Origin of the sequence: Burkholderia cenocepacia (genome assembly GCF_900446215.1) — a bacterium.
In the GTDB taxonomy this organism is placed as follows: domain Bacteria; phylum Pseudomonadota; class Gammaproteobacteria; order Burkholderiales; family Burkholderiaceae; genus Burkholderia; species Burkholderia cenocepacia.
This window is the reverse complement of sequence record NZ_UAQZ01000012.1, coordinates 958,468-1,070,391: the sequence shown is the minus strand read 5'-3', so window position 1 is coordinate 1,070,391 and position 111,924 is coordinate 958,468. Positions and strand designations below refer to the sequence as shown.

At 68.3% G+C, this 111,924-nt stretch carries 104 protein-coding genes; 51 read left to right on the top strand and 53 right to left on the bottom strand.

Going from position 1 to position 111,924, the window contains the following annotated elements; genetic code table 11:
* Nucleotides 1-19: 19 nt before the first annotated feature.
* The 4 genes from DTA15_RS22545 to DTA15_RS22530 form a co-directional block, all read right to left on the bottom strand.
* Nucleotides 20-970 (bottom strand): branched-chain amino acid ABC transporter permease, encoded by a 951-nt coding sequence (locus DTA15_RS22545; RefSeq protein ID WP_006488946.1) that lies wholly within the window; start codon nucleotides 968-970, stop codon nucleotides 20-22.
* A gap of 211 nt (nucleotides 971-1,181) precedes the next feature.
* On the bottom strand, nucleotides 1,182-1,892 hold the full coding sequence (locus DTA15_RS22540; protein WP_006488963.1) for a hypothetical protein: 711 nt from the start codon (nucleotides 1,890-1,892) through the stop codon (nucleotides 1,182-1,184).
* Nucleotides 1,893-2,096: 204 nt separating this feature from the next.
* On the bottom strand, nucleotides 2,097-3,077 hold the full coding sequence (ispH, locus tag DTA15_RS22535) for a 4-hydroxy-3-methylbut-2-enyl diphosphate reductase (protein WP_006488968.1): 981 nt from the start codon (nucleotides 3,075-3,077) through the stop codon (nucleotides 2,097-2,099).
* 2 nt (nucleotides 3,078-3,079) lie between these two features.
* Nucleotides 3,080-3,535, bottom strand: coding sequence for an FKBP-type peptidyl-prolyl cis-trans isomerase (locus tag DTA15_RS22530; protein ID WP_006488950.1), 456 nt, complete (start codon nucleotides 3,533-3,535; stop codon nucleotides 3,080-3,082).
* 280 nt (nucleotides 3,536-3,815) lie between these two features.
* On the opposite strand from DTA15_RS22530, the gene radC reads away from it, so the two are divergent.
* The 4 genes from radC to nadB all read left to right on the top strand — a co-directional run bounded on the left by radC (nucleotide 3,816) and on the right by nadB (nucleotide 6,856).
* Nucleotides 3,816-4,445: a RadC family protein gene (radC, locus tag DTA15_RS22520; protein ID WP_006488955.1), complete on the top strand. Its 630-nt coding sequence runs from the start codon at nucleotides 3,816-3,818 to the stop codon at nucleotides 4,443-4,445.
* Between the two features lie 237 nt (nucleotides 4,446-4,682).
* Nucleotides 4,683-4,916, top strand: coding sequence for a 50S ribosomal protein L28 (rpmB, locus tag DTA15_RS22515; protein ID WP_004186391.1), 234 nt, complete (start codon nucleotides 4,683-4,685; stop codon nucleotides 4,914-4,916).
* A 17-nt stretch (nucleotides 4,917-4,933) separates the two neighbouring features.
* Nucleotides 4,934-5,101 carry a 50S ribosomal protein L33 gene (rpmG, locus tag DTA15_RS22510; RefSeq protein WP_006488954.1) on the top strand — a complete coding sequence of 56 codons (168 nt, stop codon included), beginning with the start codon at nucleotides 4,934-4,936 and terminating at the stop codon, nucleotides 5,099-5,101.
* A gap of 168 nt (nucleotides 5,102-5,269) precedes the next feature.
* On the top strand, nucleotides 5,270-6,856 hold the full coding sequence (nadB, locus tag DTA15_RS22505; protein WP_006488962.1) for an L-aspartate oxidase: 1,587 nt from the start codon (nucleotides 5,270-5,272) through the stop codon (nucleotides 6,854-6,856).
* A gap of 95 nt (nucleotides 6,857-6,951) precedes the next feature.
* Here nadB and nadC read toward each other — a convergent pair whose 3' ends face one another.
* The 6 genes from nadC to purN form a co-directional block, all read right to left on the bottom strand.
* Nucleotides 6,952-7,833 (bottom strand): carboxylating nicotinate-nucleotide diphosphorylase, encoded by an 882-nt coding sequence (gene nadC, locus DTA15_RS22500; protein WP_006488948.1) that lies wholly within the window; start codon nucleotides 7,831-7,833, stop codon nucleotides 6,952-6,954.
* The gene (gene nadA / locus DTA15_RS22495) at nucleotides 7,830-8,966 is read right to left on the bottom strand and encodes a quinolinate synthase NadA (protein WP_006488941.1); all 1,137 of its coding nucleotides are present in this window, start codon (nucleotides 8,964-8,966) and stop codon (nucleotides 7,830-7,832) included. The genes nadC and nadA overlap by 4 nt, the downstream gene beginning before the upstream one ends.
* Before the next feature lie 254 nt (nucleotides 8,967-9,220).
* Entirely contained in the window at nucleotides 9,221-10,417 is a 1,197-nt protein-coding gene (locus DTA15_RS22490) for a DesA family fatty acid desaturase (RefSeq protein WP_006491832.1), read from the bottom strand.
* Between the two features lie 215 nt (nucleotides 10,418-10,632).
* Entirely contained in the window at nucleotides 10,633-12,015 is a 1,383-nt protein-coding gene (locus DTA15_RS22485) for a mechanosensitive ion channel family protein (protein WP_006488952.1), read from the bottom strand.
* Nucleotides 12,016-12,033: 18 nt separating this feature from the next.
* Entirely contained in the window at nucleotides 12,034-13,299 is a 1,266-nt protein-coding gene (locus DTA15_RS22480; RefSeq protein WP_006488956.1) for an RsmB/NOP family class I SAM-dependent RNA methyltransferase, read from the bottom strand.
* Nucleotides 13,296-13,958, bottom strand: a complete 663-nt coding sequence (gene purN / locus DTA15_RS22475) for a phosphoribosylglycinamide formyltransferase (RefSeq protein WP_006488967.1) — start codon at nucleotides 13,956-13,958, stop codon at nucleotides 13,296-13,298. The genes DTA15_RS22480 and purN overlap by 4 nt, the downstream gene beginning before the upstream one ends.
* A gap of 123 nt (nucleotides 13,959-14,081) precedes the next feature.
* On the opposite strand from purN, the gene DTA15_RS22470 reads away from it, so the two are divergent.
* The 5 genes from DTA15_RS22470 to dut all read left to right on the top strand — a co-directional run bounded on the left by DTA15_RS22470 (nucleotide 14,082) and on the right by dut (nucleotide 20,300).
* On the top strand, nucleotides 14,082-15,074 hold the full coding sequence (locus tag DTA15_RS22470; protein WP_006488971.1) for a bifunctional riboflavin kinase/FAD synthetase: 993 nt from the start codon (nucleotides 14,082-14,084) through the stop codon (nucleotides 15,072-15,074).
* Between the two features lie 104 nt (nucleotides 15,075-15,178).
* Entirely contained in the window at nucleotides 15,179-18,016 is a 2,838-nt protein-coding gene (ileS, locus tag DTA15_RS22465; protein WP_006488953.1) for an isoleucine--tRNA ligase, read from the top strand.
* Nucleotides 18,017-18,018: 2 nt separating this feature from the next.
* Nucleotides 18,019-18,519, top strand: coding sequence for a signal peptidase II (gene lspA, locus DTA15_RS22460; RefSeq protein ID WP_006488949.1), 501 nt, complete (start codon nucleotides 18,019-18,021; stop codon nucleotides 18,517-18,519).
* A 67-nt stretch (nucleotides 18,520-18,586) separates the two neighbouring features.
* On the top strand, nucleotides 18,587-19,798 hold the full coding sequence (coaBC, locus tag DTA15_RS22455) for a bifunctional phosphopantothenoylcysteine decarboxylase/phosphopantothenate--cysteine ligase CoaBC (RefSeq protein ID WP_006488958.1): 1,212 nt from the start codon (nucleotides 18,587-18,589) through the stop codon (nucleotides 19,796-19,798).
* Nucleotides 19,799-19,853: 55 nt separating this feature from the next.
* The gene (gene dut / locus DTA15_RS22450) at nucleotides 19,854-20,300 is read left to right on the top strand and encodes a dUTP diphosphatase (protein WP_006488961.1); all 447 of its coding nucleotides are present in this window, start codon (nucleotides 19,854-19,856) and stop codon (nucleotides 20,298-20,300) included.
* Between the two features lie 61 nt (nucleotides 20,301-20,361).
* On the opposite strand, the gene DTA15_RS22445 is transcribed toward dut, so the two are convergent.
* The 4 genes from DTA15_RS22445 to clpS all read right to left on the bottom strand — a co-directional run bounded on the left by DTA15_RS22445 (nucleotide 20,362) and on the right by clpS (nucleotide 25,361).
* Nucleotides 20,362-21,132 carry a COG4705 family protein gene (locus DTA15_RS22445; protein WP_006488951.1) on the bottom strand — a complete coding sequence of 257 codons (771 nt, stop codon included), beginning with the start codon at nucleotides 21,130-21,132 and terminating at the stop codon, nucleotides 20,362-20,364.
* Nucleotides 21,133-21,266: 134 nt separating this feature from the next.
* A complete protein-coding gene (locus DTA15_RS22440; protein ID WP_006488957.1) occupies nucleotides 21,267-22,646 on the bottom strand; it encodes an amino acid permease in 1,380 nt (459 codons plus the stop codon).
* A gap of 103 nt (nucleotides 22,647-22,749) precedes the next feature.
* Entirely contained in the window at nucleotides 22,750-25,050 is a 2,301-nt protein-coding gene (gene clpA, locus DTA15_RS22435; RefSeq protein ID WP_006488947.1) for an ATP-dependent Clp protease ATP-binding subunit ClpA, read from the bottom strand.
* The gene (clpS, locus tag DTA15_RS22430; protein WP_006398529.1) at nucleotides 25,047-25,361 is read right to left on the bottom strand and encodes an ATP-dependent Clp protease adapter ClpS; all 315 of its coding nucleotides are present in this window, start codon (nucleotides 25,359-25,361) and stop codon (nucleotides 25,047-25,049) included. Before clpS ends, clpA begins: the two co-directional genes overlap by 4 nt.
* A gap of 289 nt (nucleotides 25,362-25,650) precedes the next feature.
* On the opposite strand from clpS, the gene DTA15_RS38655 reads away from it, so the two are divergent.
* Nucleotides 25,651-25,818, top strand: coding sequence for a hypothetical protein (locus DTA15_RS38655; protein WP_153260047.1), 168 nt, complete (start codon nucleotides 25,651-25,653; stop codon nucleotides 25,816-25,818).
* Nucleotides 25,819-25,906: 88 nt separating this feature from the next.
* A complete protein-coding gene (locus DTA15_RS22420) occupies nucleotides 25,907-26,110 on the top strand; it encodes a cold-shock protein (RefSeq protein ID WP_006488945.1) in 204 nt (67 codons plus the stop codon).
* Nucleotides 26,111-26,291: 181 nt separating this feature from the next.
* Here the strand turns inward: DTA15_RS22420 and DTA15_RS22415 are convergent, their stop codons facing one another.
* Nucleotides 26,292-27,890, bottom strand: coding sequence for a multicopper oxidase family protein (locus DTA15_RS22415; protein ID WP_012492824.1), 1,599 nt, complete (start codon nucleotides 27,888-27,890; stop codon nucleotides 26,292-26,294).
* A gap of 588 nt (nucleotides 27,891-28,478) precedes the next feature.
* On the opposite strand from DTA15_RS22415, the gene DTA15_RS22410 reads away from it, so the two are divergent.
* Entirely contained in the window at nucleotides 28,479-28,703 is a 225-nt protein-coding gene (locus DTA15_RS22410) for a hypothetical protein (RefSeq protein WP_006490888.1), read from the top strand.
* 123 nt (nucleotides 28,704-28,826) lie between these two features.
* Here the strand turns inward: DTA15_RS22410 and DTA15_RS22405 are convergent, their stop codons facing one another.
* Nucleotides 28,827-31,055, bottom strand: a complete 2,229-nt coding sequence (locus DTA15_RS22405; protein WP_006490890.1) for an NADP-dependent isocitrate dehydrogenase — start codon at nucleotides 31,053-31,055, stop codon at nucleotides 28,827-28,829.
* A 282-nt stretch (nucleotides 31,056-31,337) separates the two neighbouring features.
* Nucleotides 31,338-32,594 (bottom strand): NADP-dependent isocitrate dehydrogenase, encoded by a 1,257-nt coding sequence (gene icd, locus DTA15_RS22400; RefSeq protein WP_006478026.1) that lies wholly within the window; start codon nucleotides 32,592-32,594, stop codon nucleotides 31,338-31,340.
* Between icd and DTA15_RS38885 the strand changes: the two genes are divergently transcribed.
* From DTA15_RS38885 to DTA15_RS39165, 7 genes are all read left to right on the top strand, one after another.
* The gene (locus DTA15_RS38885; protein WP_034178370.1) at nucleotides 32,593-32,805 is read left to right on the top strand and encodes a hypothetical protein; all 213 of its coding nucleotides are present in this window, start codon (nucleotides 32,593-32,595) and stop codon (nucleotides 32,803-32,805) included. The genes icd and DTA15_RS38885 overlap by 2 nt on opposite strands.
* Nucleotides 32,806-32,871: 66 nt before the next feature.
* Complete coding sequence (locus tag DTA15_RS22395) at nucleotides 32,872-33,450, top strand: pseudouridine synthase (protein ID WP_006490892.1); 579 nt, start codon at nucleotides 32,872-32,874, stop codon at nucleotides 33,448-33,450.
* A 281-nt stretch (nucleotides 33,451-33,731) separates the two neighbouring features.
* Nucleotides 33,732-33,947: a hypothetical protein gene (locus DTA15_RS22390; protein ID WP_011352970.1), complete on the top strand. Its 216-nt coding sequence runs from the start codon at nucleotides 33,732-33,734 to the stop codon at nucleotides 33,945-33,947.
* Nucleotides 33,948-34,107: 160 nt separating this feature from the next.
* A complete protein-coding gene (locus DTA15_RS22385) occupies nucleotides 34,108-34,608 on the top strand; it encodes a DUF192 domain-containing protein (RefSeq protein WP_006490889.1) in 501 nt (166 codons plus the stop codon).
* 239 nt (nucleotides 34,609-34,847) lie between these two features.
* The gene (gene fusA, locus DTA15_RS22380; RefSeq protein WP_006490896.1) at nucleotides 34,848-36,959 is read left to right on the top strand and encodes an elongation factor G; all 2,112 of its coding nucleotides are present in this window, start codon (nucleotides 34,848-34,850) and stop codon (nucleotides 36,957-36,959) included.
* Nucleotides 36,960-37,126: 167 nt separating this feature from the next.
* Nucleotides 37,127-38,137, top strand: a complete 1,011-nt coding sequence (locus DTA15_RS22375) for a HoxN/HupN/NixA family nickel/cobalt transporter (RefSeq protein WP_006490894.1) — start codon at nucleotides 37,127-37,129, stop codon at nucleotides 38,135-38,137.
* A 290-nt stretch (nucleotides 38,138-38,427) separates the two neighbouring features.
* Entirely contained in the window at nucleotides 38,428-39,933 is a 1,506-nt protein-coding gene (locus DTA15_RS39165; protein ID WP_041494531.1) for a hypothetical protein, read from the top strand.
* Between the two features lie 27 nt (nucleotides 39,934-39,960).
* Here the strand turns inward: DTA15_RS39165 and DTA15_RS22360 are convergent, their stop codons facing one another.
* Entirely contained in the window at nucleotides 39,961-40,806 is an 846-nt protein-coding gene (locus tag DTA15_RS22360; protein ID WP_006489669.1) for an aldo/keto reductase, read from the bottom strand.
* Between the two features lie 167 nt (nucleotides 40,807-40,973).
* On the opposite strand from DTA15_RS22360, the gene DTA15_RS22355 reads away from it, so the two are divergent.
* Nucleotides 40,974-41,720: a GntR family transcriptional regulator gene (locus DTA15_RS22355; RefSeq protein WP_006489667.1), complete on the top strand. Its 747-nt coding sequence runs from the start codon at nucleotides 40,974-40,976 to the stop codon at nucleotides 41,718-41,720.
* A gap of 21 nt (nucleotides 41,721-41,741) precedes the next feature.
* Here DTA15_RS22355 and DTA15_RS22350 read toward each other — a convergent pair whose 3' ends face one another.
* A complete protein-coding gene (locus tag DTA15_RS22350) occupies nucleotides 41,742-43,133 on the bottom strand; it encodes a CoA transferase (RefSeq protein WP_034178364.1) in 1,392 nt (463 codons plus the stop codon).
* 146 nt (nucleotides 43,134-43,279) lie between these two features.
* Between DTA15_RS22350 and DTA15_RS22345 the strand changes: the two genes are divergently transcribed.
* The gene (locus DTA15_RS22345; RefSeq protein ID WP_012492828.1) at nucleotides 43,280-44,512 is read left to right on the top strand and encodes a citrate/2-methylcitrate synthase; all 1,233 of its coding nucleotides are present in this window, start codon (nucleotides 43,280-43,282) and stop codon (nucleotides 44,510-44,512) included.
* On the opposite strand, the gene DTA15_RS22340 is transcribed toward DTA15_RS22345, so the two are convergent.
* Nucleotides 44,485-44,808 (bottom strand): DUF2917 domain-containing protein, encoded by a 324-nt coding sequence (locus DTA15_RS22340; RefSeq protein ID WP_006491803.1) that lies wholly within the window; start codon nucleotides 44,806-44,808, stop codon nucleotides 44,485-44,487. The two genes, DTA15_RS22345 and DTA15_RS22340, sit on opposite strands and share 28 nt — an antisense overlap.
* Nucleotides 44,809-45,062: 254 nt before the next feature.
* On the opposite strand from DTA15_RS22340, the gene mdtD reads away from it, so the two are divergent.
* Complete coding sequence (mdtD, locus tag DTA15_RS22330; protein WP_006490788.1) at nucleotides 45,063-46,499, top strand: multidrug transporter subunit MdtD; 1,437 nt, start codon at nucleotides 45,063-45,065, stop codon at nucleotides 46,497-46,499.
* Nucleotides 46,500-46,666: 167 nt separating this feature from the next.
* Nucleotides 46,667-47,941: an EAL domain-containing protein gene (locus tag DTA15_RS22325; protein WP_006496463.1), complete on the top strand. Its 1,275-nt coding sequence runs from the start codon at nucleotides 46,667-46,669 to the stop codon at nucleotides 47,939-47,941.
* A 19-nt stretch (nucleotides 47,942-47,960) separates the two neighbouring features.
* On the opposite strand, the gene DTA15_RS22320 is transcribed toward DTA15_RS22325, so the two are convergent.
* From DTA15_RS22320 to DTA15_RS22310, 3 genes are all read right to left on the bottom strand, one after another.
* Nucleotides 47,961-48,566 carry a class I SAM-dependent methyltransferase gene (locus DTA15_RS22320; protein ID WP_006490787.1) on the bottom strand — a complete coding sequence of 202 codons (606 nt, stop codon included), beginning with the start codon at nucleotides 48,564-48,566 and terminating at the stop codon, nucleotides 47,961-47,963.
* Nucleotides 48,567-48,665: 99 nt separating this feature from the next.
* Nucleotides 48,666-49,721, bottom strand: a complete 1,056-nt coding sequence (locus DTA15_RS22315) for a 2-dehydropantoate 2-reductase (RefSeq protein ID WP_012492829.1) — start codon at nucleotides 49,719-49,721, stop codon at nucleotides 48,666-48,668.
* Nucleotides 49,714-50,238, bottom strand: a complete 525-nt coding sequence (locus DTA15_RS22310; protein WP_006491069.1) for an Mpo1 family 2-hydroxy fatty acid dioxygenase — start codon at nucleotides 50,236-50,238, stop codon at nucleotides 49,714-49,716. Before DTA15_RS22310 ends, DTA15_RS22315 begins: the two co-directional genes overlap by 8 nt.
* Before the next feature lie 81 nt (nucleotides 50,239-50,319).
* Between DTA15_RS22310 and DTA15_RS22305 the strand changes: the two genes are divergently transcribed.
* Together DTA15_RS22305 and chrA are read left to right on the top strand one after the other, a co-directional pair.
* A complete protein-coding gene (locus DTA15_RS22305; protein WP_006491070.1) occupies nucleotides 50,320-51,027 on the top strand; it encodes a Crp/Fnr family transcriptional regulator in 708 nt (235 codons plus the stop codon).
* 97 nt (nucleotides 51,028-51,124) lie between these two features.
* A complete protein-coding gene (chrA, locus tag DTA15_RS22300) occupies nucleotides 51,125-52,336 on the top strand; it encodes a chromate efflux transporter (RefSeq protein ID WP_012492831.1) in 1,212 nt (403 codons plus the stop codon).
* Nucleotides 52,337-52,406: 70 nt separating this feature from the next.
* On the opposite strand, the gene DTA15_RS22295 is transcribed toward chrA, so the two are convergent.
* From DTA15_RS22295 to xseA, 3 genes are all read right to left on the bottom strand, one after another.
* A protein-coding gene (locus tag DTA15_RS22295) for an IS3-like element ISBcen7 family transposase (protein ID WP_085964357.1) occupies nucleotides 52,407-53,629 on the bottom strand; the annotation gives its coding sequence in 2 pieces (ribosomal slippage) (nucleotides 52,407-53,261 and nucleotides 53,264-53,629; 1,221 coding nt in all).
* 128 nt (nucleotides 53,630-53,757) lie between these two features.
* A complete protein-coding gene (sodB, locus tag DTA15_RS22290) occupies nucleotides 53,758-54,336 on the bottom strand; it encodes a superoxide dismutase [Fe] (protein ID WP_006489396.1) in 579 nt (192 codons plus the stop codon).
* 229 nt (nucleotides 54,337-54,565) lie between these two features.
* The gene (xseA, locus tag DTA15_RS22285; RefSeq protein ID WP_006489395.1) at nucleotides 54,566-55,948 is read right to left on the bottom strand and encodes an exodeoxyribonuclease VII large subunit; all 1,383 of its coding nucleotides are present in this window, start codon (nucleotides 55,946-55,948) and stop codon (nucleotides 54,566-54,568) included.
* Nucleotides 55,949-56,397: 449 nt separating this feature from the next.
* On the opposite strand from xseA, the gene lpxK reads away from it, so the two are divergent.
* The 4 genes from lpxK to adk all read left to right on the top strand — a co-directional run bounded on the left by lpxK (nucleotide 56,398) and on the right by adk (nucleotide 59,388).
* Entirely contained in the window at nucleotides 56,398-57,426 is a 1,029-nt protein-coding gene (lpxK, locus tag DTA15_RS22280; RefSeq protein ID WP_006496470.1) for a tetraacyldisaccharide 4'-kinase, read from the top strand.
* On the top strand, nucleotides 57,407-57,601 hold the full coding sequence (locus tag DTA15_RS22275) for a Trm112 family protein (RefSeq protein WP_006482216.1): 195 nt from the start codon (nucleotides 57,407-57,409) through the stop codon (nucleotides 57,599-57,601). The genes lpxK and DTA15_RS22275 overlap by 20 nt, the downstream gene beginning before the upstream one ends.
* Before the next feature lie 124 nt (nucleotides 57,602-57,725).
* Nucleotides 57,726-58,517 carry a 3-deoxy-manno-octulosonate cytidylyltransferase gene (gene kdsB, locus DTA15_RS22270; protein WP_006482208.1) on the top strand — a complete coding sequence of 264 codons (792 nt, stop codon included), beginning with the start codon at nucleotides 57,726-57,728 and terminating at the stop codon, nucleotides 58,515-58,517.
* 208 nt (nucleotides 58,518-58,725) lie between these two features.
* Nucleotides 58,726-59,388 carry an adenylate kinase gene (gene adk, locus DTA15_RS22265; protein ID WP_006482212.1) on the top strand — a complete coding sequence of 221 codons (663 nt, stop codon included), beginning with the start codon at nucleotides 58,726-58,728 and terminating at the stop codon, nucleotides 59,386-59,388.
* Between the two features lie 258 nt (nucleotides 59,389-59,646).
* Here adk and DTA15_RS22260 read toward each other — a convergent pair whose 3' ends face one another.
* Nucleotides 59,647-60,489, bottom strand: a complete 843-nt coding sequence (locus DTA15_RS22260; protein ID WP_012492832.1) for a SirB1 family protein — start codon at nucleotides 60,487-60,489, stop codon at nucleotides 59,647-59,649.
* Nucleotides 60,490-60,497: 8 nt separating this feature from the next.
* Nucleotides 60,498-62,048, bottom strand: coding sequence for a murein biosynthesis integral membrane protein MurJ (murJ, locus tag DTA15_RS22255; RefSeq protein ID WP_006482209.1), 1,551 nt, complete (start codon nucleotides 62,046-62,048; stop codon nucleotides 60,498-60,500).
* A gap of 304 nt (nucleotides 62,049-62,352) precedes the next feature.
* On the opposite strand from murJ, the gene rpsT reads away from it, so the two are divergent.
* Nucleotides 62,353-62,625, top strand: a complete 273-nt coding sequence (rpsT, locus tag DTA15_RS22250; RefSeq protein ID WP_006482211.1) for a 30S ribosomal protein S20 — start codon at nucleotides 62,353-62,355, stop codon at nucleotides 62,623-62,625.
* A gap of 146 nt (nucleotides 62,626-62,771) precedes the next feature.
* On the opposite strand, the gene DTA15_RS22245 is transcribed toward rpsT, so the two are convergent.
* The gene (locus DTA15_RS22245) at nucleotides 62,772-63,092 is read right to left on the bottom strand and encodes a DUF3579 domain-containing protein (protein ID WP_006482210.1); all 321 of its coding nucleotides are present in this window, start codon (nucleotides 63,090-63,092) and stop codon (nucleotides 62,772-62,774) included.
* A 412-nt stretch (nucleotides 63,093-63,504) separates the two neighbouring features.
* Here DTA15_RS22245 and argF point away from each other — a divergent pair, with 412 nt between their 5' ends.
* Entirely contained in the window at nucleotides 63,505-64,434 is a 930-nt protein-coding gene (gene argF / locus DTA15_RS22235) for an ornithine carbamoyltransferase (RefSeq protein WP_006482207.1), read from the top strand.
* An 86-nt stretch (nucleotides 64,435-64,520) separates the two neighbouring features.
* On the opposite strand, the gene murB is transcribed toward argF, so the two are convergent.
* Complete coding sequence (gene murB, locus DTA15_RS22230; protein WP_006482213.1) at nucleotides 64,521-65,570, bottom strand: UDP-N-acetylmuramate dehydrogenase; 1,050 nt, start codon at nucleotides 65,568-65,570, stop codon at nucleotides 64,521-64,523.
* Nucleotides 65,571-65,706: 136 nt separating this feature from the next.
* Here murB and DTA15_RS22225 point away from each other — a divergent pair, with 136 nt between their 5' ends.
* Nucleotides 65,707-66,192: a YajQ family cyclic di-GMP-binding protein gene (locus DTA15_RS22225; protein ID WP_006482217.1), complete on the top strand. Its 486-nt coding sequence runs from the start codon at nucleotides 65,707-65,709 to the stop codon at nucleotides 66,190-66,192.
* A 79-nt stretch (nucleotides 66,193-66,271) separates the two neighbouring features.
* On the opposite strand, the gene plsY is transcribed toward DTA15_RS22225, so the two are convergent.
* Together plsY and ybaK are read right to left on the bottom strand one after the other, a co-directional pair.
* Nucleotides 66,272-66,913, bottom strand: a complete 642-nt coding sequence (plsY, locus tag DTA15_RS22220) for a glycerol-3-phosphate 1-O-acyltransferase PlsY (RefSeq protein ID WP_006482488.1) — start codon at nucleotides 66,911-66,913, stop codon at nucleotides 66,272-66,274.
* 116 nt (nucleotides 66,914-67,029) lie between these two features.
* Nucleotides 67,030-67,521, bottom strand: coding sequence for a Cys-tRNA(Pro) deacylase (gene ybaK, locus DTA15_RS22215; protein WP_006482476.1), 492 nt, complete (start codon nucleotides 67,519-67,521; stop codon nucleotides 67,030-67,032).
* A gap of 236 nt (nucleotides 67,522-67,757) precedes the next feature.
* Here ybaK and DTA15_RS22210 point away from each other — a divergent pair, with 236 nt between their 5' ends.
* Nucleotides 67,758-69,320, top strand: coding sequence for a class I adenylate-forming enzyme family protein (locus DTA15_RS22210; protein WP_006493679.1), 1,563 nt, complete (start codon nucleotides 67,758-67,760; stop codon nucleotides 69,318-69,320).
* A 76-nt stretch (nucleotides 69,321-69,396) separates the two neighbouring features.
* On the opposite strand, the gene xerD is transcribed toward DTA15_RS22210, so the two are convergent.
* The 3 genes from xerD to queG all read right to left on the bottom strand — a co-directional run bounded on the left by xerD (nucleotide 69,397) and on the right by queG (nucleotide 72,103).
* Nucleotides 69,397-70,347: a site-specific tyrosine recombinase XerD gene (xerD, locus tag DTA15_RS22205; protein WP_012492835.1), complete on the bottom strand. Its 951-nt coding sequence runs from the start codon at nucleotides 70,345-70,347 to the stop codon at nucleotides 69,397-69,399.
* Nucleotides 70,344-70,814: a methylated-DNA--[protein]-cysteine S-methyltransferase gene (locus tag DTA15_RS22200; protein WP_006482489.1), complete on the bottom strand. Its 471-nt coding sequence runs from the start codon at nucleotides 70,812-70,814 to the stop codon at nucleotides 70,344-70,346. The genes xerD and DTA15_RS22200 overlap by 4 nt, the downstream gene beginning before the upstream one ends.
* Before the next feature lie 65 nt (nucleotides 70,815-70,879).
* Nucleotides 70,880-72,103, bottom strand: coding sequence for a tRNA epoxyqueuosine(34) reductase QueG (gene queG / locus DTA15_RS22195; RefSeq protein ID WP_006482484.1), 1,224 nt, complete (start codon nucleotides 72,101-72,103; stop codon nucleotides 70,880-70,882).
* A 17-nt stretch (nucleotides 72,104-72,120) separates the two neighbouring features.
* Between queG and DTA15_RS22190 the strand changes: the two genes are divergently transcribed.
* The gene (locus DTA15_RS22190) at nucleotides 72,121-72,675 is read left to right on the top strand and encodes a bifunctional tRNA (adenosine(37)-N6)-threonylcarbamoyltransferase complex ATPase subunit type 1 TsaE/phosphotransferase (protein ID WP_012492836.1); all 555 of its coding nucleotides are present in this window, start codon (nucleotides 72,121-72,123) and stop codon (nucleotides 72,673-72,675) included.
* Entirely contained in the window at nucleotides 72,657-74,183 is a 1,527-nt protein-coding gene (locus DTA15_RS22185) for an N-acetylmuramoyl-L-alanine amidase (RefSeq protein ID WP_020979389.1), read from the top strand. The genes DTA15_RS22190 and DTA15_RS22185 overlap by 19 nt, the downstream gene beginning before the upstream one ends.
* 45 nt (nucleotides 74,184-74,228) lie before the next feature.
* Here DTA15_RS22185 and DTA15_RS22180 read toward each other — a convergent pair whose 3' ends face one another.
* Nucleotides 74,229-75,107, bottom strand: a complete 879-nt coding sequence (locus DTA15_RS22180) for an O-acetylserine/cysteine exporter (RefSeq protein ID WP_012492837.1) — start codon at nucleotides 75,105-75,107, stop codon at nucleotides 74,229-74,231.
* 274 nt (nucleotides 75,108-75,381) lie between these two features.
* On the opposite strand from DTA15_RS22180, the gene DTA15_RS22170 reads away from it, so the two are divergent.
* On the top strand, nucleotides 75,382-76,263 hold the full coding sequence (locus DTA15_RS22170) for a pirin family protein (RefSeq protein WP_006482482.1): 882 nt from the start codon (nucleotides 75,382-75,384) through the stop codon (nucleotides 76,261-76,263).
* A gap of 52 nt (nucleotides 76,264-76,315) precedes the next feature.
* Complete coding sequence (gene trxA / locus DTA15_RS22165; RefSeq protein ID WP_006482496.1) at nucleotides 76,316-77,164, top strand: thioredoxin; 849 nt, start codon at nucleotides 76,316-76,318, stop codon at nucleotides 77,162-77,164.
* A gap of 103 nt (nucleotides 77,165-77,267) precedes the next feature.
* Here trxA and tcdA read toward each other — a convergent pair whose 3' ends face one another.
* A complete protein-coding gene (tcdA, locus tag DTA15_RS22160) occupies nucleotides 77,268-78,125 on the bottom strand; it encodes a tRNA cyclic N6-threonylcarbamoyladenosine(37) synthase TcdA (RefSeq protein ID WP_034178425.1) in 858 nt (285 codons plus the stop codon).
* 128 nt (nucleotides 78,126-78,253) lie between these two features.
* Here tcdA and pdxH point away from each other — a divergent pair, with 128 nt between their 5' ends.
* The 3 genes from pdxH to DTA15_RS22145 all read left to right on the top strand — a co-directional run bounded on the left by pdxH (nucleotide 78,254) and on the right by DTA15_RS22145 (nucleotide 81,559).
* Nucleotides 78,254-78,898, top strand: coding sequence for a pyridoxamine 5'-phosphate oxidase (gene pdxH, locus DTA15_RS22155; RefSeq protein WP_006482475.1), 645 nt, complete (start codon nucleotides 78,254-78,256; stop codon nucleotides 78,896-78,898).
* Between the two features lie 121 nt (nucleotides 78,899-79,019).
* Nucleotides 79,020-80,240: a class I SAM-dependent methyltransferase gene (locus DTA15_RS22150; protein WP_006482480.1), complete on the top strand. Its 1,221-nt coding sequence runs from the start codon at nucleotides 79,020-79,022 to the stop codon at nucleotides 80,238-80,240.
* A gap of 23 nt (nucleotides 80,241-80,263) precedes the next feature.
* Nucleotides 80,264-81,559, top strand: coding sequence for a DUF72 domain-containing protein (locus DTA15_RS22145; protein ID WP_006482483.1), 1,296 nt, complete (start codon nucleotides 80,264-80,266; stop codon nucleotides 81,557-81,559).
* 22 nt (nucleotides 81,560-81,581) lie between these two features.
* On the opposite strand, the gene msrA is transcribed toward DTA15_RS22145, so the two are convergent.
* On the bottom strand, nucleotides 81,582-82,142 hold the full coding sequence (gene msrA / locus DTA15_RS22140; RefSeq protein ID WP_006482471.1) for a peptide-methionine (S)-S-oxide reductase MsrA: 561 nt from the start codon (nucleotides 82,140-82,142) through the stop codon (nucleotides 81,582-81,584).
* Between the two features lie 519 nt (nucleotides 82,143-82,661).
* On the opposite strand from msrA, the gene DTA15_RS22130 reads away from it, so the two are divergent.
* From DTA15_RS22130 to DTA15_RS22120, 3 genes are all read left to right on the top strand, one after another.
* Nucleotides 82,662-84,068, top strand: a complete 1,407-nt coding sequence (locus DTA15_RS22130; protein WP_006482492.1) for a selenium-binding protein SBP56-related protein — start codon at nucleotides 82,662-82,664, stop codon at nucleotides 84,066-84,068.
* The gene (locus DTA15_RS22125) at nucleotides 84,065-84,730 is read left to right on the top strand and encodes a hypothetical protein (protein ID WP_006482477.1); all 666 of its coding nucleotides are present in this window, start codon (nucleotides 84,065-84,067) and stop codon (nucleotides 84,728-84,730) included. The genes DTA15_RS22130 and DTA15_RS22125 overlap by 4 nt, the downstream gene beginning before the upstream one ends.
* A 280-nt stretch (nucleotides 84,731-85,010) precedes the next feature.
* Nucleotides 85,011-85,520 carry a flavin reductase family protein gene (locus tag DTA15_RS22120; RefSeq protein WP_006482487.1) on the top strand — a complete coding sequence of 170 codons (510 nt, stop codon included), beginning with the start codon at nucleotides 85,011-85,013 and terminating at the stop codon, nucleotides 85,518-85,520.
* On the opposite strand, the gene DTA15_RS22115 is transcribed toward DTA15_RS22120, so the two are convergent.
* Nucleotides 85,507-86,007, bottom strand: a complete 501-nt coding sequence (locus tag DTA15_RS22115; RefSeq protein ID WP_006477992.1) for an Lrp/AsnC family transcriptional regulator — start codon at nucleotides 86,005-86,007, stop codon at nucleotides 85,507-85,509. The genes DTA15_RS22120 and DTA15_RS22115 overlap by 14 nt on opposite strands.
* 129 nt (nucleotides 86,008-86,136) lie before the next feature.
* On the opposite strand from DTA15_RS22115, the gene kynB reads away from it, so the two are divergent.
* From kynB to kynA, 3 genes are all read left to right on the top strand, one after another.
* Complete coding sequence (kynB, locus tag DTA15_RS22110) at nucleotides 86,137-86,778, top strand: arylformamidase (protein WP_012492838.1); 642 nt, start codon at nucleotides 86,137-86,139, stop codon at nucleotides 86,776-86,778.
* Nucleotides 86,779-86,805: 27 nt separating this feature from the next.
* Complete coding sequence (kynU, locus tag DTA15_RS22105) at nucleotides 86,806-88,059, top strand: kynureninase (RefSeq protein WP_012492839.1); 1,254 nt, start codon at nucleotides 86,806-86,808, stop codon at nucleotides 88,057-88,059.
* Nucleotides 88,060-88,149: 90 nt separating this feature from the next.
* A complete protein-coding gene (kynA, locus tag DTA15_RS22100; RefSeq protein WP_006482479.1) occupies nucleotides 88,150-89,085 on the top strand; it encodes a tryptophan 2,3-dioxygenase in 936 nt (311 codons plus the stop codon).
* A 20-nt stretch (nucleotides 89,086-89,105) separates the two neighbouring features.
* Here the strand turns inward: kynA and DTA15_RS22095 are convergent, their stop codons facing one another.
* The 4 genes from DTA15_RS22095 to mdlC all read right to left on the bottom strand — a co-directional run bounded on the left by DTA15_RS22095 (nucleotide 89,106) and on the right by mdlC (nucleotide 94,814).
* Nucleotides 89,106-90,512 carry an MFS transporter gene (locus tag DTA15_RS22095; protein ID WP_034178426.1) on the bottom strand — a complete coding sequence of 469 codons (1,407 nt, stop codon included), beginning with the start codon at nucleotides 90,510-90,512 and terminating at the stop codon, nucleotides 89,106-89,108.
* Between the two features lie 257 nt (nucleotides 90,513-90,769).
* On the bottom strand, nucleotides 90,770-91,714 hold the full coding sequence (locus DTA15_RS22090; protein ID WP_006482478.1) for a ketopantoate reductase family protein: 945 nt from the start codon (nucleotides 91,712-91,714) through the stop codon (nucleotides 90,770-90,772).
* A gap of 14 nt (nucleotides 91,715-91,728) precedes the next feature.
* Complete coding sequence (locus DTA15_RS22085) at nucleotides 91,729-93,180, bottom strand: aldehyde dehydrogenase (RefSeq protein ID WP_012492842.1); 1,452 nt, start codon at nucleotides 93,178-93,180, stop codon at nucleotides 91,729-91,731.
* A gap of 29 nt (nucleotides 93,181-93,209) precedes the next feature.
* The gene (gene mdlC, locus DTA15_RS22080; RefSeq protein ID WP_012492843.1) at nucleotides 93,210-94,814 is read right to left on the bottom strand and encodes a benzoylformate decarboxylase; all 1,605 of its coding nucleotides are present in this window, start codon (nucleotides 94,812-94,814) and stop codon (nucleotides 93,210-93,212) included.
* A 99-nt stretch (nucleotides 94,815-94,913) separates the two neighbouring features.
* On the opposite strand from mdlC, the gene DTA15_RS22075 reads away from it, so the two are divergent.
* From DTA15_RS22075 to DTA15_RS22060, 4 genes are all read left to right on the top strand, one after another.
* Nucleotides 94,914-95,825, top strand: coding sequence for a LysR family transcriptional regulator (locus DTA15_RS22075; protein WP_006485519.1), 912 nt, complete (start codon nucleotides 94,914-94,916; stop codon nucleotides 95,823-95,825).
* A gap of 172 nt (nucleotides 95,826-95,997) precedes the next feature.
* Complete coding sequence (gene dalD, locus DTA15_RS22070; protein WP_012492844.1) at nucleotides 95,998-97,392, top strand: D-arabinitol 4-dehydrogenase; 1,395 nt, start codon at nucleotides 95,998-96,000, stop codon at nucleotides 97,390-97,392.
* 104 nt (nucleotides 97,393-97,496) lie between these two features.
* Nucleotides 97,497-98,978 (top strand): xylulokinase, encoded by a 1,482-nt coding sequence (gene xylB / locus DTA15_RS22065; RefSeq protein ID WP_006485856.1) that lies wholly within the window; start codon nucleotides 97,497-97,499, stop codon nucleotides 98,976-98,978.
* Between the two features lie 63 nt (nucleotides 98,979-99,041).
* Nucleotides 99,042-100,055: a sugar-binding transcriptional regulator gene (locus tag DTA15_RS22060; RefSeq protein ID WP_077019627.1), complete on the top strand. Its 1,014-nt coding sequence runs from the start codon at nucleotides 99,042-99,044 to the stop codon at nucleotides 100,053-100,055.
* Between the two features lie 28 nt (nucleotides 100,056-100,083).
* On the opposite strand, the gene DTA15_RS22055 is transcribed toward DTA15_RS22060, so the two are convergent.
* Together DTA15_RS22055 and DTA15_RS22050 are read right to left on the bottom strand one after the other, a co-directional pair.
* Nucleotides 100,084-101,307, bottom strand: coding sequence for an MFS transporter (locus tag DTA15_RS22055; protein WP_006484672.1), 1,224 nt, complete (start codon nucleotides 101,305-101,307; stop codon nucleotides 100,084-100,086).
* Nucleotides 101,304-102,500, bottom strand: a complete 1,197-nt coding sequence (locus DTA15_RS22050) for a serine hydrolase domain-containing protein (protein ID WP_006484676.1) — start codon at nucleotides 102,498-102,500, stop codon at nucleotides 101,304-101,306. The genes DTA15_RS22055 and DTA15_RS22050 overlap by 4 nt, the downstream gene beginning before the upstream one ends.
* A gap of 113 nt (nucleotides 102,501-102,613) precedes the next feature.
* Here DTA15_RS22050 and DTA15_RS22045 point away from each other — a divergent pair, with 113 nt between their 5' ends.
* Entirely contained in the window at nucleotides 102,614-103,498 is an 885-nt protein-coding gene (locus DTA15_RS22045; RefSeq protein WP_006484673.1) for a LysR family transcriptional regulator, read from the top strand.
* A 14-nt stretch (nucleotides 103,499-103,512) separates the two neighbouring features.
* On the opposite strand, the gene DTA15_RS22040 is transcribed toward DTA15_RS22045, so the two are convergent.
* The 8 genes from DTA15_RS22040 to DTA15_RS22005 form a co-directional block, all read right to left on the bottom strand.
* Complete coding sequence (locus DTA15_RS22040) at nucleotides 103,513-104,622, bottom strand: ABC transporter ATP-binding protein (RefSeq protein ID WP_006484675.1); 1,110 nt, start codon at nucleotides 104,620-104,622, stop codon at nucleotides 103,513-103,515.
* Between the two features lie 55 nt (nucleotides 104,623-104,677).
* Nucleotides 104,678-105,376, bottom strand: coding sequence for an HAD family hydrolase (locus tag DTA15_RS22035; protein WP_006484670.1), 699 nt, complete (start codon nucleotides 105,374-105,376; stop codon nucleotides 104,678-104,680).
* On the bottom strand, nucleotides 105,373-106,224 hold the full coding sequence (locus tag DTA15_RS22030; RefSeq protein ID WP_006484674.1) for a carbohydrate ABC transporter permease: 852 nt from the start codon (nucleotides 106,222-106,224) through the stop codon (nucleotides 105,373-105,375). Before DTA15_RS22030 ends, DTA15_RS22035 begins: the two co-directional genes overlap by 4 nt.
* Complete coding sequence (locus DTA15_RS22025; RefSeq protein ID WP_006496497.1) at nucleotides 106,221-107,174, bottom strand: carbohydrate ABC transporter permease; 954 nt, start codon at nucleotides 107,172-107,174, stop codon at nucleotides 106,221-106,223. Before DTA15_RS22025 ends, DTA15_RS22030 begins: the two co-directional genes overlap by 4 nt.
* 113 nt (nucleotides 107,175-107,287) lie before the next feature.
* Complete coding sequence (locus DTA15_RS22020) at nucleotides 107,288-108,613, bottom strand: ABC transporter substrate-binding protein (RefSeq protein WP_006477974.1); 1,326 nt, start codon at nucleotides 108,611-108,613, stop codon at nucleotides 107,288-107,290.
* Between the two features lie 72 nt (nucleotides 108,614-108,685).
* Nucleotides 108,686-110,038: a D-tagatose-bisphosphate aldolase, class II, non-catalytic subunit gene (locus DTA15_RS22015; protein ID WP_006483751.1), complete on the bottom strand. Its 1,353-nt coding sequence runs from the start codon at nucleotides 110,036-110,038 to the stop codon at nucleotides 108,686-108,688.
* The gene (locus DTA15_RS22010) at nucleotides 110,026-110,982 is read right to left on the bottom strand and encodes a sugar kinase (RefSeq protein WP_006483749.1); all 957 of its coding nucleotides are present in this window, start codon (nucleotides 110,980-110,982) and stop codon (nucleotides 110,026-110,028) included. The genes DTA15_RS22015 and DTA15_RS22010 overlap by 13 nt, the downstream gene beginning before the upstream one ends.
* A 78-nt stretch (nucleotides 110,983-111,060) precedes the next feature.
* Nucleotides 111,061-111,837 carry an L-iditol 2-dehydrogenase gene (locus DTA15_RS22005; protein ID WP_006483759.1) on the bottom strand — a complete coding sequence of 259 codons (777 nt, stop codon included), beginning with the start codon at nucleotides 111,835-111,837 and terminating at the stop codon, nucleotides 111,061-111,063.
* Nucleotides 111,838-111,924: the final 87 nt, after the last annotated feature.

Genomic DNA, 111,924 nt, shown 5'->3' with positions numbered 1-111,924 from the left:
GTTGTTTGCTCCCCTTCCGTTACGCGCGGTCCGCGACACGTTCGCCCAGCAGGCCCGACGGACGGAACACCAGCACGATGATCAGCACGATGAAGGCGAACACGTCCTGGTAGTTGCTGCCGAATACGCCACCCGTGAGGTTGCCGATGTAGCCGGCCCCGAGCTGCTCGATCAGGCCGAGCAGCACGCCGCCGACCATCGCGCCGCCGAGGTTGCCGATCCCGCCGAGCACCGCCGCGGTAAACGCCTTCATGCCGGGGATGAAGCCCATGTAGAAGTGCACGTTGCCGTATTCGGACGCGATCATCACGCCGGCCAGCGCGGCGAGCGCGGAGCCGATCATGAACGTCGCCGAGATCACGAAGTTCGGGTTCACGCCCATCAGGCTTGCCGTATTCGGGCTTTCGGCGATCGCGCGCATCGCGCGGCCGAGCTTGGTCTTGTGCACGAGCAGCAGCAGACCGCCCATCACGATGAACGCGACCGCGATGATCACGATTTCCGTGACCGAGATCACGGCGCCGGGCGTCGTGTCGGTCGCCTTGATCACGTTGATCGGGTCGGTCGGCAGCAATTGCGGGAACGGCAGCGGGTTGCGCGACCAGATGATCATCGCAGCCGTCTGCAGCAGGATCGACACGCCGATCGCGGTGATCAGCGGCGCGAGACGCGGCGCGCGGCGCAGCGGCCGGTACGCGACGCGTTCGATCGTGAAGCCGACGAACGCACAGACGACCGCGGCGATGCCCAGGCCGATCGTCAGCGTCGCGACGTTGCCGAGTCCGGGAAAGTGGTTCTGCAGCACGGTGATGGCCGACAGCGCAACCATCGCGCCGATCATCAGCACGTCGCCGTGCGCGAAGTTGATGATGCCGAGAATGCCGTACACCATCGTGTATCCCAACGCGATGATGGCGTACACACTGCCGAGCACCAGCCCGTTGAGAACCTGCTGGACGAAAATATCCATTTAAAGCTCCTTGGCCCGTGCTGCCGGAGGACGTTGCGCCCCGCGGGTAAGCGAGGAATCGCGCCTTCTCGGCGACACTGCGGGTACTAGTCGATACCGGTAAGGGTGGATCGTCCCGGCGCGCGCCGCCCGGCCTGTACGGCCGGACCTGCCGCCGGAGCGGATACAAAAACGGCACCGCACTGTTCCGGTGCCGTCATGAGTCCCGTCGCTAAATCGTCACGACATCGAGGACGGTGTTCGTGGCCTCCTTGAAGTCGTGGGGCAGCATGCCGAGACGGCCGTCGTCCGGTTTCCCGGCATCCGTGCCTTGGCCCGTCCGGCGCCGCGCAAGCAGCGCGCCCGGACGGATCGGATTCCGCGCCGCGTCGCCCGGCAGGGCGTTGCGGCAGTCGCGCCCGACTTTCGTCAGGACTGCATCGGAATCCATCGTACGAACCAGACTGCGCGTCACGACACGGTCGGTCGCGGCGGCGCGCTGTTTCGTCGAATCGAATTGAAGGGGGGACAGTGGCTTCGGCACGCTGCCGGCAACGCCGCGATCGTCCGGCATCCGTCGACCGGCGGCTTGCCGCGACGCAGTCTGCATGCCCGCTGCCCGGCCCGTCGTCAGGCCAAGCGCGTTGATGTCCTCGATCGTCAAACCTGCCCCGTTTTCCTTGTCCCTGCCCAGTTGCGCGATACGGCGCGCCGATGGCGCCGCACGTCCGGCTCCGGCGACGCGCACGCCGCTGGCCGATGATGCCGCGATTACCGCAGCGTCCCTGCCCGCCCCGTCGTCGCTCTTTTTGCTGCAGCCGGCAAGCATTGCAACCGGTGCGGCGACGGACACGGCGTAAGCCAACTTCACATGCATTGAATGGTCTCCCGCGCCTTGCCAAAACCCGATTTCAAAGCCATTCCGGCTTGAAAACGGGCGCATTGTAACTCCATTTATAGGACGCCAATAATCCTGATTCGATGGGGTTTTCCTGCATTGCAACCAATTTTGAGAAACGATTGGATGAGGCGGGAGCAACCGGGTTGCACCATGATTGGGAATAATGGTTGCGATTACAATTTCGAGACACCAAAAAAAAGCGCGCCGGGAGGCGCGCTTCGGTGTTCCGCGGGTGCGATGCGGCAATCAGGCGGCGGGCGGCAGGTTCAACCCGCGCGGCAGCGGAAACGACACGTTTTCCTCGATGCCGTCGAGTGCGCGGACGTTGCGCACGCCGAGCTCGCGCAGCCGCGCGATCACGGCCTGGGCGAGCACCTCGGGCGCCGACGCACCGGCCGTCACGCCGATGCGGCGCTTGCCGGCGACCCACGCCGGATCGATCTGGTCCGGTGCATCGACCATGTACGCGGCCACGCCGCGCTTCTCGGCCACTTCGCGCAGCCGGCTCGAGTTCGAGCTGTTCGGACTACCGACCACGATCACGACATCGCATTGCGGCGCCATGAACTTCACCGCGTCCTGGCGGTTCTGCGTCGCGTAGCAGATGTCCTGCTTCTTCGGCTCGCGGATCTTCGGATACTTTGCCTTCAGCGCGCCGATGATCTCGGCCGCGTCGTCAACGGACAGCGTCGTCTGCGTGACGAGCGCGATGCGCTCGGGATCGGCGAGCTCGAGCTTCTGCACGTCCTCGACACTTTCGACGAGGTGCATGCCGCGCTCGACCTGGCCCATCGTGCCTTCGACTTCGGGATGGCCCTTGTGGCCGATCATCACGATGTCGACGCCGTCCTGGCGCATCTTCGCCACTTCGACGTGCACCTTCGTGACGAGCGGGCAGGTTGCGTCGTAAATGCGCAGCCCGCGCACGTCGGCCTCGTCGCGCACGGCCTTCGACACGCCGTGCGCACTGAAGATCACGGTGTTGCCGGCCGGCACTTCCTCGAGTTCCTCGACGAAGATCGCGCCCTTCTTTTTCAGATCCTCGACCACGTACTTGTTGTGGACGATTTCGTGACGCACGTAGATCGGCGCACCGTGCATCGCGATGGCGCGCTCGACGATCTCGATCGCGCGATCGACACCCGCGCAGAAACCGCGCGGCTGGGCCAGCAGGATTTCGGCGTCGGCGGCGACGGTCTGCCCGGACAGCGTATCGGTGGTACTCATGATTACAGGATTCCGATGATTTTCACTTCGAACGTGAGCGCCTGGCCCGCGAGCGGATGATTGAAGTCGAATAGCGCCGAGGTCTCGCTGACTTCCTTCAGCACCCCCGCGTAGCGACCGCCATCCGGTGCGTTGAACTCGATGAGTTCGCCCGGCGTGAAATCGTCGCCGACCATCCCGTTCTCGCGCAGCGTCGACAGCGTCACGCGCTGGAGCATGTCGGGATTGCGGGGGCCGAACCCCTGATCGGGGGCTAGCTGAAAAGTCGAATGGTCGCCGACCCGGAGCCCGAGCAGAATCTGTTCCAGCGACGGCGCCAGTTGCCCCGCGCCCAGCAACAGCGTGGCCGGCTTGTCCGAAAAGGTGTTGACGATGTCGGCGCCGTCGGCCAGTGCCAGCCGGTAATGCAACGTGACGTGGGAACCGGGCTTCACTTCGGATAGATCGATGAGGCTCATGAATTACTCGTTCAGTCGGCGCCCGCTACGGCCGAATGGCCCGGCGCAAAGCCAATATTGTAAGTCACCTGAGCGTGCAAGGCGGAAAGTGCGACGACGTTGCGCACGCCGCCCGCCGCCAATGGAGTTCCGACCATGCTGTCACCCTGCCTCATCGCGCCGCCGGCCGAATGCCGCGACACCGCCGACACGCCGGCCGATCCGCCCGGCCGCGTGATCCCGATCAACCGGCGCAGGCGCCGCCCGGGCGACTGGCGGCCCGAGCGGGCCACGCGAGCGATTGCTGGAGCGCGGGCCGGCCGCGCTGACCGACGACGAGCTGATCGCGCTGCTGCTCGGCACCGGCAAGCCCGGTCACGACGTCTTCGTCACCGCCCGCGCACTGGTCGAGCAGTTCGGCACGTTGCGCGGGCTGCTCGAAGCGAGCGCCGACGATTTCGAGGCGTACCCCGGCATCGGCCCCGCACGCTCCGCGCGGCTCGTCGCGGTCACCGAGATCGCGCGGCGCATGCTGGTGGAGAAAGCGGAAGAACGGATGCCGATCGACTCGCCCGGCGCGGTCGAGGATTGCTTGCGACTGAAGATCGGCACGCGCCAGTACGAAGTGTTCATCGCGGTCTATCTGGATGCGCGCAACCGTCTGATCGACATGGAGGAAATCGCGCGCGGCTCGCTCACCCGCATGGCCGTCTATCCGCGCGAGATCGTGCGCCGCGCGATGAAGCACAACGCCGCGGCGCTGATCGTCGCGCACAATCATCCGTCGGGCGCGGTACAGCCGAGCGCGGAAGACCGCCGCCTGACCCGCGTGCTGAAAGACGCGCTCGAGCTCGTCGACGTGCGGCTGCTCGATCACGTCGTCGTCGGGGTCAGCGATACTTTCTCGTTCGCGCGGGCCGGTTGGCTGTAGACTGTGGCGCGGCGGCCCGTCCCAGGGCGCCGCAACGACGAAGCGAAATTGGGTTTGATTTTTCTGAACTTTTTCTGCTAGAATCGTCGTCTGTCTTTTTTCCAACCAGTTCTAGCCATCGAAGGGCCTTGTCTGTAAGGGCTACGGCGTTCTGAGTGCAGCCATGGATCACGTGGCGGTGCGATGGAACCTTCACCGGCGATCGAACCCCGAATTTAGCGTATTAGGAGTGCTCTCATGGCACGCGTATGCCAAGTAACTGGGAAAGCGCCGATGAGCGGCAACAACGTTTCCCACGCCAACAACAAGACGAAGCGTCGCTTCCTCCCGAACCTGCAGAACCGCCGGTTCTGGGTTGAGAGCGAAAACCGCTGGGTGCGCCTGCGCGTCTCGAACGCCGGCCTGCGCCTGATCGACAAGAACGGCATCGATTCCGTGCTCGCTGACCTGCGCGCACGCGGCGAAGCCTAAGCCCAAGGAGCACAATCATGGCAAAAGGCGCCCGCGACAAGATCAAGCTCGAGTCGACCGCTGGTACGGGTCACTTCTACACGACCACGAAGAACAAGCGCAACATGCCGGAAAAGATGGCGATCAAGAAGTTCGATCCCGTCGTCCGCAAGCGCGTTGAATACAAAGAAACCAAGATCAAGTAATCTCCGGTTTCTGCCAGCCTGACGGCGACCGAAAAGCCCCGCACATGCGGGGCTTTTTGTTTTGCGCGGTTTTGCGCGCACGCGTGAGCCCGACGCGGTATGCTCTCCCCTTTCCGCGGCCGCGGTCGACGGAACGCAAGATCAAAAGCGTAACGATGGAGATGCAGCATGAAATTCGACGTGGCGATCGTCGGCAGCGGCCTGGCAGGGCTGTCGGTCGCACTCAATCTGGCCAGCACGCGACGTGTCGCGCTGATCGCGAAACGTTCGATGATGGAGGGGGCGAGCGATAACGCGCAGGGGGGCATCGCGGCGGTCCTCGACTCGGCGGACAGCATCGAGAACCACGTCGACGACACGCTGGTCGCCGGTGGCGGCCTCTGCGACGAAGGCGCGACGCGCTACATCGTCGAGCACGGCCGCGAAGCCATCGAATGGCTGATCTCGCAAGGCGTGCCGTTCACGAAGGACGACGCGGCCGAACTCGGCTTTCACCTGACGCGCGAAGGCGGCCACAGCCATCGCCGGATCATCCATGCGGCCGATGCGACCGGCCATGCGGTGCTCGCGACGCTGTCGGCGCGCGCGCGCCAGCATCCGAACATCACGTTCTTCGAAAATCATCACGCGATCGACCTGATCACGTCGGATCGGCTCGGCCTGCCCGGCCGCCGCTGTCACGGCCTGTATGCGCTCGACGTCGACAACGACCGCACGATCACGATCGAGGCGCCGCACACGGTGCTCGCCACCGGCGGCGCCGGCAAGGTCTACCTGTACACGACGAACCCCGACACCGCGACCGGCGACGGCATCGCGATGGCGTGGCGTGCCGGCTGCCGCGTGTCGAACATGGAATTCATCCAGTTCCACCCGACCTGCCTGTTCCATCCGTACGCGAAATCGTTTCTGATTTCGGAAGCCGTGCGCGGCGAAGGCGGCCTGCTGAAGCTGCCTGACGGCACGCGCTTCATGCCGTCGCACGATCCGCGCGCCGAACTCGCGCCGCGCGACATCGTCGCGCGCGCGATCGACTTCGAGATCAAGAAGCGCGGGATCGACTGCGTGTATCTCGACATCAGCCATCAGCCGGAAGCGTTCCTGCGCGAACATTTCCCGACGATCCATGCGCGCTGCCTCGAATTCGGCATCGATATCGCGAAAGAACCGATCCCGGTCGTGCCGGCCGCGCACTATACGTGCGGCGGGGTCGTCACCGATCTCGCCGGACGCACCGACCTCGCCGGCCTGTACGCGGTCGGCGAAACCTCGTACACGGGGCTGCACGGCGCGAACCGGCTCGCGAGCAACTCGCTGCTCGAATGTCTCGTGATCGGCCGCGCGGCAGCCGAGGCGATCGAGGCGGCCGGCTTCGACGCCGACACGCCGGCCGCGCTGCCCGCGTGGGACGAAAGCCGCGTGTCGGACGCGGACGAGGAAGTCGTCGTGGCCCACAACTGGGACGAACTGCGCCGCCTGATGTGGAACTACGTCGGCATCGTGCGCACCGACAAGCGCCTCGAGCGCGCGAAACATCGCCTGTCGCTGCTGCGCGACGAGATCCACGAGTACTACGCGAACTTCCGCGTGACGCGCGATCTGCTCGAACTGCGCAACCTCGTCGACGTGGCAACGCTGATCGTGAAAAGCGCGCACTCGCGCCGCGAAAGCCGCGGGCTGCACTACAGCCGCGACTGGCCGCATACGCTGCCGAAAGCATTGCCGAGCGTGCTCACGCCGCGCGTGCGCCGCTGAGCGGCGCGCCGCCCTTCCGCGGCCGCAGCAGCACAAGAAAAAAGCCGTTGGCGCTTGCGCGCCAACGGCTTTTTGTCTGATCGGATGATGTTCGGTCAGTCGACGATCCGCATCGAATAATCCGTCGCCCGCACATCCTTCGTCAGCGCGCCGATCGAGATGCGATCGACGCCCGTCTCCGCGAACGTGCGGACCGTCTCGAAATTGACGCCGCCCGAGACTTCGAGCACGGCCTTGCCATCCGCCACGCGCACCGCTTCGCGCATCATGTCGAGCGTGAAGTTGTCGAGCAGCACCGACTGCGCGCCGTGCGCGAGCGCCGTGTCGAGCTGCGCGAGCGTCTCGACTTCGACCTGCACGGGCACGCCCGATTTCAGCGCGAACGCCGCATCGAGCGCCTCGCCGACACCGCCTGCCGCCGCGATGTGGTTCTCCTTGATCAGGATGCCGTCGTACAGCGCGAGACGCTGGTTCTCGCCGCCGCCGACCCGGACCGCATACTTCTGCGCGAGCCGCAGCCCCGGCAACGTCTTGCGCGTATCGAGGATCTTCGCGCGCGTGCCTTCGACGCGATCGACGTAACGGCGCGTCGCCGTCGCGACGCCCGACAGCAACTGCAGGAAGTTCAGCCCGTTGCGCTCGGCCGTCAGCAGCGCGCGTGCCGGCCCCTCGAGTTCGCAGACGGTCGAGTCGGCCGTCATCCGGTCGCCTTCGCGATAGCGCCAGTGGACGACGATCGACGGATCGATCCGTGCGATCACGGCCTCGAACCACGGTACGCCGCACAGCACGGCTTCCTCGCGCACGATGATCCGCGCGCGGCGGTGCTCGCCGGCCGGCACGAGCCGCCCGGTCTGGTCGCCGGCACCGACGTCTTCGGCGATCGCATCGGCCACGTTGCGCGCGATCGCTTCGTCGAATGCCGCGCCGTACTGCGCGCGGACGGCTTCGAACAGCGGGGATACGGCGTTGCTCATGCGGCCCCCACGTTCGCGAACAATTGCTGGTCGCGCTGCAGGTCGCCGCTCGCCTGCACGCGCTTCTTGTGCGCAGCCGCGAATTCGAGCATCCGGTCGATCGGCAAACGCGCGCGCTCGCCGATCGCGGGATCGACGAAGATCTCGTTGTGACCGCGTTCGAGCACGTCGGCGAGGTTCGCGAGGCCGTTCATCGCCATCCACGGGCAATGCGCGCAGCTCTTGCAGGTCGCGCTGTTGCCGGCCGTCGGCGCGGCGATGAAGGTCTTGCCGGGCGCGGCAAGCTGCATCTTGTGCAGGATGCCGAGATCGGTCGCGACGATGAAGCGGGTCGCGTCGAACTTGACGGCCGCGTCGATCAGTTGCGTGGTCGAGCCGACGACATCGGCCTGCGCCACGACGTTTTCCGGCGACTCGGGATGGACGAGCACCTTCGCGTCCGGATATTCGGCGCGCAGCAGGTCGAGCTCGATGCCCTTGAACTCGTCGTGGACGAGGCACGAGCCCTGCCACAGCAGCATGTCCGCGCCGGTTTTTTTCTGGATGTAGCTGCCGAGATGGCGGTCCGGCGCCCAGATGATCTTTTCGCCGCGCGCGTGCAGGTCGGCCACGATCTCGAGGCCGATCGACGACGTGACCATCCAGTCCGCGCGCGCCTTCACGGCCGCGCTGGTGTTCGCGTAGACGACGACGGTACGGTCGGGATGCGCATCGCAGAACGCCGAGAATTCGTCGACCGGGCAGCCGAGGTCGAGCGAGCAGGTCGCGTCGAGATCGGGCATCAGGATCCGTTTGCTCGGGCTCAGGATCTTCGCGGTTTCGCCCATGAAGCGCACGCCGGCGACGACCAGCGTCTGCGCGTCGTGATCGCGGCCGAAGCGCGCCATTTCGAGCGAATCCGCCACGCAGCCGCCCGTTTCGTCGGCCAGTTCCTGCAGTTCGGCGTCCACGTAGTAGTGGGCGACCAGCACGGCCTTTTCACGGGCGAGCAACGCCTTGATGCGTGCTTTCAGCGCAGCGCGCTCCTCGGCGGACGGCGCATCGGGCACCTTGGCCCATGCCTGCCCCACGCCGCACACGGTCCCGGCTGCGACGGGCCGGTCGTACTCGACGGGTTTGATCGTCGATTGCATCTCCATATCTCCTGTCGATCAGCGTTGGCGCTTGAGCGCTTACCCTGATCCCATGCTACGCGGTCGATCGGCGTTGGCGCGTTCGCGCCTGCACCGATCCCATCCCTTTCATTCGCCCCGGGACACCACCCGCCACGGCCCCAAGCGTCAGACAAATCCCGGCCCGCCGACGCGCTTCACAAACCGGCGGCCCAAATGAAAAAACCCCGCCAACGCGGGGTTTGTGACGTCCTGAGATTCTAATCGATTTCGAATCAGGCGTAGCGACGCAGACGCGTCGCGAATTCCTGCAGCGCCTTGATGCCGCTTTGTTCTGCGCGATGGCACCAATCCTGCAATTGCGCGAGAAGCTGTTCGCGCGACGCAGTCGAACGGTCCCAGATCGCGGCCAGATCCTGGCGCAGCTGGAAGTACGTATGCAGCTTCTGGCTGTTCGCGAAGATTTCCGGCAGCAGCTTCTTCTGCGGCTCGTCGAGACCGTCGGCGTCCTTGTGGAACCACTTGCGGGCACCGCGCATCAACTGGTACTTCTCGCTCGAACCGAGTTCCTTCAGGTGCGCGAGCTCCTGGCGGTACGCACGCTTCACGGCCTTGCCGTAGCTCGCCATCACTTCGTAGCGGTTCGACAGCACGGCCTGCAGCGTTTCCTGGTCGAGCACCGTCTTCGGCTTGTTCAGGCGCGGCGTCGGCGCGACCTTCTTCACCTTCGCGAGACCGAAGGCCGACATGATGCGGATGTACATCCAGCCGATGTCGAACTCGTACCACTTGTTCGACAGCTTCGCCGACGTCGCGAACGTGTGGTGGTTGTTGTGCAGCTCTTCGCCGCCGATCACGATGCCCCACGGGAACAGGTTCGTGCTCGCGTCGGCCGAGTTGAAGTTGCGATAGCCCCAGAAGTGACCGAAGCCGTTGACGACACCGGCCGCCCAGAACGGGATCCACACCATCTGCACGGCCCAGACGGTCAGGCCGAGCACGCCGAACAGCGCGACGTCGATCACCATCATCAGGCTCACGCCGAGGATCGGGTACTTCGAGTAGAGGTTGCGTTCGATCCAGTCGTTCGGCGTGCCGTGGCTGAACTTGCGCATCGTCTCTTCGTTCTTCGCTTCCGCGCGATACAGCTCGGCGCCCTCGAGGAACACCTTCCAGATGCCGCGCGTCTGCGGGCTGTGCGGATCTTCCTCGGTCTCGCACTTCGCATGGTGCTTGCGGTGAATCGCGGCCCACTGGCCGGTCAGCATGCCGGTGGTCATCCACAGCCAGAGACGGAAGAAGTGGCTCGCGATCGGATGCAGCTCCAGCGCGCGGTGCGCCTGGCAGCGATGCAGGTAGACCGTCACACCGATGATCGTGACGTGCGTGACGGCGAGCGCGAACAGCGCGACCTGCCACCACGAAAAATGCAGGAGCCCGTGGGAAAGAAAATCGAGCAGGGAATTCAACAAGGCAGTTACCTGTGATGAGAGCGACGCCGCACCGGCGTCAGAAGAATGAAAGCATACCGCGTGTAGACCAGAATTTTACTTCAACCGTTCCAAGTCTTTGTAAAAAATGAATATTTTCTTGCCCTGACGCAATCCGCGCGGTCCACGGCCGGACTGGGAAAGGCCCGCGATCCGGTTCCGACCGCGGAATCGGTACGATTGACCGCCCGCACCCGCTACGCGGCCGGCGCGCGCCCGTCCAGCGCACCGTTGGCGGCGGCCGAATCGTGCCCGGCCGCCACGCCGGCCGCGGCGAAGCCGTCCGGCAACCCGACCACGCGCACTTCGCGCTGCGGAAACGGAATCGAAATCCCGTGCTCGCTGAAGAGCCGCCAGATGTTGCGGTTCACGCTCGAACGCACGCCCGACGTGCCCTTCGCCGAATCCTCGATCCAGAAGCCGAGCTCCAGGTCGATCCCGTCCGCGCCGAAACTCACGAGGTACGGGGTGGGCGCCGGCTCGGCCAGCACGCGCGGCACGTCCTTCGCCGCGTCGGCGAGCAACGCGAGCGCCTGCTCGACGTCGCTCGTGTACGCCACCTGCACCGCCACCTTCGCATAGCCGCGCGTCAGGTACGACGACTGGTTCTGCACGACGTCGGTGATCAGCTTCTCGTTCGGGATCAGCGTCTCGTTGCCGTCGAGGCCGCGCACGACCGTGTAGCGCGTGCGGATCTGGGTGACCACGCCCTGCAGCCCGCCGACGCTGATCGCATCGCCGAGCCGCAGCGAGCGGTCGAGCAGGATGATGAAGCCCGACACGTAGTTGCTGGCGATCTTCTGCAGCCCGAACCCGAGGCCGACGCCGACCGCGCCGCCGAACACGCCGAGCACCGTCACGTCGATGCCGACGAGCGACAGCCCGATCAGGATCGCCGCGAACACGAGCAGCGCGCGGCCGACCCGCGACAGCACGACCTTCAGGTTCGCGTCGAGCGTGCTCGCGCGCGACAGGCGATCCTCGAGCACCGAGCCGAGCCACATCGCGACCATCAGCGTCACGCACACCCACAGCGCGCCGGAAATCACCGACAGCAGCGTGAGGTGCGCGGTCGCGACGCGGAACTGCACGCTGTCGAGCCAGCCGAGCACGTCGCGCTGGATGCCGAGCACGGTCATCACCATCGCGGCCCACACGACGGTCGACACGATCTTCTCGACGATCGACAGCCATGCGTGCGTGTGGCCGTCACGCGCGAACACGCGCCGCGCGAAGAAGAACAGCACGTAGATCAGCCCGATGCCGAACAGCGGCACGAGCGCGAGCGACAGCAGCGACGTCGACATGAACGGGTCGAACGCGAGCTGCGCACCGCCGACGAACACGCTGCCGAACAGCGGAAACAACGCGCGCTTGAGGCTTTGCGCGCCCGCGCCCGGCGCGCGTCCGGCCGCCCGGCGCCGCGCATCGATCCGGCCGTGCACGAAGCGCGCGGCGACCCACGCGAAACACAGCGCACCGACGAGGATCGCCGCCTGCCAGATCATCACCGGCTGGTGGAAATCGCGAATCACCGAGGCCAGCCGGTGCGACAGCAGGCGGCTCTGCAGGTTCTCCATCGTCCGTCCGGGCGGTCGTTACTGCGCCGCGCGGCGCTCGAGCACCGCGGCGAAGAAGCCGTCGGTCGCGTGACGGTGCGGCCACAGCGACAGATAGTCGCCCGTCTCGAGCTCGATGCGCTGGTCGGCCAGCACCTTCTGCGCCGGCACCAGCACGAAGTCCGGATGGTCGGCCAGGAACTGTTCGACGATGCGCTCGTTCTCGGCATCCAGCACGCTGCAGGTCGCGTAGACGAGCCGGCCGCCCTTCTTCACGAGCCGCGCGGCGCTCGCGAGGATCGACGCCTGCTTCGGCGTCAGCTCGTCGATCGCGGTGCGCGTCTGGCGCCATTTGAGGTCCGGATTGCGACGCAGCGTGCCGAGGCCGCTGCACGGCGCGTCGACCAGCACGCGGTCGATCTTGCCGGCGAGGCGCTTGATCTTCGCGTCGTGCTCGCTGTCGATCAGCACCGGGTTCACGTTCGACAGCCCGCTGCGTGCGAGGCGCGGCTTCAGCTTCGCGAGACGCTTCTCCGACACGTCGAACGCATAGAGGCGCCCGGTCGAGCGCATCATCGCGCCGAGGGCGAGCGTCTTGCCGCCCGCGCCCGCGCAGAAATCGACGACCATCTCGCCGCGGCGCGGCGCGACCAGCGAGCACAGCAGCTGGCTGCCTTCGTCCTGGACCTCGATCGCGCCCTCCTCGAACAACTTGAGGCGCGTCAGCGCCGGCTTGCCGACCACGCGCACGCCGAACGGCGCGAACGGCGTCGCGCCCGCATCGATGCCGCTCACGCGCAGCGCTTCGATCACCTGGTCGCGGCTTGCCTTCTGCGCGTTGGCACGCAGGTCGAGCGGCGCCGGGTAGTTCAGCGCGGCGGCGAGCTGCGCGAGCTCCTCGGCATCGAAACGCTCCGACAGCGCCTGGTGAATCCAGTCGGGCAGGTTGGTGCGAATGCGCACCGGCAGGCTCGCCGGATCGATCTTCGACACGTGCTCGAGCCACGCGGACTCGGTGTCGGACAGGAACGGCTTCAGCGCATTGCGGCCGACCGTCTGCATCAGGCCGAGCAGCGTGAGGCGTCGCGCAGGCGTGCCGGTGCCGCTCTCGGCCAGGTGCGAAAACTCCATCTTCCGGCGCAGCACCGCGAACACGGCCTCGGCGATCACGCCGCGCTCCGCATGCCCGAGCTTCGGGTGCGCGCGGAAGAACCGGCTCGTCGTCGCGTCGGCGGGGCCGGCGAACTTCAGCACCTCGGCCAGCAAAGTCTCGGTCTGGCCGATCAGGAATCCGTGCAGCTTCATACGCCCTCACTCGTTTCGGTTTGCGGTTGGTCCGCGAAAATCCAGCGCGCCTCTTCGGGCGCCACCACTGCGCGGCCGTTCTCGAGGCGCAACCGCCCGTCGACGAACCAGCGCACCGCACGCGGATACAGCACGTGCTCGACCGCCAGCACGCGCTGCGCGAGCGCGGCCGCGTCGTCGCCGGCGCACACGGGCACCGCGCCCTGCGCGACGATCGCCCCGCTGTCGAGCTCGGGAATCACGAAATGCACGCTCGCGCCATGCAGCGCGACCCCGGCGTCGAGCGCCTGCTGGTGCGTGTGGATGCCCTTGAAGCTCGGCAGCAGCGACGGATGGATGTTCAGCAGCCGGCCCTCGTATCGTCTGACGAATGCGGGCGTGAGGATGCGCATGAAGCCGGCGAGGACGACGAGATCGGGCGAGAAGCGGTCGATCTCGGCGGCGAGCGCCGCGTCGAAGCTGTCGCGGCCGTCGAACGACCGGTGGTCGACCACCGCCGTCGCCACCCCGTGCGACGCGGCAAAAGCCAGTCCGGCCGCATCGGGCCGGTTGGCGATCACGGCGGCAATCTCGGCCGGCCAGCGTTCCTGCGCGCACGCGCGGACGATGGCCTCCATGTTGCTGCCGCGACCGGAAATCAGGATCACGAGTTTTTTCATCCGCGAATTTTACCATTCGCCCCCGCGTTTCCCGCCTTCTCGGCCGCCGGCCCGCCCGAACGTTTATAATCTTCTGCTTTGCGGCATCCCACCGCCCATTCCCCCGACGCTGCATCCGCTATCGTGAAAGTCTTCCGCGGCCTGCCCAACGCCGAGAGCCGCGCCCCGTGCGCGCTGACGATCGGCAACTTCGACGGTGTCCATCGCGGCCACCAGGCCCTGCTCGCGCGCGTGCGCGCGGCAGCGGACGCGCGCGGCCTGCCCGTGTGCGTGATGACGTTCGAGCCGCACCCGCGCGAATTCTTCAATCCGGCCGGCGCGCCGCCGCGCATCGCGATGCTGCGCGACAAGCTCGAAGCGCTGCGCGATCACGGTGTCGACCGCGTCGTCGTCGAGCACTTCAACCACACCTTCGCGAGCCAGTCGCCGCAGGCGTTCGTCGAGCGCACGCTGGTGAACGGGCTGCATACGCGCTGGATGATGGTCGGCGACGATTTCTGCTACGGCGCGAAGCGCGCGGGCACCTTCGACACGCTGAAGGCGGCCGGCGAGCAGCACGGCTTCGAGGTCGAGCAGATGGGCACGGTGGCCGGCAGCGACGGCACGCGCATTTCCAGCTCCGGCGTGCGCGCGGCGCTCGCCGCGGGCGATCTCGACGCGGCCGCTCAGGCGCTCGGCCACGGCTACGCGATCAGCGGCCACGTCGCGCACGGGCTGAAGCTCGGCCGCGATCTCGGCTTCCCGACGCTGAACCTGCCGATCGCGCACAAGCGGCCGGCGCTCGCGGGCATCTTCGTCGTGCAGGTGCACGGCCTCGGCCCCGAGCCGCTGCCGGGCGTCGCGAGCCTCGGGCTGCGCCCGACCGTCGACGATTCGGGCCGCGTGCTGCTCGAAGTTCACCTGCTCGACTGGCACGGCGATGCGTACGGCAAGCTGATCCGTGTCGAATTCCTGAAGAAGCTGCGCGACGAGGCGAAGTTCGACGATCTCGAGGCGCTGTCGCGCGCGATCGCGCTCGACGTCGCGAATGCGCGCGCGTACTTCATCGAACGCGACCGTGCGCCGGGCAGCCGCGCGACGGGCTTCGCGACGTCGGCTACCGACCGAATTAGCTGATCCGGACGGCGGCGCGCGGGCGCCGCCCCCCTCGCGCCGCCCTCTCGCGCGCATCCCCGATTCACGACGCCCGAGCGTCCCCCGATTGAGATAGCGATCCCATCATGAGCAACAAGAAAGCCGATTCGAAACCGCAGGCCAAGTATCCGGTCAACCTGCTCGACACGCCGTTCCCGATGCGTGGCGACCTGCCCAAGCGCGAGCCGCAGTGGGTCAAGGAGTGGGAAGAGCGCGGCATCTACGACAAGATCCGCGCGGCCAGCCAGGGCCGGCCGAAGTTCATCCTGCACGACGGCCCGCCGTATGCGAACGGCGACATCCACCTCGGCCACGCGGTCAACAAGATCCTGAAGGACATCGTCGTCAAGTCGCGCAACATGGCCGGCTTCGACGCGCCGTACGTGCCGGGCTGGGATTGCCACGGGATGCCGATCGAGATCCAGATCGAGAAGCAGTTCGGCAAGTCGCTGCCGGCGGCCGAAGTGATGAGCAAGGCGCGCGCGTACGCGACCGAGCAGATCGAGAAGCAGAAGGTCGGCTTCAAGCGCCTCGGCGTGCTCGGCGACTGGGCGAATCCGTACAAGACGATGAACTTCGTGAACGAGGCGGAAGAAATCCGCGCGCTCGGCAAGATCATCGAGAAGGGCTACGTGTACCGCGGGCTGAAGCCGGTGAACTGGTGCTTCGACTGCGGCTCGGCGCTCGCGGAAGCGGAAGTCGAGTACAAGGACCGCACCGATCCGACGATCGACGTGATGTTCGCGTTCGCGGAACCGGAAAAGACCGCGCAGGCGTTCGGCCTGCCGGCGCTGCCGCGCGCCGACGGCGGCATCGTGATCTGGACCACCACGCCGTGGACGATTCCCGCTAACCAGGCGCTGAACCTCCATCCGGAAATCGTCTACGCGCTGGTCGACACCGAGCGCGGGCTGCTGATCATCGCGGAAGAGCGCGTCGAAGCCTGCATGAGCGACTTCAAGCTGACGGGCCGCATCATCGCGACCACGCCCGGCGTGAAGCTCGCGAACCTGCGCTTCCATCACCCGCTCGCATCGGCCCATCCCGGCTACAAGCGCACCGCGCCCGTCTACCTCGGCGACTACGTGACGACCGACACCGGTACCGGCGTCGTGCACTCGTCGCCCGCGTACGGTATCGAGGACTTCATGTCGTGCAAGGCACACGGGATGACCGATTCCGACTTCATCAACCCGGTGATGGGCGACGGCCGCTATATCGAATCGCTGCCGCTGTTCGGCGGCCTGTCGATCTGGGATGCGAACCCGAAGATCGTCGACGCGCTGAACGCGGCCGGCTCGCTGCTGCGCAGCGAGAAGTACACGCACAGCTACATGCACTGCTGGCGCCACAAGACGCCGATCATCTACCGCGCGACGTCGCAATGGTTCGCCGGCATGGACGTGACGCCGCGAGACGGCGGCAAGACGCTGCGCGAAACGGCGCTCGAAGGCGTCGACGCGACCGCGTTCTACCCGTCGTGGGGCAAGCAGCGCCTGTTCAGCATGATCGCGAACCGTCCGGACTGGACGCTGTCGCGCCAGCGCCAGTGGGGCGTGCCGATGGCGTTCTTCGTGCACAAGGAAACCGGCGAGCTGCACCCGCGCACGCTCGAGCTGCTCGAGGAAGTCGCGAAGCGCGTCGAGCAGTCGGGTATCGAGGCGTGGCAATCGCTCGACCCGCGCGAGCTGATCGGCGACGACGCGAACCTGTACGAAAAGAACCGCGACACGCTCGACGTGTGGTTCGACTCGGGCACGACGCACTGGCACGTGCTGCGCGGCTCGCACAAGGATCAGCTGCAGTTCCCGGCCGACCTGTACCTCGAAGGCTCGGACCAGCATCGCGGCTGGTTCCACTCGTCGCTGCTGACGGCCTCGATGATCGATGGCCGCGCGCCGTACAAGGGCCTGCTCACGCACGGCTTCACGGTCGACGGCGAAGGCCGCAAGATGAGCAAGTCGCTCGGCAACGGCATCGACCCGCATGAAGTCGCGAACCGCCTCGGCGCGGAAATCATCCGCCTGTGGATCGCGTCGACCGACTACTCGGGCGAGCTCGCGATTTCCGAGGAAATCCTGAAGCGCGTGACCGAAGGCTATCGCCGCATCCGCAACACGCTGCGCTTCCTGCTCGCGAACCTGTCGGACTTCGACTTCGCGCAGCACGCGGTGCCGGTCGACGAATGGCTCGAGATCGACCGCTATGCGGTCGCGTTCTCGCAGCAACTGCAGACGGAACTGCTCGGCCACTACGAGAAGTACGAATTCCACCCGGTCGTCGCGAAGCTGCAGACGTACTGCTCGGAAGACCTCGGCGGCTTCTACCTCGACGTGCTGAAGGATCGCCTGTACACGAGCGCCGCCGATTCGCGCGCGCGCCGCTCCGCGCAGACCGCGCTGTACCACCTGACGCACGGCTTGCTGCGCGTGCTCGCGCCGTTCCTGTCGTTCACGGCGGAAGAAGCGTGGAAGGTGTTCCAGCCGGCGAGCGACACGATCTTCACGGAGACCTACTATGCGTATCCGGAAGTCGCCGGCTCGGCCGCGCTGATCGACAAGTGGGCGCTGCTGCGCGACGTGCGCGGCAACGTGACGAAGGCGCTCGAGGAAGCGCGCACCGCGAACCGCATCGGTTCGTCGCTGCAGGCCGAAGTCACCGTCCATGCGAGCGGCGCGCGCTACGACGCGCTAACGAGCCTCGGCGACGACCTGAAGTTCGTGCTGATCACGTCGGCCGCGACGGTCGTCAAGGTCGACGACGAAGCGCAGGAAAGCGTCGACGTGGCCGCGTCGAAGTACCAGAAGTGCGAGCGCTGCTGGCACTACCGCGAAGATGTCGGCGCGCACGCCGAGCATCCGACGCTGTGCGGCCGCTGCTTCTCGAACCTGTTTGAAAACGGCGAAATCCGGAGCGCTGCGTAAATATGGCGAAGACCCTGTCGAAACCGGCCAGCGGCGCGCTCGCGCCCTGGCTCGGCATTTCGCTGATCGTGATCCTGTTCGACCAGCTGTCGAAGATCGCGATCCTGAAAACGTTCGCGTACGGCGCGCAGCATGCGCTGACGTCGTTCTTCAACCTCGTGCTGGTGTACAACCGCGGCGCCGCGTTCGGCTTCCTGTCGACCGCGAGCGGCTGGCAGCGCTGGGCGTTCACCGCGCTCGGCGTCGGCGCGACGCTCGTGATCTGCTTCCTGCTGAAGCGCCACGGCCACCAGCGGCTGTTCAGCGTGTCGCTCGCGCTGATCCTCGGCGGCGCGCTTGGCAACGTGATCGACCGGCTGGTCTACGGTCACGTGATCGACTTCCTCGATTTCCATCTCGGCGCGTGGCACTTCCCGGCGTTCAATCTCGCCGATTCCGCGATCACGATCGGCGCGGTGCTGCTGATCTACGACGAGCTGCGGCGCGTGCGCGGTTCGCGCTGAGCGCGCATACTCCGTGTCGACGGCCGGCTTCGCGCCGGCCGTTCCGTTTGACCCCAGGAGGCCTGAGTTGGCACACGCAGAACTCGCAGGAAAACACCTCGTTCTCGGCCTGACGGGCGGCATCGCCTGCTACAAGATCGCCGAGCTCACGCGGCTACTCGTGAAGGCCGGCGCGACCGTGCAGGTCGCGATGACCGACGCCGCCACCCAGTTCATCACGCCCGTCACGATGCAGGCGCTGTCGGGCCGGCCCGTCTATACGAGCCAGTGGGACGCGCGCATCGACAACAACATGGCGCACATCGACCTGTCGCGCGAAGCCGACGCGATCGTGATCGCGCCCGCGTCGACGGATTTCCTCGCGAAGCTCGCGCACGGGTTCGCGGACGATCTGCTGTCGACGCTGTGCGTCGCGCGCGACTGTCCGCTGCTGGTCGTCCCCGCGATGAACCGCCAGATGTGGCAGAACCCGGCCACGCAACGCAACGCCGCGCAACTGCGCGCGGACGGCGTGTCGGTGCTCGGCCCGGATTCGGGCGCGCAGGCGTGCGGCGAAGTCGGCGACGGCCGCATGCTCGAGCCCGAGGCGATCTATGAGGCGATCGTCGCGCACTTCGCGCCGAAGGTGCTCGCGCACCGGCGCGTGCTGATCACGGCCGGCCCGACGTTCGAACCGCTCGACCCGGTGCGCGGCCTGACGAACCGCTCCAGCGGCAAGATGGGTTTCGCGCTCGCGCGCGCCGCGCAACAGGCCGGCGCCGACGTCCATCTGGTCGCCGGGCCGGTCGCGCTCGACACGCCGTGGGGCGTGTACCGCCAGGACGTGCAGACCGCGCAGCAGATGTACGACGCGGTGATGCATGCGGTCGCCGATGCCGACATCTTCATCGCGGTGGCCGCGGTTGCCGACTGGCGCGTCGACCAGCCGGCCGAGCACAAGATGAAGAAGACGGCCGACCGCAAGATGCCGGCGCTCGCGTTCGTCGAGAATCCCGACATCCTCGCGTCGGTCGCGGCGCTGCCCGATGCGCCGTTCTGCGTCGGCTTCGCGGCCGAAAGCGGCGACCTCGACGTGCACGGCGACGAGAAGCGCAAGCGCAAGAACGTGCCGCTGCTCGTCGGCAACCTCGGCCCGCTGACGTTCGGCCGCGACGACAACGAAGTCGTGCTGTTCGAGGCCGCCGGCCTCACGCGCCTGCCCCGCGCGCCCAAAGACGAACTCGCGCATGCGCTCGTCGCGGAAATCGCGAAGCGCCTGCCCGACAACCGCCTGATCTGATCACCCGCGCGGCGGCGCGTGCCGCTGCGCCCTTCCCGACCGATTCGACGACCGCATGAAACTCGACCTGAAGATCCTCGACGCGCGCATGCGCGACTACCTGCCCGCCTACGCGACCACCGGCAGCGCGGGCCTCGACCTGCGCGCGTGCCTCGACGCACCGGTCACGCTGCAGCCGGGCGAGACCACGCTCGTGCCGACGGGCCTCGCGATCCACCTTGCGGACCCCGGCTATGCGGCGCTGATCCTGCCGCGCTCGGGCCTCGGCCACAAGCACGGGATCGTGCTCGGCAACCTCGTCGGCCTGATCGACTCCGACTACCAGGGCCAGTTGATGGTCTCGACATGGAACCGCGGTCAGACCGAGTTCGTGCTGAACCCGTTCGAACGCCTCGCGCAGCTCGTGATCGTGCCGGTCGTGCAGGCGCAGTTCAATATCGTCGACGAATTCACCGAGAGCGATCGCGGCGAAGGCGGCTTCGGCAGCACCGGCCGCCACTGAACCTGAGCCACGCAGCACGAAAAAAGGGGCCTCGCGGCCCCTTTTCTTTGGCACGCACCCGTCACTTGCCGGCTGGTTGCGCGATCCGCGCGGGCACCGGTTCGCGACGCCGCGCCTGCGTGATGCTCGCATAGGCGACCATCGCGACCAGCACGCCCAACAGCACCACCGACGAGCCGACCGTGCCGAGCGCGAGGCCGCCCTTCGCGACCGGCTTCGTCAGCAGGTCGCCGACCGTCGCGCCGAACGGCCGCGTGAGCACGAACGCGGCCCAGAACAGCAGCACGCCGGAGAGGCGCGTGAAGTAGTGCGCGAGCACGATCGCCGCGAGCAGGCCGCCGATCAGCAATGCGCCGCCGCCGAAGCCGAGCCCCGAGCTGTCCGCGAGGAAGTCGCCGAGCGCGGTACCGAGCGTGTTCGAGAATAGGATCGCGATCCAGTAGAGCAGCTCGACCTTGCGTGTACGGATCAGGTCGACCGACAGCGATTCACCGCTGACGCGCCAGACCGCGAAGATCGCCAGCAGGATCGCGACGAGGATCGACGAGCCGGCCGCATAGCCGAGGCCGAGCGTGCGATCCATGAAATCGGACATCGTCGTGCCGGCCGTGCTCGTCGCGACGATCACGGCCCAGTAGATCGCCGGGCGATAGCGCGTCGTCCTGAGCTGGGCGCCCAGCGTCACGAGAAAGAAACCGAACAGCAGGATCGAGCTGACCGCGTAGCCGACGTTCAGCGTCATCGACAGCAGATCGCCGCCGGTCTCGCCGAGCGTCGTCGCACAGATCTTCATGATCCAGAACGCGAGCGTGATTTCCGGAAGTTTGTTCATTCGAACCCCTTTTTGCAGGAAGCGGCGTGCCGGTGCGGACCGGCACGCATTGCAGACAGGATCGAATGTAGTCGCCGCTCGCTTAACGGAACCTTAGCGACTGGAGAACGGCGTGGGCGGCCGCACCGGCGCGGTCAGCGCGCGTGCTGGTGCCGGTAATGCAGTGCGTAGGCGAGCGTCAGCAGCACGACGAACACGACGCCGACCACCATCGTCATCCGGAATTCGCGCGTGAAGGCGGTCGTCAGCAGGATCGCCGCGACGAGCCCCGCGCCGAGCAGGCTGCCGAACGGGTGCCCCCACATCCGGAATGCGAGTGCGGGGCCGCGATACTGCGAGCGGAACCGCAAGTGCGTGACGAAGATCATCAGCCACGTGAACAGCGCGCCGAACATCGCGATCGCCATCATCACGGTGAACGCGGTGTCGGGCGCCACCGCGACCAGCACGGCCGCCACCGCGACGCCGCTCGTCGAGATCCACAGCGCCGCGCGCGGCACGCCGTTCGCGCCGAGCCGGCCGAACACTGCGGGCGCGAGGCGCGCGCGCGACAGGCTGAACATCATCCGCGTCGTCACGTAGAGCTGGCTGTTCATCGCCGACAGCGCCGCGATCAGCAGCACGAAATTGATCACGCCGGCCGCATACGGCACGTGCGTCGCGGCCATCACCTTCACGAACGGGCTTTCGTCGGTGCCGGCCTGCGTCCACGGGACGATCGCGAGCATCAGCGACAGCGTCAGCAGGTAGAACAGCACGAGCCGGAACACGGTCGAGCGGAATGCGCGCGTGACCGCGTGCTGCGGATCGCGCGCCTCGCCGGCCGCGATCGCGACGGCTTCGATGCTCATGTAGCTGAAGATCGCGACGATCACCGCGACCCAGGTGCCCCACGGTCCCTTCGGCATGAAGCCGCCGTGCGCGGTGTAGTTCGCGAAACCGATGCCCGACGCGGCCGGCGCCGCCCACACGAGATAGGCGCCGAGCACGATGAACACGACGATCGCCGCGATCTTCAGCAGCGAGAACGCGTATTCGACCGTGCCGTACAGCGTGACGCTCGCGAGGTTAACCGCGATCAGCAGCGCGGAGAAGCCGATCACCCAGTACCAGCCGGGCACCGCCGGGAACCAGTACTTCATGAACACCGCGATCGCGCTGATCTCGGTGCCGATCGCGAACACGACCGCGAACCAGTACGCATAGCGCACCAGGAAGCCCGCGAGCGGGCCGACGTAATGCTCGGCATACGCGCCGAACGAGCCGGCCGTCGGATGCGCGACGGTCATTTCCGCGAGCGCGCCCATCAGCAGCAGCGCGATCAGCGCGCCGATCGCATAGGAAACCAGCACGCTCGGGCCGGCGAGCCCGATCGCGAACCCGCTGCCGAGGAACAGCCCCGTGCCGATCGCGCCGCCGATCGCGATCATCGCCATCTGCCCCGACGTCAGCGCGTGGCGCAACCCTTGTTCGCGCGCGACGATAGCGTCGAACGACCGTTGTTGTTGTGTCACTGCGTTACCACTCCCCTGCACCACCATCGCGCCGCCGGCGCCGGATAAAACGAAACGGCGCGGAGACCTTCCCGCGCCGTTCGCATGAACAACGAATTATCGCTTACTCGACTTCGACCGTCTCTTCGTTCGGCTTGTGCGGCGGATTCGCCAGCTTGTCGAACGACAACTGCACCTTGTCGCTTTCGTCGACGTCGACCGTCACGTGGCCGCCGTTGAGGAGCTTGCCGAACAGCAGTTCGTCGGCCAGCGCACGCCGGATCGTGTCCTGGATCAGCCGCTGCATCGGCCGCGCGCCCATCAGCGGGTCGAAGCCGTGCTTCGCGAGATGCTTGCGCAACGCGTCGGTGAAGAGCGCGTCGACCTTCTTCTCGTGCAGCTGTTCCTCGAGCTGGATCAGGAACTTGTCGACCACGCGCATGATGATCTCCTCATCGAGCGAGCGGAAGCTGATGATCGCATCCAGGCGGTTGCGGAACTCCGGCGTGAACAGGCGCTTGATATCGGTCATCTCGTCGCCCATTTCGCGGCGCGTCGTGAAACCGATCGTCGCCTTCTGCATCGACTCGGCGCCCGCGTTCGTCGTCATGATGATGATGACGTTGCGGAAATCCGCCTTGCGGCCGTTGTTGTCCGTCAGCGTGCCGTGGTCCATCACCTGCAGCAGCACGTTGAAGATGTCCGGATGCGCCTTCTCGATTTCGTCGAGCAGCAGCACGCAATGCGGCTTCTTCGTGACGGCTTCGGTCAGCAGGCCGCCCTGGTCGAACCCGACGTAGCCCGGCGGCGCGCCGATCAACCGGCTCACCGCGTGACGCTCCATGTATTCCGACATGTCGAAGCGGATCAGCTCGATGCCGAGCGTGAACGCGAGCTGGCGCGCCACTTCGGTCTTGCCGACGCCCGTCGGGCCGGAGAACAGGAACGCGCCGATCGGCTTGTCCATCTTGCCGAGACCCGCACGCGCCATCTTGATCGAGGCCGCGAGCGCGTCGATCGCCGGATCCTGGCCGAACACGACGCTCTTCAGGTCGCGGTCGAGCGTCTGCAGCTTGCTGCGATCGTCCTGCGACACGCTTTGCGCCGGCACGCGCGCGATCTTCGAGATGATTTCCTCGATCTCGCTCTTGCCGATCGTCTTCTTCTGCTTCGACTTCGGCAGGATGCGCTGCGCGGCGCCCGCCTCGTCGATCACGTCGATCGCCTTGTCCGGCAGGTGACGGTCGGTGATGAAGCGTGCCGACAGCTCGGCCGCGGCCGACAGGGCGCCCGACGAATACTTGACGCCGTGATGCTCCTCGAAGCGCGACTTCAGCCCGCGCAGGATCGCGACCGTCTGCTCGACGCTCGGCTCCGTCACGTCGACCTTCTGGAAGCGCCGCGACAGCGCCGCATCCTTTTCGAAGATGCCGCGATATTCGGTGAACGTCGTCGCGCCGATGCACTTGAGCGTGCCCGACGACAACGCCGGCTTCAGCAGGTTCGACGCATCGAGCGTGCCGCCCGACGCGGCGCCCGCGCCGATCAGCGTATGGATTTCGTCGATGAACAGGATCGCGTGCGGGCGCTCCTTCAGCTCTTTGAGCACCGTCTTCAGGCGCTGCTCGAAATCGCCGCGATACTTGGTGCCCGCGAGCAGCGCGCCCATGTCGAGCGAGTACACCTGCGCGTTCGCGAGGATGTCCGGCACTTCGCCGCGCGTGATCCGATACGCGAGCCCTTCGGCGATCGCGGTCTTGCCGACGCCGGCTTCGCCGACGAGCAGCGGGTTGTTCTTGCGGCGACGGCACAGCACCTGCACGACGCGCTCGACCTCGGGCTCGCGACCGATCAGCGGATCGATGCGGCCGTCCTTCGCCATCTGGTTCAGGTTCTGCGTGAACTGCGCGAGCGGCGTTTCCTTCTGCGCATTCGCGTCTTCGCTTTCCGCGTTCGCGTCGGTCGACTTCGCGGCTTCGCCGTTGTTCGTCTTCGCGATGCCGTGCGAAATGAAGTTCACCACGTCGAGGCGCGTGACGCCCTGCTGCTGCAGGTAGTACACGGCGTGCGAATCCTTCTCGCCGAAGATCGCGACCAGCACGTTCGCGCCGGTGACTTCCTTCTTGCCGTTCGACGTCGACTGGACGTGCATGATCGCGCGCTGGATCACACGCTGGAAACCGAGCGTCGGCTGGGTATCGACATCGTCGGTGCCCGGGACGGTAGGTGTGTTGTCGTGGATGAAATTGCGCAGGTTCTGACGCAGATCCTCGATGTTGGCCGCGCACGCGCGCAACACCTCGGCTGCCGTCGGATTATCCAGCAGGGCCAGCAGCAGATGCTCGACCGTAATGAACTCATGGCGCGCCTGGCGTGCTTCCATGAACGCCATGTGCAGGCTGACTTCCAATTCCTGGGCAATCATGCTTCCTCCATCACGCACTGCAGCGGATGCCCTGCCTGCCGCGCATGGGTAACGACTTGCTCAACCTTGGTCGACGCGATGTCCCGCGTATAGACCCCACAAACCCCTCGCCCTTCGCGATGGACCTTCAGCATGATCTGCGTGGCCGTCTCGCGATCCTTCTTGAAATACTCCTGGACCACCATCACGACGAACTCCATCGGCGTGAAGTCGTCGTTGAGCAGCACCACCTTGTACATCGAAGGCGGCTTGAGCTTCTGCTGCTTGCGTTCCAGGACGGTACTGTCCTGCTTGTCCGGGATAATCGCCATACACCCATTCTAAACAACTCGGACAGGCCCGCAATCCTGCCATTACCCGACCGACCGGCCGGCGCCCTCCCCGGTATCCCGGAACACGCGCTCGTCTTCGCGCCATACGAAAGCCGGCTGCGGTGCCGGCTTTCACGCATGGCGCGGAACACGAACCGTCAGGGGGAATCGCACCGGAACGTCGTGTCCGCATCCAGTATCCCACAAGCCGGGACGACTCGAACGCGTGTCACTCGAGCCTGGTATATGAGCCGATTATGCGGCTTTTCAAGCCCCCGCGCTTGGCCGCATGCTGCAAAGCAAAGCCGGAAAAACCCTGAAAATGGGTTCTTTACAACGACCCTCTAAACGTCTAAAAATTCCACTTGACACTCCAATAAAGAGCGCCAACAATCAAGCTGGCACTTTTTTCAATTTGCCGGTTGGCGAAACGAAAGAGGCCGAGGTGAGCTTGTGAGGGGGGAACGGCTGCATTTTCCGGTCGTTTAGCTTTTCGAGCGTGCTCGTGGTAAGTAGCAGCGACTGTGTGACAGGGGAAGTAGGAAATGGCAACTGGTATCGTTAAGTGGTTCAACGACGCGAAGGGCTTCGGTTTCATCACTCCCGATGAGGGCGGTGAGGATCTGTTTGCGCACTTCTCGGCTATCACCATGAATGGCTTCAAGACGCTGAAGGAAGGCCAGAAGGTGAGCTTTGACGTCGTCCAAGGGCCGAAGGGCAAGCAAGCGTCGAACATCCAGGCCGTATAAGGCATCGGATATCTGACGAAGAAACCCGGCGCATTTGCGCCGGGTTTCTTTTTTTGTGGCCGGCCAATCGATAATCGATTGGCCGGCCTTTTCGTTCAATCCCGATAATTGAACACACATTGTCTTGTCACGCATGCAGATCGGATATCGAATCCGCACGTGAAACAGTTTCGCGGCTTCGTTACACGACCTTCAGCGTCCCCATCATCCCGAGATCCTCGTGTTCGAGAATGTGGCAGTGAAACATGCGCTCGCCGGGCATGTCTTGGGTGACCAGAATCGACACGGTTTCACCGCTGCGCACGTTCACGGTATCGCGCCACGCGCGGAACGGTTCGCTCGTGCGCGAACCGGCCGACGCCCGCTCGATCACCTGGAACTGCGTGCCGTGCAGATGGAACGGATGGTCCATGTCCGTCGTATTGCGGATCTCCCAGCGCTCGACGTCGCCGCGCCGGCTCGTCAGCGTCGCACGGTGCGGCGCGTAGGTGTCGCCGTTGATCGTGAAGCGCATGCCCGCCGGCCGGCCATGCGCCGCGCCCTTCATCATCGCGTCCATGTCCATTTCCTCGCCGAACGCGACCGTCTTGTGCGCCACCGGTTCGCCCAGCGGCGCCACCGCGCGCAACGTGGCAGGCAGCGCGCGGGCCTCGGCGGGCGCGAACGCGACATCGGCCAGCGCCAGCGCCGGATCGGGCGGCAGGCTGCCGTGGCCGGCGTCGTGCGACATCGCCATCTTGCGGCGGTCGTACTCGGCCGCCTGCAGCACCGCGCGCGATGCGCGGTCGCCGGCACGCACCAGCAGTTCCGCACGCTCGCCCGGGGCGATCAGCAGCGACGTCACGCGCCGCGGCGCGTCGAACAACCCGCCGTCGGTGCCCACGTGCTCGAACGCGCGGCCGTCGTCGAACGCGATGCGCAGGTAGCGCGCGCTGCACGCGTTCCAGACCCGCCAGCGTTCGTCACCCGGGACGTCGATGCGCGGCCGGCGCGCGCCGTTGACCAGCACGAACTGGCCTTCACGGCCGTTCATCCAGTCCATCATGTCGTTCGGCGCAATCGTGCCGTCGCGTGCAAGCTTCAGGTCCGACACGAACAAGTGGCGCTCGGGCCAGCCGGCAAGCGGATCGTCCGCGGCGCGCACGACGAACGGGCCCGCCAGCCCGCGGAACACCTGCTCGGCGGTCATCATGTGCGGATGCGGGTGGTACCAATAGGTACCGGCGCTGCCCTTCGGCAGCGTGAAGCGATACACGCGCGACGCGCCGGGCGCGACGGGATCGGACGGATTGCCGTCCTGGTCGGGCGGCACAGGCAGGCCGTGCCAGTGAATCGTCGACGGCTGCGGCAGCTTGTTGACGAACCTGATCTCGACCGTATCGCCCTCGCGCACGTCGATCAGCGGGCCGACGACGGGGCCTTGCGTGCCCGCGCCGAACTGCCAGAACAAGGTCGGCCGCGCGCCGCGCAGCAGCGGTCGCGCCACCGGTTGAGCAACCAGCGTGGCCCGGAACGTGCCGGGCTCGCGGCTTTCGTTGGCGAGCGTGCGCAACGTCGCGAGCGGCGCGCCGGCCGGCAGCGCGTCGGCGGCCGCCAGCGCGGCCGGCGCGGGCTGGCCGTGCTGCGCGTGCGCCGACATCCCCGACATGCCCGCCATGTCGTCCATCGCATCCATGCCGGCCATGCCCGCGTGACCGGCATGCTGCGCCCACGCGGTGCGCGCGAACAGCGATGCGGCCGCGACGCCGATGGCACGCGACAGGAAAGTTCTCCGTCTCATCAATCGATCCTCGTTGTTCATGCAGCGCCGCGCGACAGCCGCGGCGGTCGCGTCATCATAACCGCAGGGCCGGATCGGAAAACGCCGTCGCCGGGCGGGCGGCGATACGCCGCAGCGAGCATCGCCACCGTGCCGGATGCGGCGCCACGCTAGGCATCGCCGAGCGGCGCTTCGCCAGCGGTCGCTCCTCGTCCGCCGTCCCCATGCGCGTTGCGCCCGCCCCCACGTTTCCACCCGCTGCATCGACGATCCGCAAACCCGTTAATTTTTCACGATGCGGAACAAGTCACTGCGTTATAAAAATTCGTGGTGCAGGGCACAAATTTCTCGTTTCGCGATGCCGAAAAACGTTCCGCAATACAAAACGCTCGAAATAATTATTTGTTTTTAAAAGAGAATTTTTGTTTCGAGAAGCCGTTCTACATGCACCATCCGGGCGGGTCGCGGACGTAGACTTTGTTCCATGCACTGACGCTTCGCCACGACGGTCCGACACGGAACGCGGCGCAGGCAGCCAGTCGGGCCACAGCCGGCCGAGCCGGCAGGCGGCATAACAGAATCGCTCGTCATCAGAAAGGGAGAACGGAAATGAAGGGATTTCGCTTTGGTTCAGCGCTCGGGTCGTTCTACATCCTGCCGGGTAACGGCGGCTGGGAAGCGACGTTCGGCAACGCCCTGCTCGGCGCATTCTCGTGCCCCGAAGTGGCGGCCGACCACATCTCCCGCGGCGACTGCGAGCAACTGTCCGAACTCGACACCGCGACGCTCGAAGTGCCGCACGAAATCGCCGAATGGGAAATCGTCCACGTCTGAATGGCACGCCTGCAACGAAAAACGCCCCGGGCGACCGGGGCGTTTTCATTGGATGTCGGGCGGCGAACGGCTGACCGCGCCGCGTCGACACGCGCATCGGCTCGCGCGAGTGCGCGCCCGGCGTCAGGCGACCGCGTCGACGATGCCGTTCAGCGTCGCGCTCGGGCGCATGGCCTGGCTCGTCAGGTCGACGTTCGGACGGTAGTAGCCGCCGATCGCCTGCGGCTTGCCCTGCGCGGCCGCCAGTTCCTCCAGGATGCGCGCTTCGTTGTCGGACAGCGCCTTCGCCACGTCCTCGAACTGCGCCTTCAGCGCGGCGTCCTCGGTCTGCTCGGCCAATGCCTGCGCCCAGTACAGGCACAGGTAGAAGTGGCTGCCGCGGTTGTCGAGGCCGCCGACCTTGCGCGCCGGCGACTTGTTCTCGTCCAGGAACTTGCCGGTTGCCTGGTCGAGCGTCTTCGCGAGCACGAGCGCCTTCGGGTTCTGGTACGCGTTGCCGAGGTGCTCGAGCGACGCGGCCAGCGCGAGGAATTCGCCGAGCGAATCCCAGCGCAGGAAGCCTTCCTCGACGAACTGCTGCACGTGCTTCGGCGCGGAGCCGCCCGCCCCCGTTTCGAACATCCCGCCGCCGGCCATCAGCGGCACGATCGACAGCATCTTCGCGCTGGTGCCGAGTTCCATGATCGGGAACAGATCGGTCAGGTAATCGCGCAGCACGTTGCCGGTGACCGAAATCGTGTCCTTGCCCGCGCGGATGCGCTCGAGCGAGAAACGCGTGGCGTCGACCGGCGTCATGATCCGGATGTCGAGGCCGTTCGTGTCGTGATCCTTCAGGTAGCGTTCGACCTTCGCGATGATCTGCGCATCGTGCGCGCGCGCCGGATCGAGCCAGAACACGGCCGGGGCGCCGGTCGCGCGGGCGCGGTTGACCGCGAGCTTGACCCAGTCCTGCACCGGTGCGTCCTTCGTCTGGCACATGCGCCAGATGTCGCCCGCCTCGACCGCGTGCTCGAGCAGCACGTTGCCGGCTTCGTCGGTGACGCGCACGACGCCGTCCGCCGGGATCTGGAACGTCTTGTCGTGCGAACCGTATTCTTCGGCCGCCTGCGCCATCAGGCCTACGTTCGGCACGCTGCCCATCGTGACCGGATCGAACGCGCCGTGCTGCTTGCAGTCCTCGATCACGGCCTGGTACACGCCTGCGTAGCAGCGGTCCGGAATCACGGCCTTCGCGTCGTACAGTTGACCGTCCGGGCCCCACATGCCGCCCGAATCGCGGATCATCGCCGGCATCGATGCGTCGACGATCACGTCGCTCGGCACGTGCAGGTTCGTGATGCCCTTGTCCGAGTTGACCATCGCGAGGCGCGGGCGCACCGCGTACTCGGCCTTGACGTCGGCCTCGATCGCTTCGCGCGTGTCGGCCGGCAGGTCCTTCAGGCGCGCGTACAGGTCGCCAATCCCGTTGTTCGGATTGAAGCCGGCCTTCGCCAGCACGTCCGCGTGCTTCGTGAGCGCGTCGCGGTAGAACACCGACACGAAGTGACCGAACAGGATCGGGTCCGAGACCTTCATCATGGTCGCCTTCAGGTGCACCGAGAACAGCACGTCCTGCGCCTTCGCGTCCGCGATCTGCGCTTCGATGAAGCTGCGCAGCGCGTTGCGGCTCATCACCGATGCGTCGATCACTTCACCGGCCTTCACGGCCGTCTTTTCCTTCAGCACCTTCTTCGCGCCGTCGGTCGTCGTGAGTTCGATCTTCACGCTGCCGGCCTCGGCGATCAGCGCCGACTTCTCGCTGCCGTAGAAGTCGCCTTCGCTCATGTGCGCGACGTGGGCCTTCGACGTGGACTTCCACGCGCCCATCTTGTGCGGATGCTTGCGTGCGTAGTTCTTGACCGACAGCGGCGCGCGGCGGTCGGAGTTGCCTTCGCGCAGCACCGGGTTCACCGCGCTGCCCTTGATCTTGTCGTAGCGCGCCTTGACGGCCTTCTCTTCGTCCGTCGACGGATCTTCCGGATAGGCCGGCAGCGCGTAGCCCTGCGCCTGCAGTTCGGCGATCGCGGCCTTCAGCTGCGGCACCGATGCGCTGATGTTCGGCAGCTTGATGATGTTCGCTTCCGGCTTCAGCGTGAGCTGGCCCAGCTCGGCCAGATCGTCGGAACCCTTCTGCTCCGACGGCAGGACGTCTGCGAATGCCGCGATGATGCGGCCGGCGAGCGAGATGTCGCGCGTTTCGACGGCGACGCCGGACGAACGCGTGAAGGCCTTGACGATCGGCAGCAGCGAATAGGTCGCGAGCGCCGGCGCTTCGTCGGTGAGGGTGTAGATGATCTTGGGCGAAGTGGACATGGTGGTCAAAGCATTGCTACGTAATGGTGGGACTGAAGAGCGCCGGCGGTAACCGGCGGGGAGCGACCGGGTCGATCGCGAAAGGGGCGCGCCGGCTCAGCCGGGCGGAGGTGTTGCGAGGGCCGTCATGTTCTACCTTGCAGGGCATGCGGGCCGCATCGCGGCGCCGCGGCCCGCATGCCGGACCGCCCTGCCAACAAACCTGCCATCCACGAAACGCTCCGGCGCCGGCAGTCAGCGCCGGGGCGGCCGGCAACGTGCCGGCCCACCCCGGAAGGGGTCTTACATGTTCTCGATCAGCACTTCGCCGAAGCCGGAGCACGACACCTGCGTCGCGCCTTCCATCAGGCGCGCGAAGTCGTACGTGACGCGCTTCTGCAGGATCGACTTCTCCATCGCGGCGATGATCGTGTCGGCTGCTTCCGTCCAGCCGAGGTGGCGCAGCATCATTTCCGCCGACAGGATCTCGGAACCCGGGTTCACGTAATCCTTGCCCGCGTACTTCGGCGCCGTGCCGTGCGTCGCCTCGAACATCGCGACCGAATCCGACAGGTTCGCGCCCGGCGCGATCCCGATGCCGCCGACCTGCGCGGCCAGCGCGTCGGAGATGTAGTCACCGTTCAGGTTCAGCGTCGCGATCACGTCGTATTCGGCCGGGCGCAGCAGGATCTGCTGCAGGAACGCGTCGGCGATCGAATCCTTGATCACGATCTCGTTACCCGTCTTCGGGTTCTTCACGCGCATCCACGGGCCGCCATCGATCAGCTCGCCGCCGAATTCCTTCTGCGCGAGCGCGTAGCCGGCGTCACGGAACAGGCCTTCCGTGAACTTCATGATGTTGCCCTTGTGCACCAGCGTGACCGACTTGCGATCGTTGTCGATCGCGTACTGGATCGCCTTGCGCACGAGCCGCTCGGTGCCTTCCGTCGACACGGGCTTCACGCCGATCCCGGAGGTTTCCGGGAAGCGGATCTTCTTCACGCCCATCTCGTCCTGCAGGAACTTGATCACCTTCTTCGCCTGCTCGGAGCCCGCGGCCCATTCGATGCCCGCGTAGATGTCTTCCGAGTTCTCGCGGAAGATCACCATGTCGATCTTCTGCGGCTCGCGCACCGGCGACGGCACGCCCTTGAAGTACTGGACGGGGCGCAGGCACACGTAGAGATCGAGCTCCTGGCGCAGCGCGACGTTCAGCGAACGGATGCCGCCGCCGACCGGGGTCGTGAGCGGCCCCTTGATCGACACCACGTATTCCTTCAGGACCTGCAGCGTTTCGTCCGGCAGCCACACGTCCGGACCGTACACCTTGGTCGCCTTCTCGCCCGCGAAGATCTCCATCCAGTGGATCTTGCGCTTGCCCTTGTACGCGTGCGCGACCGCCGCGTCGACGACCTTGATCATGACCGGCGTGATATCGAAGCCCGTACCGTCGCCTTCGATATAGGGAATGATCGGCTGATCGGAAACGTTGAGCGAGAAGTCCTTGTTGACGGTGATCTTGTCACCGCCCTCCGGAACCTTGATGTGCTGATACGGCATGATCGACTCCAGTGACGTGGCTGAGCAGGTGATGCTGGTCGAAGCTGCGCGCGCGGCGGGGGCGCGGCATGGCCACCCCGTGACGGCAACAGCGAGCCGCTATTCTAGCGCCCCAACCGGGCACTTCGGCGTGAACCGCGGCACTGCGTATCAAGACCTCACTTATGTCTTATATAAGACAGAGGACTTGCCGTTCCGTATTATGCATTAAGATTCCGCCATTTGCCATAGACCGCCCGCTCCCGCCTCCCGCGGTGCGCCGGGCGGGCGCCCTGCCATGAACCTCATCGCCCTCAACAAGCCGTTCGGCACGATTTGCCAGTTTTCCGCGCACGAGACGCGGCCCTCGCTCGGCGACTGGGTCAAAACGCCCGGCGTGTACGCAGCCGGCCGGCTCGACGCGGACAGCGAGGGGCTGCTGCTGCTCACCGACGACGGCGCGCTGCAGGCGCGCATCGCGGAGCCGCGCCACAAACTGGTGAAGCGCTACTGGGCGCAGGTCGACGGCGCACCCGGGCCGGCCGACCTGAAGGCGCTCGCCCGCGGCGTCGACCTCGGCGACTACGTGACCCGCCCGTGCCGCGCCGAATTCATCGAGCCGCCCGACACGCTGTGGCCGCGCAACCCGCCGATCCGCTACCGCGCCGCGATTCCGACCACGTGGATCGAGCTGGCGATCACCGAGGGCAAGAACCGGCAGGTGCGCCGGATGACGGCGGCCGTCGGGTTTCCGACGTTGCGCCTCGTGCGCGTCGGCATCGGCGCACTCGATATATTCGCGCTCGGCATTGCGCCAGGCGAAACAATTGCCCTGCCGCCGCGCGCGCCATGGGACGGTTTCGCGCCCGCCGGATGACGCCTCCGGGACGCGCGAATTTTTCGTCATCTTTTTCGTCAACCGCCTGCCGAGATCGTGCGTTAAACCACGCAGATGCCAACCTTAGCTATCCGGCATTGGCAGCCGAACCCGTGTTTGCGTCACGAAAGCGACGTTTTATTCGAATACGATTCGGCGCCCGCAGCGCAAAGAGAAATTTCTCGAAGCGTCTGTCAACCGAAAGGTGGATGGCACCGTTAGACGACATGACTCCTATTGCCGGGTCATTTGGTTAATTAACTAAAGCTGAGGAACACAACATGAACAAACTGATCGCCGCTCTGGTCGCTGGCCTCTTCGCAACGGCTGCTTTCGCACAAGCTTCGGCTCCGGAAGCTGCTCCGGCAGCAGCAGAAGCTGCTTCGGCACCGGCTAAGCACGCTGCCAAGAAGCACCACGCTGCCAAGAAGCACCACAAGGCATCGAAGAAGGCTGCAGCAAGCGACGCAGCAGCACCGGCAGCTGCTTCGAACTAAGTAAGCAAGCTGTAATAACGCAGTCAAGAACACGCAGTCTTGCCGTTCTTACGGCGTTGAAAGGCAGATCACCGCAAGGCGATCTGCCTTTTTCTTTTTTGTGCCCGCCGGCGCGCATCGCGTACCATGCGGGTCTTGTTTTCCAGACAGGAGCCATGCTGTGCACTTCTCCCTGCGCCCGTCGCTCGGCCGCCTTGCGCGTGCCGCCGTGTTTCCCGCCGCGCTCGCCGTCCTCGCGCTCGGCATGCAGGCCGCCGGCGCGCAAGTGCCGCCCGGCGCCAAGCAGCCGAGCGAGTTCCCGCGCGTGAAGCTGCGCGCCGGCATGTACGTGATCGACGCGGCCGTCGCCGCGAACGACGCCGACCGCGAACAGGGGCTGATGTACCGTTCGCAGCTCGCGCCGAACGAAGGCATGCTGTTCGTCTTCAACGAGAACGCCGTGCACTGCTTCTGGATGAAGAACACGCTGATTCCGCTGTCGATCGCGTTCATCCGCGCCGACGGCACGATCACCGACATCGACGAGATGCGCGCGGAAACCACCGACAACCACTGCCCGCGCAACAACGGCGTCTATGCGCTCGAAATGAGCAAGGGCTGGTTCGCCGCGAAGGGCATCAAGCCCGGCATGAAGCTCGACGGCCTGCCGCGGGCCCAGTAACCGCCCCGGCGCGCGCGGCGGCACCGCGCCGCGCACCGACCGAAAGCCGGCCGCCCGTCATTTGTCGTCGGGCGCCGGTTTTTTTTCGCCCGCCGGCGGCGCCCGCCTTGATTCGGCACCCGCTGCCCGCATCTGCAAAAGCCACGGACAAGCGCTATCCTTTAAATCTCGCTAGTTCCAGCCCGGGCCGGCACCCAATCAGACGGCCCGCTTACGATCCGAACCACCAGGAGGTTCACGTGCCCCGCAAAACCCCCATCGAGCGCTATCGAAATATCGGGATCAGCGCTCACATCGATGCCGGCAAGACCACGACGACCGAGCGCATCCTGTTTTACACCGGCGTGAGCCACAAGATCGGTGAAGTGCACGACGGCGCGGCCACGATGGACTGGATGGAGCAGGAGCAGGAACGCGGCATCACGATCACGTCGGCCGCGACCACGGCCTTCTGGAAGGGCATGGCCGGCAACTATCCGGAGCACCGGATCAACATCATCGATACGCCCGGGCACGTCGACTTCACGATCGAGGTCGAGCGCTCGATGCGCGTGCTCGATGGCGCGTGCATGGTCTACGACTCGGTCGGCGGCGTGCAGCCGCAATCGGAAACCGTGTGGCGCCAGGCGAACAAGTACAAGGTGCCGCGCATCGCGTTCGTCAACAAGATGGACCGGATCGGCGCCGACTTCTTCCGCGTGCAGAAGCAGATCGGCGAGCGGCTGAAAGGCGTCGCCGTGCCGATCCAGATTCCGATCGGCGCGGAAGATCATTTCCAGGGCGTCGTCGATCTCGTGAAGATGAAGGCGATCGTGTGGGACGACGAAAGCCAGGGCGTGAAGTTCACCTACGAGGACATCCCCGCGAACCTCGTCGAGCTCGCGCACGAATGGCGCGAGAAGATGGTCGAGGCCGCGGCCGAAGCGAGCGAGGAACTGCTCGAGAAGTATCTGCACGACCATGAATCGCTGACCGAGGACGAGATCAAGGCCGCGCTGCGCCAGCGCACGATCGCGAACGAGATCGTGCCGATGCTGTGCGGCAGCGCGTTCAAGAACAAGGGCGTGCAGGCGATGCTCGACGCGGTGATCGACTACCTGCCGTCGCCGGTCGACGTGCCTGCGATCCTCGGCCACGACTTCGCCGATCCGGAAAAGCCGGCGGAACGTCATCCGAGCGACGACGAACCGTTCTCGTCGCTCGCGTTCAAGATCATGACCGACCCGTTCGTCGGCCAGCTGATCTTCTTCCGCGTGTATTCGGGCGTCGTCGAGTCGGGCGACACGGTGCTCAACGCGACGAAGGACAAGAAGGAGCGGCTCGGCCGGATCCTGCAGATGCACGCGAACGAGCGCAAGGAAATCAAGGAAGTGCGCGCGGGCGACATCGCGGCGGCCGTCGGTCTGAAGGAAGCGACCACCGGCGACACGCTGTGCGATCCGGCCAAGCCGATCATCCTGGAAAAGATGGAATTCCCGGAACCGGTGATCTCGCAGGCCGTCGAGCCGAAGACGAAGGCCGACCAGGAAAAGATGGGCCTCGCGCTGAACCGTCTCGCGCAGGAGGATCCGTCGTTCCGCGTGCAGACCGACGAAGAGTCCGGCCAGACGATCATTTCGGGGATGGGCGAGCTCCACCTCGAAATCCTGGTCGACCGGATGAAGCGCGAGTTCGGCGTCGAGGCGACGGTCGGCAAGCCGCAGGTCGCGTATCGCGAAACGGTGCGCACGACGGCGGCCGACGTCGAAGGCAAGTTCGTCAAGCAGTCGGGCGGGCGCGGCCAGTACGGTCATGCGGTGATCACGCTCGAGCCGAACCCGGGCAAGGGCTACGAGTTCCTCGACGAGATCAAGGGCGGCGTGATTCCGCGCGAGTTCATCCCGGCCGTCGACAAGGGCATCACCGAGACGCTGAAGAGCGGCGTGCTCGCGGGCTACCCGGTCGTCGACGTGAAGGTGCACCTGACGTTCGGTTCGTACCACGACGTCGACTCGAACGAAAATGCGTTCCGGATGGCCGGCTCGATGGCGTTCAAGGAAGCGATGCGCAAGGCGAAGCCGGTGCTGCTCGAGCCGATGATGGCCGTCGAGGTCGAGACGCCCGAGGAGTTCATGGGCAACGTGATGGGCGACCTGTCCAGCCGGCGCGGCATCGTGCAGGGGATGGAGGACATCGCGGGCGGCGGCGGCAAGCTCGTGCGCGCCGAAGTGCCGCTCGCGGAGATGTTCGGCTATTCGACGTCGCTGCGCTCGGCCACGCAGGGCCGCGCGACGTACACGATGGAGTTCAAGCAGTACGCGGAAACGCCGGCCAACGTGTCGGAAGCCGTGATCAACGCGAAAGTGAAGTAAGCGCCGCTCGCTCGCGCTTCGGCGCATGCGCGCAAGGCCCGTCCGGTTCGTTCCGGACGGGCTTTTTTTCGTCCGGCGCGCATCCCGTGCGCGTCTGGTCGATCGGCGCGCCGCGCTTTTTTTCGCGTGCCACAATGGATGGCGATTCGTCAGATGGAACCCGCCCGATGCCGCCCACCCCTGCCCTGCGCCGCCTGCTGACCCTCTATGCCGGCCTGATCGCCGCGAACGTCGCCGTCTGGCTGTGGGCGCTCGCGGTGCTGTGCGACCATCCGCTGCTGCTCGGCACCGCGGCGATCGCATACGGGCTCGGGCTGCGTCATGCGGTCGACGCGGATCACATCGCCGCGATCGACGTCGCGACGCGCAAGCTGATGCAGGACGGCCAGCGTCCCATGAGCGTCGGCCTGTTCTTTTCGCTCGGTCATTCGACGATCGTGATCGCGGCGACGCTCGGTATCGCGCTGACCGCGTTCGCGCTGCGCGACCGGTTCGATGCATTCCGCGAGATCGGCGGCACGATCGGCACGGCCGTATCGGCGACGTTCCTGCTGGTGCTCGCGTGCGTGAACCTGATGATCCTGCGCGACGTGTGGCGACGCTATCGCGGCGCGTCCGGGCACACGCACGACGGCGCGCACGAGCATCGTCCCGCCGGCCTCGTATCGCGGCTGCTGCGCCCGCTGTTCCGGTTCGTGTCGAAGAGCTGGCACATGTACCCGGTCGGCGTGCTGTTCGGGCTCGGTTTCGATACTGCAACCGAAATCGGCCTGCTCGCGATTGCCGCCGCGCAGGCGAGCCAGGGGCTGCCGATCTATACGGTCATGCTGTTTCCCGCGCTGTTCACGGCCGGCATGACGCTGATCGACTCGACCGACAACGTGCTGATGATTCACGCATACGGCTGGGCGATGGACGATCCGCAGCGCAAGCTGCTCTACAACGCGAGCATCACGTTCGTGTCGGCGGCCGTCGCGCTGGCGATCGGCGGGATCGAGGCAGCCGGACTGCTGGCCGACAAGCTGTCGCTGACGGGCCCCGTGCGCGACACGCTCGATGCGCTCGGCGAACGCTTCGGCTCGATCGGCTACGGCATCGTCGCGCTGTTCCTCGTCTGCTGGATCGCGTCGATCCTGTTTCACCGCTGGCAGCGCGCGGCCGACGCGCCGGCGCGCTGAACGACGCCCCGACGTTTCATTCCGGAAACAAAACCCTCCCCAACGACGTTGCATGCGTGGTCACGCGACTGCGCCCGCCTTGCGCCACGGCCCCGCGCGGCCGATGGCACGAATCTCGCAGAGTGGGATGCGCACGGCGGGCCCGCGTGCCGATCCGCGTTCGCGGCTAGCGTCAAGCGCTGGCCAGGAGGTCATCGGCTGACGATAGGACAACGAATCTTTTAAGCCCCCCTGCACCACACGTGAATAGTCGCGCGGCAACGAGGCATCGCGCGCATGGGGAGGCCATGATGCATAAGACGAAACAACCGTTCCGCGCGGCGGGACGGCGCCCTCGTGCAACCTTGCTGGCCGCGGCCGCGTTTGCGTGCTGCTGCTCGTATGCCGTCGCACAAAACACCACGCCCGACACCGCGTCCGCCGCGAACGCCAGCGCGGACACCATCATGACGCTGGTCGAGAATGCCTCGCCGTGCGCCGCCAATCCGGCCGCGTGCGCGGTGCACGTTTATGCCGGCCGGGGCGTCGGCAACAGCGGGGCCGGTGCGAGCGGCAGCGGTAATGGGAATGGAAGCGGCAGCGGCACCGGTAATGGCAGTGGCAACGGGACCGGTAGCGGCGGAAATAACGGGAACGGGGCCGTCGGGCCCGCCGGTGTCGGTGGAACGACAGGTGGAACTTCAGGCAGTACGAGCGGCACGGGCCGCGGAGGCAATGCGTCGGGTAACGGTGGTTCGGGTAACGGTGGTTCGGGTGGCGGCACTTCCGGTGGTGGTACTTCCGGCGGCGGCACCTCGGGCGGAGGCACTTCGGGCGGCGGCACTTCCGGTGGAGGCACCTCAGGTGGCGGCACTTCGGGCGGTGGCACTTCGGGCGGTGGCACTTCAGGCGGAGGCACCTCCGGTGGAGGCACCTCCGGTGGAGGCACTTCGGGTGGCGGCACTTCAGGTGGAGGCACTTCGGGCGGCGGCACTTCCGGTGGAGGCACTTCCGGTGGAGGCACCTCAGGTGGCGGCACTTCGGGCGGTGGCACCTCAGGTGGCGGTGGGCACGGTGGTGGTGGCGATGGTGATGGCGGTGGTCACGGCAATGGTGGCGGCCACGGCGATGGCGGCGGTCACGGCCACGGTGGTGGCCATGGTGACGGTGGTCACGGCAACGGCGGCGGCCATGGTGACGGCGGTGGTCACGGCAACGGCGGCGGCCATGGTGACGGCGGTGGTCACGGCAATGGCGGCGGCCATGGTGACGGCGGCGGTCACGGCAATGGCGGCGGCCATGGTAACGGCGGTGGCAATGGCGGTGGCGGCGGTGGCGGTGGCGGTGGCGGTGGCGGTGGCGGTGGCGGTGGCGGTGGCAACGGCGGCGGCGGCAACGGCGGCGGCGGCAACGGCGGCGGCAACGGCGGCGGCAACGGCGGCGGCAACGGCGGCGGCAACGGCGGCGGCAACGGCGGCGGCAACGGCGGCGGTCACGGCGGCGGTCACGGCGGCGGCGGTCACGGCAATGGTGGCGGCAACGGCAATGGCAACGGCAGTGGCGGAGCCGGCAATGGCGGCGCCAACGGTGTCGGCAACGGCCGTGGCAATGGCGGCAATAGCGGCGGTGCCGGCGGAGGCAACGGCGGAAGCGGCGGCGCCAATGGCACCGGTGGCCACGGCAATGGCGGCGGCAACGGTAACGGCAATGGCAGTGGCGGCGCCGGCAATGGCGGGGCCAACGGCGTCGGCAACGGCCATGGCGCCGGCAACGGCGGCGGTCACGGCAACGGCGGATCGTCCGGCGGCAACCACTGACCCGACACGTTGCGCGGCCGACTCCGGTCAGAGCATCTCGAGCGCGCGCTTGCTGCGCGGCGGACGGAAATACGCGTCAAGCTGCGCGCGCTCGTCATCGCTCAACACGAAATCGAGCGCGGCGCGGTTGTCGCGCACGTGTTCGATCCGCGACGCCTTCGGAATCGCGAATACCCCCGGCTGCGCGAGCACCCATGCCAGGGCGACGCGCGTCACCGACACGCCGCGCAGCCGTGCGATCTCGTCGAGCGGCGAGCGTTTCGGCAGCCGTCCGTGATCGACCGGGCTGTACGCCATCGCCGGTATCCGGTGGTCGGCCAGCCACGGCAGCAGGTCGAATTCCGGGCCGCGTCGCGCGATGTTGTAGAGAATCTGGTTGGTGGCGCATGCACCGCCGCCCGCCTCGTCGACGAGTTCGGCCATGTCGGCCGTATCGAAATTGCTGACGCCCCAGTGGCGGATCTTGCCCGCGCGCTGCAACGCGTCGAAACCCGCGACGGTTTCCTCGAGCGGCACCGACCCGCGCCAGTGCAGCAGGTACAGGTCGACGCGATCGGTACGCAGGCGCTTGAGGCTCGCGTCGCACGCGGCGACGACGCCGCGCCGGCTCGCATGATGCGGATAGACCTTGCTGACGAGGAACACGTCGTCGCGCAGGCCCGCAAGCGCGTCGCCGACGAGTTCCTCGGTCGCGCCGTCGCCGTACATCTCGGCGGTGTCGACCAGCGTCATCCCGAGTTCGACGCCTTCGCGCAACGCGGCAATCTCGTCCGCGCGCCGCGCCGGCCGCTCGCCCATTTCCCAGGTGCCCAGGCCCAGCTTCGGAATCGTCTCGCCGTTTGGCAAAACGACCGTGGCGATCGTGTCTGTCATCCGTTTCCTCGTTGCGGGTTCGTGGCCGCACACCGCGGCCGAAGCATCGAATACGACGCATCAGTGTAGTCAATCGGTGCGCCCCCGGCCTATTACACGGCAAAAACCGGCTATAACGGCGCGGCATGATGACTTAGAATGGCCGCAACCTGATCGATACCCATTGTATGAAGGCACCCACGGACGACCGCTGGCAGGACCTGCGCCCCGACCCCGACAACGATACGCCGCTCTACCTGCAGCTCGCCCGCAAGCTCGGCGATGCGATCCACGACAACCGCTGGACGGCCGGCGAAGCGCTGCCTTCCGAGCGTGTGTTGTCCGAAGCGCTCGGCGTATCGCGCATCACCGCGCGCAAGGCGATTGCGCTGCTCGTCGAGCAAGGCTTGATCCGCCGCACGCAAGGCGCGGGCAACTTCATCCAGCCGCGCTACGAGGATCCGCTGTCGCGACTGTCGAGCTTCAGCGAAATGCTCGAGCGCCGCGGCTTCAAGCCGAGTTCGCAGTGGCTCGCACGCGAAATCCAGCCCGCCAACCGCGACGAAGTGATCCAGCTCGGGCTGTCGCCGGCCGCATCGGTTACACGCCTGAAACGCCTGCGCCTCGCCGACGGCATCGTGATGGCCGTCGAGAACTCGACGTTCCCCGCGACGCTGATTCCCGATCCGCAGGCGATCGTCGGCTCGCTGTACAGCTATCTCGAAGCACGCGGCACGCCGATCGTGCGCGCGCTGCAGCATTTCCGCGCGGTCAACGCGACCGACGAGATCGCCGAGCAGATGGGCATCGCCCCGCACGACGCACTGCTGCTGATCACACGGATCGGCTATACGTCCGACCAGCGCGCGATCGAACTGACCGATACCTACTGCCGCAACGACTACTACGATTTCGTCGTCGAGCTGCGCAAGTAACGCGAGCCGCGCCAGCGGCCCTCACAACCAGCGCGCGTCGTCGGTGCCGAGCGGCACGGGCGGCCGCGCGAACGCCGGCGGCGTTGCCGACAACCACTCTGCCGGCCGCACGGTGTCGAGCACGCCGAACGGCGACGCGACGCGGTCGATCCGGTCGCGCACGTCGGCCAGCGCGAGATCGGGCGCCTGCAACCCGTCCGGCACGGCGCCGAACGACTGCAGCCAGCGCCCCGTCTGCGCGAGCGACATCCGCACGTGCCAACTGCCCCCTTCGCGCGCCCGCCGCGCGAGCGCGATCATCGCGCCGAACGCCGCGAGATACCCCGTTGCATGATCGAGCGCCTGGCACGGCAGATGGCGCGGCCCGCTCGCATGCGCGGCCTGCTGCTCCTGCCAGGCGATCCCGCTCGCCGATTGCACGAGGCTGTCGAACCCGCGCCGCTTCGCCCACGGCCCCGCGTGCCCGTACGCCGACACCGACACGTAGACGATGCCGGGCCGCCGCGCCGCCAGTGCCTGCGGCGTGAAGCCGCGCGCCGCGAGCGCGCCGGGCCGGTACGACTGCAGAAACACGTCCGTCTCGCGTGCCAGCGCGTGCAGCGTATCGACGCCCGCGGCGTCGCGCAGATCGATCCACGTCGAGCGCTTGCCGCGTCCGTTGTCGATCACGAGCGGCGCGATGTTGGGCAGGTGCGGACCGTTGACGAGCAGCGTCTGCGCGCCGTGCGACGCCAGCGTGCGACCCGCGACCGGCCCGGCGATGATGCGCGTGAGATCGAGCACGCGCACGCCGGCCAGCGGCCGGTCGGCCTCGCCGCGGCCGATCGGCTCGGCCGGCGCGTCGCCGATCCGCTCGATCTCGAACAGCGGCAGCGACGCGATCGCGCGCGCCTGCTCGTGCGCCGCCCATTCGTCAGGGGTTCTGATCAATGCCGCGCACAGACCGGCGTCGGCCAGCGCGGTATCGAGTGCCGCGCCGTCCCACGTACGGATCGCCGCGGCGACGTCGGGCGGCTGCGGGCCGCAGCCGAGCACGTCGAGGATGCCGCGCAGGTGATGCGGGAAATTCGCGTGCAGTTGAATCCACCGTCCGTCGCCCGTCTCGAAGAAACCGGTCACCGGATGACGCAACTCCGGCGGCGGCCCGTCGTCCACGCGCAGGTAGCGCTCGCTGCGAAACGCGACGAGCGCGTCGCGCACCGACACGTCGACCGATTGCGCGATGCCCGTGCGCAGCCGATGACATTCGGCTGCCGCGAGCCCGGCCGCGGCGATCGTCGCGGCGGCAAGCGCACCGACGTGAAACGTCGACGGCAACGCCGGGTCCTGCCCGGTCACGGTCGTGCGGGCCAGCGCGTCGGGTTCGCCGTCTGCGAGTTGCCATAGATGCGTCAATGCGCGTTCGGGTGTCATGGTCATGGTGAAGAGGATGCCGTCGAGGAGACGGAATCGAGTCTAGAATTCGCGACAGCCGCGATCAATCTTGATTGCGCGAATCAATACATAACGAATAGTTGTAGCGGGCCCGCGCTTCATGCGCGCCGCCAGGAGCAACCCGCATGACATCCCTCAGTGCGCAGGAAGCCGCCGGCATGCTCGGCGTCAGCGTGAGCACCCTTTACGCGTACGTGAGCCGCGGCCTGCTGCGCTCGCTGCCCGACGGCGCGACCAAGCGCCGCCGCTACGACGCCAACGAAGTGCGCCTGCTCGCGCGCCGCCGCGCCGATGCGAAACGCGCGGGCGGTGTCGCCGAACGTTCGCTCGACTGGGGCGTGCCGGTGCTGGAATCGCGGATCACGCAGATCGCCGACGGCCGCCTGCGCTACCGCGGCGCCGATGCGATCGCGCTGGCCGATGCAGCGACCCTCGAAGAAACGGCCGCGCGGCTCTGGGACTGTCCGCCCGCGCGGCTGGCCGCCACGTCGCTCGCGTCGACCGGTTTCGACGCGGCGCAGTGGGACGACTGGGCGCGTCGCTGGGCGCATCTCGCACCGCTCGAACGCGCGCTGGTGCTGCTGCCGGCCGCCGCCGCGTCGCTGCCGCGCCTGTGGGCGCAGGGGCGCGACGCCCAGCTCGATGCCGCGGCGCTGCTGCTGCGCGTCGCGACGGCCGCACTCGCCGGCATCGGGCCGGGCGACGCGCCCGTGCACCGCCAGCTCGCGTCCGCGTGGCGCGTGCGGCGGCGCAATGACGCCGACCTGCTGCGGCGCGCACTCGTGCTGTGCGCCGATCACGAACTGAATCCGTCGACCTTCGCGGTGCGCTGCATCGCGTCGACCGGCAGCCACCTGTTCGGCGCGATCTCGGGCGGGCTCGCGGCGCTGTCGGGGCCGCGCCACGGCGGCGAGACGTTCCGCGCCGGCACGCTGCTCGACGAAGCGGCCCGCGCCGCCGATCTCGATCGCTACCTCGCGCTGCGGCTGGCGCACGACGAACGCGCGGACGGCGGCCGCACGGCCCTGTCCGGCTTCGCGCACCCGCTGTATCCCGACGGCGACCCGCGCGCGCGGGCGCTGCTCGATGCGCTGCATGCGACGGCGCCGGAGCGGCCGGCGCTGCGCATGGCGCGCGCGCTCGCCGCACGCGTCGAAGCGGCGACGGGCCTGCGGCCGACGATCGATTTCGCGCTCGCGGTGCTGGAGCGCACGCTCGCGCTGCCCGACGGCGCGGCGTTCACGCTGTTCGCGGCCGGCCGCACGGCCGGCTGGATCGCGCATGCGCTCGAACAGTACGCGGACGGAAAGCTGATCCGACCGCGGGCCCGCTACGTCGGCAGCGATGCGGCCGGGTGACGCCGGCCGTCGCGCCACGCGGCGAACGGGCGCCACCATGCAGGCGCGGTGCGCACGGCCGACACCGCGAGTGGGCCGAACGCGAACGTCGCGCCGCGCGGCCCGGCGCTGACCCACGCATGGGTGCCGGGCAGCAAGGTCAGCGACGCACCGGCGCCCAGCCAGTGATCGTCTGGCCGGCCCTCGACGGTCACCCACACGTCGCCTTCGGCCACCTCGAGCAGCGTGCGATCGACGATCCGCCACCGTCCGGCCGGCTCGTCGCCGTCCATCACGTAAAGTCGCAGTTCGCGCATGGCAGCCTCCTGGTCGCACGGGTTCGATCACACCAGTATTTCGGACGGCGGCGGTACACGGACAGATACGGCCGCAGACGCTTTTGACCGAACTGTACTGGCCGCCCGACGAGGACAGGCCTCCGGCGGCCGGGCCGGCCGAGGTCGCGCCGAATCGGGTCGGGTCGTCGAGGCCACATGAGTGCCGCCCGAACCTGCACGGCGCGGCGGCTTTCCCTACAATGTCGGCTGTCCCGCGCCACCGCCCCGCCGTCATGTTCCAACGCCCGCCTGCCGCCGCTCCCGGCGAAAAGAACCTCACCGTGATGCTCTGGCTCGTTGCGACGGGCTTCTTCATGCAGACGCTCGACGCGACGATCGTCAACACGGCGCTGCCGTCGATGGCCGCGAGCCTCGGCGAATCGCCGTTGCGGATGCAATCGGTCGTGATCGCGTACTCGCTGACGATGGCGGTGATGATCCCCGTGTCGGGCTGGCTCGCCGATACGTTCGGCACGCGGCGGGTGTTCTTCAGCGCGATCCTGGTGTTCTCGCTCGGCTCGCTGCTGTGCGCGAACGCCCATACGCTGACGCAACTGGTCGCCTTCCGCATCGTGCAGGGCGTCGGCGGCGCGATGCTGCTGCCGGTCGGGCGGCTCGCGGTGCTGCGCACGTTCCCGGCCGAACGCTACCTGCCCGCGCTGTCGTTCGTCGCGATTCCGGGCCTGATCGGCCCGCTGATCGGGCCGACGCTCGGCGGCTGGCTCGTGAAGATCGCGTCGTGGCACTGGATCTTCCTGATCAACGTGCCGGTCGGCGTCGCGGGCTGCATCGCGACCTTCTATTCGATGCCCGATTCGCGCAACCCGGCCGCCGGCCGCTTCGACCTGAAAGGCTATCTGCTGCTGACGATCGGCATGGTCGCGATTTCGCTGTCGCTCGACGGGCTCGCCGATCTCGGCATGCAGCACGCAGCCGTGCTCGTGCTGCTGATCCTGAGCCTCGCGTGCTTCGTCGCGTACGGACTGTACGCGGTGCGCGCGCCGCAGCCGATCTTCTCGCTCGAGCTGTTCAAGATCCACACGTTCAGCGTCGGGCTGCTCGGCAACCTGTTCGCGCGGATCGGCAGCGGCGCGATGCCGTACCTGATCCCGCTGCTGCTGCAGGTGAGCCTCGGCTACTCGGCGTTCGAGGCCGGGCTGATGATGCTGCCGGTCGCGGCGGCCGGCATGTTCTCGAAGCGGATCATCACGCGCCTGATCACGCGGCACGGCTACCGCAAGGTGCTGCTCGCGAACACGATCATGGTCGGCGTGATGATGGCGAGCTTCGCGCTGATGCGCGACACGGTGCCGGTGTGGGTGAAGGTCGTGCATCTCGCGCTGTTCGGCGGGTTCAACTCGATGCAGTTCACCGCGATGAACACGCTGACGCTGAAGGATCTCGGCACCGGCGGCGCGAGCAGCGGCAACAGCCTGTTCTCGCTCGTGCAGATGCTGTCGATGAGCCTCGGCGTCACGGTCGCCGGCGCGCTGCTCGCGACGTTCACCGGCATGCTGCGCACCGTGACGCCGAGCAACACGCTGCCGGCGTTCCATGCGACGTTCGTCTGCGTCGGGATCATCACGGCCGCGTCCGCGTGGATCTTCGCGCAGCTCGCACCCGAGATCCGCAGCACCGCGCGCAAGACCGATCCGTCCGAGCGCGCGTGACGCGCGGCGCGCGCCGAATCGGGCCGGCGCGCACCATCGCGGTGCAACGCGACCCGGCCCCGTGCGCGTGCCAAGCGCGACGGGCGGCCGCACGCGGCGCGCAGCCGTGCATGCTTCTTGCTCGCCTATTCTGTAGGTAAACTGGCAGTCTCCCTTCGGCCGACATCATGAGCATGATCGAAATCGATCCCCCCGGCTTTCAGCCGCCCCGCCCCGTCGCCGGCGACGACGGGAACCGGCGCACCGTGCTGTACGGCGGCTACACCGTGTTCAGCGTGTTCCAGCCCGTGTTCTCGGTGTCGCACCGGCGCGCGATCGGCTATCACGCGTCGCTGCGCGCGCACGACGAGGAAAGCCGCCAGGTGGCGTCGCACGAGGTGTTCACGCAGGCGGCGCGGCGCGGCGACCTGCTCGAGCTCGGCCGGCTCGCCGAATCGTTGCATCTCGGCAACTTCCACGCGTTCGACAGCCACGACGAATGGCTCTTCCTGAGCCTGCATCCGGCCGCGCTGATGGACACCATCTACGGCGACGCGCTGCTCGCGAACCTGAAGGCGCTCGGGCTGCCGCCGCACCGCGTGGTGCTCGAGGTGCCCGAACAGGCCGGCGGCGAGACGCCGCGCTATGCGGCGATCATCGACGGGCTGCGCAAGGCCGGCTTCCTGATCGCGCTCGTCGGGTTCGGCGCGAAGCATTCGAACGTCGATCGCGTGTGGCACCTGCATCCGGACATCGTCACGCTCGACCGCGGCATCCTCGCGCAGGCGAGCGAGCACTCGCATCTCGAACGCGTGCTGCCGGGGCTCGTGTCGCTGCTGCACGAATCCGGCCAGCTCGTGCTGATGGGCGGGCTCGCGACCGAACGCGACGCGCTGATCGCGCTCGAATGCGACGTCGATTTCGTGCAGGGCCAGTACTTCGCGGGGCCGAGCGTCGATCCCGTGCAGCCGCAGGCCGCCGCTGGCTGCATGGACACGCTGTCGGCCGCGCTGCGGCTGCGCGTCGCGCAGCGCGAGCGCACGCAGGCGGAACGGCTCGCGCCGTACGTCGCCGCGCTCGAGGAAGCGAGCCGCCGGCTCGGCGCGGGCGAGTCGCTCGTCGATGCGGCCGCCGCCGTGCTCGGGCTGCCCGAGACCGCGCGCTGCTTCCTGCTCGACGCATCGGGCCGCCAGATCGGCGACAACGTGCTCGCGCGCGGCAGCGTATCGCAACGCGCGAAGCGTTTCCGGCCGCTGCTGCATTCCGAAGGCGCGAGCTGGGAACGCCGCCCGTACTTCATCGATGCGATGCGCGCGCCGGGCGGCGTGCATCTGACGGCGCCCTACCTGTCGATCAACGAGGCCCACCTGTGCGTGACCGCGTCGATCGCCGCACCGGCCGCGACGGGCATGCAGGTGCTCTGCGTCGACATCAACTGGGAAGCGGCCCTCAGCCGCGAGTAACTGCGCCGGCGCGGCGCGCTCACGCGTCGCCGCCCGCCTTGCGCACGATCAGCCGGTGCACGCGCTTGCCGGACGACGCGCTGACCACCTCGTGTTCGTCGATCACGTGCACGCCGGCGCCCAGCGCCGCATGCATCCGCGCCGAATCGAGCGGCGTATAGAGGCGGCCGAGCTCGTCGCGCAACATGCCGCTTCCGGCCACCCGCCAGCTCAGGTACAACGTGCCGCCCGGCATCAGCAGATCGGCGAGCCGCGCGGCGGCGGCCGCGGCGTCCGCCTGTTCGAGATGCATGACGACGGTTTCGCACAGCACGTTGCGAAACATGCCGGACGGTACGCCGGCCAGCGCCGGCAGCGCGGCCAGTTCGAACGTCAGACCGCGATGGCGTCGCCGCGCCTCGTCGAGCAGCGCGGCGCTCGCGTCGTAGCCGCGCACGTCGAAGCCGAGCGACGCGAGCCAGGCCGTGTCGCGCCCCGCGCCACATCCGACGTCGGCGGTCAGCCCCGGCGAGAAATGCTGCTCGAGCAGCGCATACATGTCGTCGGGTGCGGCCTGGTCGAGCCAGTCCTGCGCGTATTGCGCGGCATGCGCGTCGTAGGCATCGAGGGTCGGGCGATCCACCATGGCGATTGCTCCGCAAAGGCGTCGTATGACGCACTCCGCATCTTAGTCGTTGCGCACGGCCCGCGCCGCCGCGTGGTCGACGCCGGGAGCACCGCCAGCCTACGCGGCCGGCACGTGGCCCGCATGCGGCGCCTGCGCGGCAAGGTCGGCCCACAGCGCATCGCCGCGCCACGCCGGACGCACCGCCGCGCGTTCCGCGTCGTGGACGAGCGCGCACAGCCGCGCATTGACCGGCGCCGGCGCACCGAAGCGCCCGGCCAGCCGCACGATTTCGCCGTTGATCCACTCGACTTCCGTCGCGCGGTGCGCGGCGAGATCGTCGGACATCGACGACCGCGCCAGCGGATCGATCGCGAGCATGCGGCCGCCGACCACGCGAAACGCCGCATCCGGCAGGTCGAGCACGGCCGGGATCCACGCGGCCGGCAGCGGCGTCAACCGCGCGGGCCGGATCGCGGCCCGCGCCAGCCAGTGCAGCGCCTCGCGCTGGGCCAAGGCGACGCAGCGCCGGTACGGGCGTTGGGCAAGTTCGTCGCGCAGCGGCACATTCGCGAGCGCATTGACCGCGTTGTTCAGGTTGAGCAGGAGCTTCGCCCACTGCACGGCACGCATGTCGCGATGCAGCACGAGCGGCAGCCCGGCGCGCGCGAACAGGCCGATGAACGGCTGCAGCGCGGCCAACGCGTCGGTCGCCAATCTGCCGGCCGAACCCTGGTGAAACGCGCCGGGCCCGCGCTCGATCACGTTGAACGGCACCATGCCGGCCAGCACCGTCGCTTGCGGGAGCGCGTCGCGCAGCACGTCGGCGTTGTGCAGGCCGTTCTGGAAGCTGATCACGATCGTGCCGGGCCGCAGCACGCCGGCCAGTTGCGCGGCGGCCTCGCGCGTGGCCGCCGACTTCACCGCGACGAATACGAGCCGTGCGTCGGCCGCGGCGGCCGGCTCGGTGGCGAATCCGACATCGGCCGGCGCAAGCGCGGCACGATAACCGCGCCGATCGGTCAGCGTGAGCCCGTGCAGCTGAATCGCGTCGCCGATCCGCGCTCGGCCGACGAGCGTCACGTGCGCGCCGGCCGCCGCGAGGCGGCCGCCGAGATAGCAGCCGACCGCGCCCGCGCCGAACACGCAGACCGGCCCGGCCGGCGCATCAGACATGCGAATGCGCGCCGCCATGCACCGGGCCCGCGCGCCGCTCGACTTCGCGGCGCACGTCGGCGCGCAGCCCCGCGAAGAACGCGACCTCGGCGACGACGAACAGCGGCCCGACGATCAGGCCGACCAGATCGTCGACGAACGCGGGCTTGCGGCCTTCGAACCAGTGCCCGACGAACTGCACGATCCAGCCGACGACGAACGCGCCGATGCCGATCGCGAGCCATTGCGCGGTCGGCAGCGGCGCCACCGACTGCGCGGCCCACAGGCCGAGCGCGAGCAGCACGGCCATCACGATCCCGAACCGCAGGTCCAGACGCAGGTAAAACACCGCGGAAACGACGGCGAGCAGCAGCGCCGGCGACAGCGCGATACCGGCCGGCATCCCGATCGCCGGCCGCGACAGCAGCACCTCGACCGCGAACACGATCATCGGGATGCCGACCAGATGCGTCGCGATGTTGCGCGCGTCGCGATGGTAGGCCGCATACTGGGAAAGATGGTCTTCGAGGGTCTTCATGGCGTCTCCTGATCGGTCATCGAGCGCTATGATGCGCGTCACGCCCGAGAACCTCTGTCAGCTATCCGACATCGCGTGCCCATGCCTTCTTCGCTCGCCCCGTACCTGCCGCAGATCGAAGCGAACCCGTGGTTCGCCGGGCTGCCGCCCGCGCTGCGCGCCGACCTGATCGCCCGCGCGACGCTGCGCCGCCTGCCGTCCGGCCATGCGCTGTTCCGGCGCGGCGACCCGCCGTGCGGGCTGTACGCGGTACTGGCCGGTTCACTCACGATAGGCGCGGTCGATCCGCACGGCAAGGAAGCGCTGCTGACGGTGGCGGAGCCCGTCACGTGGTTCGGCGAGATCGCGTTGTTCGACGGCCAGCCGCGCACGCACGACGCCGTCGCGCTCGACGACACGCTGCTGCTGCACGTGCCGCAGGCTGCACTGCTCGCGATCCTCGATGCGACGCCGCAATACTGGCGGCAGTTCGCGCTGCTGATGGCGCAAAAGCTGCGCCTGAGCTTCCTGACGGTCGAATCGATGAGCGTGATGCCGGCCGCGCAGCGGCTCGCCGCGCGGCTGTTGATGATCGCCGAGGGCTACGGCGGCATCAGCGCCGGGCGCACGCACATCCGGCTGTCGCAGGAAACGCTCGCGTCGATGCTGTCGCTGACGCGGCAGACCACCAACCAGTTGCTGAAGGCGCTGCAGGCCGACGGCGTCGTGCGGCTGCACGTCGGCGAGATCGAGCTCGTCGACATCGATGCGTTGCGGCGCGCGAGCGGGCTCGGCGACGGCCCGTACTGAACCCCGCACAACGGCCCCGACCGGCCGCTACGCGCTGCCCCGCGGCCGCCGAGTTGCGCTATCGTGGCGGCTCGTTCCGTCCGCCGCGCGCACCGCCTTGAACACGTCGCCCCTCCCCGCCCCCGCCCGTCATCCGTGGCCCGTCTTCATCGCGTTCCTGCGGCTCGGTCTCACGTCGTTCGGCGGGCCGGTCGCGCATCTCGGCTACTTTCGTGCGGAATTCGTCACGCGGCGCGGCTGGCTCACGGAGCGCACCTATGCCGATCTGGTCGGGCTGTGCCAGTTCCTGCCGGGGCCGGCGAGCAGCCAGGTCGGAATGGCGATCGGGCTCGCGCGCGCCGGCTACGCCGGCATGTTCGCCGCGTGGCTCGGTTTCACGCTGCCGTCGGCGCTGCTGATGATGCTGTTCGCGCTCGGCGTTCACGCGACGGGCGCGCCGATCGAAGCCGGCGCGCTGCACGGGCTGCGCATCGTGTCGGTCGCGGTGATCGCGCAAGCCGTGTGGGGCATGGCGCGCACGCTGTGCCCGGATGCGCGGCGCGTCACGCTGATGGCCGCGGCCGCGTGCGTCGCGCTGCTCGCGCCGGCCGCGTGGACGCAGATCGCGGTGATCGTCGTGGCCGGCGCGGCCGGTCTCGTGCTGCTGCCGCAACCGGCGCGCGACGCGCACGAACCGTTGCCGCTGCACGTGTCGCCCCGCGCGGGCGTGCTGTGGCTTGCGCTGTTCGCGGCGCTGCTCGTCGCGCTGCCGTTCGCGGCCCGCGCGCTGCGCTCCGATACGCTCGCCGTCGTCGATGCGTTCTTCCGCACGGGCGCGCTCGTGTTCGGCGGCGGCCATGTGGTGCTGCCGCTGCTGCAGGCGGCCGTGGTCGCGCCCGGCTGGGTCGGCGATTCGGCTTTCCTGGCCGGGTATGGGGTCGCGCAGGCCGTGCCGGGGCCGCTGTTCACGTTCTCGGCGTTCCTCGGTGCGTCGCTGCGCGATGCGCCGAACGGCTGGCTCGGCGGCACGATCGCGCTCGTGTCGATCTTCGCGCCGTCGTTCCTGCTGATCGCCGGCACCGCGCCATTCTGGGAACGCCTGCGCCGCAGCGCGCACATGCAGGCCGCGCTCGCCGGCGTGAACGCGGCCGTCGTCGGGTTGCTGCTCGCCGCGCTCTATCACCCGGTCTGGACCGACACGATCGTCGCGCCGCGCGACCTGGCCGCCGCGCTGGTCGCGTTCGTTGCACTGGTGTTCTGGCGCGTGCCGCCATGGGCCGTGGTGATCGCGAGCGCCACGTTCGGCTGGGTGCTGGGCATGGCCGGCTGATCCGGCCGATTCGACGCGTTCGGGGCGAGACACATGTCAAGTCCTGGAATAGGTTGACAGTATCCAGACGCTAGAACGCCCGATGCACCGCATCGGGCGTTTTGTATTTCAGCGCAGCATGCGGTCGCTCGTGGTTATAGATGCGGATGGACTGTTCGACCATCTTGGCGGCCTGCTCGAGGTCAGCGGGACGTTGCAGCAGGAATTCGCCCTTGAGAATGCCGTTGACCCGCTCGGCCAGCGCGTTCTGATAGCAGTCGTAGCCGTCCGTCATCGAACATCGCAAGCCGTGACGCCGATGGATGTCCTGGTAGTAGGTCGCGCAGTACTGGACCCCGCGATCGGAGTGATGGATCAAGGGCTGGCGGGTCTGGCGCCTGCGCAACGCCTTCTTCAGCGCCTGACTGACCTGCTCGGTTTGCAAGCTCTCGTGAACGTGATGGCCGACGATCTTGCGCGAGAACGCATCCGTGACGAGGCTCAAATACACAAACGGGCCAGCCGTCGGCAGGTACGTGATGTCGGCCACCCATACCTGTTCGGGGCCGGTCGGCACGATTTGATCCGGCCCGGGTTTCAGCAGATTCGGATGACGCCGGAAGCGATGATGGCTTTGAGTCGTCTTGTGGTACGCCCGGTGCGGCACGACCAGCAGGCGCGCGGCGCGCAGCACGTCGAACAGCCGATCCCGTCCCAGCTTGATGCCACGCTCCACCAATGCAGGCCCGAGCAGATGATGCAGCTTTCGTGTTCCGAGCCTCGGCTGGCGAAGCCGGACGTCCCGCACCAGTGTCGCCACGGTCTCAGCTTGCGAGCAACGGCACTGCTCGCTGCGACATCGCTTGTAATACGCTTGGCGGCTGATGCCCATGTAGCGGCAGGCTCGCTCGACGCTCAGCTTTTCGATCCGCTTTTGCGCGACGACCTGCCCGAAGGCTTTTTTACGGTGATCCCGTAGTCCTTGCGCATCACGTCGAGCACCGCCTCGAATAGCGCCGCTTTCTCCTGCGCCTCTCGCAACTGCGTCTCCAACTCCTTGATGCGCTGCTCGGGTGTGAGCGGCTTTGAGTCTGGCTTTGGCATGGTGGAACCCGATTGCGCACGGCCGGATGGATCGGCCCAATCCTGCAAGCCGTGCCTGCGTAACCATACCAGCACCGTCGAGCGACCCTGGATGCCGTAGCGCCGCTGCGCCTCTTTGTACGTCAGTTCGCCTTTTTCGACCTGCGCCACCACTGACAGCTTAAAAGCCAGGCTGTAATCTCGCTGCGTCCGCTTGATCCCTTGCTCCACTTGCCACCTCTTCGTCTCGGCGAAAAAGTGTCAACCTATTTCAGGATGGGTCAACAAAAAACAAAAAGCCCTCGAAACGAGGGCTTTTTTTCGATGCCGCGCGCCGTGGCGGCGCGCAGGCGCCGGACTTACGCGAAGTTCTTCGCTGCGAAGTCCCAGTTCACGATGTTCCAGAACGCCTCGACGAACTTCGGACGGGCGTTGCGGTAGTCGATGTAGTACGCGTGTTCCCACACGTCGATCGTCAGCAGTGCCTTGTCGGCGGTCGTCAGCGGCGTGGCGGCGTTGCTCGTCGACACGATGTCGAGCGAACCGTCGGCCTTCTTCACGAGCCATGCCCAGCCCGAACCGAACGTGCCGACCGCGGCCTTCGTGAACGCTTCCTTGAATGCGTCGTACGAACCCCACTTCGCGTTGATCGCGTCGCCCAGCGCGCCCGTCGGTGCGCCGCCGCCGTTCGGCGACAGGCTGTTCCAGAAGAACGTGTGGTTCCAGATTTGCGCGGCGTTGTTGAAGATGCCGCCCGACGACTTCTTCACGATCTCTTCCAGCGGCAGGTTTTCGAATTCCGTGCCCGGGATCAGATTGTTCAGGTTCGTCACATAAGCCTGATGGTGCTTGCCGTAGTGGTACTCGATCGTCTCTTTCGAGATGGTCGGCGCGAGTGCGTCTTCAGCGTACGGGAGCGGCGGGAGCGTATGAGCCATGGCGATTCCTTCGTTGAGTATGTAGGGAGGCTGTGTTGGATGCTGCCGAGCGTCCGATTGTAGGCGAGGACGAATAACCCCGCAAACTCACGGGCCATTTATCCGCGGTATGCGGAAAAGCGATGCTGGCGCAACGTCCGGCAGGACGAACCCGACGATGCGCAGCATCCGTGCCCGCCCGCGTCGTGATCGTTGCGACGATCGCCGCGTGTCGCTCGCGCCGGTTACGTCAGATCGTATCGGTCAGCCGCGGCTGCACGTCGGCGAGCGACACGTCGGCCGAGCCTTCGGCGAGATGCACGGTCAGGCGCCGCTGCGGCTTCAGCGCGTTCGGCGCGCGCACCGCGCGGCCCGTCTGCGCATCGATCAGCGCCGCATAGCCGCGCTCGAGCGTGCGCTGCGGGCTCAGCACCTCGAGCCGCGCCGCACAGGCCGACACACGCGCCGTGTCGCGTTCGTGACGGCGCTGCAACGCACTGGCCAGACGTTGCGACAGCCCCGCGAGCGCATGGCGCGCCTGTGACGCATCGGGCCGCGCGCGCTGCCAGCGCAGTTGCGCGAGCGCGAAACGCGCGCGTGCATCGCGCACCGGCCGCGACGCCGCCGACGCCAGCCGCGCCGCGAGTTGCTCGACGTGCGTGCGTTGCCGCTGCAGCCGCTCGGCCGGGCTCACGAGCCGGCGTGCAAGCCAGTCGAGCTGCTGCGCGCGCTGTTCGAGTCGGCGCGCCATGCCGCGCGCGAGCGCACGCTGGCGCTCGTCGACCTCGCGCAGCAGCAGCGCGCGTTGCGGGCTCGCGAGTTCGGCCGCACCGGTCGGCGTCGGCGCGCGCAGGTCGGCCGCGAAGTCCGCGATCGTGAAATCGGTTTCGTGGCCGACACCGCTGACGACCGGCAGCTCGCTCGCCGCGATCGCGCGCGCCAGCGCTTCGTCGTTGAACGACCACAGATCCTCGATCGAGCCGCCGCCGCGACACACCAGCAGCACGTCGACCTCGCGCCGCGCATTCGCGGCCGCGACGGCCGCGACGAGCTTCTCGGCGGAACCGGCGCCCTGCACGGGGGCCGGATAGACGATCACCGGAATGTGCGGCGCGCGCCGGGCGAGCGTGGTGAGCACGTCGCGCAGCGCGGCGGCCTGCAGCGACGTGACGATGCCGATCGCGCGCGGGTGGGGCGGCAACGGCCGCTTGCGCTCGGGGGCGAACAGACCCTCGGCTTCGAGCTGCGCCTTCAGCCGCAGGAACGCCTCGTACAGCCGCCCCTGCCCGGTGCGTCGCACGGCTTCGACGTTGAGCTGCACTTCGCCGCGCGGCTCGTACATCGTGACGACCGCGCGCACTTCGATGCGGTCGCCTTCGCGCGGCGTGAATTCGGCGTATTGCGCGCGGCCGCGGAACATCACGCAGCGCATCTGCGCCTGCTGGTCCTTGATCGAGAAATACCAGTGGCCGCTCGCGGCGCGCGTGAAATTCGATACTTCGCCCGAAATCCACAGCAGCGGAAACGAGCGCTCGAGCATCGTCGAAATCGCGCGATTGAGCGCCGAAACGGGAATCACTTCGTCGCCGCCGCGCGTGGCGCCGGGCGCGGAAAAAGGAGAGTCGGAAAGCATGGACGGTCGGATGAATGCTGGCGGCGTCACGATAGTCCGACACGCGCGCGGCGTCCAGCGCCGCCGCATTCGCCGCCACGCGCGGAAAGTGTCCACACTCTGGCATTCGTCCGCGTAAAACGCGCGGAAACCGCTAAAAAAACCAGACAATTCTTCGTAACACCTTGATTTTTATAGTTTTTTAAACCTTTCAAAATAATTCACATCCGATTCGATGCCCGCCGGGCGGGCGTTTGAGGCAATCGACCGGGGAGTTTTTCACAGAGTTATCCACAGGGCGCCACGATCCGGCCCCGGGCGCTGCGGCGGCCGGTCGCGCTTGCCGCGCCGGCGTGCGGCGCGCTAGAGTGCCGCCTTCCACGGACCCTGCGGCATGCGCCGCCCAACGGAGAATCCGCCTTGACGAATCCGTCCCTCGCCGCGGCGCACGACGCGCCGCGCCCGGCCCGATGAGCGCGCCCGGCGGCCCGCTCGCGCGACTCGAAGCGCGCCTGACACGCGAATGGCAGCGCCGCGGCGCGCTCGCGTGGGCGCTCACGCCGTTCGCCTGCGTGTTCGGCCTGTGCGCGGCGCTGCGGCGCACCGCTTACGCGCAAGGCTGGAAGCAGCCGGTCGACGTCGGCGTGCCGGTCGTCGTGGTCGGCAACGTGACCGTCGGCGGCACCGGCAAGACGCCGACCGTGATCGCGCTCGTCGACGCGCTGCGCGCGGCCGGCTTCACGCCCGGCGTCGTGTCGCGCGGCTATGGCGCGAACGTGAAGGCGCCGACCGCCGTCACGCCGGCGTCGCGCGCGGGCGCGGCCGGCGACGAACCGCTGCTGATCGCGCGCCGCACCGGCGCGCCCGTGTGGGTGTGCCCCGATCGCGTCGCGGCCGCGCAGGCGCTGCGCGCCGCGCATCCGGACGTCGACGTGATCGTCAGCGACGACGGCCTGCAGCACTACCGCCTCGCGCGCACCGTCGAGCTCGTCGTATTCGACCACCGGCTCGGCGGCAACGGTTTCCTGCTGCCGGCCGGCCCGCTGCGCGAGCCGCTGTCGCGGCACCGCGACGCGACGCTCGTCAACGACCCGTACAGTAGCGCGCTGCCGCCCTGGCCCGACACCTACGCGCTCGCGCTGACGCCGGGCGCCGCGTGGCACCTCGACCAGCCCACGCTGCGCCGCCCGCTGTCGCAGTTCGCGAACGAACGCGTGCTCGCCGCAGCCGGCATCGGCGCGCCGGAGCGCTTCTTCGCGACGCTGCGCGCGGCCGGTCTCGCGCCGGCGACCCGCGCGCTGCCGGACCATTACGCGTTCGCGGACAATCCGTTCGTCGACGATGCCGTCGATGCGATCCTGATCACCGAGAAGGATGCAGTAAAATTGGGCGCTTCCTGGCGCGACGCCCGACTGTGGGTGGTCCCCGTCGAAGCCGCGCTCGACCCTCGCCTCATTGCCCTCGTTGTGGAGAAACTCCGTGGACGCTCGCCTGCTTGAAATCATTGTGTGCCCTATCTGCAAAGGCCCGCTCCACTACGACCGTGCCGCGCAGGAGCTGATCTGCAACGCGGACAAGCTCGCCTACCCGATCCGCGACGGCATCCCCGTGATGCTGGTCGACGAAGCGCGCCAGACCGTCGAAGGCACGCCGGTCGACCCGGCCGGCCGCTGAACCGCCGCGCCGCTCGTCCGGCGCACCGAATCGACACAGGCGGCCCGGCCCCGGCCGGGTCGCCGCACTTCGCCGGGCGACCGGCTTCCGGCGTCGCCCGCCCCGTCCTTCTCAACGCTCCCCGATGACTCACCCGCAACCCTTCATCGCCGTCATTCCCGCCCGGCTCGCGTCGACGCGGCTCCCGAACAAGCCGCTCGCCGATCTCGGCGGCAAGCCGATGGTCGTGCGTGTCGCCGAGCGCGCGCGCGAAGCGGGCGCGCAACAGGTGCTCGTCGCATCCGACGCGCAGAGCGTGCTCGACGCGGCGCGCGATCACGGCTTCGAGGCGGTGCTCACGCGCGCCGATCATCCGTCCGGCACCGACCGGCTCGCGGAAGTCGCGGCGGCCTTCGGCTGGCGCGACGACACCGTGGTCGTCAACGTGCAGGGCGACGAGCCGCTGATCGACCCCGTGCTCGTGCGCGACGTAGCGTCGCACCTCGCCGCGCATCCGGCGTGCGCGATCGCGACCGCGGCGCACCCGATCCACGACGCGGCCGACGTGTTCAACCCGAACGTCGTGAAGGTCGCGCTCGACGCGCAGAGCGTCGCGCTGTACTTCTCGCGCGCGCCGATTCCGTGGAGCCGCGATGCATACCAGCCGCACTGGCCCGACGTCGCGGCCATGCCGGCGCCGGCCTTCCCGGTCTACCGGCACATCGGCCTCTATGCGTATCGCGCGCGTTTCCTGCGCACCTATCCGTCGCTCGCGCAGGCGCCGATCGAACAGGCCGAGCAGCTCGAACAGCTGCGCGCGCTGTGGCACGGCGAGCGCATCGCGGTGCTGATCACCGAGTCCGCGCCCGAAGCCGGCATCGACACGCCGGCCGATCTCGCGCGCGTGCAGGCCCTTTTTCAGCCGGGTTCAAAATAACCCGTGGCATAATCAGGCGATTGTGCGAGCCGTCCGCGACCAGCGCGTCCTCGCTTGACCCCGCCCGTGGCCCTGCCGGCAGCCGCGCGTCGCCCAAGCCGACGCGTCGCATCAGACCGGTCCGCCGCGCGCCGGGCAAGCCCCGCGCCCGCCGTCGCCGACGCCTTTGTGTCTCGCCACACGAATCTACATACTTGGAGATATCACCATGCGTTTGATCCTGTTGGGCGCGCCCGGCGCGGGAAAGGGCACCCAGGCAAACTTCATCAAGGAAAAATTCGGCATCCCGCAAATCTCGACGGGCGACATGCTGCGCGCGGCCGTGAAGGCCGGCACGCCGCTCGGCGTCGAGGCGAAGGGCTACATGGATGCCGGCAAGCTCGTGCCGGACGCGCTGATCATCGGCCTCGTCAAGGAGCGCCTGAAGGAATCCGACTGCGCGAACGGCTATCTGTTCGACGGTTTCCCGCGCACGATCGCGCAGGCTGACGCGATGAAGGAAGCCGGCGTCGCGATCGACTACGTGCTCGAGATCGACGTCCCGTTCTCGGAAATCATCGAGCGCATGAGCGGCCGTCGCACGCACCCGGCATCGGGCCGTACGTACCACGTCAAGTTCAACCCGCCGAAGGTCGAAGGTCACGACGACGTGACGGGCGAACCGCTGATCCAGCGCGACGACGACAAGGAAGAAACTGTCAAAAAGCGTCTCGAAGTATACGAAGCGCAGACCAAGCCGCTGATCACGTACTACGGCGACTGGGCGCAGCGTGGCGAGGAAAACGGTCTGAAGGCGCCGCAGTATCGCAAGATCTCGGGCCTCGGCACCGTCGACGAAATCCGCGAGCGAGCGTTCGACGCACTGAAGTAAGCAGCGCGTCGCGCACCCGCAAGCCGCCCGTTCCGGGCGGCTTTTTTTTGCCTGTCGCGATTGGCACGATCGCGCGCGTGTCGCCGCCGCGCGGCGGCGCACCGTACAATCGGTCGAACGCGTGGGTCGTGCGAGCGGCGCACCGGAGTTCCAGCCGATCGCTCGGGGTCGGGGTCGGGCACGCGCACGCGCAAGAAAAAACGCCCGCGATGCGGGCGTTTTTTTCGTGTGCTGGTGGACGTGCGCCGATGGCTCGGCTCACTCCTCGCCGTCGCGCTGCATCCGTTGCCGCAGTTCGCTCACCTGCGATTCGACGACGGTCGCATCGTCCGCATCCGGTCGCTCGCCGAGATACTGCTCGAGATCCTCGAGCGCGGGGCGCAGGTAGTCGAGCCGCGCATACGCGAAGCCGCGGTCGCGCACCTCGTCGAGCTGCTCGGGCAGCAGGATCACGAGCCGCTGCTGCACCGCGAGCAGCCGCTGCCAGCGTTCCGTCTGCAGATAGATCGTCTTCAGGTTGCGCAGCATCCGCGCGATGATCTCGCGGCTCGTCGCCGGCTGCAGCAGCGCGCGCAACGCGCTGTCGACCGCGCCGGCCGCACGCGCGACGTACGGCTCGAGCATCTCGACCATCTCGGCTTCGGACAGCGAATGGCCGTTGGTCGGATCGATGATCAGATCACCGTCCGGCAGCGTCACGCGCAGCAGGAAATGGCCGGGGAACGATACGCCGCGCGCCGGTACGCCGATCTGCTCGGCGAGTTCCAGGTACAGCACCGACAGCGAGATCGGGATCCCGCGCCGCCGTTTCAGCACGGCGTTCAGGTGGCTGTTATCGGGGTCGTAGTAATCGTTGTGATTGCACGCGAAACCGAGCTCGCGGAAGAAGAAGTCGTTCAGCGCGGCGACGCGGCCCTTCAGGTCCGCATCGTCGGCGAGCCGCCGGCGCAGCCGCGCCGCCAGCATGTCGAGTTCGGCCAGCGTGCCCTGCAGGTCGAGGTCGGGATACGCGTCCTGCGCCAGCGACAGCGCGGCTTCCGTGACGGGCAGACTGTCGTCGTCCGCCACGAGCGTGCTGAAGTAGTCGAGGACGCGGGTCATTGCGGTCGTCACTTGGCGCGCCTTCTGAAGTAAGCGTATTTGAAGCCCATCACCCACAACATACCGAAATATAGTGCAGCAAACAGCACGAGGCACGCGGCCATCAGCGCAATGCGATCGAGCGGCTGCGCGCGCATCCCGGTCCAGTCGAAATTGATCGCGCACCAGTGCATCAGGCCCGCGAGCACGAGCGCCGCGCCGACGAGCTGCACGAAAAAGCGCAGCCAGCCCGGCGACGGCTGGTAGATGCCGCGCTTGCGCAGCCCGAGGAACAGCAGCAGCGAGTTCAGGCACGCACCGACGCCGATGCTCAGCGTGAGCCCCGCGTGGCCGATCAGCGGCACGAACACGTAGTTCGAGAGCTGCGTGACGATCAGCACGCCGATCGCGATCTTCACCGGCGTCTTGATGTCCTGCTTCGCATAGAAGCCCGGCGCGAGGATCTTGATCAGGATGATGCCGACGAGGCCGATTCCGTACGTCGCGAGCGCGCGCGCGACCATCGTGACGGTATGCGCGTCGAACTTGCCGTAGTTGAACAGCGTCGCGGTGAGCGGCGTCGCGAAGAAGAACAGCGCGAGCGCGCTCGGCGCCGCGAGCAGGAACGTGACGCGCAGCCCCCAGTCGAGCAGCGCCGAATATTCGTGCGAGTCGGCGTCGACGTGCGCCTTCGACAGGCTCGGCAGCAGGATCGTGCCGAGCGCGACGCCGAGCAGCGCCGTCGGGAACTCCATCAGGCGGTCGGCGTAATTGATCCACGACACCGCGCCCTGCCCGAGCCGCGACGCGATGTTGGTGTTGATGATCAGCGACAGTTGCGCGACGGACACCGCGAACGTCGCCGGCACCATCTTCGCGAGCACGCGCTTCACGCCCGGATGACGCAGCGCGCGCAGCGGATTCAGGCCGATCAGCGGCACCATGTCGACCTTCTTCAGGCCCGGCAGTTGCACGAGAAACTGCAGCACGCCGCCGACGATGACGGCCCACGCGAGCGCGTAGACCGGCACCTTCAGGTGCGGCGCGACGAACACGGCCGCGGCGATGAACGCGACGTTGAGCAGCACCGGCGCGAACGCGGGCAGCGAGAAGCTCTTGTACGTGTTCAGCACGCCCGACGCGAGCGTGGTCAGCGAAATGAACACGATGTACGGGAACATGATCCGCGTCATCGTGACCGCGAGCGGGAACGCCTGGCCGTCGCTGTGCAGGCCGGACGCGACCGCGAACACGACCCACGACGCACCGGCGATCCCGACGACCGACAGCACGGCCAGCGCCCACGCGAGCACGGTGGACATCGCGTCGACGAGCGCCTTCGTCGCATCGTGCCCCTGCTGGTTCTTGAACTCGGCGAGGATCGGCACGAACGCCTGCGAGAACGCGCCTTCGGCAGACAGGCGGCGCAGCAGGTTCGGAATGCGGAAGGCGACGTAGAACGCGTCGGTGTATTGACTGGCGCCGAACGCACGGGCGATCAGCGTCTCGCGGGCCAGTCCGGTCACGCGCGACAGCAGCGTGAAGCCGCTGACCGTCAGCAGGGCTCGGAATAGATTCATGGGGCGCTTATTATACGGACGTTGCGCGACCCGGCCACCGGCCGATGCCGAAAAGCGCGGCCGCCGCCGGCGCCCCGCCCGGCGGGCGTTAAGTCGAACTTGCCACTGGCTTGATTTTGTTGCTATAATCGCCGGTTTCTGGGCTCGTACATGCACGGCAACTGCCGTTTTCATGTCCCGGCCTCGGTTAAAATCACCGTTTTTTTATGCGCCCCTGGGCAATCGTTCTCAGGGGACGGATCGAAAAGCAGCGCTTGGCCGTCAGGCTCCAAGCTCTGGAAACAGGACAGGATAAGGAACCGTCATGGCTAACTCCGCACAAGCACGCAAGCGCGCCCGCCAGGCCGCGAAGGCAAACTCGCACAACTCGGCGCTGCGCTCGAAATTCCGTACCGCGATCAAGTCGGTTCGCAAGGCTGTTGAAGCCGGCGACCAGGCAAAGGCTGCCGAGCTGTTCAAGGCTGCCGTGAAGACGATCGACACGATCGCCGACAAGAAGATCGTTCACAAGAACAAGGCCGCTCGCAGCAAGAGCCGCCTGGCCGCAGCCGTCAAGGGTCTGCAGGCAGCAGCGTAAATCCGGTGCGCCCGCTCGCGCGGGCGTTCCTGTTTCCTGCGATCACGAAAAAGCCCGCCTAGGCGGGCTTTTTCGTTGCCGGTCGCTCGCGCATCACGCGCGGCGGCGACCTGTACGCGGGCGGGCACGGCACGCGCCCGCCGGCATCACTTCTTCGCGTTGTAGTCCGGCAGCTCGCACGCCTCGGTCACGACGAGGTTGTTGTCCTTCGCGAAATTCAGCACGAAATCGAAAGCCATCGGCTCGATGTCGCGCAACCGCGAATCGAGGATCACGCATTTCAGGTCGCCGAGCATCGTCGGACGCACGTACAGCGAATACTTGAGACGCGCGTTCGGCCCGCTCGCCCCCGGCCCGAAGCAGGCCATCACACCGGCCAGACGTTCCGACCAGTCGCTCGGGCGAAACTTTTTCCCGTCTTTCGTGATGCCCTGGATGAAAAATTCGGTCGGAGGGGTTTCAGCCATGTGGTTACCCAAGTGACGGCCCGGCGATGTCCAGGCAACGGCGCCTGGATACGCGAACACAAAGCTGGAGGGTCGGCGGCACACGCTCATCGATATCCCGAAAACGGGGCGTCGAGGCGCGCCGCCGGTGGACTGCACCGGATGTGTGCAGCGCACGGCTTGTGTCCGGCAGAGCGCGAAAAGCCTTGCCTGCCGGGCTGGAGAAAACTTTCGAATTATACCGCAGCGCGCCATCGCGCGTCGTCCCGACGCCCGTCTTCCCGCACTGCGGATCGCGCGCGGCGATCCTGCCCCGCGTCGCTCCACGGCTCGTCAAAGCACAGAAAATCCTTTATGCTGCTTTGAGTTATCCACACCCGACGGCGGCGCCGTCCGGCCTCGCTGCCGGGTGAGACCCGCCGTATTTCGTTTCATGACCGCCAAAACCATTCGTCACTACCTGCAGTTCAAGGATTTCTCGCTGGAAGACTACGAGTACGTGCTCGAACGCACGGGTATCCTGAAGCGCAAGTTCAAGAACTACGAGACCTATCACCCGCTGCACGACCGCACGCTCGCGATGATCTTCGAGAAGAGCTCGACGCGCACGCGCCTGTCGTTCGAGGCCGGGATCTTCCAGCTCGGCGGTCACGCCGTCTTCATGAGCACGCGCGACACGCAGCTCGGCCGCGGCGAGCCCGTCGAGGATTCCGCGCAGGTCATCTCGCGAATGGTCGACATCATCATGATCCGCACGTTCGAGCAGGACGTGATCACGCGCTTCGCGCAGAACTCGCGCGTGCCGGTGATCAACGGCCTGACGAACGAATACCACCCGTGCCAGGTGCTCGCCGACATCTTCACGTACTACGAGCACCGCGGCCCGATCGCCGGCAAGACCGTCGCGTGGGTCGGCGACGCGAACAACATGCTCTACACGTGGATCGAAGCCGCGCAGATCCTCGGCTTCAAGCTGCGCCTGTCGACGCCGCCCGGCTACGCACTCGACATGAAGCTCGTGTCGCCCGACAGCGCGCCGTTCTACGAGGTGTTCGACGATCCGAACGAAGCGTGCAAGGGCGCCGATCTCGTGACGACCGACGTGTGGACGAGCATGGGCTTCGAGGCCGAGAACGAGGCGCGCAAGCAGGCATTCGCCGACTGGTGCGTCGACGAGGAAATGATGGGCCATGCGAATCCGGACGCCCTCTTCATGCACTGCCTGCCCGCGCACCGCGGCGAGGAAGTGACGGCCGGCGTGATCGACGGCCCGCAGAGCGTCGTGTGGGACGAAGCGGAAAACCGCCTGCACGTGCAGAAGGCGCTGATGGAGTTCCTGCTGCTCGGCCGCCTCAAGCACTGACGCGCCGCAACGCACACGCGTAAAAAAGCGCCGGTCGACGATCGGCGCTTTTTGTTTGGATGCGCGACAACCGGCGCACGCCTGCGTTACAGGCAGACCGGCTCCGCCTCCAGCTCGACACCGAACTGCGCGCGCACGTCGGCCTGGATCGCCCGCGCCAGCGCCAGCACGTCGGCACCGGTGGCGCCGCCGCGATTGACGAGCACGAGCGCCTGGCGGTCGTGCACGGCCGCCGCCCCGAGCGCGCGCCCCTTCCAGCCGCAGCGGTCGATCAGCCAGCCGGCCGCGAGCTTCACCTGCCCGTCCGGCTGCGGATACGACACGACCTCCGGCACGCGGGCGCGCAGCGCATCGAACTGCGCGGCGTCGATCACCGGATTCTTGAAGAAACTGCCCGCATTGCCGAGCACCAGCGGATCGGGCAGCTTCGCGCGGCGGATCGCGACGACCGCATCGAATACGTCGCGCGGCGTCGCCGCATCGGGCGTGATGCCGCGCGCGTCGAGCTCGCGTGTGACGTCCGCGTAGCCGAGCCGCGGCGTCCATTGCTTCGGCAGCCGGAACGTCACCGCGACGATCGCGAACCGGCCGCGCCCTTCCCGCTTGAAGAAGCTGTCGCGGTAGCCGAATGCGCAGCGCGCGGCGTCGAAGCGCTCGCGGCGCCCCGTCGCCAGCTCGACCGCGACCAGCGAATCGAAATACGCCTTCATCTCGAGGCCGTACGCGCCGATGTTCTGGATCGGCGCGGCGCCGACGGTGCCCGGGATCAGCGCGAGATTCTCGAGGCCCGGCATCCCGTGCTCGAGCGTCCACGCGACGAACGCGTGCCAGTTCTCGCCGCCGCCGGCCTCGACGTACCACGCGTCGTCGTCCTCGCGCAGGATGCGTCGGCCCGCGATCTCGTCGAGCAGCACGACGCCGTCGAAATCGCGCGTGAACACGATATTGCTGCCGCCGCCGAGCACGAGTTGCGGCAGGTTCGCGACCCGCGGGTCGCGATGCAGCGCCTCGAACTGCGCCGCCTGCGTGATGCGCGCGGCGAAGCGCGCACGCGCGGCGATGCCGAACGTGTTGTGCGCGGCGAGCGGATGGTCGGGAAGCAGCGACAGGGCGGAATCGTCAGGGGGCATCGGCATTCGCGGTCACGTCGGCCCGGGCGGCGCATGGCCGGCCTTGGGCAAACGGAGGGGCATCGGTAAAATGGCAAACAGTCCGCAATTATAGCGAGTGCCCGCGCGCGAGCCGGGTGCCCGCATCTCAAGGGAGAATGCCATGCCATCGTTCGACGTCGTTTCCGAAGCGAACATGATCGAAGTGAAGAACGCCATCGAGCAGTCGAACAAGGAAATCTCGACGCGCTTCGACTTCAAGGGCTCCGACGCACGCGTCGAGCAGAAGGAACGTGAGCTGACGCTGTTCGCCGACGACGATTTCAAGCTCGGCCAGGTCAAGGACGTGCTGATCGGCAAGCTGGCAAAGCGCAACGTCGACGTGCGCTTCCTCGACTACGGCAAGGTCGAGAAGATCGGCGGCGACAAGGTCAAGCAGATCGTCACCGTGAAGAAAGGCGTGACGGGCGACCTCGCGAAAAAGATCGTGCGCCTCGTGAAGGACAGCAAGATCAAGGTGCAGGCGAGCATCCAGGGCGACGCGGTGCGCATCTCGGGCACGAAGCGCGACGACCTGCAGAGCACGATCGCGATGCTGCGCAAGGACGTGACCGACACGCCGCTCGACTTCAACAACTTCCGCGACTGACCGGCCGCCGGCCCGTCGCGTCATCCCGCCGGGCCCCGCACACGCGGCGCGCCCGGCGCGCGGCCAGCGCCGCGCGTTCTCAGGCCTTCCCGCCGTCCTGCGCGCCGCCGTCCGCGGCCGCCTTCTTCTTGTCGCCGATCCGGCTCTCCTGCCCCGCGAGCAGCTTCGAAATGTTGCCGCGGTGGCGCCACACGAGCAGCACGCTCATCGCGAGCACGGCCCACGCGACCGGGTTATGGCCCGGCGTGCCGAACAGGAACACGTCGAACACCGGCGCGAACACGGCCGCCACCAGCGCCGCGAGCGAAGAATAGCGGAAGAAGAACGCGACGATCAGCCAGGTCAGCGCGGTCGCGAGCCCGAGCACCGGGTGCACGGCGAGCAGCACGCCGGCCGCGGTCGCGACGCCCTTGCCGCCCTGGAAGCGGAAGAACACCGGGTACAGGTGGCCGAGGAACACGGCGATCGCGACCCACGCGACCGCGACGTCGGGCAGGCCGAAGTGACGGGCGAGCCAGACGGCGATCCAGCCCTTGAACGCGTCGCCGACGAGCGTCAGGATCGCGGCCTTCTTGTTGCCGCTGCGCAGCACGTTGGTCGCGCCGGGATTCTTGGATCCGTACGAACGCGGGTCGGCCAGGCCCATCACGGAACTGACGACGACGGCGAACGACACCGAACCGATCAGGTAGGCAACGAGGGCGGCGAGCAGGATCTGCATGCGGAGGACTCTTCTTTCAACGTATCGGGAAAGGGATGGCCGTGCGCGGCAAGCCGGCAGGCCGAAACGGCGCCCATTCTACCGAACGGGCGCGGCGTGCCACGAAGGTGAAACCCTCAGTCGACGCTCGCGCACTGCACGGGCCGCGCGCCGAGCAGCGACGTGAGCACCGTCGGCGCGAGGCTGACCAGGTAGCCGCGCCGGCCGCCGTTCAGGTAGATCGTCGGCAGGTCGAGGATCGTCGCCTCGACGTAGACGGGCATCGTCTTGCGCGTGCCGAACGGCGACGTGCCGCCGACGAGATAGCCCGAATGGCGATTCGCGACCTCGGGCTTGCACGGCTCGACCCGCTTCGCGCCGATCTGCCGCGCGAGATTCTTCGTCGACACCGTGCGGTCGCCGTGCATCAGCACGATCAACGGCTTCGCGTGCTCGTCTTCCATCACGAGCGTCTTCACGACGCTGTGCTCGTCGACGCCGAGCTGGCGCGCCGATTCGCCGGTGCCGCCGTGCTCGACGTATTCGTACGGATGCTCGCCGAATGCGACGCCATGACGGCGCAGCAGTTGGGTCGCGGGGGTTTCGGACACGTGTCTGGATTTGCTCATGGCGGCATTTTAATGGCGAACGATCGACGCTCGCGCAATCGCGTGCCGGCGCCGACGGTATACTCGCGGCCCGTTTTCCGCCGGCCCGCCGCATCGCGGTCACGATCTCGCCCATCATCATTGCAGACATCGTGAAGCGCTATTGCCCGATTGGCCAATTGTGGCGCGCGCGCCGTCATGGCACGATCGTTCGCAAATATCGTCGGCCCGCCGCCGGCCCCTCATCTGGAGACGCCATGTCCTCGCCCGTCCGTTCATCCGAATCGCTCGATGTCGATGCGCTGCTCGCCGCGCTGCCGCGTCGCATCGCCGACGTGCCCGCGCGCCGGGCCGCGCAGTCGCCCGCGCAGCCGGCGCTGATCGAGGATGCGCGCCGCCTGTCGTACGGCGATCTGGCGCAGGCCGTCGATGCGGCGGCCGCGCGGCTGGCGAGCCTCGGCGTGCAAGGCGGCGACCGCGTGATGATCGTCGCGGAAAACTGCGTCGCGCAGATCGTGCTGCTGTTCGCGGCCGCCCGCCTCGACGCGTGGGCGCTCGTGTCGAACGCACGGCTGTCGGCCGCCGAACTCGATGCGATCGCAGCGCATGCACGCCCTAAGCTGACCGCGTTCACGACGGACGTCTCACCCGACGCGCGCGCCCACGCCGAGCGGCTCGGCGCAATGCCGGCCGGCGCGCTGCCGGTCGACATCGGCGCGTGGTCGTATCGCGTCGACGCGAGCGCGCCCGCCGAACCGGTGGCCGCCGACGGCGCCGCCCAATGCGCGGCGCTGATCTACACGACCGGTACGACCGGCACGCCGAAAGGCGTGATGCTGTCGCACCGCAACCTGCTGTTCATCGCGGCGACGTCGAGCGCGCTGCGCCGCGTGTCGCCGGACGACGTCGTCTACACGGTGCTGCCCGTGTCGCACGTGTACGGGCTCGCATCGGTGTGCCTGGGCAGCCTGTATGCAGGCGCGACGCTGCGGCTCGCGCCGCGCTTCTCGCCGGAAGCCGTCCGCGTCGCGCTCGCCGACGAAGGCGTGACGATCTTCCAGGGCGTGCCCGCGATGCACGCGAAGCTGCTCGAACACCTGCACACGCACGGCCACGCATGGCGCGCGCCGCGGCTGCGCTTCGCATATTCGGGCGGCTCGCCGCTCGATGCGAACCTGAAGGCACGCGTCGAGCGCCTGTACGGCGTGCCGCTGCACAACGGCTACGGGATGACCGAAAGCAGCCCGACGATCACGCAGACGCCGCTCGACGCGCCGCGCACGGACAGTTCGGTCGGCGTGCCGATTCCGGGCGTCGACGTGCGGATCGTCGCGCCGAACGGCACCGACGTGCCGCCGGGCGAAGTCGGCGAGATCCGCGTGCGCGGGCCGAACGTGATGCTCGGCTACTACCGCAACGCGGATGCGACGCGCGCGGCCGTGTCGCCGGACGGCTGGCTGAGCACCGGCGATCTCGCGCGGCAGGACGCGGACGGCGCGGTGACGATCGCGGGCCGCAGCAAGGAGCTGATCATCCGCTCGGGCTTCAACGTGTATCCGGTCGAGGTCGAGCAGGTGCTGAACGCGCATCCGGACGTCGTGCAGGCGGCCGTGATCGGCCGCGCGATCGACGGCAACGAGGAAGTGCTCGCGTTCGTCGAGCGCGTGCCGGGCGCGGCGGTCGACGAGGCGGCATTGCACGCATGGTGCGCGGACCGGCTCACCGCTTACAAACGCCCTGCGCACATCCGCGTGCTCGATGCGTTGCCGGCCGCATCGACCGGCAAGGTGCTCAAGCACCGGCTGCGCGAGCTCGTCTGACGCGCCCTGCGATGCGCGGCGCAGTCCGCATCGGCGCCCCGCCCTACCACGCTGCGTCGAACGCCCGCGTCGCGCGTCAGCCGCGCGGGTGATGCTGCGCGTGCAGCGTCTTGAGCCGCTCGCGCGCGACGTGCGTATAGATCTGCGTGGTCGAGATGTCGCTGTGGCCAAGCAGCAACTGCACGACGCGCAGGTCGGCGCCGTGGTTCAGCAGGTGCGTCGCGAACGCGTGCCGCAGCGTGTGCGGCGACAGGTGCGCGCGCACGTCGGCCTGCTGCGCGTGACGCTTGATGATGTTCCAGAACTGCTGGCGCGTCATCCCGTCGCCGCGCGCGGTCACGAACAGCGCATCGGCCGCGCGTGCGCCGAGCAGCGCGGGCCGCGCGTCGCGCAGGTAGCGTTCGATCCAGCCGTGCGCGACTTCGCCGAACGGCACGAGCCGCTCCTTCGAACCCTTGCCCATCACGCGCACGACGCCTTCGTTGAGGCCGACTTCGACGGTCTTCAGCGTCACGAGCTCGCTCACGCGCAGCCCGCTCGCGTACATCAGCTCGAGCATCGTGCGATCGCGCAGGCCGAGCGGCGTGCCGATGTCCGGCGCGCCCAGCAGCGCCTCGACCTGCGCCTCCGACAATGTCGACGGGAACCGGGCCGCCTGTTTCGCGGACGTGATCCGCAGCGTCGGGTCAGCGCTCGCGCGATGCTCGCGCACGGCCCAGCCGTAATAGCGACGGAACACGGACAGTCGCCGGTTCGACGACGTCGCCTTGCCGTCGCTGCGCGCGGCGATGTAGCCGGTCACCATCGCCTCGTCGGCGCCGTCGAGCGGCGCGGCGTGCGTCGCGGCCAGCCATTGGGAAAACAGCACCAGATCGCGCCGGTACGCATCGAGCGTGTTGCGCGCGAGGCCGTGTTCGAGCCACAACGCATCGCAGAACACGTCGATCGACGCGCGGCTCGCGAGCAGCGCGGGCGATGCCGCGACGGCATCGTCGTCGGCTTCGGGGGTCGTCACAGGTTCGCTCATCGGTACGGCACACCCTCGTGCGTCAGCAGCCAGCGCTTCACTTGCTGGTAATAGCCGTTGTCGTCGTGGTTCGCGAACCCGCCGAGGCCACCCGCCGCGACGACGCGATGGCACGGGATCACGAGCGGGAAGTAGTTCGCGCCGCACGCCTGGCCGACCGCGCGCGGCGCGCTGCCGATCCGCTTCGCGACCTGGCCGTAGGTGAGCACCGTGCCGGGCGGGATATCGCTGATCACGTCCCACACGCGATGCTGGAATGCGCTGCCGACATCGGCGAGCGGCAGGTCGAAGCGTGCGGACGCGCGCTCGAAATAACGTTCGATCTGCTTGACCGCGCGCTTCGCGAGCGCCGAATCCGGATCGATCGACTTCATCGATTCGGGCAGATAGACGATCTCGCGCACCACCGCGGCATCCGTACGGATGCCGACCTTGCCGAACGGCGCGTCGATGACTGCGTTGAACATTGCCTTCTCCTGACCGGGGGATGCGCGCGGCCCTGCCCGCGCGCCGACGACACTTTACGCCGCCTTCACGCGGCCCGCAGCGCCCATTCGACATGCTCGCGCACGAGCGGCGACGGATCGTCGGCCCGGGCGCGCAGCGCGGCGACGATCGCGTCGCGCGCCGCCGGCGAGAGCCGGTCCGCACCCGCGCGCAGCGCATTGCCGAGCCCGACCGCGAGATTGCGCAGCCAGCTTTCGTAGCCGATGCGCCGGATCGCGCTGCCCTGCATCCGCGTGTCGAACGTGTCGGCATCCCACGCGAACAGCTCGACGAGCGTCGCGCGATCGAGACCGTGCCGCACGTCGAAATCGGCGACGGGCGCGGCCTGCGCGAACTTGTTCCACGGGCACACGAGCTGACAGTCGTCGCAGCCGTACACGCGATTGCCGATCATCGGCCGCAGCGGCTCGGGGATGCTGCCTTTCAGCTCGATCGTCAGGTACGAGATGCAGCGGCGCGCATCGACGCGGTACGGCTCGACGATCGCGCCGGTCGGGCACGCGTCGATGCAGCGCGTGCAGTTGCCGCAATGCGCGCCGGGCGTCTCCGGCGCGCGGTCGGGCGCCGTATGCGCGTCGGTCGGCAGCGGCAGGTCGACGTAGATCTCGCCGAGAAAGAACAGCGAGCCGGCATCGCGCTGCAACAGCAGCGTATGCTTGCCGCGCCAGCCGACCCCGGCCTTCTGCGCGAGCTCGACCTCGAGCACCGGCGCCGAATCGGTGAACACGCGGTAGCCGAACCCGCCGATCTCGTGCTCGATACGCTCCGCGAGCGTCTGCAGCCGGTTGCGCAGCACCTTGTGATAGTCGCGGCCGCGTGCATAGATCGACACGACGGCCGCTTGCGGATCGTCGAGCCGTGCCCGTTCGCGGGCGCGCCAGTCGTGCGGCACGAGCGCGCCGGGCTCGCCGTCAGCGAGCGTTTGGGCCGGCAAATAGGCGAGCCGCACGGAAATCACGCGTCGCGTACCGGCCACAAGTTCGGCCGGCCGCGCGCGTTTCATCCCATGTTTCGCCATATAATCCATTTCGCCGTGGTATCCGGCTTCCAGCCAGGCGGCGAGGCCCGCTTCGGCATCCGAGAGATCGGTATCGCTGATGCCGATCGCCCCGAAACCCAATTCGCGCCCCCACGCCCTGATGCGAGCGGCGAGCGCAGTCAACGCCGCATCGTCGAGCGCGCACGGCGCCGCGCCTTCGTCACGAGTCGAAGGCCTGTCGGATGCGGCGCGTTCCGGTAGTCGGTTCATCGCACTATTTTACGAGAATGCCAGCCACGCCCAGCCAACCGCCTCACGACGCCACGTTGCCCGCCCCGCTCGCGGAGCGCGTGATCGCGCTCGCCGACGAAGCGGCAACCGAGGCCTTCGGCACCCGCTTCGCGCACGCGCTCGACGCGGCGCGCCTCGAGCTCGACCGCGCGCATGTGTTCGACGGGCTGCAGATCCAGCTGGTCGGCGATCTCGGCGCGGGCAAGACCACCCTCGTGCGCGCGATCCTGCGCGGCCTCGGCCACCAGGGCCGCGTGCGCAGCCCGACCTATACGCTCGTCGAGCCGTACGCGCTCGAACGCAGCGATGGGGAACTCGAGGTCTATCACTTCGATCTGTATCGATTCAACGATCCGGCCGAATGGTCCGATGCAGGCTTTCGCGAATATTTCAATTCCAGCGCGATCTGCCTCGTCGAATGGCCGCAACAGGCGGGCGCCCTGCTCGGCGTGCCCGATCTGGTTTTCTCGCTCGACGTGGATGGCGACGGCCGTGCCCTCACCGTCCGGGCGTACAGCGCTTCAGGAAAGGCATGTCTCGAAAGATGTTGATCAAACCGTTCCGCTCGATCGAATCGGCGGCCACCGCGACGCACAACTGGCGGCGCCGCCAGATCCTGTGCGCGGGCGCGTCGACGCTGGTGCTCGGCCTCGTCGCGCCGCGGCTCGCGCACGCGTCGTCGGTGCTCGGCGTGCGCGTGTGGCCCGCACGCGATTACACGCGCGTCACGATCGAATCCGACCAGCCGCTGCAGAATAGCCAACAACTGCTGCAGGGTCCCGACCGTCTCGTCGTCGACCTGAGCGGCCTCGACCTCGACCAGGCGCTGCGCGACCTCGTCTCGAAGATCGCGCCGAACGATCCGCAGATCCAGTCGGTGCGCGTCGGCCAGTATCAGCCGCACGTCGTGCGGATGGTGTTCGACCTGAAAGGATCGGTGAAGCCGCAGGTGTTCACGCTGCCGCCCGTCGGCACGTACAAGTACCGGCTGGTGTTCGACCTGTATCCGGCCGTCGCGCCCGATCCGCTGTCCGACCTGATCGCGCAGACGGAACGCAAGGAACAGGCGCTCAACGACACCGCGCGCGCGCAGCAGATGCAGCCGCCGTCCACGCTGGCGGGCCCCGGCACCCCGCCGCCGGGCGCGGGCGACAACAGCGACGCATTCTTCCAGCGTTTCGCGCAGAACACGCCAACTACGCCGCACACGCCGCCGGCGGCCGGCACGCCGTCGACGCCCGCGAAGCCGGCCGTCAAGCCGCCGCCCGTCATCGCGCGCCGCGACGACGGCGACGACGACGGCGACACCTACAAGTTCACCGCGCCGAAATCCGGCAAGGGCGGCACCGTGCGTCTGCTGACGGTCGCGATCGACCCGGGCCACGGCGGCGAGGATCCGGGCGCGATCGGCGGCAACGGCACGTACGAGAAGCACATCGCGCTCGACATCGCGAAGAAGCTGCGCGCGAAGATCGACGCCGCGCCGAACATGCGCGCGATGATGACGCGCGACGCCGACTTCTTCGTGCCGCTGAACGTGCGCGTGCAGAAGGCGCGCCGCGTCGGCGCGGATCTCTTCGTGTCGATCCACGCGGATGCGTTCACGACGCCGTCCGCGCGCGGCTCGTCGGTGTTCGCGCTGTCCGACCACGGCGCGACGAGCGCCGCGGCGCGCTGGATGGCGAACAAGGAGAATTCGTCGGACCTGATCGGCGGCATCAACATCAAGACGGCGGACGCGGCGGTGAACCGCGCGCTGTTCGACATGTCGACGACCGCGCAGATCCGCGACTCGCTGCGCTACGGCAACTACGTGCTGAAGGAAGTGGGCGGCATCAACAAGCTGCACAAGGGCTCGGTCGAGCAGGCCGGGTTCGCGGTGCTGAAGGCGCCCGACATTCCGTCGATCCTCGTCGAGACCGCATTCATCAGCAACCCGGACGAAGAGCGCCGGCTCAACGACGACAGCTATCGCGACGAGATGGCCGACGCGATCTTCCGCGGCATCAAGCGTTATTTCGCCGCGAATCCGCCGCTCGCGAAGAGCCGGATGGCCTGAGCGCCACCGCTTCCCCCCCGCCGGCACGCAGCGCGTGCCGGCGCGTCACGACGCCGCGAAGCGGCTCAGCAGTTTCCCGCCGAACACGTTCACCGCGAGCCCGCCCATCACGAGTGCGGCGCCGATCAGTTGCGTTTGCGTCAGATGCTCGTCTAGCAGCAGCGCCGACGACGCGAGCCCGACGATCGGCACCAGCAGCGAGAACTGCGCGACCTGCGCGGCCGGGTAGCGCGACAGCAGGCGGCTCCACAGCCCGTAGCCGAGCAGCGTCGCGACGAATGCGAGATAGACGACCGCGAAGATCGACGCGCCGTTCAGTCCGGCTAGCGCGGTCGCGATCCGCTGCGGCCCCTCGAACCACAGCGACAGCAGAAAGAACGGCACCGGCGGCACGAGGCTCGCCCATACGACGAGCGACACGAGGTTCGCACGCCCGACCTTCTTCGTGACGATATTGCCGAAGGCCCACATCGCGGCCGAGCAGATCGTCAGCAGGAAACCCGCGAGCGTCATCGCGCGGCCGCCTTGCGCGGCGATCACGACGAGCCCGCCCGCGGCGATCGCGAGCCCGATCAGGTTCTGCACGCGCAGCCGCTCGCCGAGGAACAGCATCGCGAACACCAGCGTGAAGAACGCCTGCGACTGCAACACGAGCGACGCGAGGCCGGCGGGCATGCCGACGTACATGCCGGTGAACAGGAACACGAACTGGCCGAGCTGGATCGTCGCGCCGTACAGCACCAGCAACCGCCACGAAATCTGCGGCCGACGCACGAAGAACACCGCGGGCACGGCCGCGAGCGTAAAGCGCAGCGCACCGAGCAGCATCGGCGGCATGCCGTGCAGGCCGACCTTGATCACGACGAAGTTCACGCCCCACGCCAGGATCACGACCAGCGCGAGCAGCAAGTCCTTCGGGGCCATCATCGGTGTCTCCCTCGATTGTCGAATCATTGTTGTAAAGCCGGCCAGTCTACCGGGTTTCGCCGGCCGGCCCGATACCCGCACGGCCCGCATGGAATCGGCGGCGCGCGCAGCGGCTTGCGCCACGCCGCGGATGCCGCACGACGCATGCCTGCCGCGGCCGCAGCGCGCGCATTTCGCGTTCCCCGCGCTCCGCGTCACACGCGCGCGCCGCCGCGCCGCCGCGCCGCCAGTACAATGACCGGCAATCCAGCCGTTCCCCACGAGGCCCGCCATGACCGACTCGATCAAAGCCCTGCTGAAGCCGCACGTCCGCGACATCGGCAACCTGCAGGTACGCCGCACGCTGCCCGCGCTCGCCGCACGCCTCGTCGGCCCGTTCATCTTCTTCGATCACATGGGGCCCGCGACGCTGCCTGCCGGCACGGGGCTCGACGTGCGCCCGCATCCGCACATCGGACTCGCGACGGTTACCTACCTGTTCGACGGCGCGATCCTGCACCGCGACAGCCTCGGCTCGCTGCAGGAAATCGTGCCCGGCGACGTGAACTGGATGACGGCCGGCCGCGGCATCGTCCACTCCGAGCGCACGCCCGACGCGCAACGCGCCAGCGGCCACACCGTGCACGGCATCCAGACCTGGGTCGCGCTGCCGCAGGCGCACGAGACGACCGAACCGTCGTTCGAGCACCATGCGGCCGACACGCTGCCCAAGCGCGACGCAGACGGCGTGGCGCTGACGGTGATCGCCGGCGACGCGTTCGGGCTGCATTCGCCCGTGACGACGTTCTCGCGCACGCTGTACGTCGCGGCCGAATTCGCGGCCGGCGGCCGGCTCGAACTCGATGCATCGCACGAGGAGCGCGCGGTCTACGTGGTCGACGGCGAGCTCGCGATCGACGGCACGCCGGTGCCGGCCGAACAGATGGCCGTACTCGTGCCGGGCGCGACGGTCACGCTGACGAGCGCCAGCGGCGCGCGCGCGATGCTGCTCGGCGGCGACCGGATCGACGGCGAACGCTACATCGAGTGGAATTTCGTCGCGAGCAGCCGCGAGGCGATCGAGCGGGCCAAAGCGGCCTGGACGCGCCAGGAAATGGGCAAGGTGCCCGGCGAGACCGAATGGATTCCGTTGCCCGAAGCGAAACCGCGTTGAAAAAGCCGCGCGCCGCCCCCATCCTGACGATATTCGAACGGAAGAGAACGCCATGGACACCACGCTTGCCACATTCGAGAAAGACGTCATCGAGGCGTCGCTGGACACGCCCGTGCTGGTCGACTTCTGGGCGCCGTGGTGCGGCCCCTGCAAGACGCTCGGCCCGCTGCTGGAAAAGCTCGAAGCCGATTACGCAGGCCGCTGGAAGCTCGTGAAGGTCAACGTCGACGAGAACCAGGAACTCGCCGCGCACTTCCAGACGCGCAGCATCCCGCACGTGATCGCGTTCGCCGACGGGCGCCCGGTCGACCAGTTCGTCGGCGTGCTGCCCGAAGGCCAGTTGCGCGCGTTCCTCGACCGGCTGCTGCCGGCCCCCGAGGAAGCCGAGCGCCGCGCCGCGCAGTATGCGATGGCCGAACAGCGCTTCGACGAGGCGCTCGCGCACCTCGAAGCGGCGCTCGCGCTGAACCCCGGCTACGACGACGCGCGTCTCGACCTGATCGAACTGCTGCTGGCGCGCAATGAAGTCGACGCCGCGCGTGCCGAGACCGAGCGCCTGTCGCCGCAAACCGTGCAGAACGGCGACCCGCGCTACCAGGCGATCAAGACCCGTTTCGACGCACTCGAAGCCACGGCCGACCTGCCGCCGACCGATGCGCTCGAAGCGCGCATCGCGGCAAACCCTGCCGATCTCGACGCACGCTTCGACCTTGCGCAGAGCCTGATCGCGCGGCGCGCGTACGAAGGCGCGCTGGAACAGTTGCTGGAAATCGTGACGCGCGATCGCACGTACGGCGATGATCTCGGCCGCCGCACGATGATCTCGGTGTTCGAGCTGGCCGGCGATCGCCCCGACCTCGTCGCCGGGTGGCGACGCAAGCTGAGCATGGCGCTCAACTGATGCACAACGCGCCGGGCCGCGATCGCCCGGCCGACTTGCCGTATCGCTCGCGGCGCGTTACCCGCGCCGCGGCATCCCTCTTTCCTGCCCGCGCGTCACGCGCTCAGCCGGCCGCCTGCGCCGCGATCGCCCGCAGCGCATGCGCGGCCGCCGCGAAACCGAAACTCGCGGTCACGCACACGCTCGAACCGAAGCCCGCACAGTTGAGCCCCGCGACGTGCGCGGCCGTGGACGGCTCGGCGCCGTCCTCGATGTCGCAGGCCGCCGCTTCCGGATAGATCAGCGGCTCGTCCGAATACACGGCGCTGACCTTGAAGCGCGCCTTCGGCCCGCGCGGAAAACCATGCTGCTTGCGCAACTGCGCACGCACCTTCGACAGCAGCGGATCCTGGATCGTCAGTGCGAGATCGTCGATGCGGATGCGCGTCGGGTCGAGCTGGCCGCCCGCGCCGCCGACCACGATCAACGGCTGCCGTTTCGCGACGCACCATGCGATCAGCGCGACCTTCGTGCGCACGCTGTCGATCGCGTCGATCACGTAGTCGAAGCCGCCGCCGAGCAGCGCGTCGAAGTTGTCGGGCTCGACGAAATCCTCGATCCGGTTCACGCGGCACGCGGGATCGATCAGCGCGATCCGCTCGGCCATCGCGTCGACCTTCGGCTTGCCGAAATTGCCGTCGAGCGCATGGATCTGCCGGTTCGTGTTGCTTTCCGCGACGTTGTCGAGATCGATCAGCGTCAGCGTGCCGATCGCGTTGCGCGCGAGCGCCTCGGCCACCCACGACCCGACGCCGCCGATCCCGATCACCGCGACGTGCGCCCGCTCGAACGCGGCGGCGGCCGGCGCGCCATACAGGCGCGCGACGCCGCCGAAACGCCGCGCGCGATCCACGTCAAGCTGGATTTCCGGTGTCGGGGTAAGATCAGAAGAACTGGGCGGGGCAGCGTCGGCGGAGGACATGGCAGCAAGGAAAACGTAAGTCGTGCAGCCCTCTATTTTGCCTGAACTCCCCGTCCGCACGCGCCACTGTGCACGCACGATTCTCGCGCGTTCGCTATACTGGCCCCAGATTGAAGCGTTTGCATAACATGACGACTCTCGCCGATCTCCGCATCAACTATTCACGTGCTTCGCTCGACGAAGCCGATGCCGCCCCCGACCCCTTCGCCCAGTTCGATCGCTGGTTCAAGGAGGCGCTCGCCGCCAAGCTGCCCGAGCCGAACACGATGACACTCGCGACCGTCGGCGCCGACGGCCGGCCGTCGGCCCGGATCGTGCTCATCAAGGGCGTCGACGAACGCGGGTTCGTCTTCTTCACCAATTACGAAAGCCGCAAGGGGCACGATCTCGCCGTGCATCCGCAGGCCGCGCTGCTGTTCTACTGGATCGAGCTCGAGCGCCAGGTGCGCATCGAAGGCCGGATCGAGAAAACCAGCGCGGAAGAAAGCGACCGCTATTTCGCGTCGCGCCCGCTCGGCTCGCGCATCGGCGCGTGGGCGTCGGAGCAGAGCGCCGTGATCGACAGCCGCGCGACGCTCGAAGCGCGCGAAAAGGCCGTCAGCGAACGCTACGGCGACAACCCGCCGCGCCCGCCGCACTGGGGCGGCTACCGCCTCGTGCCCGACTCGATCGAGTTCTGGCAGGGGCGCCCGTCGCGGCTGCACGACCGCCTGCTCTACACGCGCGACGCCGCGGCGTCGCCGGGCTGGACGATCTCGCGCCTGTCGCCGTAAGCGCGGCGCCGGCGCACGCCGGTCGTGTCTCGTGTTGCATCCGGGTGCCCGCGCCGCAAGCGGCGGGCGCCGGTCAGGATACTTGGCTGTATTCGATTCAACGAACAAACGGAGAATCCAAATGTTCTGGGAAAAGAAGCTGGCACAGTGGGCGGATGAAGTACGGGCAAAAGCGAACATACCGGCGCGCCTCGTGCTGTGGAACGGCGATCAACTCGATTTCGGCACCTTCAGCGCACCGCAGGTCACGCTGAAGGTGAACAGCGCGTCGGCATTGCCGCTGCTGCTCGAACCGAGCCTCGACAATCTCGGCGAGGCGTACGTGAAAGGCAAGATCGACATCGAAGGCAAGCTGTCGGACATCATCAACATCGGCTACTCGCTCGCGCGCAGCACCGTGACCAGCGCAAGCAAGCTCGCCCGCGTGAAGCGCTACTTCAATCACACGAAGAGCACCGACAAGAAGGCGATCCAGTACCACTACGACGTCTCGAACGAGTTCTACCAGCTGTGGCTCGACGAGAACATGGTGTACTCGTGCGCGTACTTCGAGAACGGCGACGAGGATCTCGCCACCGCGCAGATCAAGAAGATCGACCACATCCTGACGAAGATCCAGCTGCAGCCCGGCCAGCGCCTGCTCGACATCGGCTGCGGCTGGGGCGCGCTCGTGCTGCGCGCCGCACAGAAGTTCGGCGCGACGTGTCTCGGCGTGACGCTGTCGCAGAACCAGTTCGACCTCGCGACCGCCCGCGTGAAGGCCGCGGGGCTCGAAGACAGGATCGAGATTCGTCTGCAGGATTATCGCGAGATCGAAGGCCAGTTCGACCGCATCACGAGCGTCGGGATGTTCGAGCACGTCGGCCGCAAGAACCTGCCGCTCTATTTCTCGCGCATCCGCGAGCTGCTGACCGACGACGGCATCGCGATGAATCACGGGATCACGTCGACCGACGCGGAAAGCGGCGAAACGGCGCTCGGCGGCGGCGAATTCATCGATCGCTACGTGTTTCCGGACGGCGAGCTGCCGCACATCAGCCTCGCGCTCGAAGCGGCGCAGCGCGGCGGACTCGAGGCGGTTGACGTCGAAAGCCTGCGCCGGCACTATGCGCGCACGCTCGATATCTGGACGGAAAACTTCGAAGCGAAAGCCGAAGAGGCGCGAAAGCTCGTCGACGACGAAAAATTCCGCATCTGGCGCGTGTATCTGGCCGGCTGCGCGTATGCATTCGAGCACGACGACGTGTCGATCTTCCAGATCGTGTGCCGCAAGGCCGGACGCAGCGCGAAAACGCTGCCGTGGTCGCGGCGCTACATGTACGAACACGCGCTGCCGCGCTAGGCGGCGCCTTACGCTGGGCATGCATGGGTGACGGCAGGACGCGGCGCAAGGCGCCGCCGCAACGACAGCAGCACGACGACGCCAACGAGTCGCACGCCGACGGACAGTTCGACCTGTTCGGCGTGCCGACGGACGCCGCACGCGCGTCGCCCGCGCACGACGACAGCGCCGATGAATCCGTGACGCCGGACGCACCGGACCACGCACGACCGCCCCCGCCCGCCCGTTCGACCTCCCGCCCCGCCGCCGCCGACGACGACGCGCCTGCCCCGTCGTCCGGTTTGCTGTGGGACGAACCGTCCCCGCCGGCCGCCGCGCCGAAAAAAGGCCGCCGCAAGCGCGGCGTGCTGCCTGCGCCGATCTCGGCCGACGTGGCCGCCGCCGCGGCCGGCCTGCCGCCGAACGTGCGGCTCGGCACGTCGTCGTGGTATTTCCCCGGCTGGAACGGCATCGTCTTCGACGGCGATTTCGCGCAGACGAAGCTGTCGCGCGAAGGGCTGCAAGCGTACGGCGCGCATCCGCTGCTGAGGAGCGTCAGCCTCGACCGCTCGTTCTACGGCCCGCTGTCGGTGGCCGACTACCTGCGCTACGCGCAGCAGGTGCCCGACGATTTCCGCTTCGTCGTGAAGGCGCCGGCCGCGGTGACCGACGCGGTGATCCGCGGCCGGCGCGGCGAGCCGTCCGGGCCGAACCCGACCTTCCTCGACGCACCGCTCGCAACCCGTGAATTCGTCCAGCCGTGCCTCGACGGGCTCGGCCGGAAAGCCGGCGTGCTCGTGTTCCAGTTCTCGCCGCTGCCCGATCAACTGCTTGCGGCGCCGGCCGCGCTGATCGACCGGCTCGCGGCGTTCTTCGCGGCGCTGCCGCCGCTGCCGCCGGATGCCGACGGCCCGCGTTACGCGATCGAGATCCGCGACGCGAGCCTGCTCACGCCGCGCTTCATCCGCGCCCTGGCCGCGCTCGGCGTGCGCTATTGCGTCGGCCTGCACGCGCGGATGCCTGACCCGCTGCGCCAGGCCGCCGCGCTCGCACTGCTCGACGGCGACGCGCCGGGCCCGCTGATCGTGCGCTGGAGCCTGCACGGCGGGTTCAAGTACGAGCAGGCGAAAGCGAAATACGAGCCGTTCGACAAGCTCGTCGACGAGGATCCCGCCACCCGCTCGGCGCTCGCCGAACTGGCCGCGCGCTACGCACTGGCCGGGCAGCCGGTGATCATCACGATCAACAACAAGGCGGAAGGCTCCGCGCCGCTGTCGTGCATCGCGCTCGCGCGCGAAATCGCCGCCGCGTGCGCGCAGTGGCGCAACGAGGCGGCGTGATCGCGGCTTGCGCCGTCGACGCTCACGCGCCGCGCAGCGACTTCAGCCGGTGCGCGAACTTCTGCCGGAATTTCGCGAGCTTCGGCCCGATCACGACCGAGCAGTAGCCCTGCCCCGGATTGCGCGCGTAATAGTTCTGATGATAGTCCTCGGCCGGCCAGTAATTGCCGTCGAGCGGCACGACCTGCGTGACGATCGGCTGGCCGAACACCTGCTCGCGCTCGAGCTCGCGGATCACGTCGAGCGCGGTATCGCGCTGCGCATCCGAATGCGTGAACACGACCGACCGGTACTGCGTGCCGACGTCGTTGCCCTGCCGGTTCAGCGTGGTCGGATCGTGCGTCGCGAAGAATATCTCGAGGATCTCGCGATAGCCGATGCGCGCCGGATCGAACGTCACGTTGACGACTTCCGCGTGGCCCGTGTCGCCTTCGCAGATGTCGCGATAGCCGGGATTGCGCGTATGGCCGCCCGCGTAACCCGACTGCACGGCCGTCACGCCGTCGACGTCGAGAAACACGGCCTCCGTGCACCAGAAACACCCGCCTCCGAGCGTCGCGGTTTCAAGCATCTCGTTCCCCATGAAATCAGTCCCTCGTGGATGACGGCAGCCGGCACGCCCGTGCCGGCGCCATCGTTTCGCGTCGCCGTTGCCCGCCCGCGAGGGGGAGGCAGCGGCACTTCGTCAAGTATCTCACCCGCGCGCGCAACTGGCAGATCGGACAGGGCGCCGCACGCGCCCGCCGCGGGTTTCTCGTCTACACTTAGGCACGCGCAAGCGACGGCCAACCCGTCGCGCCCGCACAGCGTCCGATGCATGCCCGACCCCGATGCCACCATCATCTGCCGGAACATCGATATGCACGCCTTAACAGACATCGCCTGCGTCGCGGGCCCGGTCGCCGCTCCGTCGATCGCACCATCGCAGTGGCGCGCGCCGGTTTCGCGGAGCGCGCCGCGCGGCACCCCCTCGCCTTTTCCCGCTTTCACGACCTGATGCACGGCATCGCGCGCGTCGCCGACGCGCGCGGCCACCGCAGTCCGCACGTCCGCAACGAACGGCCGTGCGTCCACGATCCGACACCATCCGGAGGACATCACCATGAGCATGCGGCCCGACCCGACGTTTCACGCTTCGCCCGAACTTGCGATGCAGGCGCCGGCGGAGGAGTTTGCCTATACGTTGTTGCTGAGCCCCGATTTTTCCAGACCCGACGCGCTGGCCGTGATCGACGTGAAGCCCGGTTCGTCGACGTACGGCAAGATCGTGCACACGGTGACGATGCCGAACACCGGCGACGAGTTTCACCACTTCGGCTGGAATGCGTGCTCGTCGTCGCTGTCGCCGCTGACCGGCCATGCGTTCCTCGAGCGCCGCTTCCTGATCATTCCCGGCCTGCGCTCGTCGCGCATCTACGTGATCGACACGAAGCCGCATCCGACGCAGGCGCGCATCCACAAGATCATCGAGCCCGACGAAATCTTCGCGAAGACCGGCTATTCGCGACCGCACACCGTGCATTGCGGACCCGAGGGCATCTACGTGAGCACGCTGGGCGGCGCGGGCAAGGACGGCACCGACGGCGCGCCTGGCATCTTCATCATGGATTGCGAGACCTTCGACGTGCTCGGCCGCTGGGAGATCGACCGCGGCCCGCAGGACAAGCATTACGACTTCTGGTGGAACCTGCCGCGCGACTACATGGTGTCGAGCGAATGGGCGCTGCCGCCGCAATTCGAGAACGGGATCGTCCCGGAGGATCTGCTCGCGAACAAGTACGGGCACCGGCTGCATTTCTGGGACCTGCGCGCGCGGCGCAACGTGCAGACGATCGATCTCGGCGCGCAGCACCAGATGGCGCTCGAGGTGCGGCCCGCGCACGACCCGGTGCGCGAATACGGATTCGTCGGCGTCGTGGTCGATACGACCAATCTCGAAGGCTCGATCTGGACCTGGTGGCGCGAAGGCGGCAAGTTCCATGCGAAGAAAACCGCGACGATCCCGGCCGAACCGGCCGCGGCCGACGAGCTGCCGCCGCTGCTGCAAGGATTCGGCGCGGTGCCGCCGCTCGTGACCGACATCGACCTGTCGCTCGACGATCGCTTCCTGTACGTGTCGTGCTGGGGCACCGGCGAGATGCGCCAGTATGACGTGTCGGACCCGCACCACCCGGTGCTCGCGGGGTCGGTGCGCATCGGCGGCATCGCGCGCCGTGCGCCGCACTCGAACGGCCGCACGTTCGCGGGCGGCCCGCAGATGGTCGAGATCAGTCGCGACGGCCGGCGCGTGTACTGGACCAACTCGCTCTATTCGACGTGGGACGACCAGTTCTATCCGGACGGCGTGCCGGCCGCGCAGGTGCTCGCGCACGCGGGGCCGGACGGCGGGCTGACGCTCGCCGACGACTACTGGGTCGAGTTCCCCGACGGCTACCGCGCGCACCAGATCCGGCTCGAAGGCGGCGACTGCTCGACCGACTCGTTCTGCTATCCGTCGGTCAAGCGTTGAGCACCGGCCTTCACGCGTCGTTCGCGCTGTGGGCGGCCGTGCTCGCGAGCGGCGTCTATCACGGACTCAACCCGGCGATGGGCTGGCCGCTCGCGGTGTCGAACGCGCTGATGACGCGCCGCGGCGGCGCGCTCGTCGCGGCGCTCGGCTATCTCGCGCTCGGTCATGCGCTGGCCGTTTTCGCAGTGATGCTGCCATTCGGGCTGCTCGCCGCGCTGCTCGCATGGCAGTCGGCGATCCGGATCGGCGCGAGCGCGCTCGTGATCGGCTTCGGCGCGGTACTGCTGATCCGGCGCCGGCATCCGCGGGCGCTCGCACGGATTCCGCCGGCGCGGCTCGGCCTGTGGTCGTTCGCGGTCGCGCTCGCGCACGGCGCGGGGCTGATGCTCGTGCCGATCTACCTCGGCCTGTGCGGGCTCGACCGGGATGCCGGCCACCGCGCGGCGGCGCTGCTCGTCGATGCGCATCTCGGCATGGCGCTCGTCGTCGCCGCCGTGCATGCGGCCGCGATGATCGCCGCCGGCGGCGGGCTCGCGTGGCTCGTGTACCGTTATCTCGGGCTGAAGTTCGTGTCGCGGAGCTGGTTCAATCTGGATGCGGTGTGGGCGTCGAGCCTGATCGTGACGGGAGCGTTGTCGCTCGGGCTGGCGGCGGCGCGATAGCGCGGGCAGCGATGGCTCGCTGGCGCGACGAGGTGCCGGGCGCAACGGCCGCACCGTTAAAAAACGTGACGGAACGGCGCTGCCGGCCGCGCGCCGCAGTGTTCGCTACGCCACCCTGCCGTCGCGATGCGCCGCCCGACCGGGTCCGGCGCCCTCGATTCCGTTAAAATCGGGCCATGCGCACCCCTTCCCAATCGACCGCCTCGTCGTCTTTCGTCCGCCGCGCCCGTCACCCCCGTGCCGTGTCGCGCCCGCCCGTCCCGTTCCGGATGGCTGCCCGATGAGCCACGCCAATCCGCCGGATTTCGACTCGGCCGCCTTCCGGCAGGCGCTCGGCCAGTTCGCGACGGGCGTGACGGTGATCACGACGCGCGCGCCGTCCGGCCAGCTGATCGGCATCACCGCCAGTTCGTTCAATTCGGTGTCGCTCGATCCGCCGCTCGTGCTGTGGAGCCTCGCGCACAAATCGGCGTCGACGCCGGTGTTCCGCGGCAACAGCCATTACGTGGTGAACGTGCTCGCGGCGTCGCAGTTGGACCTGTGCAAGCGCTTCTCGACCTACAAGGGCGACCGCTTCGAAGGGATCGCGCATGCGGCCGGCAACTCGGGGATGCCCGTGCTCGACGGCGCGCTCGCATGGTTCGAATGCCACAACCGCAGCCGCTACGACGAAGGCGACCACGTGATCTTTGTCGGCGAAGTGGAACGCTGCGGCGTGCGCGCCGTAACGGAAACGGCGCCGCCGCTCGTGTTCCACGGCGGCGGCTTCCACGGCCTCACACCGCTTTGATCGCCCCCGTGCGCGCGAGCCCGACCGGCGCGCCGGCTTCGTCCTTCAGCGTCTGCAGCACGATGTTCGACCGGATGTCCATCACGCCCGGCGCCTTGTAGAGGCGGTTCAGCACGAAATCCGAATAGTGCTTGAGGTTGTGCGCGAGCACGCGCAGCAGATAGTGGCTCTCGCCCGTCACGACGAACGCGCCGACCACCTCCGGCCATTCGCGCAGCGCTTCCGCGAAGCGCTCGTGCCATTGATTCTCTTCGTTGCGCATCGACACCTGCACGAACGCCTCGAGCTCGAAACCGAGCTTCTCGCGGCTCAGGCACGCGCGATAGTGCTCGATCACGCCCTGCTCCTCGAGCAGGCGCATGCGGCGCAGGCAGGCGGATGGCGAAAGCGAGATGCGTTCGGCCAGGTCGAGATTGCTGATTCTGCCCTCCTCCTGCAGTACCGCCAGAATCCGGCAGTCGGTGGCATCGAGCGTGATCGCGTGCATTTTTGGTCCCCGTTTTCCCTCTGAGTCGAATTATCTGCCAATCCGGCGGATTGTCCATGTTTATTTCGCAAGCACTTTCTGCGAGCGTCCACCTATCATTCGAAGGATCGACTCACGCTTCGTCATGCCATGGACACACTCTGGGACATCTCACCGCCCGTCAGCCCCGCCACCCCCGTGTGGCCGGGCGATACGCCGGTTGCCGTCGAGCGCGTATGGCGGATGGAGGCCGGTTCGCCGGTCAACGTCGCGCGCCTGACGCTGTCGCCGCACACGGGCGCGCACTGCGACGCGCCGCTGCACTACGACGCCGACGGCGCGCCGATCGGCGCGGTGCCGCTCGACACCTATCTCGGCCCGTGCCGCGTGATCCATTGCATCGGCGCGGCGCCGGTCGTGCGCCCGGCCGACGTGGAAGCCGCGCTCGACGGCGTACCGCCGCGCGTGCTGCTGCGCACGTATGCGCGCGCCGCGGTCGAGCAATGGGACAGCAATTTCTGCGCGGTCGCGCCCGACACCGTCGACCTGCTCGCCGCGCACGGCGTGAAGCTGATCGGCATCGATACGCCGTCGCTCGACCCGCAGGAATCGAAGACGATGGATGCGCATCGCCGCGTGCGCGCGCACCGGATGGCGATCCTCGAAGGCATCGTGCTCGACGACGTGCCGCCCGGCGACTACGAACTGATCGCACTGCCGCTCAAATTCGCGACGCTCGACGCGAGCCCCGTGCGTGCGGTGCTGCGCGCGCTGCCCGCGCAGGCTTCCTGATTACCCGACCTACGACCTCACATCATGATGATCAAGACCCGTGAAGACGCGCTCGCGCTCGACCGCGACGACCCGCTGGCCCCGCTGCGCGACCAGTTCTCGCTGCCGGACGGCGTGATCTACCTCGACGGCAACTCGCTCGGCGCGCAGCCACGTGCATCGGCCGCCCGCGCGCAGCAGGTGATCGGCGCCGAATGGGGCGAAGGCCTGATCCGCAGCTGGAACACGGCCGGCTGGTTCGCGCTGCCGCGCCGCCTCGGCGACAAGCTCGCGACGCTGATCGGCGGCGCGCCCGGCGAGACGGTCGTCACCGACACCATCTCGATCAACCTGTTCAAGCTGCTGTCGGCGATGCTGCGCCACCAGGCCGAGCGTGCGCCCGAGCGCCGGGTGATCGTGTCGGAGCGCTCGAACTTCCCGACCGACCTGTACATCGCGCAGGGGCTGATCGACCAGCTCGGCGGCGGCTACACGCTGCGCCTGATCGACGATCCGGCCGACCTGCCCGGCGCGCTCGGCGCGGACACGGCCGTCGCGATGATCACGCACGTGAACTACCGCACCGGCTACATGCACGACATGCCGGCCGTCACACAGCTGGTGCACGACGCGGGCGCGCTGATGCTGTGGGATCTCGCGCACTCGGCCGGCGCAGTGCCGGTCGACCTGAACGGCGCGCGCGCGGACGGTGCGGTCGGCTGCACGTACAAGTACCTGAACGGCGGCCCCGGCTCGCCCGCGTTCGTGTGGGTGCCGCAACGCCATCTCGCGCATTTCTCGCAGCCGCTGTCCGGCTGGTGGGGCCACCGCGCGCCGTTCGCGATGCAGCCGGGCTTCGCGCCCGATCCGGGCATCGCGCGCTTCCTGTGCGGCACGCAGCCGATCGTGTCGATGTCGATGGTCGAATGCGGGCTCGACGTGTTCCTGCAGACCGACATGGACGCGATCCGCCGCAAGTCGCTCGCGTTGACCGATGCCTTCATCGCGCTCGTCGAAGCGCGCTGCGCGGGCCTGTCGCTGAAGCTCGTCACGCCGCGTGCGCATCACCAGCGCGGCTCGCAGGCGAGCTTCGAGCATCCGCACGGCTACGAAGTGATGCAGGCGCTGATCGCGCGCGGCGTGATCGGCGACTACCGCGAGCCGTACGTGCTGCGCTTCGGCTTCACGCCGCTCTATACGCGCTTCGCCGACGTGTGGGATGCGGTCGAGACGCTGCGCGACATCCTCGCCACCGACGCGTGGAAGGCGCCCGAGTTCGCCGAACGCGGCGCGGTGACCTGACCGGTTCTGCGCGGCGCGCGCACCGCATGCAACGGCGGCGCGCCGCGCATTCATCATTCAAATCTGGAGAAAGTCGTGAATTCTGGTCATATGCAGCCCCCCGGCGGCGACGCGCCGGCAGGCTGCCCGTTCTCGGGCGCACGCGCCGCACAACCGGCGCAAGCCGCGCACGAAGCCCCGCACGTGCCGGGCGAGGCCGACGCTCAAGCCGGCTGGCACAACGCGCAGCTCGATTTCTCGAAGTCGATGAGCTATGGCGACTACCTGTCGCTGAATTCGATCCTCGACGCGCAGCATCCGCTGTCGCCCGATCACAACGAGATGCTGTTCATCATTCAGCATCAGACGAGCGAGCTGTGGATGAAGCTTGCGCTGTTCGAATTGCGCGGCGCGCTCGATGCAGTGCGCACGGACGCGCTGCCGCCCGCGTTCAAGATGCTCGCGCGCGTGTCGCGCATCCTCGAGCAGCTGGTACAGGCGTGGAACGTGCTGTCGACGATGACGCCGTCCGAGTATTCGGCGATGCGGCCGTATCTCGGCCAGTCGTCGGGCTTCCAGTCGTACCAGTATCGCCAGCTCGAATTCCTGCTCGGCAACAAGAACGCGCAGATGCTGCAGCCGCATGCGCACCGGCCCGACATCCTCGAACAGGTGCGCGCGACGCTCGAGGCGCCGTCGTTCTACGACGAGGTCGTGCGCCTGCTCGCGCGGCGCGGGTTCCCGATCGCGCCCGAGCGGCTCGAGCGCGACTGGACGCAGCCGATGCGGCACGACGAGACGGTCGAAGCCGCGTGGCTCGAGGTCTATCGTCATCCGCAGCAGCACTGGGAGCTGTACGAGATGGCCGAGGAACTGGTCGATCTCGAGGATGCGTTCCGTCAGTGGCGCTTCCGTCACGTGACGACGGTCGAACGCATCATCGGCTTCAAGCAGGGCACCGGCGGCACGAGCGGCGCGCCGTACCTGCGCAAGATGCTCGACGTCGTGCTGTTCCCCGAGCTCTGGCACGTGCGCACCACGCTGTAACGCACGTCACGCGCCCGCCGTCACGACGACGGGCGGGCGAGTTCCTCCCCTTCGCGCGGCGGCGCGGGCACGCGCGACAGCCGCGGAATGTGCCGCCGCACCGCGAGCAGCGCGACGCACACCACGCCCATCGCCACGGCCAGCATCGTCAGATACGCGCCCGCGCCGCCCGCCGTGATCACGATCGCGCCCGCGAATGCGCTGAGAATCGCGCCGAGCCGGCCGAACGCGAGCGCACTCGCGGTGCCTGTCGCACGCACGGCCGTCGGATAGATGTACGCGCACAGCGCATACATCGTCGACTGCACCGCGTTGACGAATAGCCCGTGCAGGCCGAGCCCGACGATCAGCCAACCCGTATGGCGGCTCGCATCGACACCCATCAGCCACACCGCGCTCGCCGCGCCGCCGATGCTGCACAGCGCGAGCGGCCAGCGCGAGCCCGCATGCGCGATCGCCCATGCGCACAACAACGCGCCGATCACGCCGCCGAGGTTGTACGCGGTGAGCCCCGAGCCCGCGACCGACACGCTCAACCCGCTCGCCGCGAGCATCGTCGGCAGCCAGCTGAACGCCGCGTACACGGCGAGCAGGCACATGAAGAACGCGCACCACAGCGCGATCGTGTCGCGCGCCTGGCCGCTCGCGAACAGCGCGCCGAAGCCCCCGCGGCTGCCCGGCGCGCGGGCGTCCTTCGTATCGGTGAACACGGTGCCCGGCGCGACCGGCCGCTGCATCCGCGCGAGCAGCGCGCCGAGTTCCGGCCAGCGTGCGGGGCGTCGCGCGAGATAGCGCGGCGACTCGGGCAACGCGCGCATCAGCACGAAGCCGAGCACGAGCGGCAACGCGCCGCCCGCGAAGAACAGCCCGCGCCAGCCGTAGCGCGGCAGCACCTCGTGCGCGAACAGGCCGGCCAGCATCCCGCCGAGCGGCACGCAGACGATCGTCGCGGTCACCATCATCGTGCGGCGCCGCGCGGGCGTGTATTCGGCGGTCATCGTCGTGGCCGTCGGCAACGCGCCGCCGATCCCGAGCCCGGCGCAAAAGCGCAGCATCGCGATCGTCGCGACGTCGGGCGCGAACCCGATCGCGCAGGTCGCGAGGCCGAACAGGAACACGCTGCCGATCACGGCCTGGCGGCGGCCGAAGCGGTCCGCGACGAGCCCCGCGCACGCGCTGCCGATGCCCATCCCGACCAGCCCCGCCGCGACGGCCGGCGCGAACGCGCCGCGCGTGATACCCCATTCGCGGATCAGCACGGGAATCGCGAAGCCGATCAGCTGGCCGTCGAACCCGTCGAGCACGATCGCGAGCGCGGCGAGCAGCACCACGCAGCGCTGCATCAGCGTGAACGGCCCGTCGTCGAGCGTCGTGCCGATGTCGATCGACGGCGGCCGCCGGCCATCCAGTGCGTCGTGCGTGCTCATGCGGCCTCCCGGGCGCCGCACGTCGGCGGCAACGTGCGCGAACGGCGCGCGGCAAGACAACGGCATTCGATGGTTTTCATGGCGTCTCCGGTTGTCCGGGCTGGCGCGCATGCGTGCCCGGATCTCGTGCTGTGCATCGACCGGCGCCCGTGCATCGGCGTCGGCGTCTTGTTCCACCCTTCACGACCCGGCGCCGTCGCCCCACGGGCGCGGCCTCCGTATCGTCATGCGGCGCGAGCCGGCCGCCGGCCTGTGGCTCAGTTCGTCCGTGCGTCGATCAACCGGACGAGCGCGAGCAGCGTCTCGGCATGCGGCACCGCGACGCCCGCTTCGCGCGCGGCCGCGACGACCTTGCCGCTGATCGCGTCGATTTCGGTGCGGCGGCCCGCGAGCACGTCCTGCAGCATCGACGGGCGATGGCCGCGATGGTCGCGAATCGCATGCTCGACGTTGCGTGCGACGCGCTCGCCGTCGACCGCAATGCCCTTCGCGCGCGCGACGGCGGCCGTCTCGGCCGCGATCGCCAGCGCGAGCCGCGGCCCGTCCTGATGATGGCCGAGCTGATCGACGGTGCAACCCGTCGTCGCGCACAGCGTGTTGAGCGCCGCGTTGAACGCGACCTTCTCCCAGATCGCGGCCCACACGTCGGCATCGAGCGTGCAGGCGAGCCCCGCGCGCGACAGCGTGTCGGCCACGGCCGTCGCGAACGGGCGTGCCGCGCCGTCGGCCGTCATCATGCGGATCGTGCCGGCGCCGTGCGAGCGCACGTGCGCGGGCCCGGCCGCATCGGCCGGCCACGTCGTCACGCCGACCAGGATGCGCTCGAGCGGCACGAACGCATTCAGCGTCTCGACGTTGCCGAGCCCGTTCTGCAACGTCAGCACGAACGTGTCCGGCGTCAGCAGCGCGCGCACGCCGTCGAGCGCGGCGCGCGTGTGCAGCGATTTGGTGAAAACGATCAGCAGATCGAACGGTGTGTCGGGCGCGGCGGCCGCGGCCGCATTCGCGGCGTCCGGCCGCACGGCCTGCAGCGTGCGAATGCGTCGTTCGCCGCGGTCGTCGTCGATGCGCAGCCCGTCGCGGCGGATCGCATCGAGATGCGCATCGTTCACGTCGATCAGCGTGACGGCTTCGCCGCTTTCGGCCAGCCGCGCGCCGAACAGCGAGCCCATCGCGCCGGCGCCCAGAATTGCAATTCTCATCGTCGGCGGCCTCGTCAGAACGGATAGTGGCGCGGCGCCGTCTGCACGGTGATCCAGCGCAGGTCGGTGAACGCGGCGATGCCTGCCTTGCCGCCGAAGTGGCCGAAACCGCTGTCCTTCACGCCGCCGAACGGCATCTGCGCCTCGTCGTGCACGGTCGGGCCGTTCACGTGACAGATGCCCGATTCGATGCGCGCCGCGACGCGCAGCGCCCGCGCGACGTCGCGGCTGAACACGGCCGACGCCAGCCCGAACGCGTTGTCGTTCGCGCAACGGATCGCGGCCTCCTCGCCGTCGACGCGCACGATGCCCTTCACCGGGCCGAACGATTCTTCCGCGTAGATGCGCATCGCCGGCGTCACATGGTCGAGCAGCGTCGCCGGGAACAGCGTGGTGTCGGCCTTGCCGCCGCACAGCAGCGTCGCGCCGTGCGCGAGCGCATCGTCGATCAGCGCGTTGCAGCGCTCGACCGCCTTCGTGTCGATCAGCGAACCGAGCACGACGGGCCCGTTGCGCGGATCGCCGAGCGGCAGCGACGCGGCCTTGTCGGCGAGCTTCGAGACGAACGCATCGGCGATCGCCGCGTCGACGACGATGCGCTCGGTCGACATGCAGATCTGCCCGGAATTCGCGAATGCGCCGAATGCGGCCGCGGCGACCGCCGCGTCGAGATCGGCATCGTCGAGCACGACGAACGGCGCCTTGCCGCCGAGTTCCAGCACCGACGGCTTCAGGTGACGCGCGCACGCTTGCGCGACGAGCCGCCCGACCCGCGTCGAGCCGGTGAAATTCACGCGGCGCACGGCCGGATGCGCGATCAGCGCATCGACGACGGCGCCCGCATCGTCGGGCGCGTTCGTCACGAAGTTGACGACGCCCGGCGGCAGTCCGGCCTCCTGCAGCGCCTCGACGATCAGCCCGTGCGTGACGGGACACAGCTCCGAGCCCTTCAGCACGACCGTGTTGCCGCACGCGAGCGGCAGCGCGAGCGCGCGCGTCGCGAGGATCACCGGCGCGTTCCACGGCGCGATGCCGAGCACGACGCCGGCCGGTTGCCGCACGCCCATCGCGAGCGAGCCCGGCACGTCGGACGGAATCAGCTCGCCGCCGACCTGCGTGGTGAGCGACGCGGCCTCGACGAGCCCGCTCGCCGCGAGGTGAACGTTGAAGCCGGCCCACAGCGCGGACGCCCCCGTCTCGGCCGCCATCGCCGCAACGAACTGGTCGTGCTTCGCTTCGAGCGCGGCGGCCGCCTTCAGCAGCAAGGCGCGCCGCGCGCCGGGCCCGAGCGCGGCCCAGTCGGGAAATGCACGGGCAGCCGCATCGGCCGCCGCGCGCGCATCGTCGACGGTGCATGCGGGCGCTTCGGACGCGACTTGGCCGTCGAGCGGGTTGCGGCGCACGAAGGTCGCGCCGCCGGACGAGTGGCGGCGTTCGCCGCCGATCAGCATCGCTACGGTTTGCATGGAATCTCCGGAAGGACGCGCGCGGCGCGTCACGCAATCTCGACTTCGACGACGACCGGCGTCGCGGCACGCAGCGCGTCGGTCAGCGTGTCGCGCAGCTTCGCCGCTTCGGCGACGCGCACGCCGCGGCAGCCCATCCCTTGCGCGAGCGCGACGAAATCCAGGTCGGGCAGCTCGGTGCCCTGCACCGGGTCGCCCGGACCAAAGCCGAACACGGGCGCGAAATCCTGCAGCGCCGCGTAACGCCGGTTGTTCAGGATCACGAACGTGATCGGCAGTTTCAGCTGCGCGGCGCTCCACAACGCCTGGATCGAATACAGGCTCGAGCCGTCGCCGATCAGCCCGATCACGCGCCGGCCCGGCTGCGCGAGCGCGACGCCGACCGCGGCCGGCATCCCGTAGCCGAGCCCGCCGCTGTCCATCGTGTAGAACGTGCCGCTGCGCGTGAACGGCAGATGCTCCTGCATCACCGGCCGCGCGCTCGGCGCCTCCTCGACGACGATGTCGGACGCGTCGCGCACGTCGGCGAGCGTCTGCAGCGCGAACGCGACCGACATGCGCTCGCCGGCGGCGGGCGCGTCGACGCGTACCCGCGGCGCGCGCGCCGCGGGCATCGGCCGCTCGGGCGGCGCCGGTCGCGCGAGCAGGTCGCGCGCGGCGAGCCGCAAATTGCCGACGACCGCATCGCCCGACGGCGTCCACGCGGCGACGCCCGGATCGTCGACGAGCTGCACGAGCGTCGCGCCCGGCGGCACGTGCGGGCCGAAGCCTTCGATGTGATAGGTGAACGCGGGCGCGCCGAACGCGAACACGAGATCGTGCCCGTCGAGCCGCGCGATGATCTTCTCGCGAATCGCGGGCAGGAAGCCGGCGAACAGCGGATGGTCTTCCGGAAAGCTGCAGCGCCCCGACATCGGCGCGACGTACACGCGCGCCCGGTGCCGCTCGGCCAGGCGCACGACGTCGTCCCATGCTCCCGCGCGATCGACGGCCGCGCCGACCACGAACGCCGGGCGCCGCGCGGCGTCGAGCGCGTCGCCGAGCCGCGCGAGCGCGTCGGGATCGGGCCGCACGATGCTGCTGACGTCGCGCCGCGGCAGCCGTTCGGCCGGCTGGTCCCAGTCGTCGACCGGGATCGACACGAACACGGGGCCGCGCGGCTCCTGCATCGCGATGCGGTACGCGCGCGCGATCGCGGCCGGCACGTCCTGCGCCCGCGCCGGCTCGATGCTCCATTTCACGTACGGCTTCGGCAGCTCGGCGGCCTGCGTCGCGCCGAGGAACGGATCGAACGGCAGAATCGCGCGCGCCTGCTGGCCCGCGGTGACGATCAGCGGGGTGCGGTTCTTGAACGCGGTAAACAGATTGCCCATCGCGTTGCCGACACCCGCCGCCGAATGCAGGTTGACGACCGCCGCATTGCCGGTGGCCTGTGCATGGCCGTCGGCCATCCCGACCACGACGGCTTCGTGCAGGCCGAGCACGTAGCGGAAATCGTCGGGGAAGTCGCGGAACATCGGCAGCTCGGTCGAACCGGGATTGCCGAACACGCGGTCGATGCCGAACTGCCGGAGCAGGTCGACGACCGCGTCGCGGACGGTGATCGATGCGGAAGGGGGCGGATGGCCGGACATGCTCGGGTGTCTCCTCGATGACTGGGCGGTTTCCACAGTATCGAAGTGCAAGCCATTCTCGGATACTGTATTTTCTGCAAAAAGCCATTACGATTCGGCATGACTTTCGATCTCCGACAATTACGCGCGTTCACGACGATCGTCGCGTCCGGCAGCCTCGGCCGCGCGGCCGACGCGCTGCACGTCACGCAGCCGGCGTTGAGCCGGATCCTGAAGCGGCTGGAGGAACAGGTCGGCGCGCCGCTGTTCGAGCGCCATTCGAAGGGCGTGCAGCTCACCGCGTTCGGCGAGGCGCTGCTGCCGCATGCGACGCTGCTGCAGCATGAGGCCGAGCATGCGCGCGAGGAGCTCGACGCGATGCGCGGCTTCGCGAAGGGCACGATCAAGGTCGGCGCGGTGGGCAGCATCGCGAGCCTCGTGCTGCCGATCGCAGTCGGCCGCGTGCTCGACCGCTGGCCGAACCTGCGCGTCGAGATCATCGAAGGCGTGTGGGACCGGCTCGCGGAAGGGCTGATCAAGCACGAGATCGACCTCGCGCTGTCCGCGCACGGGCCCGATACCGACGAGATCGTCGCGATTCCCGAGTGCCGCTGGGAAGACCGCAGCCATATCGTTGCGGCGCCGCACCATCCGCTGCGCGCGCTCGGCCGCCCGCCGACGCTCGCCGATACGCTGCACGCGCGCTGGGCGATTCCGCCGCGCGGCACCGCGCCGTTCGACCACATGCGCGCGACCTTCGACGCGCACGGGCTGCCGCTGCCCGACATCGCGGTCGAGACGCGCTCGGTCACGACGCTCAAAAGCCTGGTCGCGCACGCCGGTTTCCTGAGCTGGATGGCCGAGCCGATGGTCGGCGCCGAGCAGCGCGCCGGCACGATCGACACGCTGCCCGTGCGCGAAGTGGTCGCGGTGCGCACGCTCACCGCGTTCCGGCGCCGCCACGGCATCCTGCCGGGGCCGGCCGGCAAGCTGCTCGACGAACTCGTCGCGCTCACGCGCGAAGGACGCTGACGTTCGTTTCCTGCCGGCTCCGCGTCCGCCCTGCCCGCGCGCCGCCGCAGCGCACCATCGAAATGCCGCGTCCCCGCCTTGACTTTCGTTCGCCCGAATACGATCATTCGCTCACATAAAGAGCAAATGATCGTATTCGACAGGACAGACAAGCAGGAAAAGGAGACACCGGATGAGCGAATCGCCCTCCGCCCACGCGCCCGTGCTGCTGCACATCGGCGCCGGCTCGTTTCACCGCGCGCATCAGGCGTGGTATCTGCACCGCGTGAACGCCGCCGTGCCGGCCGACGAGCGCTGGTCGCTGACCGTCGGCAACATCCGCGACGACATGCGCGCGACGATGGACGCGCTCGCCGCGCAGCACGGCGCGTACACGCTCGAAACCGTCACCCCGCAGGGCGAGCGCGCGTACGAGACGATCCGCGCGATCACGCGCGTGCTGCCGTGGTCGATCGACCTTGCCGCACTGATCGACGCCGGCGCCGATCCGGCCTGCCGGATCGTGTCGTTCACCGTCACCGAAGGCGGCTACTACCTCGACGAACACAACCGGCTCGACGTCGCCAATGCCGATCTCGCCGCCGACCTGCAGGGCGCGCGCACGACGCTGTACGGCGCGCTCGCGGCGCTGCTCGCCGAACGCGTGAAGCGCGGCGCGGGCCCGCTCACGCTGCAAAGCTGCGACAACCTGCGCAACAACGGCGCTCGCTTTCGCGCCGGCATGCGCGAATTCCTCGAACGGCGCGGCGAAGGCGGCCTGCTCGCGTGGTTCGATGCGCACGTCGCGACGCCCAGCGCGATGGTCGACCGCATCACGCCGCGCCCGACCGCCGACGTGCGCGAGCGCGTCCTCGTGGCCACCGGCGTCGACGATGCGTGCCCGGTGATGGGCGAATCGTTCATCCAGTGGGTGATCGAGGACCGTTTCGCGGCCGGCCGGCCACGCTGGGAGCTGGCCGGCGCCGAACTCGTCGACGACGTGCATCCGTACGAGGAAGCGAAGATCCGCATCCTCAACGCGACGCACAGCTGCATCGCATGGGCCGGCACGCTCGCGGGCCATACCTACATCCACGAAGGCACGCACGACCCGGCGATCCGCCGCTTCGCGCACGACTACGTGACGCAGGACGTGATCCCGTGCCTCACGCCGAGCCCGCTCGATCTCGCGCGCTACCGCGACGTCGTGCTGGAGCGCTTCGGCAATCCGTACGTGCTCGACACGAACCAGCGCGTCGCGGCCGACGGTTTCTCGAAGATCCCCGGTTTCATCGCGCCGACGCTCGTCGAATCGTTCGCGCGCGGCGCGGCACCCATCGCCACCGCCGTGCTGCCCGCACTGTTCCTGCGCTTTCTCGAACGCTGGGCGCGCGGCACGCTGCCGTATGCGTACCAGGACGGCGTGATGGACGACAGCAGCGCCCGCGCGATCGTCGGGGCCGCAGACCCCGTTGTCGCGCTCGGCGCGAACCGCGCGCTGTGGGGCTCGCTCGCCGGCAACGCGGCGCTGTTCGACGCGCTGCGCGCCGGGCTCGCGCGCGTCGACGCATGGCTCGCCGCACGCTGATGACCCGCGCGCGGCGCCCGGCCGCGCCACCGGGCGAACCCGCTTGGCACATGCCGTGCGGCACGGCTAAAGTAGCGGCTCCTCTCTGACGGAACGGATCGCTCATGTATCTCGGCATCGACCTCGGCACCTCGGAAGTGAAGGTGCTGCTGCTCGCCCCGGACGGCGCGGTCGTCGGCACCGCCGGCTCGCCGTTCAGCGTGTCGCGACCGCATCCGCGCTGGGCCGAACAGCATCCGGACGACTGGTGGCGAGGCACGCTCGCCGCGCTCGCCGCGCTGCGCGAACGGCACCCGCAGGCGTTCGCGCAGGTACGCGGCATCGGCCTGTCGGGCCAGATGCACGGCGCCGTGCTGCTCGGCCGCGACGATCGCGTGCTGCGCCCCGCGATCCTGTGGAACGACATGCGCAGCGCCGACGAATGCGCGCTGCTCACCGAACGCGCGCCCGATCTCCACGCACTGGCCGGCAACCTCGCGATGCCCGGCTTCACCGCGCCGAAACTGCTGTGGGTCGCGAAGCACGAGCCCGACGTGTTCGCGGCGACCGCGTGCGTGCTGATGCCGAAGGACTACCTGCGATTCCGGCTGACCGGCGCGAAAGTGTCCGATCCGTCGGACGCGGCCGGCACGCTGTGGCTCGACGTCGCGCGCCGCGACTGGTCCGATGCGCTGCTCGACGCGTGCCGGATGACGCGCGGGCAGATGCCGCGCATCGTCGAAGGCAACGCGCCGTCCGGCACGTTGCGCGCGGACGTCGCGCGCGAACTGGGGCTGTCCGAGGCCGTCGTGGTCGCGGGCGGCGGCGGCGACAACGCGACGAGCGCGCTCGGCATCGGCGCGATCCACGCGGGCGACGGCTTCGTGTCGCTCGGCACGTCCGGCGTGCTGAGCGTGGTCGGCGACCGCTTCATGCCGAACCCCGCGTCGGCCGTGCATGCGTTCTGTCATGCGATTCCCGACCGCTGGCAACTGATGAGCGTCGTGCTGTCGGCCGCGAGTTGCCTGCGCTGGGTCTGCAAGCTGACCGGCACCGACGAGCCCGCGCTGCTCGCCGAAGTCGAGGCGCTCGACGCCGACGCACTCGCGGCGGCGCCGCTGTTCCTGCCCTACCTGTCGGGCGAGCGCACGCCGCACAACGATCCGTACGCGCAAGGCGCGTTCTTCGGCATGACGCACGCAACCGACCGCGCGCACCTCGGCTACGCGGTGCTCGAAGGCGTGACGCTCGGCCTCGCCGACGGTCTCGACGCGCTGCACGCGGCCGGCGTCGAGACCGACCAGTTGTCGCTGATCGGCGGCGGCGCGCGCAGCGCGTTCTGGGCGCAACTGATCGCGGACGCGCTGAACGTGCGCACGCGTCAGCACGGCGGCGGCGAAACCGGCGCGGCGCTCGGCGCGGCACGGCTCGGCTGGCTGGCCGTCGGCGGCGATCCGCATACGGTGCTGACCAAGCCGCCGGTACGCGCCGAATACGCGCCGGACGCCGCCCGCCATGCGCGGCTGCGCGAACGCCTCGACGCGTTCCGCACGCTGTACCGCCACGTGCGGCCGCTGTACGAACCGTCGCGCGCACGACTCGCGTAGGCGCCGCGCTCGCGCGACCGGCCGCCGGCCGCGCGCGCGACATGCGGTACAGTGGATGCCGTCATGCGGCCCGCCGGCCGGTCCGCGGGGCGGCCCCCAGATCCGAACCGAATCGCTATCGTGTCCAAGTCCTCAGAAAAACTCGATCTCGCCACGCGCGCCGCGTGGCTCTATTACGTCGCGGGCGACACGCAGAACGAAATCGCCGAAAAGCTGCAGGTGTCGCGCCCCGTCGCACAGCGCCTCGTCGCGTTCGCGGTCGAGAAGAACCTGATCCGCGTGCGCGTCGACCATCGGCTCGCCGACTGTCTCGATCTCGGCGCGCAACTGTCGAAACGCTACGGCCTCGCGATGTGCGAAGTCGTGCCGGTCGACGCCGATGCGCCCGACGCGATCGACCGCAAGCTCGCGGTCGCCGGCGCGCAGGTGATGGAGCGCTACCTGAACGAAACGCGGCCGATGGTGATCGCGGTCAGCAGCGGCCGGACGCTGAAGGCCGCGGTCGCGCAGATCGCGCAAATCGACCGCCCGCAGCACCGGCTCGTATCGATGGTCGGCGCGATCGCGGCCGACGGCTCGTCGAACCGCTACGACGTCGCGCAGTACATCTCCGAGAAAACCGGCAGCAAGCACTTCCTGCTGCCTGCGCCGCTGTTCGCGGACAGCGACGCCGAACGCGCGCAGTGGTGCAATCACCGGCTGTACCGGATCGTCGAGGCGCTGTCGGGCAAGGCCGACGTCGCGTTCGTCGGGATCGGCAACATCGGCCCGCACTGCCCGCTCTACGAAGACGGCTTCATCACCGAACAGGAGCGCGACGAGATGACCGCGCTCGGCGCGGTGGCCGAACTGCTCGGCGTGCCGATCGACGCGCAGGGCACGCAGATCACCGTGTCGACCAGCGCGCGCGTGACGAGCGTCGCGCTCGCCACGCCGCCGAAGCTGCCCACGATCGCGTTCGCCGGCGGCCCGAAGAAACACGACGCGGTGATTGCCGCGCTGCGCGGCGGCTGGCTGTCGGGGCTCGTCACCGACGAAACCTGCGCGCGCGCCGCGCTCGCCGCGAAGGCGGCCTGACGCCGACGTCGCCATCGCGCACGCCGGCTCAGGCCGCGCGCGGCGCCGGAAATGCATGGCGGCGGGCGCGCCACGCGCCGACCCACGCCAGCGCCAGCAGCACGACGAGCACCCACGGAATCGCGCCGGCGCCCGTCGCGCCGAGCAGCATCCCGCCTGCGATGCCGCCACCGGCGATCGCGAGATTCCAGACCGTCACGAGCATCGACTGCGCGACGTCGGCCGATTCCCCCGCCGCGTTCGCAGTGGCGGTCTGGAACAGTGTCGGCGCACCGCCGAACGCGAGCCCCCACAGCACGACGCCCGCATAGACGACCGTCATCCCCGAGCCGGCGCCGAGCATCGCCGCCGCCAGCGCGAACAGCGCGATGCTGGCGAGCGTCAGGCGTCGCTGCGCGGCGCCGATCCACGCGCCCGTCAGCGCGATGCCGACCAGCGACGCGACGCCGAACACGAACAGCACCACGTCGACCTGCGCGCCCATCCGCACGCCCGCGAGGAACGGCGCGACGTACGTGTACAGCAGGTTGTGCGCGAGCACGTACGCGAACATCACCGCCAGCACCGGCCGCACGCCGGGCAGCGTCATCACGCCGAGCACCGGCTCGCGCGCGCCGGCCGCCTGCCCCGGATAGTCGGGCACACGCAGCCGGATCCAGCCGATCAGCACGAGCGCCGCGAGCGTGATGCCCGCGAACGCGATGCGCCAGCCGAACATCGCGCCGAGCGCGGTGCCCGCCGGAATGCCGATCGACATCGCCGCCGGTATGCCGAGCATCGCGATCGCGATCGCACGGCCGCGCAGCGACGGGTCGACCAGCCGGCTCGCGTAGCCCGCGAGCAGCGCCCACAGCAGCCCGGCCGACATCCCCGCGACGAACCGCGCAGCCAATGTGAGCGCGTAATACGGCGACCCGGCCGTCAGCGCATTCGAGACGACGAAGCCGGCCAGCGCCGCGAGCAGCAGCCGGCGCCGGCGCATCGCACGGGTCGCGGCGACGAGCGGGATCGCCGCGACGATCGAGCCGAGCGCGTAGACGGTCACCAGTTGGCCGATCAGCGCCTCGGTCACGTGCAGGTCGGCGCTCATCAGCGGCAGCAGGCCGGCCGGCAGGGCTTCGGTGAGCACCGTGATGAAGCCGGCGGTGGCGAGCGCGAGCAGGTTCGCGACGGGCAAGCGTGCGCGGGCCGGCGTGGACGGATCTGCCACACGATCGATGGCGCGGTCGGAGACGGATGCGCACTCGCTCATCGCGCGCTCCGGTCGCCGACGCCATACACCGCATCGCGCACGTCGGTGACGATGCGCCCGTGCATCCCTTCGTACAACGTATTGGTCAGCGCGACGACCGTCAGCCCGGCCGCGCGGTCGACGAACCACGCATGCCCGTACGCACCGCCCCAGCGCCAGGTGCCGACCGATTCCGGCGATTGCGCGGCCACCGGGTCGTGCAGCACGGAAAAGCCGAGCGCGAAACCGAATCCCGGCGCATCCGGCAAGTCGTGCGCGCCCGGCTGCACCCGCGCCATCTCGTCGATCCAGCGCGGTGCGAGCCAGCCGTCGAGGCCCGTGCGCAGCGTATCGAGCAGCGTCAGGCAATCGTGCGCGGTGCCGACCATGCCCGCGCCACCCGACGGCCACGCGGTCGCATCGAACGCGCGCGCCGGCTCGAAGCGGATGCCGACCGTGCCGTCGAATACCGGCACGAGATCGTCGTCCGCCATCCGGCGCGGCACGTCGGGCGTACTGACGTAAGGCGTCGCCAGACGCGCCGCGTCATGCGTGAAAAATGCCGTGTCGGTCATCCCGAGCGGCGTCGTCACGAGCGCCGCCACGGCGTCGGCGAGCGGCCGGCCGTCGACCGCCTCGATCACCGCACCGACCACGTCGGTCGCAAGCGAGTAGCCCCACGACGTGCCGGGCGCGAACTGCAGCGGCACGCTGGCGATGCGCCGGACGTTCTCCGCCAGCGACACGCCCGCGCGGTCCATCCCGTCGGACACGCCCGCGCGCGCATACGGGCCGTCGGCGTCGGCTTCGAGAAAGCGATAGCCGAGCCCGGCCGTATGCGACAGCAGATGCCGCAGCGTGATGTTCGCCGGCGTGCCGTCCGCGAGCGTCGGCGTGAACGCGGGCAGCCAGCGCGCGACCGGCTCGTCGAGCCCGATCTTCGATGCCGCGACCAGCCGCATCGCGGCGGCCGTCACGATCGGCTTGGATACCGACGCGAGCCGGAACAGCGTGTCCTCGCGCATCGGCGTGCCGGCTTCGCGAGCGGCCAGCCCGGCCGCGCGTGCATAACGCAATTCGCCGTCGCGCGCGACCAGCACGACCGCGCCGACCGCGCGCGCATCGGCCAGCGCGCGGTCGAGCACGGCATCGAGCCGGGCGCGCAGCGCGGCATCCGGTTCGGCACGGCGGGCGGTGACAGGCAGTGATGACATGGCGTGACCTCGAACAGTGAAGGAACGCCCATCGTAGGGAGCCGGCACGAGAAGAAAAATCGGGTTAGAGTTCCGGACACTCCGGACATGGGTGTCCGCAATCGAGAACCTGCATGGAAAATCTTGGCGGCTTCGTCGTGTTCGTCCAGGTCGCGGAAACGCGCAGCTTCGTCGCGGCCGGCCGTGCGCTCGGACTGTCGGCGTCGGCGATCGGCAAGCGCATCGCGCGGCTCGAGGCACGCCTGAACGTGCGGCTCTTTCACCGCAGCACGCGCAGCATCACGCTGACGGCCGAAGGCGCGCGCTTTCTCGAACGATGCCGGCGCGTGATCGCCGAAATCGACGCAGCCGAGCGGGAACTCACGCAGAGCGTCGAGGCGCCGCGCGGGCGGCTGCGCGTGAGCCTGCCGACGATCGGCACGTTGCTGTTGCCGGTGCTCGCCGACTTCATGGCCGCGTATCCGGAGATCGAGCTCGACATCGATTTCAGCGACCGGATCGTCGACGTGATCGACGAAGGCTTCGACGTGGTACTGCGCACCGGCCATCCGACCGATTCCCGACTGTCGTCGCGGCTGCTCGGCCACTTCCGCCAGCACCTGGTCGCGTCGCCCGACTATCTCGAACGGCACGGCACGCCGCGCACGCCGGCCGACCTCGCGCAGCACCGCTGCCTGCATTACCGATTCCCGAGCAGCGGCAAGCTCGAGATCTGGCCGCTGCGCGCGCCGCGCGCCGGCACGCCGCCGGAGGTACCCGTCTCGATGGTCAGCAACAACGCCGAGACGCGCCTGTGCTTCGCGCTGCGCGGGCTCGGCATCGCGTGCCTGCCCGAGTTCTTCGTGCGCGACACGCTCGCCGACGGCAGGCTGCGCGCAGTGCTCGACGATCACGTCGCGAGCCGCACGCCGTTCTACGTGCTGTGGCCGTCCGGCCGCCATCCGCTGCCCAAGCTACGCGCGTTCGTCGACTACATGGCCGAGCATTTGCGGCTGTAACCGGCGCGCCGCCGTCACGCCGCCTTCGCGTGCGCGCTCAGCCGCCGGAACGCCTGCCCGTTTTCGTCGAACAGGTGGCAGTGCTCGGGCTGCGCATGCACGCGCAGCGCCTCGCCGGTGCGGTACGTGTCGAGCGGCGGAATCCGCGCGATCAGCCCGTCCGGCGCGACGGCCGACTCCGCATACAGGTACGCGGCATCGCCGAGCGATTCGACCGCCATCGTCCGCGCGGCGACGCCCGCCGCCGCCGCATCGACCAGCAGGTGCTCGGGCCGCACGCCGACGGTCACCGCCGCGCCGCGCTGCAGCCCCGCCGCGTCGACCGCCACGCGCTGCGTCTCGCCGCTGTCGAAGCGCACCAGCACGCCGCCCGCATCGGCCGATTCGACCGTGCCCTTCAGGAAGTTCATCTTCGGCGAGCCGATGAAGCCCGCGACGAACAGGTTCGCCGGTGCGTGATACAGCGCGTTCGGCGTGCCGACCTGCTGTACCGCGCCGCCCGACAGCACGACGATCTTGTCGGCGAGCGTCATCGCCTCGACCTGGTCGTGCGTCACGTAGATCATCGTCGTCTTCAGCTCGTCGTGCAGCCGCGCGAACTCCAGCCGCATCTTCACGCGCAGCGCGGCGTCGAGGTTCGACAGCGGTTCGTCGAACAGGAACACCTTCGGCTTGCGCGTGATCGCGCGGCCGATCGCGACGCGCTGCCGCTGGCCGCCCGACAGCTGCTTCGGCTTGCGATCGAGCAGGTGGTCGATGTGCAGGATCTTCGCGGCCTGCTTCACGGCCTGGTCGATCTCGGGCTTCTTCGCACCCGCGAGCTTCAGGCCGAACGCCATGTTGTCGTACAGCGTCATGTGCGGATACAGCGCATACGACTGGAACACCATCGCGATGCCGCGCTTCGCGCTCGGCACGTCGTTGACCTTCGCGCCGTCGATCAGCAGGTCGCCGCTCGAGATGTCCTCGAGGCCGGCGATCATCCGCATCAGCGTGGATTTGCCGCAGCCGCTCGGGCCGACGAACACGACGAATTCGCCGTCGGCGATGTCGAGGTTCACGTTGCGCAGCACTTCGGTGTCGTCGTAGCGCTTCGCGATGTTGCGCAGGAGCACGCTTGCCATGATCTGTCTCCGTTCGTTCGTGATGCGCCGCCGTGCAGGCAGCGCCTGATCGTTGCTAGTGGGGCAGCACCGCGCCCGTCGCCTGCCAGCGCGCGACGTAGCCGGGCAGTTCGTGCATGTCGTCGAATACGTGACGCGCGCCGATGCTGCGCAACGCGTCGATCTGGGCCGCCGATGCGTGCCCGCCGCCGACGAAGCCGAGCACGGTCATGCCGGCCGCCGCCGCCGCGGTGATGCCGGTCACGCTGTCCTCGACGACCAGGCAATTCGCGGGCGCCGCGCCGAGCGTGCGCGCGGCCGCCAGATACACGTCCGGCGCCGGCTTCGGCCGCGCGACCGAATCCGCGCAGAACAGCCGGTCGCCGAAAAAGCGCGCGAGGCCGGTGCGTGCGAGCGCCGCCTCGACGTACGCGCGATAGCTGTTGCTCGCGCAGGCCGTCGTCAGTCGAATCGCGGCCAGCGCCGCATCGATGCCGTCGACCATCGGCGCGTTGACGGCCGCGGTCTCCACCGCGCGGCGGATCGCGTCGACGTCGTCGGCCGACAGCGTGCGGCCGACCGCATCGGCCGCCCCGGCCAGCACGCGCTCGATGCGCAGCCCGAGCAGCGGCATCACGGCCGGCCGCGCGTCGACGCCCGGCCAGCGCGCATCGAGTTCGCGCACGATCACGTCGGCGGCCACGGCCTCGCTGTCGATCAGCACGCCGTCGCAGTCGCAGATCAGCACGTTCACGCCATGATTTGCCGCGCTCATTTGACCGCCCCGAACGTGAGCCCGCGCACGAGCTGCTTCTGCGACAGCCAGCCGACGATCAGGATCGGCGCGACCGCGAGCAGCGACGCGGCGGACAGCTTCGCCCAGAACAGCCCTTCGGGGCTCGAGTACGACGCGATGAACACGGTCAGCGGCGCGGCGTTCGAGCTCGACAGGTTGATGCTCCAGAACGCCTCGTTCCACGACAGGATCACGAGCAGCAGCGCGGTGGACGCGAGCCCCGGCAGCGCCATCGGCATCAGCAGGTAGACGATTTCCTGCCACGTCGACGCGCCGTCGATGCGCCCGGCCTCCAGGATGTCCTTCGGGATCTCGTTGAAGTACGTGAAGGTCATCCACACCGCGATCGGCAGGTTGATCAGCGTGTAGACGATCACGAGCCCCGACACCGTATCGAGCAGGCCCGCGTTCTTCCACAGCAGGTAGATCGGCACCAGCACGCCGACCGACGGCATCATCTTGGTCGACAGCATCCACAGCAGCACCTTCTGCGTGCGGTGGTTCGGGAAGAACGCCATCGCGTACGCGGCCGGCACCGCGAACAGCAGCGAGATCACCGTGACGCCGGCCGAGATCAGCACCGAATTCCACGCGAACGCGAAGTAGTTGCTGCGCGCGAACACCTCGCGGAAGCTGTCGAGCGTCGGCATGAAGAACAGCGACGACGCGTACGCCTGCTGCTCGGTCTTGAACGCGGTGATCGCCATCCAGAAGATCGGGAAGAACAGCAAGAGCGCGATCAGCCACGCGAGCGTGCCGGGCAGCGCGCGCCGCACGAGGTCGAACGCGGCCGGCGCGCGCCGGCCCGAGAAGGTCAGGTCGCTCATTTCTCGTATTCCCCTTTCAGGTTGCGCGCGAGCATCCGCACGAGGAAGAACGACACGACGTTCGCGACCACGACGGCGATGATGCCGCCCGCGGATGCGAGGCCGACGTCGAACTGCTGCAGGCCGAGCGCGTAGATCAGGTACGACAGGTTGGTCGTCGCGTCGCCGGGGCCGCCGCCGGTCGTCGTGTAGATTTCCGCGAAGATCGACAGCAGGAAGATCGTCTCCATCATCACGACCACGGCGATCGCGCGCTTCAGGTGCGGCAGCGTGATGTAGAAGAACATCGCGATCGGGCCGGCGCCGTCGATGCGCGCGGCTTCCTTCTGCTCCTGGTCGAGCGACTGGATCGCAGTGAACAGGATCAGGAACGCGAACGGCAGCCATTGCCACGCGACGATGATGATCACCGCGGTCAACGGGTAATCGGCGAACCAGTCGATCGGCGTCATCCCGAGCGCGCGCATCGCGTTCGCGACGAGCCCGTACACCGGATGCAGGATCATGTTCTTCCAGATCAGCGCGGAGACGGTCGGCATCACGAAGAACGGCGCGATCGCGAGCAGGCGCGCGACGCCCTGCCCGTAGAACTTGCGGTCGAACAGCACGGCCATCAGCACGCCGCCGACCACGGTGATCGCGAGCACCGCGCCGATCAGCACGAGCGTGTGCCAGATCGCCGGCAGGAACGACGGATCGGTCGCGAGGAAGCGGTAATTGTCGAACCCGGCGAAGCCCTTCACGTCCGGGTTCAGCAGGTTGTAGCGCGAGAACGAATACCAGATCGTCATCGCGAGCGGAATCGACATCCACAGCAGCAGCACCGCGACGGACGGCGACACGAGCCAGCTCGCGCCGCCGCGCGCGCGGCGCGGCGCGCCGGGCGGCGACGACGCGTCGCCGACCGACGGCGCGTGAGCGTGACTCAGGGGAAGACGCAGGTGACGCATGATCGGAGTCCCTCCGGTTGATGCGCGGGCGCGAACGGCCGCCCGCCTGTCCGCCTCGCCGGCCCGCGCCGTGTGCCACGGCGCACGACGCGGGCCGCGCGACGGCTTGCGCGTTACTTCTTGTAGCCGGCCTGCCGCACCGCGCGGTCGGCCGCGGCCTGGCCCGCGGCGAGCGCCTGGTCGACCGACATCTGGCCCGCGACCGCGCCCGCGATCGACTGGCCGACCACCGTGCCGAACGACTGGAATTCAGGAATCCCGACGTACTGCACGCCCGTGTACGGCACCTTCTTCAGCGACGGATCGTTCGGGTCGGCCGTCTCGATCGCCTTCAGCACGAAGTCGGAGAACGGCGCGGCGGCCTTGTACTCGGCGCGCTGATACGTCGACGTGCGCGTGCCCGGCGGCACCGACGCCCAGCCTTCGTCCTTGCCGACCATCTCGATGTACTGCTTCGACGTCGCCCACGCGATGAACTTGCGCGCGGCGTCCTGCTGCTTCGACGTTTTCGGCACGGCGAGCGCCCATGCCCACAGCCAGTGCGAGCCCTTCGGCGTCGCGGCGACCGGCGCGGCCGCGAAGCCGATCTTGTCGGCCACCTGCGACTGCTGCTTGTTGTAGAGCATCCCGGCCGCGACCGTCGCGTCGATCCACATCGCGCACTTGCCGGACGCGGTCAGCGTCAGGTTCTCGTTGAAACCGTTCGAGCTCGCTCCGGGCGGGCCGTTCTTCTTCAGCAGGTTCACGTAGAAATTGATCGCCTTCTTCCATTCGGGCGACGTGAGCTGTGCGTTCCAGTTCTCGTCGAACCAGCGCCCGCCGAACGTGTTCACGACCGTCGACACGTACGCCATGTTCTCGCCCCAGCCGGCCTTGCCGCGCAGGCAGATCCCGTAGGTGCCCTTCGACTTGTCGGTGAGCTTGTCCGCGAATTCGGCGATCTGGTCGTAGGTCGGCTGGTCAGGCATCTTCAGCCCCTTCGCCGCGAACAGGTCCTTGCGGTAGAACGTCATCGAGCTTTCGACGTAGAACGGCAGCGCGTAGAGCTGGCCGTTGTACGACAGGCTGTCGCGTGCGGTCTTCACGATGTCGTTCAGGTCGTAATCGGCCGGCAGGCCCGTGATCGGCGCGAGCCAGCCGCGCTTGCCCCACTGCGGCGTTTCATAGGTGCCGATCGCCATCACGTCGAACTGGCCGCTGCCGGTCGTGATGTCGGTCGTCGCGCGCTGGCGCAGCACGTTCTCCTCGAGGATCACCCAGTTCAGCTTGATGTCGGGGTTCGCCTTCTCGAACGCCGGCGACAGCTTCTTCAGCTCGATCATGTCGGGGTTGTTCAGCGTCGCGATCGTCAGCGTGCCGGCGGACGCCGCGCAGGCCGCCGTCGCGAGCGCGGCTCCGGCGAAACAGCGGGCGGCGGCGTCGAGCATCTTTCGTTGCATGGCATGTCTCCTGTGATTGTTCGAAATGTCGTCGGTCTTGCGTCGGTGTTGCGTCGTTTCCTTCGCGGCCCGTCATGCCGGCCGCTGCATGCCGCACGCGCGCGCATAGTGCGCGATCACGTCGCGTATCCGGTGGCGCACCCAAGCGCGCGGCGCCTTCGCGAGGCCGCCCGCGCGGCATGCCGCGTAGACATCCGGCAGCCACTGCGCGACGAGCGTCTCCGGCACCGGCTGTCGCGCGAGGTTGTCGAACAGCTGCTCGACCGCGGCCGCGACGGCCGGCTGCAGCCAGTAATAGCGGATGCGGTCGCTGTAGCTGAACTGGCGCGCGAGCCGCTGCGCGGTCTCGTCGCCGCGGTAGTACGGCGCCCAGTGTTCGGGCTGCGCGCGCATCGCCGCATCGACGACGTCGCGCAATCGCGAGCGCTGCGCGACGTCGTCGATCAGCGCGTCCTCGATGAACGTCAGCGCGAACAGCGCCTCGCGCAGCGCGAACGTCAGCGCGGGGCCGACCTTCAACACCGCGAAGTGGTCGCGCACCAGCGCGGCGAGCGCCGCCTCGGTCTGGTAGTCGGTCGAATGCGCTTCGAACACGAGGCGCGGTGTCTGCAGGATACTCGCGCCCAGTGACGCTGCCTTGGCACTGTCGTAATCGAGCACGTGGCGATCGTCGAAGTCGACGCCCGGCTGCGCGACGACCGCGACGACGCGCGTCCACGCATCGTCGAGCCCGGCCGCGGAGAACGCGCGGCGGTGCGCATCGAGCGTCGCCGCGATGCTGTCGCTGCGCGTGACCGCGATCCGTGCGATCGCGTCGTTACTTGCGTCGCCGCTCACCTCGCCGCCCGGCGTCGGCACCTCGGTGCCGATCACGTAGACCGGCGCGATCCCGACGCGCGTGGCCGCGTCTTCCGCGACACGGCACAGCTCGGCCGCGCGCGCGGCGATCGTGCGATCGTCAAGCCGTGCCGGATCGTCGGCGCACGCCATGCTCGCATCGAGGTGGATCTTTTCGAAGCCGGCTTCGACGTAGGCCGCGACCATCGCGGCCGCTTCACGCATCGCGTCGGCCGCGCGACGGTGCCGCCACGGATTCGGGCCGAGATGGTCGCCGCCGAGCACGAGCGCCGACGGCGCGAGCCCGCAGCGCGCGGCGATCGCATCGACGTCGCGACGAAAATCGGCCGGCGTCATGCCCGTATAGCCGCCGAGATGGTTCACCTGATTGCAGGTCGCCTCGATCAACAGCGGCGAGCCGTCCGCGCGCGCCGCTTCGCACGCGGCCTCCAGCACCAGCCGGTGCGCGCTGCAGACCGAATAGATGCCGCGCTGCGCGTCCGCGCGGTTCGCGTCGAAGATCATCCGCAGCACGGTGTCCGCGTGCGCGGTGCGCGTGCGTTCGGCAACGGTCGTCAGGCCGGACATGCGATCCCCCGTTCGGTCAGGAAGCGGTCGATCTCGGCCGCGCTGCTGTTGCCTTCCATCGGGCCGCGCCGCGTGACCGCGATCGCGCCGGCCGCGTTCGCGCGACGCAACGCGACGTCGACGGCCAAGCCCGCGACGAGGCTCGCGACCAGCGTGCCGCCGAAGCAGTCGCCGGCGCCGGTCGGATCGACTTCGTCGACCGCAAACGCCGGCGCGTCGGCCCGGTACGCGCGCTCGAACGCGACGCTGCCTTGCGCGCCGCGTTTGAGCACGACCCGCTCGAGCAGCGGATGGGTCGCGAGCAGGCCGGCGATCGCGCGCTCGGCCGGCTGCGGCCCGCAGAAGAACGGCAGGTCGGCTTCGCTCGGCAGGAACAGGTGGCACGCGGCGAGCATCTCGTCGAGGGCCGCGCGCATCGGGCGGAAACTCAGCATTTCGGGCCGCACGTTCGGATCGAACGACACCTTGGCGCCGGCGCGCGCAGCCTCGATCACGCCGCGCTGCACCGCGGCGATCGCCGATTCGCTCGTCAGCGACGAGCCCATCACGTGGAAGTAGCGGCAGCCGTCGAACATCGCGGTGTCGACGTCGGACGCATCGACGCACGCGGCCGCGCTGGTGGAAAGCGTGAAGACGAAACTGCGCGAGCCGTCGTCGCGATACGCGACGAACGCGGTGCCGGTCGGGCGGGCGACGCGGCGGATGCGCGCGACGTCGACGCCGTCGCGGGCGAGCCGCGCGACGATCGCGTCGCCGAACGCATCGCGGCCGACACAGCCCGCATACGCGACGCGCGCGCCGAGCCGGGCGGCCTGGTCGGCGAAGATCGCCGGCGCGCCGCTCGGGAACGGTCCGGCGAACAGGCCCGGCGTATCGAAACCCTGGCCGCGCTCGGCGGCGACGAATTCCGCCAGCAGTTCGCCGGCGACGACGATCTCGGCCATCAGGCGAGCCCTCCTCGTGCGACGGCGGCCGCGGCGTCGCGGGCCGGCCGGCGGGCGGCGCGTGCGAGCGGCGCCACGTCAGCTCATCCAGTTGCCGCCGTCGACGTTCAACGTCTGGGCGGTGATGTAGTCGGCGTCGGCCGACGCGAGGAACAGCGCGGCGCCCGTCAGGTCGCCCGGCACGCCCATGCGGCCGAGCGGCACGGCTTCGCCCACGAGCCGCTTCTTCTCGCCGAGCGGCCGGTTCTCGTAGCGCGCGAACAGCGCATCGACCTGCTCCCACATCGGCGTGTCGACGACGCCCGGCGCGATGCCGTTCACGTTGATCCGGTGCGGCGCGAGCGCGAGCGCGGCCGACTGCGTATAGCTGATCACCGCGGCCTTGGTCGCGCAGTAGTGCGAAACGAGTGCCTCGCCGCGACGGCCGGCCTGCGACGACATGTTGACGATCTTGCCGCCGCGCCCCTGCTCGACCATCCGCTGCGCGACCGCCTGCATCAGGAAGAACAGCCCTTTCACGTTGACCGAGAACAGCCGGTCGAACACGTCCCACGATTCGTCGAGGAGCGGGCGCATGTCGAACAGCGCCGCGTTGTTGAACAGGATGTCGACGCCGCCGAAGCGCTCGACCGCCGTGGCGACGATCCGCGCGATGTCGTCGCGGCGCGTGACGTCGGCCGTGACGGCCACCGCGCGGCCCGGGTTGGCCTCGATCAGCCGCGCGAGCGAGCCGCCTGCCGGCTTCACGTCGACGAGCACGCAGCGCGCGCCCTCGTCCAGATAGCGTTGCGCGACCGCCTCGCCGATGCCGCTTGCGGCGCCCGTCAGGATCGCGACCTTGTCTTCCAGTCTCACTGGCTGTCTCCGGTTCGTTCTGCTGTACGACGGTCACGAGGTGAGCGAACGCTCGCAAACCGATCAATTGCTCTGTTAGTGATCGAA

What these genes read in the sequence shown, in the direction of transcription:
- DTA15_RS22120 (WP_006482487.1), top strand. Translation starts at nt 85,011, where the DNA reads ATGAGCCACGCCAATCCGCCGGATTTCGACTCGGCCGCCTTCCGGCAG.
- DTA15_RS22340 (WP_006491803.1), bottom strand. Translation starts at nt 44,808, where the DNA reads ATGCGCGAACTGCGACTTTACGTGATGGACGGCGACGAGCCGGCCGGA.
- pdxH (WP_006482475.1), top strand. Translation starts at nt 78,254, where the DNA reads ATGACGACTCTCGCCGATCTCCGCATCAACTATTCACGTGCTTCGCTC.
- DTA15_RS38655 (WP_153260047.1), top strand. Translation starts at nt 25,651, where the DNA reads ATGCTGCAAAGCAAAGCCGGAAAAACCCTGAAAATGGGTTCTTTACAA.
- adk (WP_006482212.1), top strand. Translation starts at nt 58,726, where the DNA reads ATGCGTTTGATCCTGTTGGGCGCGCCCGGCGCGGGAAAGGGCACCCAG.
- DTA15_RS22170 (WP_006482482.1), top strand. Translation starts at nt 75,382, where the DNA reads ATGACCGACTCGATCAAAGCCCTGCTGAAGCCGCACGTCCGCGACATC.
- dalD (WP_012492844.1), top strand. Translation starts at nt 95,998, where the DNA reads ATGAGCGAATCGCCCTCCGCCCACGCGCCCGTGCTGCTGCACATCGGC.
- DTA15_RS22305 (WP_006491070.1), top strand. Translation starts at nt 50,320, where the DNA reads ATGCCTTCTTCGCTCGCCCCGTACCTGCCGCAGATCGAAGCGAACCCG.
- DTA15_RS22345 (WP_012492828.1), top strand. Translation starts at nt 43,280, where the DNA reads ATGACATCCCTCAGTGCGCAGGAAGCCGCCGGCATGCTCGGCGTCAGC.
- plsY (WP_006482488.1), bottom strand. Translation starts at nt 66,913, where the DNA reads ATGCAGATCCTGCTCGCCGCCCTCGTTGCCTACCTGATCGGTTCGGTG.
- kynU (WP_012492839.1), top strand. Translation starts at nt 86,806, where the DNA reads ATGATCAAGACCCGTGAAGACGCGCTCGCGCTCGACCGCGACGACCCG.
- DTA15_RS22050 (WP_006484676.1), bottom strand. Translation starts at nt 102,500, where the DNA reads ATGTCATCACTGCCTGTCACCGCCCGCCGTGCCGAACCGGATGCCGCG.
- DTA15_RS22410 (WP_006490888.1), top strand. Translation starts at nt 28,479, where the DNA reads ATGAAGGGATTTCGCTTTGGTTCAGCGCTCGGGTCGTTCTACATCCTG.
- DTA15_RS22090 (WP_006482478.1), bottom strand. Translation starts at nt 91,714, where the DNA reads ATGAGAATTGCAATTCTGGGCGCCGGCGCGATGGGCTCGCTGTTCGGC.
- lpxK (WP_006496470.1), top strand. Translation starts at nt 56,398, where the DNA reads ATGAGCGCGCCCGGCGGCCCGCTCGCGCGACTCGAAGCGCGCCTGACA.
- DTA15_RS22420 (WP_006488945.1), top strand. Translation starts at nt 25,907, where the DNA reads ATGGCAACTGGTATCGTTAAGTGGTTCAACGACGCGAAGGGCTTCGGT.
- DTA15_RS22545 (WP_006488946.1), bottom strand. Translation starts at nt 970, where the DNA reads ATGGATATTTTCGTCCAGCAGGTTCTCAACGGGCTGGTGCTCGGCAGT.
- nadA (WP_006488941.1), bottom strand. Translation starts at nt 8,966, where the DNA reads ATGCAATCGACGATCAAACCCGTCGAGTACGACCGGCCCGTCGCAGCC.
- xerD (WP_012492835.1), bottom strand. Translation starts at nt 70,347, where the DNA reads ATGAGCGAACCTGTGACGACCCCCGAAGCCGACGACGATGCCGTCGCG.
- DTA15_RS22085 (WP_012492842.1), bottom strand. Translation starts at nt 93,180, where the DNA reads ATGCAAACCGTAGCGATGCTGATCGGCGGCGAACGCCGCCACTCGTCC.
- xseA (WP_006489395.1), bottom strand. Translation starts at nt 55,948, where the DNA reads ATGCTTTCCGACTCTCCTTTTTCCGCGCCCGGCGCCACGCGCGGCGGC.
- DTA15_RS22310 (WP_006491069.1), bottom strand. Translation starts at nt 50,238, where the DNA reads ATGAAGACCCTCGAAGACCATCTTTCCCAGTATGCGGCCTACCATCGC.
- DTA15_RS22315 (WP_012492829.1), bottom strand. Translation starts at nt 49,721, where the DNA reads ATGTCTGATGCGCCGGCCGGGCCGGTCTGCGTGTTCGGCGCGGGCGCG.
- clpS (WP_006398529.1), bottom strand. Translation starts at nt 25,361, where the DNA reads ATGGCGATTATCCCGGACAAGCAGGACAGTACCGTCCTGGAACGCAAG.
- kynA (WP_006482479.1), top strand. Translation starts at nt 88,150, where the DNA reads ATGCAGCCCCCCGGCGGCGACGCGCCGGCAGGCTGCCCGTTCTCGGGC.
- kdsB (WP_006482208.1), top strand. Translation starts at nt 57,726, where the DNA reads ATGACTCACCCGCAACCCTTCATCGCCGTCATTCCCGCCCGGCTCGCG.
- DTA15_RS22150 (WP_006482480.1), top strand. Translation starts at nt 79,020, where the DNA reads ATGTTCTGGGAAAAGAAGCTGGCACAGTGGGCGGATGAAGTACGGGCA.
- DTA15_RS39165 (WP_041494531.1), top strand. Translation starts at nt 38,428, where the DNA reads ATGCATAAGACGAAACAACCGTTCCGCGCGGCGGGACGGCGCCCTCGT.
- murB (WP_006482213.1), bottom strand. Translation starts at nt 65,570, where the DNA reads ATGCCGATGCCCCCTGACGATTCCGCCCTGTCGCTGCTTCCCGACCAT.
- DTA15_RS22395 (WP_006490892.1), top strand. Translation starts at nt 32,872, where the DNA reads ATGAACCTCATCGCCCTCAACAAGCCGTTCGGCACGATTTGCCAGTTT.
- DTA15_RS22010 (WP_006483749.1), bottom strand. Translation starts at nt 110,982, where the DNA reads ATGGCCGAGATCGTCGTCGCCGGCGAACTGCTGGCGGAATTCGTCGCC.
- DTA15_RS22375 (WP_006490894.1), top strand. Translation starts at nt 37,127, where the DNA reads ATGCCGCCCACCCCTGCCCTGCGCCGCCTGCTGACCCTCTATGCCGGC.
- DTA15_RS22025 (WP_006496497.1), bottom strand. Translation starts at nt 107,174, where the DNA reads ATGCGTCACCTGCGTCTTCCCCTGAGTCACGCTCACGCGCCGTCGGTC.
- DTA15_RS22245 (WP_006482210.1), bottom strand. Translation starts at nt 63,092, where the DNA reads ATGGCTGAAACCCCTCCGACCGAATTTTTCATCCAGGGCATCACGAAA.
- DTA15_RS22060 (WP_077019627.1), top strand. Translation starts at nt 99,042, where the DNA reads ATGCGGCCCGCCGGCCGGTCCGCGGGGCGGCCCCCAGATCCGAACCGA.
- DTA15_RS22180 (WP_012492837.1), bottom strand. Translation starts at nt 75,107, where the DNA reads ATGGCCCCGAAGGACTTGCTGCTCGCGCTGGTCGTGATCCTGGCGTGG.
- nadB (WP_006488962.1), top strand. Translation starts at nt 5,270, where the DNA reads ATGAAATTCGACGTGGCGATCGTCGGCAGCGGCCTGGCAGGGCTGTCG.
- tcdA (WP_034178425.1), bottom strand. Translation starts at nt 78,125, where the DNA reads ATGTCCTCCGCCGACGCTGCCCCGCCCAGTTCTTCTGATCTTACCCCG.
- msrA (WP_006482471.1), bottom strand. Translation starts at nt 82,142, where the DNA reads ATGGGGAACGAGATGCTTGAAACCGCGACGCTCGGAGGCGGGTGTTTC.
- DTA15_RS22045 (WP_006484673.1), top strand. Translation starts at nt 102,614, where the DNA reads ATGGAAAATCTTGGCGGCTTCGTCGTGTTCGTCCAGGTCGCGGAAACG.
- argF (WP_006482207.1), top strand. Translation starts at nt 63,505, where the DNA reads ATGACCGCCAAAACCATTCGTCACTACCTGCAGTTCAAGGATTTCTCG.
- purN (WP_006488967.1), bottom strand. Translation starts at nt 13,958, where the DNA reads ATGAAAAAACTCGTGATCCTGATTTCCGGTCGCGGCAGCAACATGGAG.
- DTA15_RS22445 (WP_006488951.1), bottom strand. Translation starts at nt 21,132, where the DNA reads ATGAACAAACTTCCGGAAATCACGCTCGCGTTCTGGATCATGAAGATC.
- rpsT (WP_006482211.1), top strand. Translation starts at nt 62,353, where the DNA reads ATGGCTAACTCCGCACAAGCACGCAAGCGCGCCCGCCAGGCCGCGAAG.
- DTA15_RS22190 (WP_012492836.1), top strand. Translation starts at nt 72,121, where the DNA reads ATGCCAGCCACGCCCAGCCAACCGCCTCACGACGCCACGTTGCCCGCC.
- DTA15_RS22210 (WP_006493679.1), top strand. Translation starts at nt 67,758, where the DNA reads ATGTCCTCGCCCGTCCGTTCATCCGAATCGCTCGATGTCGATGCGCTG.
- DTA15_RS22020 (WP_006477974.1), bottom strand. Translation starts at nt 108,613, where the DNA reads ATGCAACGAAAGATGCTCGACGCCGCCGCCCGCTGTTTCGCCGGAGCC.
- DTA15_RS22145 (WP_006482483.1), top strand. Translation starts at nt 80,264, where the DNA reads ATGGGTGACGGCAGGACGCGGCGCAAGGCGCCGCCGCAACGACAGCAG.
- trxA (WP_006482496.1), top strand. Translation starts at nt 76,316, where the DNA reads ATGGACACCACGCTTGCCACATTCGAGAAAGACGTCATCGAGGCGTCG.
- DTA15_RS22480 (WP_006488956.1), bottom strand. Translation starts at nt 13,299, where the DNA reads ATGAAGCTGCACGGATTCCTGATCGGCCAGACCGAGACTTTGCTGGCC.
- DTA15_RS22360 (WP_006489669.1), bottom strand. Translation starts at nt 40,806, where the DNA reads ATGACAGACACGATCGCCACGGTCGTTTTGCCAAACGGCGAGACGATT.
- DTA15_RS22405 (WP_006490890.1), bottom strand. Translation starts at nt 31,055, where the DNA reads ATGTCCACTTCGCCCAAGATCATCTACACCCTCACCGACGAAGCGCCG.
- ybaK (WP_006482476.1), bottom strand. Translation starts at nt 67,521, where the DNA reads ATGAGCAAATCCAGACACGTGTCCGAAACCCCCGCGACCCAACTGCTG.
- rpmB (WP_004186391.1), top strand. Translation starts at nt 4,683, where the DNA reads ATGGCACGCGTATGCCAAGTAACTGGGAAAGCGCCGATGAGCGGCAAC.
- sodB (WP_006489396.1), bottom strand. Translation starts at nt 54,336, where the DNA reads ATGGCTCATACGCTCCCGCCGCTCCCGTACGCTGAAGACGCACTCGCG.
- DTA15_RS22200 (WP_006482489.1), bottom strand. Translation starts at nt 70,814, where the DNA reads ATGTTCAACGCAGTCATCGACGCGCCGTTCGGCAAGGTCGGCATCCGT.
- mdlC (WP_012492843.1), bottom strand. Translation starts at nt 94,814, where the DNA reads ATGTCCGGCCATCCGCCCCCTTCCGCATCGATCACCGTCCGCGACGCG.
- dut (WP_006488961.1), top strand. Translation starts at nt 19,854, where the DNA reads ATGAAACTCGACCTGAAGATCCTCGACGCGCGCATGCGCGACTACCTG.
- DTA15_RS22055 (WP_006484672.1), bottom strand. Translation starts at nt 101,307, where the DNA reads ATGAGCGAGTGCGCATCCGTCTCCGACCGCGCCATCGATCGTGTGGCA.
- ispH (WP_006488968.1), bottom strand. Translation starts at nt 3,077, where the DNA reads ATGAGTACCACCGATACGCTGTCCGGGCAGACCGTCGCCGCCGACGCC.
- DTA15_RS22035 (WP_006484670.1), bottom strand. Translation starts at nt 105,376, where the DNA reads ATGAGCGCGGCAAATCATGGCGTGAACGTGCTGATCTGCGACTGCGAC.
- DTA15_RS22015 (WP_006483751.1), bottom strand. Translation starts at nt 110,038, where the DNA reads ATGTCCGGCCTGACGACCGTTGCCGAACGCACGCGCACCGCGCACGCG.
- lspA (WP_006488949.1), top strand. Translation starts at nt 18,019, where the DNA reads ATGGCGAAGACCCTGTCGAAACCGGCCAGCGGCGCGCTCGCGCCCTGG.
- xylB (WP_006485856.1), top strand. Translation starts at nt 97,497, where the DNA reads ATGTATCTCGGCATCGACCTCGGCACCTCGGAAGTGAAGGTGCTGCTG.
- ileS (WP_006488953.1), top strand. Translation starts at nt 15,179, where the DNA reads ATGAGCAACAAGAAAGCCGATTCGAAACCGCAGGCCAAGTATCCGGTC.
- DTA15_RS22355 (WP_006489667.1), top strand. Translation starts at nt 40,974, where the DNA reads ATGAAGGCACCCACGGACGACCGCTGGCAGGACCTGCGCCCCGACCCC.
- DTA15_RS22030 (WP_006484674.1), bottom strand. Translation starts at nt 106,224, where the DNA reads ATGAGCGACCTGACCTTCTCGGGCCGGCGCGCGCCGGCCGCGTTCGAC.
- DTA15_RS22040 (WP_006484675.1), bottom strand. Translation starts at nt 104,622, where the DNA reads ATGGCAAGCGTGCTCCTGCGCAACATCGCGAAGCGCTACGACGACACC.
- queG (WP_006482484.1), bottom strand. Translation starts at nt 72,103, where the DNA reads ATGAACCGACTACCGGAACGCGCCGCATCCGACAGGCCTTCGACTCGT.
- DTA15_RS22185 (WP_020979389.1), top strand. Translation starts at nt 72,657, where the DNA reads ATGTCTCGAAAGATGTTGATCAAACCGTTCCGCTCGATCGAATCGGCG.
- murJ (WP_006482209.1), bottom strand. Translation starts at nt 62,048, where the DNA reads ATGAATCTATTCCGAGCCCTGCTGACGGTCAGCGGCTTCACGCTGCTG.
- clpA (WP_006488947.1), bottom strand. Translation starts at nt 25,050, where the DNA reads ATGATTGCCCAGGAATTGGAAGTCAGCCTGCACATGGCGTTCATGGAA.
- DTA15_RS22225 (WP_006482217.1), top strand. Translation starts at nt 65,707, where the DNA reads ATGCCATCGTTCGACGTCGTTTCCGAAGCGAACATGATCGAAGTGAAG.
- kynB (WP_012492838.1), top strand. Translation starts at nt 86,137, where the DNA reads ATGGACACACTCTGGGACATCTCACCGCCCGTCAGCCCCGCCACCCCC.
- DTA15_RS22390 (WP_011352970.1), top strand. Translation starts at nt 33,732, where the DNA reads ATGAACAAACTGATCGCCGCTCTGGTCGCTGGCCTCTTCGCAACGGCT.
- mdtD (WP_006490788.1), top strand. Translation starts at nt 45,063, where the DNA reads ATGTTCCAACGCCCGCCTGCCGCCGCTCCCGGCGAAAAGAACCTCACC.
- DTA15_RS38885 (WP_034178370.1), top strand. Translation starts at nt 32,593, where the DNA reads ATGATCGACTCCAGTGACGTGGCTGAGCAGGTGATGCTGGTCGAAGCT.
- icd (WP_006478026.1), bottom strand. Translation starts at nt 32,594, where the DNA reads ATGCCGTATCAGCACATCAAGGTTCCGGAGGGCGGTGACAAGATCACC.
- DTA15_RS22325 (WP_006496463.1), top strand. Translation starts at nt 46,667, where the DNA reads ATGAGCATGATCGAAATCGATCCCCCCGGCTTTCAGCCGCCCCGCCCC.
- DTA15_RS22540 (WP_006488963.1), bottom strand. Translation starts at nt 1,892, where the DNA reads ATGCGCCCGTTTTCAAGCCGGAATGGCTTTGAAATCGGGTTTTGGCAA.
- DTA15_RS22095 (WP_034178426.1), bottom strand. Translation starts at nt 90,512, where the DNA reads ATGAGCACGCACGACGCACTGGATGGCCGGCGGCCGCCGTCGATCGAC.
- DTA15_RS22530 (WP_006488950.1), bottom strand. Translation starts at nt 3,535, where the DNA reads ATGAGCCTCATCGATCTATCCGAAGTGAAGCCCGGTTCCCACGTCACG.
- DTA15_RS22350 (WP_034178364.1), bottom strand. Translation starts at nt 43,133, where the DNA reads ATGACACCCGAACGCGCATTGACGCATCTATGGCAACTCGCAGACGGC.
- DTA15_RS22115 (WP_006477992.1), bottom strand. Translation starts at nt 86,007, where the DNA reads ATGCACGCGATCACGCTCGATGCCACCGACTGCCGGATTCTGGCGGTA.
- DTA15_RS22130 (WP_006482492.1), top strand. Translation starts at nt 82,662, where the DNA reads ATGAGCATGCGGCCCGACCCGACGTTTCACGCTTCGCCCGAACTTGCG.
- DTA15_RS22320 (WP_006490787.1), bottom strand. Translation starts at nt 48,566, where the DNA reads ATGGTGGATCGCCCGACCCTCGATGCCTACGACGCGCATGCCGCGCAA.
- DTA15_RS22075 (WP_006485519.1), top strand. Translation starts at nt 94,914, where the DNA reads ATGACTTTCGATCTCCGACAATTACGCGCGTTCACGACGATCGTCGCG.
- DTA15_RS22485 (WP_006488952.1), bottom strand. Translation starts at nt 12,015, where the DNA reads ATGGAGAACCTGCAGAGCCGCCTGCTGTCGCACCGGCTGGCCTCGGTG.
- rpmG (WP_006488954.1), top strand. Translation starts at nt 4,934, where the DNA reads ATGGCAAAAGGCGCCCGCGACAAGATCAAGCTCGAGTCGACCGCTGGT.
- DTA15_RS22415 (WP_012492824.1), bottom strand. Translation starts at nt 27,890, where the DNA reads ATGAGACGGAGAACTTTCCTGTCGCGTGCCATCGGCGTCGCGGCCGCA.
- DTA15_RS22260 (WP_012492832.1), bottom strand. Translation starts at nt 60,489, where the DNA reads ATGACCCGCGTCCTCGACTACTTCAGCACGCTCGTGGCGGACGACGAC.
- nadC (WP_006488948.1), bottom strand. Translation starts at nt 7,833, where the DNA reads ATGAGCAACGCCGTATCCCCGCTGTTCGAAGCCGTCCGCGCGCAGTAC.